Below are 115,343 nucleotides of genomic sequence, written 5' to 3'. Positions count from 1 at the left end.
TTCGATCTTCCACGCATTGATATCTGAAGCCGCCTGGAATGGATACAGCACGCCCGCAGGAGTTCCTGTCATTCCATTGCCGGAGTCCGGAAGCTCAGGGGTATTGGCATCATGAACGGCACGAATGTCGTCGAAATAAAGGATGCCGCTATGGCTGCCATTATCCATGGAATTAATATAAATGCTGAAATTCGTGACCTTCTCCAGACCTTCCTTCGTCACCGGTCCGCCTGCGCTCCAAGGAGCCACGACAAAATCGCTGAACGGGATCGTCAAATGGTACGACTTGGAAGGCTCCAGTACCGGGTAAGCTTCATACGCGGTTCCGTTGATCATCGTCTGAATAACCAGTTTGAGCGGCTTGCCTTCCTTGGCGATGGAGCTGCCCGCATCCGAATGTACCCACAGTTGCAGCGCATTGCTGTCCGACCAATTCACCGTTCCCAAGCTTCTGCCTATGCCCGTATAGCCTGCCGTATTGACGGCAAACTGCAGCTTCATTCCGTAGTCGCCGGCAGCCTTGTGCTTCGAGCCCAGCGAGACGCTCACATCATCCCCGCCCGCTTTCGGATATTTAGCCACCGCCGCGTCGGTAGACCCGCTGTAGGACTCAAAGTCGTCCACCAGACCCGTGTCAAGTATCGGAGCGGTATAAGCATTATACAAGCCGAGATCGTCTACAAGAATGGATACCGGTTCCGGCGCCGCAAATCCGCTGCCAACGAGCGAAATGGCAAGGCCTGATGCTTGCGCAGCCGCGACGGCGTCATTCAACTCAATGACAGCGTCATACTTGTAGTAGGAAGTGCCTGAGACTGTCACCTGCTTCAAATCCGCCAGCGTCTGTCTTGTTGCATCCTCGCCGTATTTGATGCCCCAGTCTTCCGGATACATGGCGACCGCCTGGACGGCAGCTCCCGCGCTACCGGAGGATACCGGAATGAGCGCCGTGAACTTAATCCGCTTGACGTCAGCGAGATTAACGCCGTTTAGACCCGCAGCGGTAAGCTGCAGCTTGAGCTCCTGCCACGTATCTGCTGCATTCAAACCGCTTGCCAGCTTCAATTCCAGCTTGCCGTTCTCTTCTTGCATAACATGCGCAAGCTCCATTGCTATGGAGGCTGGATAAGTGCCGTTATTCTGTATCGCCTGCAGGCTGTCCACCGTGTCGAACGTAAATCGCTTCACTGCCAGCTCACGTACTTTGACAAACGCTGTAATGGTTTGCTCCAGCGTACTGGCGCCAGCTTGGTAAGCCCGAACGGTAATTCCCACGGATTTGCCGTTCAATGCCGCTGTCGGCATCCAGTCCGCCGAATAGTACCCATCGGCATCCAGCGTCATCTCAGCCTCCGGGCCATCCTGCCCGATTGCATAGGTCACCTTGCTTGGCAAAGTGTGCAGCACCCTCGCACGAATAACGGTAGGCGCTTCGCTTGCCGTTCCAATATTGGTCGGCGTGACGATATGCATGAGCGGCTGCTCAGCAGCCGTGTTGAGCTTTCTCCCATAAACATTCTGACCCGACAACTCTCCCGCGAACGATGTATACGAATCGTTGTAGAAGGAAATGAAATCCGGGAGCAGCTCATGGCTGCCCTTGCCCGCTACGTCCTTGTAAGGCACGTACAGGTTATTGCCTTCGCCGAAGTTGGCCCAGGTCAACATATACGCGATTCTCCGGGCATCCGGATCGTTTTTGATCGCATTGGCGATTTTAGTAAACCATTGCGTTTCGTTGTTTCCGATTGTTTTCATACCTGCAGCGCTGTAGCCGTACTCCGATAGCGTAGCCACCTTCCCTTTGCGGTCAGCCGCTTGGGAAATCATTTTCAAATCCTTCACGAGACCGCTCAGGAAAGCCTCGCTTCCGGCATTGTCTTTGTTGTCATATTGATCCATGCCTAGAATGTCAACAAACTCATCGCCCGGATACGTAGTGAAGTACTCATTCTCATTGCCGTTGAACGGCCCGTTAGGTGAGAAAACGTACAGGAAGTTGCGTACCTGCTTATAATCGCGCAAATACTCGACGGTGTACCGGTACAGCTCGCTATATTCGCTCTTCGTCGTTGTTGCCGCGCCCCACCAGAACCAGCTGCCGTTCTGCTCATGGAACGGACGGAACAGGACCGGAATCAGCTTGCCGCTATCATCCTTCAGCTGGTTGGCGAAGGCAGCAATCCGATCCAGGTACTCCCGGAAATCGGCATTCTTATCACCACCTGGTAAAATGCGGGCTGCAACCGATTGTGTCGCGCCGACCGTGTTGCTTGTATCGTTAAAGCTGCCTCCGGTCGCAAAATTATACGGATGCGTGCTCAGCGTCACGATGCCGTCCATGTCATAAGCCTGCCGCATCGCCTTCGACAGTGCGATGCGGCTTGCCTCATAATCTCCTGCCACGCCCGGCGGGTTCTCACGCCCGTCCAAGCTCAGCGTATCCCAGCCGAAGACCGCCGGATAATCGCCGACTGAGTTCTTCACATCAGAGATGACGTTTCCTTGGGCATCCTTGCCTGCGAAGGAAACCGTCGTATCATGCTGATGGCCGAACAAAACATTCCTGCCTCTCGTTTCATTCAAGAATGCGAACAGCGACTTCGTCTCTGCAGTGGCTTGCGCGTCAACCAAGTTCATCGCCTGGACATCTGTTCCCGGATTTTCGGAGCCCCCGCCGATCTCTGTGCCGCTGCCGGAACCCCCTCCGCCGACTGTACCGCTATCGGAGCCTCCGCCGCCCACTGTGCCACTGCCGGAGCCACTATTTGAGCCACTATTTGAGCCACTATTTGATCCACTACTGGAGCCACTATTTGAGCCACTATTTGACCCGCTACTTGAGCCACTGCCCGCAGACGGCGTGACTGGTTGAAGTTTCCCGTCCTTGATCGTATATACGCCGCTGCTCGTTACAACCTGGCCGTTAATGGTAATCCCGCTGCCTGCAACGGAGATTTCACCGACCGAACCTTTAATGTCCAGCATCGTTCCGGCCGCCCCGCTGTCAACCACCAGACTGGTGACCGTGGCGTCTTCCTCGATCACCAGCACAGCGGCGGTATTCACCGAAAGCTGTCTCACAGTCGTTGCGCCCGAAATAACAAGCCGAACCTTGCCTTCAGCACGGTTCACGACAACCTTGGAAAGACTCGAATGCTTCATATGTATCGAGTGGTTTCCGCCTCCCGATACAAACGCAGTGCCTTGAACGGTAACGCTATCCGCATGCACGTCCCCGTCAGCAATGCCCGGAGCCAGATAGAGATTCCCGGAGATAGATGCATCCTTCAAACTTACATCATTACGATTGATGATGACATTCCCTTGAATGACTTCGCCTGTCTGAGAACCTGCCGCACTATAATACTTCGCTACAAGGCGATCTATCATACTGACCAGCTCTGCCCGGGTTATATTCTGATGGGGTCGGAAATTTCCGTCGGGATAACCCGATATTACGCCACCGAGGGCAGCTATCGCTTGGCGGGCATAGTCGCTAATTTGAGAGGCATCGGCATAGTTCAAGCTAGTGTTAGCGCTTTCATTTTGAAGTGAGAAGACTTTCGCGATTAACGTTGCCGCATCCTGCCGCGTCACTTTAGCCGCTGCCTTGGACAGATTGCCCGGGAAGCCTTCATAATAACCGGCTTCTCTCGCCTTTCTTAACTCATCCGCATACCAAGCCGTGGCCGGTATATCCGCAAAGGTCAGGTCGGACTTCGCATAATAACCGAACATCCGATTCAGGATAGTGACGACTTCCGCCCGGGTGATCTCATTGCCCGGATGAAATAAACCGTCTGCATAGCCTCGAACAACGCCGTATCCGGTCCACCTATTAATACTCTCCTGCGCCCAGTGGGCACTGTATTGACCTACTGCCGCTGGTTTTGCTGCCGATGCCGATGCGGCAGCCGCCGCCGGTGCATAACCCGGCAAAGCAAGCGATGCCGTCAGCACTGCTGCCAGAAGCAGTTGGAATCTCTTTTTCATTTGTCTCAACCTGATCACTCTCTCTCCATGCTAGAATTATAGGCGTGAACGATTAACGAAATCGGTTGAATTCACCTCCTCTCAGGACCCGCACGAGGCAGTATGCATTGGCTTAAAGATTCAACAACTCCTGCAGCACGCGATCGCTCAAGAAAGGCAGATACTCATGACCGTATTCATGATATACAACAAGCTCCTTATCGGACGTAATCTTGTTGTACGTCGCAAATTGCGTATATGGCGGACAGACCGGGTCGGCTAGACCCGTTACGAAAATAACCTTTGCTTCTATGCGATCAGCCAGATTCTGAATGTCAATATAGCCCAGCTTATGGAACAACTCATCCTGCCGTGTATGCAGCGGATCCAAAAAGCGGAAGAAGTAAGCAATTTCTTCATAAGCCGAAGAGGTGGCATCCATCTCCCAAGCCTTCTTGTAATCGGTCAAGAACGGATACACCGGTATCGCCAGCTTGACGCTCGGTTCGAGCGCAGCGCAGGCAATGGCCAAGGCACCGCCCTGCGAGCAGCCATGGACGCCAATTTTATCCGGGTCCACGCCATCCATAGACTTCAATATTCTCACGGTCTGAACCAGATCAAGGAAAACATGGCGGTAATAAAGCCGATCCGCATTCCCCTCATCTATTCCTCGGATAATATGGCCCTTTAATGTATTTCCTTTTACAGCCAGGTTGTCCTCGGAGAGTCCTCCCTGTCCTCGGCAGTCCAGGGCGATGACCGTGATGCCATGTGCCGCATAGGTCACCTTATCGAACCAGTCGCCGCTGTTGGAGTGATAGCCATGGAACAAAGCCAGCCCAGGCCCCATCCCGTTTGACGCTTTAGGCTTGACGAATTTGGCATGCACTCTTGCTCCCCCGACACCGGTAAAATAGAGATGATAGCATTCCGCCAAAGGCGTTTGGAATTGGGCCACCACCAGTTCATAGGCAAGAGGTTGATCATCCAATTCGTTCAGCGCACGCGCCCAGTAAGCATCGAAATCATCCGGCTTCGGGCTGCTTCCTCTATATTTCAGCAAATCTTCTACTTTATCGTTAGCCAAGTCCGTTCCTCCTTGAAGAAGAAAACGGATAAACCATTAAAGCGATTATCCGTTTCCATTGGGGTTATAAGGATAAGAATTGCGATGCTTTACATGATGCCGATTTCGGCATCGTCGCCGACTTCTTCATGCGTCGCTTTCACATAATCGATAATTTCCTGTGCAGTCGTATAAGCTACGCCGACGTAAGTGTCTGCGGCGCCGTAGTAAATCGCGATCCGACCGGTCTCCGCATCCGTCAGCGTGGCGCAAGGGAATACGACGTTAGGCACGAAACCGCGCTCCTCGTACCACTCTTCCGGCGTAAGCACATAGGTGCTGGAACGGTACTTCACCTTGGACGGCTCATCCTTGTCCAAAATAACGGCGCCCATGCTGTACACAAGACCGTTGCATGTGCCGGTTACCCCATGATAGAACATGAGCCAGCCCTCGCTCGTCTCGATCGGAGCCGGTCCTCCGCCAATTTTAACCGACTGCCACCAGCCTTGGCCGCCTTTGCTCATCACATGGCGATGCTTGCCCCAATAGACGAAATCCGGGCTCTCGCTCAGGAAGACATCGCCAAACGGCGTATGGCCGCTGTCGCTTGGACGGGAAAGCATGACGAAATTGCCATTGATTTTGCGAGGGAACAAGACACCGTTGCGGTTGAACGGGAGAAACGGATTTTCCAGGCGCACGAAGGATTCGAAATCGGTCGTTCTCGCGACACCAATTGCGGCTCCGTAGAAATCCGTACACCAAATGATGTAATAAACGTCCTCCACTTTAACAAGCCGAGGGTCGTAGGCGTAATTCGGCTGGAATGGCTTTCCTTGCTCGTTGACGAACGGAATTTGCTTCTCCTCGATCGTCCATTTCAAACCATCCTTGCTTCGGCCCATATGCAGATGCGAGCGGCCATTCGTCGACTCGGCGCGGAAAATACCTACGTATTCGCCTTCGAACGGAACGACGGCACTGTTGAAAATGCGAGCTACGCCCTTGACCGGATTACGATGGATGACCGGGTTATCGGAATGTCTCCATACCGGGCCAACTGCCCCCTCTGGTTTCTCCTGCCAAGGCATGTTCGGAAGATTCTCTCCAATAATGCGTACTGTGTCCATATATAATCTCCTTTATTAACATGATAGAATTTTATTTAACCGATCCTTGCGCGAAGCCGTTATAAATGTATTTCTGCAGGGACAGGAAGATAATCATAATCGGAATGATCGTAATCATGATACCGGCGCAGATGACTTCCCATTGGGAGCCATAAGGACCTTTGAACTTGAAGAGCGCCGTAGACAGAACCTGCAGATTTTCACTCGGCATATAGAGGAATGGCGTGTAAAAATCGTTGTAAATGTTGACGCCTTTGACGATAATAACCGTTACAATCGCCGGTGCCAGAAGCGGCAAAATGATTCTCCAGAAGATTGTGAAATAAGAAGCGCCATCCAGCATCGCGGATTCATCCAGTGAGTCCGAAATCGAATTTAAAAACTGCATAAAAATATACACGGCGATAATATCCGTACCAAGATAGAGCAGTATCGGAGCGAAACGGGTATCCATCAGATTCAGGGAATCGATAATCCGAAAGGTAGCTACCTGGGTCGTTACACTCGGGATCAGCGTAGCTAGCAAAAAGGCGACTATCAAAATGTTTCTGCCGCGGAATCGGAACCGGTTAAGCACATAGGCAATCATCGCGCCGATCAGCGTAGCGCCGATGATGGACATCACCACGATAAAAATCGTATTCCCGAAGCCCAGCAGCATCTTGCCGTTAATAAATGCCTTCGTATAGTTGGAAAAGTTAAACCAGTTCTCCGGGAGCGTGAGCGGACTTGTTGTGCTGTATTCCTTGTTCGTCTTGAAGGAAGCGAAGAGAACAACCGCGATCGGAACGAGTGCGGCAAACGCGCCAAGCAACAAGGTGGCATACTTGAAAACAGCCGCCGTCCCGTATTTCAATTTATACATAGGTTATTTCTCCTCCTTGATGAACAAGCGTTGCAGCAAGGTCACAATGACGACAATGAAGAGCAGAACGACCGCCATGGCGGAAGCAAGGCCTAGCTTGTTGTACTTAAACGCTGTCGTTACTGTCTGGATGACAAACGTATTACTGCCATTCGAACCGCCGGTCATGATATATGGAATATCGAACGCACTGATTGCGCCGCTAATCGCCAAAATCAAGTTCAACTGCACAATGCTCTTAATGCTCGGGAGAATGATATGGCGGAATTGATGCCAACGGTTCGCTCCGTCAATTTCAGCCGCTTCATAAACATCCTTGCCGATTGAGGAGATCGCACCGAGGAAAATAATGAAGTTAAATCCCATATATCTCCATAGGGATGCCCCGGCCAGCGAAATATTGATAATATGCGGATTGAGCAGCCAGCCTTGTGTATAAGCACCGAGACCGACGCTTTGCAGCAACGTATCCAAAGTACCATCAGGCCTGAAGAAGAACAGAAAGATAAATCCGATCGCTACGCCGTTCAGAAGATAAGGGAAGAACATGACCCCTTTAAAAAAATTTTTGAAACGGACACTCGTGCTTAGAATCGTCGCGAAGTATAACGCCAGTCCCATCTGAACGAATGAGCCGACAAAATAGTACAAGCTGACTTTGAAGACGGAAAAATATTTGGAATCTGTAAAAATAGTTTTGTAATTCTCAAATCCGACATAGTCGTAGCTCTTGCTGTATCCGTTCCAGTCGGTGAAGCTGTATTTGAACATATTGATAACCGGCAAGTACGCAAATGTGAATAATAACGTGACCGGGATCAGCGAAAAAGCGAATATAATGATTCTTCGCTGCATTTTATAGTTCAGGTTCTTAAACATCACTCATACCTCCAAAGGTCCTGCTCTGCACTTCTCTCTACTGTGGCGAATATAAGGGAAACGCATGCTGCATGCGTCTCCCTCCTCTATTGCCGCCGTTATACATCATCCCCGGCGTTACACTATTTGCCGACAACCTTGGCGCGGGAACTCACCCAATCTTCGTTCAGATCCTTCATAATATCATCGAAGGACTCATCGAGGTTGCCGATGGCCGCTTCGATAATCCGCTTCTTGAATTCCGGCTGCCAGAGGCCAATCTCGGCATCCTTGTCGATTTTATCAACCCAGCCCTCTTGTCCAGCCTTTGCAGGGGACTGGAGCTCAAACTTCACATCTGTGCCTTCGAACTGCTTCAGCGTCTCCGGAAGTGGAGCGCCGACAACCGGGCTCATGCCGCCCGCTTGCTCTACCGAGTAGCCGGACTCTTTAACGAACCAGTCAATCCATGCTCTTGCGGCTTCTTTGTTGTCACTGTTTTTATTAATACCGAGCGTGTAGTCGTCAGCCAATGGCATAATAATTTCGCTTGCATTAGTCGGGAACGGCATGTAAGCAATGTCATCCTTGTTCGGCGCTAATGCACTCACTTGACCAATCGCCCAGGAACCGAGCACCATGGCGCCGATCTTGCCGTTAGCCATGTCAGCTTTGGAAGCCTCCCAGTTCGTTGTCGTTGGATCTTTCTCGATCAATCCTTGCTTTGCGGCGTCATACATCACTTTGTACAGCTCATAGTGAGGCTTGCCAGGCACGAAGTTCTCATCGGTATTCGGCTGTTCGACGTTCACATAGTCTACATTGCCGGCAACCGTAGTCAATACAGCTTCCCACTGCGTCAACGGCCAGCTATCCGCATAGTTCGTGTAAAGCGGTATCGCATTGCCTTTGTCTTTGATCGCTTTCAATGCTGTGAGGAATTCATCTGTCGTTCTTGGCGCCTTCGTTACGCCCGCATCATTAAACACTTTTTTGTTGTATAACACGCCCGAGAAGTTAACCGCAATTGGAATACCGTAAGCCTTGCCGTCAACCGCTCTTTCTTCCAAACCGATATATTCCTTGCTCATTTCGGCCAGATCCCCAAGAGGCTCAAAAAATTCAGGCGTATCCGCCAATGGAATGCTTGTCGGCACAAGCAGAACATCACCATAATCGTCGGAGTTCATCCGAACCGTAATTTGACCTTCATAATCGGACAATGCTTGGAAGTTTACTTTAACATCCGGATATTTCTTATTAAATTCAGTTGCGTAACCTTTGAACACCGTATCTACGATGTCTGTCCGTTGGGTAAGCACCGTAATTTCACCAGATGGGCCTTTGCCCGTTTGTTCCGTTCCCTCTGTGTTGGTAGTTGGGTTATTCTCTGCGTTGTTCTGTGAGCACCCCGCCAGCATCGAACCGACAAGCGCTACAGTTACTAAACCGATCGTAGCTTTTCTTTTTATCATTTTTCGTAACCCCTTTCTAAACTAATATTTAAGTTATCGATAAAGCACTTCTTTATTCTATGTTGTATGCGCTTTCCTGTCAACAATTTAATTAAATCACCCCTTAATATTAGTTAATAAGTAAAGTAATTAATTATCCGAAACAAATTACTTTATATACTGAGGTTATAGATGTATACTGTTTTTAGCATAACAAGCTGCTTCCGTTTAAAATGTATAGGACGGTGAATGTAAGTAATGAGAAGCAACATTACGATGAAAGATATTGCAGATAAAGTTGGAGTCAGCAGCGTAACGGTCTCCAAAGCGCTTAACGATAAAGAAGGCGTCAGCGACAGTTTGAAGCTTAAAATAAAAAAAATTGCCGGCGAGATGGGCTATCGCTATAATTCCGCCGCCAAATCGATTAAAGAAGGACTGTCCTATAATATAGGCGTAATGATTCCGCAACGGTTTACAGGCATGAATGATTCCTTCTATTTGCGGGTTTATCAGCAAATCTCCCTCCATCTTGAGCATTACGGTTATTTTGGCATTCTAAATGTACTTAGCAATGAGGACGAGGAGCAGCTCAGCTTTCCAAGAGTCTATAATGAAAACAAAGTGGACGGGATCATTATTCTGGGCCAGGTCAGCAAGGAATACATCAATATTGTTCAAACGATGAACCTGCCCAAATTATTTTTGGACTTCTATGATGAACATGCGGAGATCGATTCCATTATCCAGGACAACTTCTACGGCGCTTATGAACTAACGAATTACTTAATTGCCATGGGCCACCGTGAAATCGCCTATGTCGGCAATATTTACTCCACCAGCAGCATTCAGGATCGTTTTCTCGGCTACTACAAGTCACTTCTTGAACACGGGCTCGCTTTTCAGGAACGATTGCTGCTGAATGATCGTGACGAGCGCGGCCGCTACATCGAGATCAAGCTGCCCGAGAAAATGCCTACAGCCTTCGTCTGCAACTGCGATCAGGTTGCATACAATGTTTACGAACGGCTTACAGAATTAGGATACCAAATTCCTTCCGATTGTTCCGTGGTAGGTTTTGACAATGACATCTATGCCACACTGGTCTCTCCGCACCTGACAACAGTTGAAGTGGATATCGATCAAATGGCACGGACTGCGGTCAAATTCATTATGGAGAAGATCGCCAACCCAAGCCGCCGGAACGGCCGAGTGCTCGTACAAGGCAAAATCATTTACAGAGACTCGGTTCAGCGCTTGGAGGCAAGCAACTAAACATATGCTTTTTCACTTTAAACCGTCTGCAGGGACGGTTTTTTTGTTGTTGTTAAGTAAAAAATAAAGTAACAAAGTAACAAAATCGAATTTATAGGTTGAATCCAATAACAATTATCTTTATAGTATCTGTTAAGTAGTTATTTTGTTATCGTTATTGATAACAAAAGCTAACAAAAGACGCAAATCAAACTAACGAGGTGAACAGAATGCAATTATCTGAACCATTTATTGCTGGTATGACTTGGGGTTTCATGGGTGTCAGAGGCACATGGAATAATGAATCCGCTTCTCTGTCGATGGAACGTATGGCTGAATCTACGAATTCGAACTGGACCGCCATCGCGTTCTCCGCGCTTCAGGCTACTGCCTTCTCCACGGAAATCCCGTACTGGGACGAGCCGACTGTCACTGACGATGAAGTGCGCTGGGCGATCCGCAAAGCCAAATCGTTAGGTCTTCAAGTGTGTCTGAAGCCGATTGTGAATTGCGCGGATGGCACATGGCGCGCTCACATTAACTTTTTCGATAAGGACGTACCCTGTGAACCCAAGTGGAGCCAGTGGTTCGCCTCCTATCGCGCTTACATCCTGCATTTCGCGAAGATGGCCGAAGAAACCAGCTGCGAAATGTTATGCATTGGCTGCGAGATGGTGCAAACTGACCGCAGGGAAACCGAATGGCGCCAATTGATCGCTGAAGTAAGGAAGGTGTACAGCGGCCTGATTACTTACAATTGCGACAAATATCAGGAGGATAATGTAGCTTGGTGGGATGCGGTTGATATCATCAGCTCCAGCGGATACTATCCCATTCAGGATTGGGACCGTCAATTGAACCGCATTGAAGACGTCGTAAAGCAGTTCGACAAACCGTTCTTCTTCATGGAGGCGGGCTGCCCAAGCCGCACTGGCTCTGCCGCCATCCCGAACGACTGGATGCTTCAAGGTGAGCATAATCAAACCGAGCAAGCGGATTTCTATCGCATGATGTTTGCTAAATGCGCCGAGCGTGAATGGGTTCGCGGTTTTATGTTATGGGATTGGCCGGCTATCGTGTACGAGCGCGAACAAGCCGCACATGATGATGGCTACTGTGTCTATGGCAAGGAAGCAGAGCCGGTGATTGCGAAGTTCTATGCATCGAAACGATAAGGAGGGCTGCACGATGGATATAGCACAATGGAAAGAAGAGCTGCAAGCCGAGCTGCAAGGCAATATTTTAAACTTTTGGATGGAGCAGACGGTGGATGACGAACATGGCGGATTTGTCGGTGAGATCGATGGGCAGCTTCGAATCGATACCCGTGCAGACAAAGGGCTCGTATTAAATGCCCGCATTCTGTGGTCCTTTGCTTCCGCATATCGGCTCTTCCCAAACTCCGAATATAAGAAGATGGCCGATCGAGCTTACGATTATTTGAAAAATTATTTCATCGACCGCGATAATGGCGGGTTATTCTGGAGCGTTGATTATACCGGGCAGCCCGCACAAACCAAAAAACAGGTGTACGGACAGGCTTTTTACATCTACGCATTGGCAGAATATAACCGCGCCTTCGGCAGCCAGGAGGCTATCGATCTGGCAATCGACATTTATCGGCTGTTGGAGCGGTATGCCTATGAACCCGTTCATAAAGGCTATATCGAGGCGCTGACACTAGATTGGAAGCAAACTGACGATCTTAGCTTGAGCAATAAGGATTTGAACGAGAAGAAATCAATGAATACGCATCTTCATGTCCTTGAAGCTTATACCAATCTCTATCGGGTATGGAAATCAGAAGAGCTGAAGCGCAGCCTGACCGAGCTCATTGAGGTGACACTGGATCATATTATTGACTCTAAGCATGCCAGATTCGAACTGTTCTTCGACGAGAGCTGGCAGGTCAAAGGCCATCATATATCTTACGGCCACGATATTGAGGGCAGCTGGCTGTTATACGAGGCTGCCGAGGTGCTTGGCACCCCTTCTCTGCTGGAGCGCGTCGAACGAATGGCGCTTGCGATGGCGGAGGCCGTTCTTGCTGATGGCATCGACCAGGACGGCGGCATATGGAACGAAGCAGATCAATCCGGCGTGACAGATTCCAACAAGGACTGGTGGCCGCAAGCCGAAGCGATGGTCGGATTTTACAATGCCTATCAGCTTTCAGGGGAAGATAAATTTCGGGCCGCCGCTTGGAATTGCTGGAACTTCATTAAAGCTTACATCGTCGATCCGACTGGCGGGGAATGGTACTGGGGTGTCGATCAGGCAGGCAAACCGCTGGCCCATGAGCCTAAGGTCAGCCCGTGGAAGTGCCCCTACCACAATAGCCGCGCCTGTCTGGAAATGCTGGAGCGGCTGGAGCGGCAAGCCCTCGCCCTACACCAAAATTAACGGAGGAACATACTATGCATCTATTCGAGGAACGAAAGAACCAATTAACCGAACGTTACGAAACGCTGCTTAACCGACGCAACGAAGCGGTGCCATTGGGCAATGGCGTTTATGACCGTTATAAATACCCTGTGCTCACAGCGCAGCACGCGCCGTTAATCTGGAAGTATGATTATAACCCGGAGACGAATCCTTACTTCTCCGAAAGGCTTGGAATCAACGCCATCCTCAATCCGGGCGCGATCTACCTGAACGGCAAATACTATTTGGTCGCACGCGTGGAAGGCGTTGACCGCAAATCGTTCTTTGCCATCGCGGAAAGCGATAACGGCGTAGACGGATTTCGTTTCTGGGACCACCCTGTCGTGATGCCGGAAACGGACGTACCAGATACGAACGTATATGATATGCGTCTCGTTCAGCACGAGGACGGCTGGATTTACGGCTTGTTCTGCACCGAGCGGAAAGATCCTGACGCTCCACGCGGAGACCTTTCCAGCGCAGTCGCACTGTGTGGCATCGCACGGACGAAAGACCTGGTCACGTGGGAACGCCTCGCTGATCTGAAGACCCCGTCCGCCCAACAGCGCAACGTCGTGCTTCATCCGGAATTCGTGGACGGCAAGTATGCGTTCTATACACGTCCGCAGGACGGTTTCATCGATACGGGCTCCGGCGGCGGCATCGGCTGGGGATTGTCGGCGTCTATTGAGAACGCGGTCATCGACAACGAAATCATCATCGACGAACGTCATTATCATACGATTAAAGAAGTCAAGAACGGTCAAGGCCCTGCGCCGATCAAGACGAAGCACGGATGGCTCCACATCGCCCACGGGGTACGCAATACGGCAGCCGGACTACGCTACGTACTGTATGCGTTTCTCACCGATCTGGACAAACCGTATGAGGCCACTTATCGTCCGGGCGGCCACCTGATTGCGCCGGAAGGCGAGGAGCGCGTAGGCGATGTATCCAATGTGGTGTTCTGCAATGGTGTTATTGCAACCGAGAATGGCGACGTCTATATTTATTACGCTTCCTCCGATACACGTATCCATGTGGCTGCCACAACGGTAGACCGTCTGCTGGACTACGTTCTGAATACGCCCGAGGATGCTTTCCGCTCCTATGCCTGCGTGGCCCAGCGGATTGAACTGATTAACCGCAATCTGTCACTTCGCTAGTTTCTGCAGCCACAATAATGTCAAAAGGCTAGAGCGGGAAGTTTTCCGCTCTAGCCTTTATTTTTGCGCGTCTGCCGACACCGGAGCTGCTGTAGAATCCCGATGAACCAACTCGGCGCACACTAATATTTTTTCATAGGGCTGTTCCGGATTGCTGATGCGTTCCAGAAGTCTCTTAACCGCTCTATGGCCCATCGCCTGTTTCGGCACATCAACAGTCGTAATCGGCGGATCGCTGCGATAAGCGTCGTCGATATTGTCAAATCCCGTGATTGCCATTCCGGCAGGCACTTCTATATCCGCTTCCTTGAGCAGCTGCCGCACGTGCAGGGCAATGGAATCATTGGCGCAGACGAGCGCGGAAGGCATCGGCTTGTTTCTCTTCTGTGCTGCAATCCATTCCTTAACATCCGAACCATATTCACCTATCTCCACGCCACGCAGCCGCAGCATCGGATCTTGACGATCGGGCACTGTCAATCCGTTCAATTCCAGCACCTCCCGAAAGCCAATCCAGCGGTCATGGAAGCTGCTTGAGAACTGAATGTCACCGAGAAAATGAAGTCTGGTATGGCCAAGACCGACCAAATGCGTGCATAGCCGCGACATGCTGTCCCTATTGTTAGCAAATACCGTATCCGTCGGAATGAGCGCATCCTCGTGGTCTACAAGAATAAGCGGCAGCCCTAATCGGTGTACCTCCAGCAACAGCGATGATTCGATCTGTCCGACCCCGATCATGCCCAGAATCCCTTCCAGATTCAGTACATGCAAGAAATCTTCGGATCTGGAATCCGATACAATAATCATACCAAGCTGACGCACATCCAGCTCCTCGGAAATACCCTCTAATATTTTCCCCCAATAAAGCGATTCCTTGTTTTGAAACCGAGTATTAGGCATGAGCACGAGCACTGACCGCTTGCCATGGATGGATGCTTTTCTTTCCGCAGGGATTTGATTTTTCACATATGCGGATTTTTGCCCGAAATAGCCAAGCTCAGAGGCCGCTTGAATGACCCTTTTTTTAGTTGCTTCACTTACGCCGCCTTTGCCCGAGAGCGCCTTGGAAACGGCAAACTTGGACAGGCCGAGATGGTCGGCAATCTGCTGCATCGTAATTCTCTTCAACTGGATGCTACCTCCGCTAACCTAACTGTTTGTATAAATCACTCCTTTTATTATAACAAATTAAGAGCAGAGATACATGCAACTATTTAGGATCGATGAAGATCAGATTTCCGTTATCTCCTACGATTGTCAGCTATCTTAAAAATCCGACGACATGATTTAACTTCTCTACATCTCGGGGCTGTATTTTCAACGTCGTCTGCGACATCCCTGTTCCACCATAAATATATGGGAATCGATGCAACCCTCTGTCCATTATCGTAGGAAGGCTAGGATTTATTAATGATACATCTCCAATCTTACATCCTGTAACTTGTTCTACTTCTTGCGGCTTGGCCAATTTGATCTCATCAAGCTTCAAAAGTTCTTTTAACACTTCAAAATCAACTCGTCCATAATCACCCGAAAGGATGAGAGAATAATAGCCTTTGTCTGTCTTCAAAATTAAAGTCGGGGCTGTTTGTCCGATCTCAATGCCAAAGTAGTCTGCGCCTTCCAGTGCGCTTTACACCCCGATATCCTCCGACGGAATATCATGCCCACCATTGCGAACCCGGCTTGCAACGCGTTCAATATTGAGACGGACATCGCGAAGTCCAACATAAAACAGCATGAGGGTAAATCCGGCAGCTTTGGCAGCTCGCATAAGCCGAACGACGTTGCCTCCTGCCAGCGTAGTTTCAACCGAAAAGCTTCTCTTGTGAGCAATACAATGCCGGGCGAGTTGAATCGCTTCTTTTCCTGCTGAAATTCGGTACTGTTCCGGATGCTCGGAGGAAATTTTGCGGGCCAATGCATCGGGGTCAATATTAATGCTGATTCCAAGTGAGTCCACGATCAGGTTGCGAATGGTGCTTTTGCCGCTGCCGTTGTTTCCTGCGAACACAACCATCAGCGGATCATTCATGCGAAACCTCTGGCAAGCCGTTTCCTGACGTTGGTTCAAGGTAAGATTGCCGGGTATCGCCTCCCCCGCATACAATAAAGTTCATTCTATATTGTATGTGGGCAGCGACCCAGAAGTGCATATACGGGCAAATCCACGACCGCAATTCTCACCTAAATCCAACGTATCTGAGCGTACAGAGCAGCTAATCCGTCATGAAAACCCCAGCCCATTTCTTCCGTTTTCGAGACAATCGCTTCGATGCGCTCCTCGTATTCGTCGAACAACTCGGCTGTTTCATCCTCATTCACCAGATTAATGACATCAGCATACACGGACTCCATGCTGTTGTAGAAGCGCTCATCGATATCCCCGTAGCTTAGGGTGAAATCAACTCCATTTTCGACATAGATCAGCTGCAGTTCCATACTGTACTTGACGCTTCCGGTCAATCTTTCGAATTCCGATATCGCTTTTTTCGCTTCCTGAAGCTTAAGCTTGCCGAAACCCCGTTCAGGGAAAAATTGTTGCTCAACCTTCTTGCGATACTCGTGAAACAGGGACTTTACCGCTTCATCGCCCAGTATTCGAATAGCAAGAAACTTCTCCATATCTTTACTGGCGTCAAAGCAAGCCTTCACCAAATCGATCAATTGGTCGTTGCTCAGCTGTTTCAAATGCTTATTCAGAGTCGATTTCATAAGTTTCACAGGTTTTTTGCCATCTGATCGTTTAATGTGTGATTTGGGTATAAGCTTGTCCTTTTGCATCAAAAGCTCCATGTTCACTTCTTCGCAGGAAAAATGTTCAGGAGTGTAACCTTCTCGAACCCAGCCAATAAATTGATCCCGTTCCGGATGATTGGGAGTAAACAATACTTCCAGCATATGCTGATGTCCCAAAACGCCGCCTACATCTTCCTGCGGACAGCTGCGGGCTCCATCCAGACACAAAGGCGCTGGATCGGATGTCGATGAGTCGATTTTGATCAACGTAACCGTGTGCCTCCAATCATCGCCAAAATCATAAACATAGGTAAAAAAAGTACTTTCCTCGTGAATATGCTTCTGAACGGATTCTCTCCGGGCATTCAGCACCTCACGATCTTTCACATGTTCGAATGACGGAGCGGGCAGCCCGATCACTCTCTCGTTCACATGAAATTCGTACAAATGGTAATTTTCCCATCCCATGACCACTTGGATGATTTTGTGAAGCTGATGAAACGTCACATCCGGATGAAATTGAAATTCCCGCCAAATCTTTGGCTTGATCTCATCCAGTTCGATTCTGCAAATATACACCATTGTCGTCAGTTCCCCTCTTTCCAAGCATAGAAGCAAGACCATCCCATCTTAAGCATTTCCTAATGATAAAAATAAGGAACAAAAAAAGAAATGAATGTTATCAATAATATAAACCACTAAGAATTCAGAAGCAGATAGCTTGCCATAGCACTCACTCCTCTTTTTTATTCTCACAATACTCTCACAATACCATAAAACTATACCAAGCCAACTGTCTGTGAGGTTTATTCCTTGCACCCCGGATCTGCAGCGGCAAGAGTATACGCAGGTTTCGTATAGCTAGTCGCCAGAAGAACCTTTCCCAAAACATATCTATCTGATCCATCCGTGAATCAATCCGCTCCAACGTTTCAGGAGCATGATCCCGGAAATAAGCATGCTGTACCCGCTGGGCCGATTCGATGAGCTGCTTGGAGGCATCCGTGGTGCTCCGAAGGCGGCAGCTGTAAACGATCGGAAAATAGTCCTGCAGAAACTTTCCTTCCGCATGGGCGGTTAAGGCGATGATCTGGAATCCCAACTGCTCGGCGATAAAGAAAACGGGGCTGAGCACATGATCGCTGGATGCCTTGCCGAACGGATTGTCCAAAATAACCGTCCGGTGCAGCTTCATATTGGCTTTAATATACTGACGGCGCTCGGCAACATAATTCAGAAGGCCGAGAAACAGCGTCATATTTTTACTCCATTTCTCCCCGCCTGACCAACGGTTCGATTGCTCCCAGGAATAGGCCGCTTTCGTGACCTGATGGTCATTTGTCACCTTGCGGCAGGTGACCTTCATAGCTTCACTCTTCAATACAACCTGAAGCAGTTGTCTTGAATCCAACCATTTTTCCAGACTCTTGCGTACATCGCCCTCCTGTGTTTTACCCTGCTCGTCCACATATTGATTTCGCTCCAATTGAGACAGAATCCATTCAATGTGGCTTCGAACACGATCCTTGCCATCCTGATCCTCCCACTCAACAATTTCCTGGAGCTGCTGCTCCGTTAATTTCAACTCCATCATGCAATTCCCTCCAAAATCCTTAGAGACGGCGCTTCGCTCCGCCTCATATTCCTCCCACGTTCGCCTTATCACGATTGGTAATTCGACTATATGCTACCATACCGGCATCCTATCCCGCCAAGCACTGCATTCTATCTGTGCGTGAGTCTGGCAGCATCTGCGGGAACATTCATAATTTCTTAACAGGGCCATAACATTCCCCGTATGCGCGGCAAGTAGAATCTGGGTTGCAAGTATATACATAAATGGAGGGAAACATTTGTGAAGAAAACTGCCAAAGGAATGCTGCTTGCTGGACTCGCGCTATCGGTTGTTCTTTCGGGATCAATCGTAACGGCTAAGGACAACAACACGAAGAAACCGCAATCGAAAAACCTGATCGTGTTAATCGGCGACGGCATGGGCCCTGCCCAAGTATCCGCTGCCCGGCTGTATGCCAAGACCAGAATGGGCAAGGAGCATTTGAATCTCGATGCCTATTATGTTGGTCAAGCAACCACTTATGCGGATAAGGGCGAGGACGGGGGGAAAATCGTATCCGGGGCAGTAACAGACTCCGCTTCTGCAGGCACAGCTTTTGCAACGGGCAATAAAACGTATAATGCTGCCATCAGTGTCTCGAATGAGGATGTATCCAAGCCATACGCCTCTGTCATCGAAGCTGCAGAAATGAGCGGCAAATCTACTGGACTCGTAACAACTGCGAGAATCACGCATGCTACGCCAGCTGTGTATGCTTCCCATGTTCGCAGCCGTGACAACGAGGCCGCTATTGCATCGCAATATTTGGAAAGCGGCGTCGACGTTCTTCTGGGCGGCGGACAGCAGTTTTTCTTAAGCAAGGATGAGAAAGGCAAGCGCAGCGACAAATCGATCATTAACGATTTCACGGCTAAGGGCTACAAGCACGTCACTGATGCGGCTTCCTTGAAAGCATTGACGAGCAAGAACAGCAAAGTTATTGGACTCTTCAATTCCTCCCACATTGCTTATACACCGGATCGCGATGCCAAAACGCCTAGCCTTGCAGCAATGACAGGTAAAGCATTGGAGGTGCTGTCCTCCAACAAGAACGGTTTTGCGATTATGATTGAAGGCGGTCGAATCGACCATGCCAGTCATGCCAATGATTTCCCTTCGACCATTCAAGAAACGTTGGATTTCGATGCTGCTGTTAAAGTAGCGATGGACTTTGCCAAGAAGGACGGCAATACATCTATCGTCATTACAGCCGACCATGAGACTGGCGGCCTCTCGTTGTCCCGAGACAACATCTACGAGCTCAATATTGATCAGTGGGGCAAGCAAAAGCATTCCTCCGAATCGATAGCGAACACGCTCAAAGAGGCGGGCACAATCGCTGATATCAAGAAGATTGTAGCAGCAAACACAGGCATAACCGATCTGTCAGATGAGGAAGCACAGCAAATTCTCGATGGCGACGGCTCCTCTTATGGAAGAGAAGGCGGCTACAATGCAGTCATCTCCAAGCGCCTGCTGGTAGGCTGGGCTGGTCACGGCCACTCTGGCGTTGATGTAGGGGTATGGGCATACGGTCCGATCTCTTCCAAGGTCAAGGGGCAGATCGACAACACCGGGATCGCGCTTGCTTCCGCAGAGATCATCGGCGTCGATTTGAAGAAAGCTACAGCACAGCTCCAATCCAAGCATCTCTATCCGAAATTCAAGGTGTCCCGTGAGGGAGCGGTTCTCTATCCTGTTCAGGCACTTGTGCAAGCGCTTGGCGGCAAGTACAAATCAGATGCAGCAGCAGTCATCCTCTCCAAAGGCAATCGGACTGTATCGATCAATAAGAGCACCCTTGCCGTTAAGGTTAACGGCACTGCGGCAAGCTACAAGGCTGATCTGGACAATGGCGCCTATTACCTCCCATTGGATGCCTTCAGCAAGCTGACGGGTTCAGCGTTGAAATGGGATGCACTCTCCGAGCGCATTATTTTGAAATAAGCACGAATATCCACCATTTAACAGGAGAACGTCGTTCTCCTGTTTTTGCATGAGGAGTGAATAGTGATGATTTCGATTCGTCAGGTTTCGAAGGGCTTTACCGTTCAAGGCAAGCAAATTCCAATTCTGAGCATTCCAAGCTGGGACGTAGCTGCAGGTGAGAAAATCGCCATTATTGGTCCAAGCGGCTCCGGCAAAAGTACGCTGCTGCATCTGCTCGCTGGGATCATAAGTCCCGATAAAGGCGAGATTCATGTCTTCTCCAAGCCCTTGCATCAACTGTCAGAAGCTCAGCGGGATCAGTATCGCGCTACTAGCATAGGATATATTTTCCAAGACTTTCACCTCATCCCTTCGCTGACTGCCAAGCAGAATATTGAGCTGGTCTTGCCCGGAACGCTGTTGTTAAAAGAGAAAAATAACCTCCTGAATCATTGGTTCCAGCAGGTGGGGCTCCATGACAGGATGCACCATCTGCCATCACAGCTGTCGAGAGGACAGCAGCAGCGGGTAGCCATCATTCGCGCGCTCATCCATAACCCGCCCCTTATACTGGCCGACGAGCCTACAGGCAGTCTGGATTGGGAAACGGCTGGCGAGCTTACCGAGCTGCTGTTGAATATTTGTTTAACGGAGAAAATAACGCTCATTACGGTGACCCATGACTTGAATTTAGCTGAGAGATTCGTAAAGCGTGTTCATATAAGCGATCTCAATGAGGCGCATCGGGCTGGGAAAGCGCCGACCGCTCCATCACGGAAGGAGCTCGCCCTATGAAGCTGACTTCCCTAATCATCCGAAACATCCTTCATCGGAAGTTTCTGTCCGCGCTAACCGTATCCACAGTAGCTATTACCGTTGGATTAATCATCTTTCTCATCCTTTGTCAGGAAAGTGTCGAGAAAGGGGCTGCCAAGGGTTACGGCCCCTTTGATCTCGTAATCGGAGCAGAGGGAAGCGAGACGCAGCTGGTGCTGAACACCTTTTATCATGTCGGGGCTCCGACTGGCAACATCCCGCACGACCTGCTACAGTCCTTGCGGACAAATGCACAGGTTGACGAAGCCTACGCCATGACCACTGGCGACAACTACAATGGTTATCCGATCGTTGGCATGGATGCGGGATATTTTGAGACCCGATATGGCGATCAGCGACTGGCAGAAGGCAATCTCTATCAGCACTTGGGCGAGGTTGTAGTGGGCGCTCATGTCGCCAACTCCCTGCATATCGAGATCGGGGATACGTTCAAGGGCGGTCATGGATTGGTCGAGGAAGCCCACCATTCCTTCGATGCTGACGAGGCTGAAGAGGAAGAAGGACATGACGAGCACGATGCATTCCTTTATAAAGTAGTCGGAATCCTGCCTGCTCTGCACACGCCTGACGACCGCGCTGTCTTTACAACGATTGATTACGCCTGGGCTGTCCATGAAGAGTCAGAGCATAAAGAAATAACAGCTGTACTTATCAAGCCAAGGTCCATTGGCGGCATTCAGACAATCAAGCAGGAGTTCGATCAGCTTCATGGCATTCAAGCTGCTTTTACAAGCAAGGCCATTGCAGATGTGCTTGATGTTGTTGATCGGGGAACAGAAATTATCGCTCTTGTGACCGCTCTGTGCATCCTGCTGGCCGCTGCCTCCATCCTGTTATCGTTGACGGCTGCTGCGAATGAACGCAAGAAGGATGTCGGGCTGCTGCGGCTAATCGGCAAATCCAAAGGGTACATCTTTACGATCTTCATCGGGGAAGGGCTCGTGATCATCGCGGCAGGTCTTATTATAGGAATTGGGATTGGACATCTCGGCGGCTATTTGTTCCAGGATCTGCTGTTCCATTACACAGGCATCCAGATCGACGCAAGCTTAGTCAGCATCCTCCACCTGTACGTGATCGCTGGTGCGCTTGTAGTGGGTGTCCTGTCGATGATTATCCCCTCGTACCGAATGTACCGGCTGCAGCCGCTTCAACTATTCAAATCTTAAAGGCAGGCGATAACTTTGAAGACGATGACACTTCTATTGCTGGCAGCCATTATTATGATGCAATCCGGCTGCACCAAGCCCTCTCCTGAACAATCAAGCGCAGGCTCCTTTGCGATGGGTTCTAGTGCACAGAACGCACAGGACAGAATAGATCATCCATCACGAGGTGAGGTCCCTGCCTCTAATCAGGAGAATCCAAAAGCAGATTCAGATCAACGCTCAGATCAAACTTTAGAATCAAATTCGGAACCAAAACGCGAGCACGAAGTGTCTCCCGCCGAACCTATTGAACAACAACCGACCTCAGAGCCAGGGCGGAATTCCGTTTCTATTGCAACAAATCCGACAGTGGGATCTATCGAGGAATCCATCGAGGAATCCATCGAGGAATCCATCGAGGAATCTATCGAGGAACCTTCCGAGAAATCCTCCAAGAAGAATACGAATCAGACTTCAATTGAGACTTCTAAGAAGGCTTCAAGCCAGACTTCGAAAGAAATCTTAAATGGAACTTCAAAAAAAGCTTCCAAGGAGACCGAGAACTCCGAAGAGTCTACTAAGGGATCTAATAAGGAGCCCGGCAAGGCTGCCAAGGACCCGGCCAAGAATGCCGGCTCGAAGCCATCTAAAGGTTCGAGTTCATCATCTAAGGAGACGACGAGCAGCTCGACTGCAAAAGCAGAGACAGCAGCCTCGACTGCTGTTCCACAGACCAAGCCGAAGGGAATCAGCACAATCGGATGGTCTGGATTTTTCGACAATGAGGATCAGACGACACCCTCCGATCAATTCTGGGACTTAAGTGGGAGCCAAGTGGAAATCAATGGCTACATGGGGGAGGTATTGTCCTTCGACAAGAACTGGTTTCTGCTCATTCCACAGCCAGGCGCAGAATGCCCCTTCGACAATGGTGATGAGACGTACTGGAACAAAATTATGATCGTGTTCGTTCCCGAAGATACGAAGCTGAGACATCATAAAGGGCCGCTCAAAATTACCGGCAGACTTGACGTTGGCATCAAAATCGATGAGTCGGGTTATAAAACGATGTTCCGATTATATGACGCCTCGTTCGAGGAGATCGTGGAGTAGACCCCAATGAAACGGGTCTAGCTCCCCCATGTTTCATCGAATTGCCTCCGCAGCTCCTGCTGCTGTTTTTTAATATATGGCGCACTGTACCCTTTGGAAGTCAAATGCTCCGTCAAATTCTCCTGAAGCAGCTCTAACAGCGCATCCTGCGATTGGGCGTTCCCTTTTCGCAGGATGAGCACCCTCCCTGATATTGCAGCATCGGTAAGAGGCAAATGTCTCGTCTTCGGCAAATGCCGCACAATACGTTGGAAATGATCGGTCTCTCTCCATTTGGCAATATCCGTTTCATGAAGCGTGTACGTTAAGTTGCCGACCTCGTTTACTTGACATCGACCCAATTGGATAAGTGGATGCAGCTGCAGCCCTTCAATTAACAGCTCATCCGTAAAGGCAAATTCACGGCTGAATACCGACCTCCACATCGGATGCAGTACAGCATATTGCTGCAAAATAAGCTGCTCGAAGAAAGGCAGCCGCTTCCCGTTCGCACCTCCATAAATTTCGAATGGAACTTCATGCAGCGCCTGGTTCTGCATGCCGTGTTCCATTTCTTCATCTGTCGCCAGCGTGACTACATACAAGGGGGCAAAATGAATCAATCCCGTCAGAGCGGGCACTCCCTCGCCAGAAAAGGAATCCAAATCAAAGGCAATGTCATTCATCTCCTGCGGCAAATTGCATCGATACCGCTCCGCACCATTAAGAGACAGGAGAGCTTGCAGCTTATCCGCCGCCATAGAACCCCATAGGTCTACCGTATGGGACTTATGCAGAATTTCACGATCTTCCAAAGGATACAGTCGAAAGGTTGCATCCTCATAGAAGCTTCGCTCTAAAGGCTGCAAGCCTAATGCATCGAAATAAAGCAGTCTGCGGCTTTCCACCGCATATACCTTTTGCCTCAGAGCATGTGATTCAAGACCAAGCTTCGTAATAACAAGGTCAGCCCTCTGCTGATCCGGCCCCAGCTCTATATGATCAATGAAAGCCAAATGGACAAGCGTTTCCTCTAACAGCTTGCTCTTCTCTTCGAAGCCAAGCAGTGCAGCAAGCTCCGCCGAGCTTGCGACATTCCCTTCGGCCAACGCGCGAATAATGAACCACTCCAGGCTCTCATAAGGCTCGCTCATCCGCTCCTTCATCTTGACGGGCAGAATATAGACCGGATAATCGATTCGAAAAATTCGCTGAACAGGGTTGGAAGATGCAGCCAGGCGGGCCATGATCTGAAGAGGCGTTTTGAGACGATGGTTGACCATAGGTTATGTCAGCTCCTCAAATCTGTTGGTGTGCATCTATGTATTGACCGTGCTTCTTGATGTATCGCAGCATATCGGCAAAGGTCTCCCTTGCCTTCTTATCTCGGGTGCGCGTAATCGTCTCTTGATCCCCAATTAGAATCAATAACGATTTGCACCGGGTCATCGTTACATTGAGCCTGCGAAGCTCTCTTAGAAAGCCGATATCATATTCGGCATTGCTGCGGGTAAAGCTGTAAATAATGATCTCCTTGCCTCTTCCCTGAAAGCTGTCCACCGTATCGATCTCCAACTGATCCATCACTTCGGAGATATCATGATCCTCGAAATCCGCAGCTCTCAATTGGTCGGGCAGCATACGCTCGATTTCGATTTTTTGCCGCTTGTACGGCGTTATCAATCCGATATCCTTCGGCTTCTGGCCTTCTCTTAGAATCGCGATCAAATATCGGCAGCACAGCGCTGCTTCCAGCAGGTTGAAATAAACATAATGATCCTCGTCGATCTCCATCTGCTCAAATTTATCGACATGATTCACCGTGTCAACGAATGCGAGCGGCGCGCCTAGCAAGCTCCAATTCAACTGACGTTCATGCGGCTTCACACCGGACCTGTATTTGCCTTCATAAAATTGCCGGGAGATGAATTCCGCTACAATCGGATGCATACGAAATTGCGTATCCAGCATTACCTTGTTGTCTTCTGGCGCTTGATAGAAAAGCCTCTCGAACAAGCTGTTTTGCAGCAGCTCTTCATCAAGCTCCTCCTCCTTGCACAGCTTCAGCAGCTGCGGATCAGCTACAGGCGGCAGCTGCATATGATCGCCGATAAGAATAACCTTCTTCGCTCTGGACATCGGCACAAGGGCGTCGAAGATCGTAATTTGCCCCGCTTCGTCAATAATGACAACATCGAATTCAGCATCGCGGTATTCCGGCGAGGTATTGATCCCGATACAAGTCGCACCTACAACTTGCACGGATTGTACAAGAAGCGGATAGAGCGATTGCTGTCTCTCGCCCAGCTCCTGAATCCAGTCCGAAGCGATTGTCTTCTGCCCCTGCATTCCGTCCAGCCGTTCTTCAAATGATGACTTCAACTGCTGCCAGCTCTCTGGACTGCGAAGAGATGCAAGCGCAGTTTGCGATACCCCCAGCTGCTCCCCAAGCACCTCTTGAAGAGCGACTTCGCTGCGTGCCAGCGCTTGATTCTCTTCCTCATATTGGCGAACTGCGCTCGTATAGGCCAGATTGCTCTGAAGCCGCTGCGCTCTCTTGCTTGTCCATCCCTCATGGAAGCTGTCATGCCGCTTCGACAATGGAAAGATCCGTTTCGTCCAGCTCAAACAGGCATCCCATGCCCGGTGCAGGATGAAGCTGCGGTTCACGCGGGCAAATTCAGCGCTGTATGCCGCATGCTGCTCACAGGCGCTTTTATAATGCTGCTGATATTGAAGCACTGTCGGCTCAGCTTCCCGATTCCGCTGCAAATGCTGCTTCGTCGCATAGATCGCCTCGGTCAGCTCGGCTTGATTCCGGTCACAGCGAGAAATAATATTTTGCTGCAGCCTGGTCGCCACGCGGTCCATTAAGATTTCCTTCACCTCAGGAACCTTAACACTCTCTTCTCTTCCAAGGCGAAGACAGTCGATTCCATCATCCATTAGCTGCTCCAGCACATTATCGACCGCAAGATTATTTTTCGAGCTGATAAGCACCCGCTGCTTCCCCTTTACAAACTGCTTGACCATCTCCACAATGATCGTCGTTTTCCCAGTGCCTGGAGGTCCCTGCACAAGCAGAAAATCATTCGCCGCAACCGCCTTCTCAATCGCCTCGATCTGCTTGGGCTGGAAGCTGCCTGTATGCAGCTGCAATCGCTGTTCAGGAATAGGCTCGTATTGCTCATAAATCAGATAATCCAGCAAATAAGGATTCACAGATTTCCGCTCCAGAATGCTTTGAATCGCGCGTCGTTGAACACGAAATGTCGTGCTGTTAGGTACGACCAATAAGTAACCTGTATGTATGATTTTGTCGAAATCGACCGTGCGCGGAAAAGAAAGCACCACCTTACCCGGTTCAGCGCCAATTATGCGTCCCATTATTAATCCGTCATAGCTTGAAGGATACGGGTCATCCGACAACGCCAGATCATTCATTACGAATTTGGAATCGAAAGCAGCTGTATGAAACGCGTAGGAAACCCCCTGCGTTGTCGTATGATGAATGGGCTCAACGCTGTGAAAAGGATAGCTGGCGATCCGGGATGCCGCGAACTCCTGATTCTCCTGCATGTCAATCAGCATTTGCAGCTGTGCGGCCCAATCGCTTTCCCGCTGCTTGTCGGCTCTTTTCACCGCGGCCTGTTCCTTTGCATGCACCCAGCTATCCGTCATCCTCGCCGCGCACTGTCCAATTTCCACGAACAGCCCAGAAGCATTCATATTGCGCGGAAGATTGCGGTATGACCCCGTTACAAACTGCGGCTTACGCTGAAGAAATAATGGGATGCCGTAACGGATCACACGCGTTCGATCCCCGGAGGTTCTCTCCGAAGCATCTGTAATTTTGAAGGCAGCATTATGAAACTCCCGACTTTCGTATAAGGCGCACTTCAGCTTCATATTTTTCGTATGAATCTGAAAGAAATTCCCGTTCTGTGTGGCGACCCATAACCAAGGGGATGTCAGCATCTCTTGCTTAATGAGATCCCACTGCGGGGCTAACTTGTCATGCAAGTGAAAGGATACGGAATGAGGGCACTGAATTGCGCGACCTGATGCAGCATCACCGACAACGTTCATAATGTTCCTCCATCCTCTGCAGCTGATATCTGATTTCCGTAACGGACGGCCTTTGCAGCCTATCTATCTGGATACATCGCCGAATCAATTGCTCCAGCGCCGCCGGCGGGCTGGACGTTACAAACTGCAGCGCTGGAGCGGTCCCGCTGTTAATCTGCTCCTGATGATAGGGCAGCCTGCCCTCCAGCATAATAAACAGCAGAATGCCAAAGGAAAACACATCATAAGCTGCCCTTGGCTTATGCTTTAACTGATAGGCTTCAGGCGGCATATATCCTCTCGTTCCCGCGCCGCGCTCCATCACGCCGCTTATTCGATAGGCCTGTCCGAAATCGATAACCGTCACGCAGTCTCCCTCATCGATAAAAATATTGCTTGCGGTCAAATCGCGATGAATAATCTGTTTATGGTGGATATCCTGCAGAATAGCTGCAAGCCTCTGACCTATTCGAAACAGCTTATCCACAGTGAACAAGCCCCGTTCGCGCATATATCGATTCAAGGGCAGGCCGGCCGCCTTCTCCAGAACGATAATGATTTCAAGCTCAATCTCGAAGTAATCGACCAACTGCACGACACCATTCGTACCCTGAAGCAGCTTCAATGTGCGCATCTCTTCCCGGAATTGATTCTGCAGCCTGCGAATTTCCCGGCGTTCCCTGAGATCGAAGGAATCCCGCAATAAAATTTGCTTAATGGCCACTTCTTGCTCATCTGCCTTGGAAGCGCCATACCACAGCACGGACGTATAATACTCCTCCGCACTCTCCCCGCCATCGATAGGCTCCAGCAGCTCATATTCATCGTAAAAATTGCGGAGCATCATATACCCCATTCATCCCTAAGAAATTTCCAGCCGAAATCCCGTTCAGACTGCGTCATATGGATCAAGCTTTCGATGGCAAAGGACAGCTCCTCGTCAATTTCGGGATGGATTTCCTTTAAAGACAGATGAGAGAGCTTGAAGTCCGATTCATACGGCTTGGAACCAGCAAGAAACTCATAGGCGATAAAGCCAAAGGAGTAATAGTCCGTATGCTGGTCAATATCCAGCTGATGGAGGGCATCCTCAGAGGGCTTCAGCTCAGGCGCCAAATACATCGAATCCGCATCCGGCATCCCCTGCTTCACAGTCCGCAGCCCAACAATTCGCGAGAAATCGAAATTCATGCATTTAATTTCGCCATTGGACTGCATCATAATATTCCTTGGATGCAGATCGCGGTGAAAGACACCTGCTTCATGGAATGAAATGACGGCTTTAAAAATTTCCTTCAAAATACGGATTTTATCCGCTATCGAACGCTTCTCCTTCATAATTTTCTCCAACGTCATATGATCCTGCCACATCGTGACCGAGCAAATATACTGCCCGAACCTGAAGTTATTGCTGTGGAACAGGACGTACGGATTGCCTTCCAATTTGGCGCTGACAAATCCATCCCTCTTCGTAATGTCGAGCAGAACCTGCTCCTGATCCTTCAGCAGCTTGGGATCAATCTTATGGGCCTTTAGAAATACTTTTCGACCAAATTCACTTTCCGCCTTATAGACACTATAATGCGCCCTTTGGAATAGCAGCTTCTCGATTCTATATTCATCGATGGCTTCCGGGAACGAATTCCCCTCCACCTTCTGTTCCTCAATCTTGAACATATTTATAAGACTTTGCAGCTCTTGCTCCGTGTAAAGCGCCGGCTTGTTCTCCCATAGCTGGCGAATCGTATCCATCGTATAGACCGGAACGCTGGAGCGGGCCTCGTCAACGGTAAACTCCAGCTCGCTTTTCTTCACCGTGAAGAAAACAGCGGGCACAATCGGCTGTTTAAACCGGAAGCGAGTGCCTCCGCTGCGGTCCCTAATGAGCTTTGAATCGATGTCGCTTCTCAGTATTCGACCTTGGTCGGAAGCCTGAAGCTGGGGGTTATTTTTATCCTGAACACGTCCGTCAGGCCATTGAATTCGGATTGATTTCTGAAGATTGTGCAGCGTGTTTAATATTTTCCCCTTCCAATACTTCAGCTCAATAATATAGATGCCAGAAGGAGACAGAAGCAGGATATCCAATTCCCGATCCAGCAGCCCTTTCGTAGGGATATGAGCGCCAAATATGACAATATGATCTCTTCCCGGCAAAGCCTTCTCAAGCAGCTGCAGAGGGAGCTTTTCGTTTTCTTTAGGAGTGCTGGCATAAATAATTTTGGAATCCAAGTTGTGTCCCCCTCGAATGAAAAATGTCGCGAGTCGTATTACCCACCCAATGCAGGACCACCTCGAAGGAAGTAGGTCTTTATAACTATTCTACAATAGACTGTAGAATCCTTGTATTTCCAATAAAAAGCGATGTCCATGCGTGGAGACCGGATAGACGGCCGGCTGACCGATGACCGTGAGGACATAAATCCCGTTAGAAACAGGCTCCCCGGAGGGGCGTTGACCCTTCGAAGACAAAAACAGGCTGCCCGATGGATCGTTCACCCTCGGGACAGCCTATGGAATTTGCATATTAATCGGTGAATCCGCTCTTCTTAGACCATCGCATGCTGCTGCACAGCTTCATGCTTCTCGAAGCACTTTTGAACCGCTTGCTTCAGAATTGCGCAGCCAGCTTGGAGCTCTTCCATCGGTATCGTGAGCGGCGGCATCAGCTTGATCACATTGTCATGACGGCCTACCCGTTCGATAACAAGTCCCAGCTCGTAGCAGCAGGAGGTTATTTCCTTGGAAATATTGGCGTGCCGGCTTGTGGATACATCAATTCCCCACAGAAGTCCCATGCCGCGAATAGAAATTTCACTGCTAATCGGAGCAATTTCATTGGCCAGAAACTGTCCCACCCACTCTGCCTTTTTGTTCACCTCTGCTTCAAGATGGACGAGCTCCCTGTATTCCAGCGCCGCAGTCGCACCGATAAACGCCAGCTGATTGCCACGGAAAGTGCCCGTATGCTCTGCTGGCTTCCACACATCCAGCTCAGGCTTCAACAGAACGATTGACATCGGCAGTCCATAGCCGCTGATTGATTTGGAGAGAACCACCATATCAGGTACAATGCCTGCACGCTCAAAAGAAAAGAACGGGCCTGTCCGACCGCAGCCTACTTGAATTTCATCACAAATGAGCAAAATATCATGCCGGTCGCACAGCTCACGCAGCCCTTGCATCCAAGCAACAGGAGCTTCGTTCAGCCCGCCTTCCGCCTGAATCGTTTCAAAAATAATCGCAGCCGGCTTCTCAATACCAGAATGATCGTCCGTCAATACCTCTTCCATATATCGAATCGTATCGAAGGTGCTCATAAAACCATGCGGGAACGGCATGAAGGTGACACCGCTCAGATCAACAGCAGCCGCTTCGCGGTGATACAGATTGCTTGTGGCGGACAAGCTGCCCAGCGACATGCCATGGAATGCGCCCATGAAGGAGAAAATACCGCTGCGTCCCTTCACCTTCCGCGCCAGCTTCAATGCGGCTTCCACCGCATTCGTGCCTGTTGGACCGCAGAACTGAACCTTATACGAGAGATTCCTTGGTTCCAGTATCAGCTCAGAGAATTTGTTCAAGAAGGCCTCCTTCGCAGAGGTATGCATGTCCAGCCCGTGCGACAGTCCATCAGATTCCAAGTACTCGATCAGCTTGCCCTTAATAAAATCATTGTTGTGACCGTAATTCAAAGCCCCTGCGCCCGCGAAGAAATCGATATAGGATTTGCCTGATTCAGCAAACAGCAGCGAGCCCTTCGCCTTCCCGAACACATCTGGAAAGGACCTGCAATAAGAACGCACATTCGACTCCATTTGTTCAAAAATATTCATAATTTCACTCCTTCAAAGTTTTTGCGAGCTTTGTTGATTGGATGGGTGACTATACCCATTCAATCGGCCGCCGCCATACAGCGCTAAGCTACACGATCGGAGCTGCCTGCGGTGCATGCCATCGTTAAGACGTTTTTTCCGGCTTAACGATGGCGAGAATTTCGATTTGTGCTCTGTAAGCAGGTTTTTCCGTTTTAAAGTGGCAGGGAGCGTGATTGGAGTGGTTTTTTTGAAGCTATAACACGATTTTTCCTGCTTACAGCATCCTTTCGCGCTGCCATTTATTGCTTTAACACGGTATTTCCTGCTTACAGCGGAATAGTAAACAGAGGAGACAGTGCCTACGCTGCAAAAAAACACACTTTTCGAGAAATCTTGATAAAAAACAACTGTACTTTTGCAGCTATCTACTCGAACTGGAGCATGATTTGGTTTAGTACCTGTGCTTTTGCAGATAGATGGCCCCGATGCTAGATGAATTGGTGCGCTCGCTCCATTCCCCACTTGCAGGTAGCCCATTCGAGCAAATAGTCACTCTTGCAAACTCAAAGCCAAGTTGGACCACCGACTCACACCACAGTGAATTCCTTTGCTGATTCTTTTGTAAATTCCTTTGCTGATTCTTTTGTAGAATCATTCATAAATCCTCTCGTAAATTCCCCTGTATGCTCCTTTTCCCTGCTCAATTGGTAGTCATGCAGACTGGCATACACGCCGTCCTGAATGATCAGTTGGTCATGGCTGCCCTGCTCCACCACTTTGCCCTGCTCCAGCACATAGATCATTTCCGCTTCTTCAATTGTGCTCAAGCGATGCGCGATGACGAGGACGGTGCGGTCCTTCATCAGCTTGTTGAGTGCTTGCTGCACCCAATACTCGGACTCATTATCAAGCGCTGAGGTCGCCTCGTCGAGCAGCAGAATCGGCGCATTTTTCAACAGGGCGCGGGCGATGGCCACACGCTGCCGCTGTCCGCCGGACAGCTTGGCGCCGCGCTCGCCGACCATCGTCGCATACCCCTCGGGCAGCGCCTCGATGAATTCATGCGCATAGGCCGCTTGGGAAGCGGCGATCATTTCCTCCCGTGTTGCCCCTTCCTTGCCAAGCAAAATGTTCTCTTCTATCGTCCCTTCGAACAAATAGGCATCCTGCGGCACATAAGCGATCATGCCCCGCAGCTCCTCCATGGTGTAATGAGAGATCGGCTTGCCGGCAATGCCGACAGCTCCGCATGTTGGGGAATAGAAGCCTAGCAGAAGCTTGAAAATCGTGCTTTTCCCGCTGCCGCTTGCTCCAACAAGAGCCGCTACCTCACCGGACTTGATCGTCAGACTGAAATCATTCAGCACCTGTGAATCCGGCTCATAAGAGAAGCCAACTTCCTTGAACTCCAGCATAACGTTCCGGCTAAGCGAAGCCTCCTCACCCCGAGGCAGAAACCGCTCTGCTTCCGGCGCATGGTCCAATACCTCAAACACCCGCGCAGCGCCAGCAAGCGAGCCCTGCATCAAGGAAACGATGCTGCCGAGCTGCAGGAAAATCATCGTTACTCCCATTTCCAGCTGAACAATGGCCGCCATCTGACCCAGGCCTAGATAACCTTGCGCAAACATCATAATGCCTACGACCAGAATGCCGCCAAAGCTGATGAAGTTGATACAATAGTTGACAGCCTCCAGCAGGCCGCTGCGATGCCCTTGCTCCACCGTTGAAGCGGTCACTCCTTCGTTCGCCTCGTCATATTTGCCTGTTACAATCTTCTGAAGACGAAACATCTTCATCGTCTGCAATCCCGCCAGCACATCGGTCAGCCGTTCCGTCATTTGGCCCATGCGCTGCTGCAGCTTGTCGCCTGTTCGCCGCAACGGGCCGGCAAATGCAAGATTGACACCAATGCCTAGTGCACCGAAGATGGTCAGTGCAATCGCAAACCGCCAATCCAATATATACATGGATACGATAGAGCCCAGCAGGGTGAACAGATCGGTCAGCATCGACTTCAGATGCTCCGTATAGATGTTCTCCATCGCCTGAACATCATTCGTCGAGCGGGAGATGAGATCCCCGGAGTGCCGGCTTTCAAAGTAGCTAGGCGGCAGCACACCGAGGTGATCATACAGCCGTGCGCGCAGATCGACCATCGTCCTTTTTACAACCCGCATATACATGAAGGCGAAGATCGGCGAGATCAGTGCAATTGCGAGGAAAGCAGCGCTGACAAGCATAATTGATCCCAGCAGTTGCTGCTGATCCCCGCCTACAGAAAAGTCGAGCAGATTTTTGAACACGAACGCCATAACAATGGTAATGCTGCCATGCACCATACTGTCGCCAATCAATCCGGCAAAATAAACCTTGCGCCGCGGACCGAGCAGGGCCAGCATGCGGCGAAGCTCAGCTAAGCTGTTTCTCAAGTGCAGCCTCTCTCCGATCATCCTGCCGCCCCCTCTCTTCGTTATTCCGCTTCGTCTCTCCGGTATCCGCTCTCCGATCAACGTCCTCTTCTGCGGTTCTGGCGAATTGCTTCAAATAAAGCTTGGTGTATAAACCATTTTGCGCCAGCAGAAAATCATGCGTTCCCCGTTCAACGATCCGGCCATCCTTCAGCACAAGTACAAGATCTGCTTCCTGGATCGTCGAAAGTCGATGTGCGACTACCAGTACGGTGCTGCTGTGCATCACCCGCTCCAGCGCTTCCTGCACAAGCGCCTCCGACTGCGTATCCAGAGCGGATGTCGCTTCATCCAGCAGCAGAATGGGCGCACGCTTCAGCATCGCGCGGGCGATTGCGAGACGCTGTCGCTGACCGCCTGACAGCCTTGCGCCGCGTTCACCGAGAACCGTCTCATAGCCTTGCGGCAGCTCAACAATAAATTCATGAGCGCCTGCGGCGCGCGCCGCTTCAATAATAGACTCCCGACTCGCTCCTGCAAGACCGTAACCGATATTGTCCGCTATGCTTACCGGAAACAAATACGTGTCCTGCGAGACAAGCGACAGTCGATCCCTTAGAGGAAGCGGGTCCCATACGCCAAGCGGTTGTCCAAGCACTCGAATCGTCCCAGTGAGGCGAGCGCCTTCTCCTGCACTGTCCGCTCCGGCACTTCCAGCACTTCCAGCAATGTTCGTACTGTCCGCACTTTCCGTGCTTTCCGCACGTTCCTCCTCCATCCCATAAAACCCGCAAATCAGCTTCAAAATCGTACTTTTCCCGCTGCCGCTCGGTCCAACTAACGCAACGGTTTGGCCGGCAGGCAATTGGAAGCTGATGTCAGTGAGCACCTGTGGCTTGCCTTCATAAGCGAAGGATACGCCTTCAAGCTCCAGGGAAGGTCCGCTGCCTTCGACGATTGGCGGCTCTCCACGTCCTGACGGCTCAAGCGGGAGCTCCAGCAGCTCCAGCAATCGCTTGGCCGCACCCTTTACCTCTTGCACCTGAGCGGACAGAATCGGCGCCATCGACAGCGGCTGCATCAAGAAATTAAGCAAATACAGGAAAAGAATCATGCCGCCAGCGGTCAGCTCGCCCTCTCCAATCAAATAGCCCCCATACGATACGCTGAAAATAATCGGACTCGACAGCAGCATCAGACTGACCGGGGCGATGAGCGCACGCCTTTTTTCAACCTGCAGGCTTTTCGCCAGCACCAGTTCCATGGCCGCCCTGTATTTGCTCGACATCGCTCTGAACATATTGAACGCCTTCAGCATTGGAATGCCGCCGATCGTATCCTGAGCGATAGCATTCGCCGAGCCAAGATGCTGCTGCAGTTGCTCGGACATTTTGTTCATTGGGAAAACCAGCAGGCTCGTAATGAGAATCGCCACCGGAAGCAGCAGCAGACTGAACAGCACCAGCTTCCAGCTCGTCAGCAGCAGCACGGTTAACGCGGCAACGAATACAACCGGCATATAGAACAGATTCGAGAAATGCAGCTTGAAAAAGTTCTGAATAACAGCGGTATCATTGGTCAGCCGCGACACCAGATCGCCGGAATGGCGGCTCTCCAGCTCGGATACTCTCGTTCGCTCCAGATGACTCACCAGATCACGGCGTATGTCGCGCAGGGCGTTCGCGCTGAACCTGGTCAGCGCGTATTTGATCGCATAGCTTGCAGCGGCCCCTGTGACAGTGAGCACCGCCAGCAGGGTGAAGGTCGCTCCCATGCCGACGAGAAAGCCTCCCGTTGCATCCTCCACAAGTCCCTCAATGAACAGTCCCAGCCAAATATCAATGGCCGCGGTGACAAGAGAGGCCGAGATGCTGAGCAATATCCATAAGGAGTACGGCTTCATATATTTGGCCAGCTTAATCAAGATGTTGCTCCTTTCCCGGTCAGCATAAGAGCTCCCGGATCAATGCCGCATTCGCTTGCAGATGCTCGGGCTCCAGCATATCCTCATGCGGTCCGAAGCCCTTGTATTTCACTTGGCGGCCAGTCGTATGCTTGCTCCAGCTCAACTGGCGCTGCAGCAGGTTCAGCCCTTTGCCCTCCGATTCAACGAAATGAATATCGGCGGCGACCTTCCCCTTATTGTCCAACTCGTTCAGAAATTCGACATAGCCCATCATATGGCTGAAAATCGTGCTGCGGATCGTTTCGTTCTGCAGATAAACGCCGTACTGCGCGCCTGCTCCTTCCTCCTCGATCATTTTGCCGACCTCCTGCTCGATTTGCTGTGCGGTTTGATTGGTCGTTTTCTTCTTCGGCTCCGCATCCAGCATGACCAGATCGGATACGTGACAGCCTGCGGCTTCAAGCGCGCGCGCAATGCCGAACGCCAGATTGCCGCCTGCCGAGTATCCGAGCAGCGTATAAGGTCCTTCCAGCTGCAGCGCGCGAATGTGATCCACGTACTGCTCGATGCCATTATCACCTGGGATAAAATCGAACCCGTAAACCGCGATATCCGCCTGCTCCAGCAGAACAGCCAGCTCCTGATAAACGAAGCCATAGCCCGCCACTGGCGGAAAACAGAACAGCGTCCGCTTAATCGATGCCGGATGATTGAGCAGCGTGACCGGCTGTGCCTCGCTCCGTTCAATGCGGCTGCGGGCAATGATGCTCGTCAGTCCGGCGATTGTCGGCTGCTGGAAGACGGTGATGAACGGCAGCTCCACACGCAGCAGCTCATAAATTTGCGCCGTAAGCATCGTCGCCTTCAGCGAATTGCCTCCAAGCTCGAAGAAATTGTCGTGAATGCCGATGTCCGGCACACCGAGCAGTTCCTCCCAGATGACGGCAAGCCGTTTCTCTTCATCGTTTCGCGGCGCTGTATATGTCCGGCGAACAGCGCTAAGATCGGGCGGCGGAAGGGCTCGCGTATCGATTTTGCCATTCGGCGTAATCGGCAGCCGCGCCAGCTGCACGAAATGAGTCGGAACCATGTAAACAGGCAATTGTTCAGCCGCGCTTGCTTTGATCGCCATAAGGGACTCTTCCTTGTCGGCAACGACATAAGCGCATAAATAGGCTTGTCCTTGCGCATCGTTCAAAGCCTGCACGGATGCCTCGCGGATATCGGGATGCTTCAGCAGCACCGCTTCAATCTCGCCAAGCTCGATCCGGTAGCCGCGCACCTTCACCTGATTATCGATGCGGCCGCAGAAGGCTATCGTCCCATCATGCAGCCATCTTGCCGCATCGCCTGTACGGTACATATAACCGCCGGGCTCAAACGGATTCGGCACGAATTTCTCAGCCGTCAGCCCTGGCTGATTCCAGTAGCCCTGCGCAAGCCCCGTACCCGCAACGCACAGCTCTCCTCTAACACCGATCGGCAGCGGCTGCAGACGGTCATTCACAATATAGACCCTTGTGTTGGCGATTGGGCCGCCAATCGTAATGCTCCTATCCGGCTCCAGCCCCCGCATAAACGTAGAGGTGCAGCTATTTTCCGTAGGGCCGTACTCATTAATCAATTCCAGCGCGGCATTCTTCCGCTTCGCTTGCTCCACAAGGCCGCTTGGGATACTTTCTCCGCCCAGGACGACCTGCCGAAGCGATGCCGCCTCGCGCGGCTCCAGCATTTGAATGAGGCTGCCGAACAAGTTCGGTACACTCGTAAGGTGCGTGATGCCGTGCTCGGCAACAATCCTTCTCAACGCTACAGGGTCCTTCGCTTCCTCCGCCCCGGCCAATAAGCTGACCGCACCCGAAGCAAGCGGTGTGAACAGGCTCAGTACAGAGGCGTCGAATGAGAACGATATGAGCTGCAGCGCCTTGTCCTTCGAGCTGTAGCCGTATTCGTCACGCCGCCACTTTACCGTGTTGGCAATGCTTCGATGCCTGATCATCACGCCTTTCGGCTTGCCTGTCGTGCCGGAGGTATAAATAATGTAAGCCAGATCCTCCGGCTCAACCGTCCAATCCGGATTGGAGCCGTCGGCCGCATAGCTGGCCGAATCCGCCAAATAAAGCACGTTACCGCCGAATTCACCAATTACGCTCGACATCCCAATCTCTCTTGCAAGCAGGAGTGACGCGCGGCTGTCATCCAGCAGGTAGCGGATACGGTCGGCTGGATAGTCGGGGTCAATCGGCACATAGGCAGCGCCAGCTTTCATAATCGCCAGCATGCCGATCACCATTTCGGGCGTTCGGTCTGCCGCGACCGCCACAATATCTCCCCGGCCAATGCCGTGTCCGCGAATTGTGCGCGCCAAGCGGTTGCTCCTGTCATTCAGCTCCGCATAGGTCAGCGATGCTTTCCCCTGTACAATCGCCCGCTGCTTCGGCAGCAGCTCCGCCTGCTCCTGAACCAATCCATGCAGTAGATCGGAGCCGCTGTACGCGCGGCTCGTATCGTTAAATCCGAGCAGCTTCGCTTTCTCTGCCGATGACAGCAGATCAATCTCCACGACAGCCCTCTCGGGAGCTTCTGCAGCACTCTCAAGAATACGCAGGAAATGACCGGCCATTCGCCGGATGCTCTCCTCCCGGAACAGGTCCGTGCAATATTCCAGACTAAGGCGAAGTCCTCCCTCGTCTGGAGCCGCGATCAGCGAGACATCGAATTTGGCGATGCTGTGCTCCTGCCCGAAGGGCAGTACGTTAACTTCGTCGTCATTACCCTCAAGATGGGACTCGCCTTGTGGCAGACGCTTGCGCGGCACAGCGGCATTTTGCCAGACGAACACGGTATCGAACAGCGGATTGCGGCTCAAATCGCGATTGAGCTGCAGCTTCTCCACCAGCAGCTCGAACGGATAATCGCCATTCTCCAGCGCGGTCATCGCATTGCCCTTCACATCCGACACGATGTCGCGGAAGGTTCGATTCCGATCCAGCGTGCTGCGAATCGCCAAGGAATTGACGAACATGCCCAGCATGCCCTCTGTATCCGCATGCGAGCGTCCGGCTATTGGAGAGCCGACCACAATATCATCCTGGCCCGAATAGCTCGACAGCAGCACCTTGTAGGCGGCAAGCAAAACCATATACAAAGTGGCGCCCGACTCGCGCGCCAATCGCTCCAGACCGCTGAGCAGCTCCGGTCCCGCCTCGAAATCGACGACAGCGCCAGCGAAGCTTTTTACGACAGGACGGGAATAATCGGCGGGAAGCTCCAGCACAGGAACATCCCTTAGCTGCTCCAGCCAGTAACGCTCCTGCTCATGGAACGAATCGCTCTCCATCCACTCGTTCTGCCATCGCGCAAAATCCTTATAGTGCAGCAGCAGCGGCGGCAGAGACGCTCCCTCATACAGAGACATGAACTCCTCCATAAACAGAGCGCCCGATACACCGTCGGAAATAATATGGTGCATATCATGCGCAAACAGATGCCTGTCCCCGTCTCCGTCAAGCGTGATCAGCACGGCCCGCAGCAGCGGCGCGCTGACCAGATCAAACGGCAGGAACCATTCGTCAAGCTGCTGCTCGGCTTCTTCAACAGAAGCCGCTCGAAGCCGATCCAAGCGGAATTCCAGCTCATCATGCACACGCTGCACCGGCTCCCCGTTCACGCTGTGAAAGGAGGTGCGCAGCACCTCATGGCGATCAACCATCGCTTGCAGCGCCTGCTGGAAGCGATTCTCGTCAATTGCGCCTTCCAGTATGACCGCAGACGGCATATTATAGGCCAGCCCCCTGCCTTGTCCCTCGAAGAGATCAAGCAGGTACATCCGTCTTTGTGCGGAAGACACCGCATAGAACTCCTGCTTCGGCGCCGGCTCGATCGGCCGATAATGTGCTGATCCCTGCTCGTCGATATAACAGGCTACCGCCTCCACCGTCGGCGTCTCGAACAGCAGCCGCAGCGGAACCTCAACCCCGCTTGCCTTGTGCATCGCTGCAAGCAGCGCAATGGCTGTGAGCGAGTGGCCTCCAAGGGTGAAGAAGCTGTCCAGCACGCCGATCCGCTCGACGCCCAGCGCCTCCTGCCACAACGCTGCGACCTGCGCCTCCGTCACTGTGCGCGGGGCCACGAATGGCGTGCCGGTTTCCAGCTCGCCGCCGATTGGCGCGGGTAGCGCCTTCCGGTTGATTTTGCCGTTCGGAGACAGCGGCAGACTGTCCAGCTGAACGAAATGCGCCGGCAGCATATAGGACGGCAGATCATTGCCCAGATGCTCCCGCAACTCGGTCGCATTCATCTCGCGCTGGGCAGTGAAGTAGGCGCATAGGAAGCTCCCCTTCGCCTCATCCTGAAGAGCGACTACGACCGCTTCACGCAGCGCCTCGTGCTTCAGCAGCACATTCTCAATTTCGCCCAGCTCGATGCGGTAGCCGCGAATTTTGACCTGAAAATCCAGCCTGCCGGAATATTCGATATTGCCGTCTGGCAGCCAGCGGGCCAAATCCCCGGTGCGATACATGACCGTTCCCGGCGCATTGGGATTGCGGACGAATTTCTCCGCCGTCAGCTCCGGCTTGTTGACATAGCCGCGCGCCAGACCAACCCCTGCGATGCACAGCTCCCCGGGCACGCCTACCGGCTGCAAGCGCAGCTGCTCATCGACCACATACAGCTGGATGTTGTCAATCGGCCTGCCGATCGGCACGCTGCCGTTGCCCTCATGCTCCGCGCAATCGTAGAACGATACATCGACAGCAGCTTCAGTCGGTCCGTACAGATTGATCAGCTTTGTGCCGCTGCTGCTGCCGATCTCCTCCTTGAACCGCTTCGCATGGGACGGCTGCAGCGCTTCGCCGCTCGCGAACACATAGCGAAGGCTAGCCAGCCGCTCATGATGCGGTGATCCCTCTATATAATCGAGGAACAATCCCAGCATCGACGGCACGAAATGCATCGTTGTCACGCGGCTGCGGGCAATTTCCTGCAAAATTTCCTCAGGATTCTTCTCGCCGCCCGGCTTCAGGAAGCATACCTTCGCGCCTGCAAAGCCGAACCAGAACAGCTCCCAGACAGATACATCGAAGGTAAACGGCGTTTTCTGCAAAATAACATCACGCTCGGTAAGCGGATACGCCTTCCCCATCCAATGGATACGGTTGACCGCCGCCTGATGCGGAATCATAACGCCCTTGGGCTGCCCCGTAGAGCCGGACGTATAGATCACATAGGCCAAATGATGAGGACCTGCAAGCGGCTCCAGATTGGAGGCATCCTGCCCCTCATAGACAGCAGGATCGTTCAAATCTAAGATAGGGCCGCTGAATAAATCACGCGCCCGCGCAAGCTGCCTCGTTCCCGTCAGCAGACATGTCGCGCCAGCGTCCTCCAGCATGTACTGAATTCGCTCATTCGGAAAATCGGGATCAATCGGCAGATAAGCCCCTCCTGCCTTCTGGATGGCGAGAATGCCGACAAGCATCTCCGCTGCCCGCTCCAGCATGATCGGCACGATGACATCGGGTCCGACCCCGCTGGTACGCAGCTTGCGGGCCAGACGATTGGCCGCTTCATTCAGCTCGCGGTACGTCAGCCTGCGGTCGCCGTCAATAACAGCCTCCGCATTCGGCGTTCTCGCCGCCTGCGCCTCGATGATTCCGTATATCGTCGCATCGGACGGGTAGTCCGCTGCCGTATCATTGAATCGCTCCATCATTTGCGTCTTCTCATCCGCAGCCATCATATCGATATCGGAGATGAGAGTCTGCGGATTGCCAGCCGCCACCTGCAGAATATGCAGGAAATGCCCCGCCATCCGGCGTATCGTGTCCTCGTGGAACAGCGCGGTGGCGTACTCGAAGCTGATGACGAGCCCGTCCTCCGTTTCTGTCGCTTCCAGCGACAGATCGAATTTGGCAGCGCCGCCTGCAAACTCGAACGGCTCTATCTGCAGTCCTGTCAGCTCGCCTGTGTCCATGTTAATATTTTGCAAGCTGAACATCGTATCGAACAGCGGATTGCGGCTAAGATCGCGCGGCAGCTTCAGCTGCTCCACCAGCGCGTCGAATGGATACTGCCCATTGTCGAACGCGCCCAAGGTCGCGGCCTTCACCTCATCCAGAAACTCCCCGAATGATCGGGACGGCTGAGGACGTCCGCGCAGCGCAAGCGTATTGACGAACATCCCCAGAACCGGCGCCACATCAGCATGTGTACGGCCAGCAACAGGCGTTCCCACCACAATGTCGTCCTGTCCGCTGTACTTGTGTAGCAGCACCTTATATGCCGCCAGCAGCACCATGAACAGCGTTGCGCCGCTCCTTGCCGCGCCTTCGTTCAGCGCCTGCTTCAGCTCCTGGCCAGCTTCAACCGCGAAGGTCGCTCCACTGAAGCTTTGCATTGCAGGACGCGGATAATCAGTCGGCAGCGCCAGCAGCGGAACGTCCTCCGCGAACAGCTCCAGCCAGTAAGCCTCGTTCCGCTTCATTGCGGCCTGACCTTCCACGCTGTTCTGCCATACCGCGTAATCCTTGTATTGAATGCGCAGCGGCGGCAGCTCAGCGCCCTCATACAGCTCCACGAATTCCTTCATAAAAATACTCATAGAAACGCCGTCCGCGATAATATGATGCATATCGCACAGAAGCAGATGCCGCTCCTGCGACAGCTTCAGCAGCTCTACCCGCAGCAGGGGCGGCTGCGTCAAGTCGAAGGGGCGAATGAACGCATCGATGATGCTCTCTGCCTCCGCTTCCTCCACCTCTCTGCAAGCAATCGCAAAGTAGATGTCATCCACGGATGCAATGCGCTGAACCGGCTCCCCGTCCACAAGGCTGAACGTTGTTCGCAGCGCGTCATGCCGGGCAATGAGCCCTTGGAATGCAGCCTCAAGGCGTTCCCGGTCCAGCTGTCCCTCAATCGACATTACCCGGGGCAGGTTGTAGCTGATGCCTGCCCCCTCGAAACGGCTCAGCACGAACAATCGCCTCTGCGCCGGAGACAGCGGATAATGCTCCTGCTCCGGCGCGGGAACCAGTGTATCGCTTGCGGCTTGCTCTGCTCCTTCAATATAGGAAGCCAGCGCATCCACTGTCGGCGCTTCAAACAGCTTGCGCAGCGGCACGTCTACCCCGAACTGCCCCTTCATCCGCGCAATAAGCGTCATCGCCTTCAGCGAATGGCCTCCAAGCGCGAAGAAATCGTCAAACGCGCCTACAGGCTTCACACTCAGCACGTCCTCCCACAGAGCAGCCAGCTCCACCTCGACCGCTGTTCGCGGCGGCGAATACGGCGATTTCTCTGCGGCTGTCGTCCAATCCGGATCAGGCAGCGCGCGACGGTCGATCTTGCCGCTCGCGATTAACGGGAAACGCTCCAGCGCGATAAAATATTGCGGGACCATGTAGGACGGCAGCTCCCGCGCCAATACATGACGCAGCGAGGCGCTATCGGAATCGGCGGCTTCACTAACGTAATAGGCGCACAGCACCTTCTGTCCATCGCTTCCCTCTTTGGCGAGGACACAGCTTTCTTTTACCCCTGGCTGCTTCAGAATGGCCGCTTCAATCTCTCCAAGCTCAATCCGATAGCCGCGAATTTTGACCTGCTGATCGATCCGGCCCAAATATTCTACTGTGCCATCATGGCGCCAGCGGCCCAAATCGCCGGTTTTGTACATCCGCTCACCTGAAGCGAACGGGTTAGGCACAAATTTCTCAGCCGTCATCTCCGGCAAATTCGCATAGCCCCGGCTGACGCCATCTCCTCCGACAACAAGCTCGCCCGGCACGCCGACCGGCTGCATATAACCCTCTTCATCCACGACATAGACCGTAGAATTGCTGATCGGTCGGCCAATGGGAATCGGATCGTCGTAGTGACCCGTAATCGGGTACGTGAGCGAGAATGTCGTATTTTCGGTAGGACCATAGCCATTAACAACGATGTCGCCGCAAACGCGGCGGACCCTGTTGACATGGATCGGAGAAACAGCCTCACCGCCAATTAGGAGCTGTCTAATGCCCGCGAACATCTCCGGACGGTAATCTGCCAGCTGATTAAACAGCGGCACAGTCAGCCACAGCAGCGTAATCTGCTGGTCGCGGATATAGTCGGCAAGGTGATCGGCATTCAGCAGCACATCCTTGTCCACAACATGAAGCGTCAGTCCGTTCAACAGAACGCCGAATATTTCATAGATGATGGCGTCAAAGCTGACAGAGCCCGTAAGCAGCAGACTTCCGTCAGCGTCGAAGGAGACATAATTCGTCTCCTTCACCAGGCGGACAACATTGCGCTGCTCCACCATGACCCCTTTGGGCTTGCCCGTCGAGCCTGAGGTGTACATATAATAAGCGAGATCAGTCGGCGCGATGTCGATTCTGAGCTCGTCCTCGTTGCTTTCGCTACCACGGTCTCCGGCTCCGGCTCTGGCTCCTGCACCTGACCCTAGTTCGGCTCCGTCCCCGACGCCATCTCCATCCCCGACCCTATTTCCGGCTCTGGCCGACAGCGATGGGTCCGCCAAATCCAGCCATTCGACGCCGAAGTCCGCAGGCGGCTCCGCTTCGAATTTGAAGCCTATCGCCGCAGCGCTGTCCTCCAGCATGTAACGGATTCGTTCCTCCGGGAACGAAGGGTCAATCGTTACGAATGCACCCCCCGCCTTGGAAATGCCCAGCATCGCTGCAACCATCTCCAGCGACCGCTCCGCATAAATGCCGACCGCTCCATCTCTGCCGATTCCCCGATCCCGAAGCGCGCGTGCCAAGGCGTTGGCGCGTTCGTTAAGCTCTCGGTAGGTAAGCGTCACCCCGCGATGCGTAATCGCAGCATGATCCGGCGTCAGCAGGACCTGCTTCTGGAACAGCTCCGCAATGGAGGCATCGCGCGGATATTCGGTTGCCGTAGCATTGAAAACCCCGACAATCTCTTCCTTCTCATCCGCGGTAATCATCTCAATATGGCGAATCGCAATGTCGGGCTGCCCGGCTACGATGTCCAGAATCTCAATAAAGTGGCCCAGCATTCGGTGAATCGTGCCCTCCCGATACAGCGCCGAGCTGTATTCCGCGCTAAGGAGCAGCCCCTCCTCCGCTTCCATCGCCTGCAGCGACCAGTCGAACTTGGATACGCGCGATTCCGAGGCTAAGGGGGTGAAGCTGAGGCCTGATAGCTCAGGCGACTCCAGATTCATATTTTGCAAAATAAACATCGTATCGAACAGCGGATTGCGGCTAATGTCCCGCTGCAGTCCCAGCTTCTCGATCAGCGATTCGAACGGATAGCCCCCATGCTCGAACGCCTCCAGCGTTGACTCCTTCACTTCATGAAGGAATGCGGCGAACGTTTTGCCACCCTCCGGCCTGTTCCGAAGCGCGAGCGTGCCTACGAACATCCCGATCATCGGCTCTGTATCCGCATGCTGACGACCTGCTGTCGGAGAGCCCACTACAACATCGTCCTTGCCGGAATACTTAGCCAGCAAAACATTATAGGCAGCGAGCAGCACCATATACAGAGTCGTTCCGCTTTGCTTCGCCAGTGTCTGCAGCCGATCCAGCAGCAGCGGTTCCGCCTGACGCGACACAACGCCGCCTGCGAAGCTCTGCACGGACGGGCGCGGATAGTCGGAAGGCAAATCGAGCACTGGCAGCGGGCCGGAGAATCGTTCCAGCCAATACTGCTCCTGACGCTCCATCAGCTCCGAGCCCAGCAGCTCCTGCTGCCATACCGCATAATCCTTGTACTGGACGCGCAGCGGCGGCAGCTCGGCTCTCTCGTACAGTGCCACCAACTCCCTCACCAGAATGCCTGCCGACACACCATCGGAAATAATATGGTGCATATCGTACAGCAGCAAATGCCGGTTATTGCCCAGCTTCATAATCTCTGCTCTGAACAATGGCGCCGCATCCAGCTCGAACGGGCGAACGAACGCCTCCACCAGCGCATCCAGCTCTCCTTCCGAGGCTTCCAACGCTTCCGAATACGGAACCTCCAGCATAGCGGAGGCTTCAATAATCTGAACGGGCTCACCGTCCACACTGGCAAAAGAAGTCCGCAGCGACTCATGCCGAGCGACCAGCTCGCGGAACGCTTCTGCGAGGCGCGGCACGTCCAGCTCGCCCTCCGCAATTATCGCGCCGGGCAAATTGTAGCTCGTTCCCGAGCCCTCCAGCGAGCTGACGACGAACATTCGCCTCTGCGCGGATGACACTGGATAATGGGGCCTTTCCGCTGCCGGCTCCATCGCGGCATAGCTCCCGCTGCGTCCGCTGCCGCTCTCGTCCTTGATATAGGCGGCAATGGCCGCCACAGTCGGCGATTCGAATACGATGCGCAGAGGCACTTCGACGCCGAATGCCTTATGGATTTGCGACAGCAGCGACATCGCTGACAGCGAGTGGCCGCCACGATTGAAGAAATGATCCTTCACGCCAATCCGCGACACTCCCAGCAGCTCCTGCCACATCTGGCACAGCTGCGCCTCCGTTTCATCGGATGGAGCAGCGTAAGGCGTGTCGTCGCCAACAAGTCCGGTCTCATCCGGTTCTGGAAGAGCCTTTCGATCCAGCTTGCCATTGGGCAGCAGCGGCATCCGCTCCAGTTGAACAATATGGGCAGGCACCATATAAACAGGAAGCTCCTGCGCCAGCCCTTCCCTCACATCGAGAAGAGCGGTCTCATCCTCTGCCGTTATATAAGCGCACAGCAGCTTCCCTCCACGGACGTCGTCTCTCGCGATGACGACCGCTTCCTTTACGCTGTCCTGCCGTATAATTGCAGCTTCAATCTCGCCGAGCTCGATGCGGTAGCCGCGGATTTTGACCTGATGATCGATCCGATCGACGTAATCTATGCGCCCATCAGGCAGCCAGCGGGCAAGGTCGCCTGTACGATACATGCGCTGCCCCGGCTCGAACGGACAATCGATGAACTTATCTGCCGTCAGCTCTGGCCGCATCCAATAGCCTCGGGCGAGTCCTGCTCCGGCTACGCACAGCTCGCCGGGAACGCCAATCGGCATAAGCTCCAGATGAGAATTGACGATATAGATGCGTGTATTCGCGATTGGCCCCCCGATCGTAACAGGTCCATCCTGACGCAGCCTGCGGCAATAAGCGGCGACGACACTCGTCTCAGTTGGTCCATATTCATTGACCAGCTCCGCCTGGGGCGCGAGCTCATTGCTGCGGGCGATCACGGTGTCCGTTACTTTTTCCCCCGCAACAGTAACGATTCGCAGCGACCTCGCATCTTCCGATGTCATGCTCTCCAGCACTACGCCGTACAGGCTCGGCACGCAAATAAAGTGCGTCACGCCGCCTGCGGCAATATGCCTCCTGATGGCAAGCGGATCTCTGGACTCCTCCTCGGCTAGCAGAATTACCTTCGACCCGCTGACAATCGGGGTGAAGAAGCTCGTTACGAAGCCGTCGAAGGAGAAGGAGAACAACTGAAGCACGACATCCTGCTCCGTCAGCGCATACTCATCGGCGCGCCATTGAATCGAATTGGCGATCCCGCCATGCTCCACCATAACGCCCTTGGGCTGGCCGGTCGTGCCGGAGGTGTAAATGATATAGGCTAAATTTTCAGAACCCGCAACGGAAGCGAGCACGGAATCGTCTTTATGGTAAGAAGCCTCGTCACCGAGATCGATGTAATCCGCCGTAACTCCCGCTTCACTCGCCAGATGGGCCTGGCCGAGCAGAAGCGCAGCGCGGCTGTCTTCGAGCAAATATGCGATACGCTCCGCAGGATATGCCGGATCGATGGGCAGATAGGCTGCCCCCGCCTTCATAACGGCGAGTATCGCAACGATCATTTCGGTTGATCGCTCGGCTATGACAGCTATAACCGCGTCGGGCATGGCTCCGCGAGCGCGAAGCGTGCGGGCAAGCCGATTGGCTCGGGCATCCAGCTCCCGATAAGTAAGCGCCTCCGCGCCCAGTTGGAACGCAATCCGCTCAGGCGACCGCTGTGCCTGCTCCTCGAACAATCCGTGGAGCGTACGGCCTTGCTGCAAATCGCGCGCGGTATCATTGAAGCTGTCCAGCAGCAGACCGCGTTCCTCTGCAGTCAGCAGTGGCAGCCGCGACAGCGGCGCATCAGGCGTCTCAATCGCTCTCAGCACATTCTCCAGATGGCGGGCAAGCGAAACCACTGACTGCCCGCTGTAGCGCAACGCGTCATATTGAATCGCAATGTTCACCCGATCTCCGTCGCTGGAGAATATAAAGGACAGGCTGGAGACGATATGTGCCGTGTAAGCCCGGTCATGAATGCCTTCCAGCATAACCATGGTCGGCACCTCTGCCGTCCCGTCATCATTTACAGGCAGCTGCGCATAGTCGGCCAGTGCCAGAAAGGGCATGTTCTGATGCTCATTGGCCTCTGTGAAGGCCTGCCTCACAACCCCTGCCCATTGGCGAAATCCATGGTCACCGCCGTATTCCGTCTGGATGAGGAGCAGCGTGTTGGCCAGCTCCCCAACCGGAATGTTCTGCTTCAATACGGGCACTCCGATTCGCACCTCTTCAGCGGATGCATAGCGATGAAGCAAATAGCTCACGCCGGACAGCAGCAGCATAAACAAGGCTTGATCCGATCTGGCGGCATTCCTCAGCTTGTCCGTCAAGGCGCTGTCCAGCGTGCCCGAGTAAACCTCGTAATCCGGGGATTTGCCGCCCCCCTTCGAGGAGTCATCATGAGCCGGCCCTTTGCGCAGCGCCGTGCGCGGGAACTCGCTGACGGCATCGTTATCCGAAAGCTTTTGAGACCAGTATTGCTCCTCTCTTTCGTAACGACCACTAGATAGCAGCAACTGTTGTGAGTATTTATCAATCATTGCGGTCTCTCTCCTAACCCAATCAGAAATGGAACTGCATATCTTCATCGAGCACATTATTCATGCGCCCGGCTTCAATCAGCTTAATATCGCGGATACAGATGGAACGATCGCTTGCAACGATATCCAGCAGCTTCAAGTAATCGCCCGCCAGCCGCTCTACCATCTCCCGCTTGAACAGCGATGCGGCATATTCGAAGCAAAAACGGAAGCCCTCGTCCTCCTCCGCCGCCGACAGCGTCAGGTCGAACTTCGCGATTGTGCTGCCCGTCTCGTAAGGCTTGAATTGCAGCCCTTGAAGCTCTTCCGCTTCATTGCCGATATTTTGCAGGCTGAAGACGGTATCGAAGAGCGGGCTGCGGCTTAAGTCGCGCTGAAGGCCAAGCGAAGCGGTAAGCTGCTCCAGCGGATATTCCTGATGCTGGAACGCTCCGAGCGTCCGCTCCTTCACCTCGTGAAGGAAGGCGGTGAAAGTCAGATCGCCCCGTGGGAAATTTCTTAACGCCAGCGTATTGACGAACATGCCCATTACACCCTCCAGATCGGCGTGGGGTCTTCCCGCTATCGGCGCACCAATGACGATATCTTCCTGCCCCGCATATTTCGAGAGAAGCACATTGTAGGCGGCAAGCAGTGTCATGAAGAGCGTTGCCCCCGTCTCCTCGCCGAGCTCGTGCAGCTTGCGCTTCAATTCGGAATCGCCTGCACAGGTAATGGAATCGCCCTCGAAGCTGCGCTTCTGCGGTCTTGGATAATCAGTCGGCAGCGCCAATTGCGGAACGCCACTGGCAAATTGCTCTGACCAGTACGCTTTCATCCGCTGAGATTCCGGCGAAGCAAACAGCCGATTCTGCCAAGCGGCGTACTCCTTGAACTGCACCTTCAGCGCTGGAAGCATCCCTCCGCTGTACAGATGAGCAAACTCACTCACCATAATGCTCATCGAGACACCGTCGGCAATAATATGATGCATATCGAACATCAGCAGATGCCGATCCCCCTCCAGCTTGACCAGACCAACCCGCAGCAGCGGCGGCTGTCCCAAGTCAAAGGGGCGCACAAACTCGCGAAGAATGGCGTCAATATCCGCTTCCTCAGCGACCTGGCATGCCATCTCAAGAGGCGCCTCGGCATGAATAATCTGAACAGGCTCCCCGCCTATCGATGCGAATGACGTTCGAAACGCCTCATGCCGCTGAACAATGGCGCGGAATGCGCCCTGCATCGCCTCCACGTCCAGCTCGCCCTCGACAATCATTGCGCCCGGCATGTTGTAGCCGGTTCCTGCCCCTTCGAACTGATTCATAATGTACATGCGGCGCTGCGCAGCCGACACCGCATAATGCGGCTGTTCCGGCAGCGGAATAATAGCGGATTGCGTCTTCCGCTCCGCACGGTCGATTGCGGCGGCCACCGCTTCAAGAGTGGGACGCCGGAACAATTCCTCCAGCTCCAGCCTGACCTCGCAGACCGAAGCGACCTTGGCGATCATGCTCATCGCCTTCAAGGAATGTCCGCCAAGCCGGAAGAAATCGTCGTGCAGGCCGATGCGCTCTGCACCGAGCAGCTCCGCCCATATGGCGGCGAGCTTCACTTCCGTGTCTGTGCGCAGCGGTATATATACCCCTCCGTCCGCTAAACCATCATGCGGAAGCTCCTCCAGAGCGCGGCGGTCGATCTTGCCGTTCGAGGTGAGCGGCATCTCATCCATTCGAATCAGATGCGCCGGCAGCATGAAGGCCGGCAGCAGCGAGGACAAATGCTCTCGCAGCAGTGCAGCGTCCAGCTCACCTTGCGCCGTATAATAAGCGCTCAGGTAAGCTTCGCCCCCCTCATCGCGGCGAGCCAGTACAAGGGCCTCAATAACGGAGCCATGCTTCAGCATCGAGGCTTCGATCTCGCCAAGCTCAATGCGGTAGCCGCGAATTTTGACCTGATGGTCGATGCGGCCCATATATTCAATGCTGCCGTCAGGCAGCCAGCGCGCCAGATCGCCAGTGCGGTACATCCGCTCTCCGGGGAGAAACGGACAGGCCACGAACTTCTCGGCCGTCAGCTCCGGGCGGTTCAAGTAGCCCCGGGCCAGTCCGACCCCGCCAACGCATAATTCTCCGGGAACACCAATCGGCTGAAGCTGATTCTCGCCGTTGACGATATAAATGCTCGTATTCGGAATCGGTCCTCCAATGGGCACCGAGTCTGCCGAATCCAGCATGGCCTCATTGATCTCGCAGGCCGTAGCGCAAATCGTCGTTTCGGTCGGTCCGTATGCATTCACATAATGAACCCGGCCGAGCCAGCGCTTCACCGTCTCCCGCGCTGCCGCAGAGCCTGCCGTGATGAGACGGCGCAAATAGGGCAGACGCTCAGGCTCCAGATGGACCGCAAAGGTCGGCGGTAGCGTAATGACCGTAATTCGTTCCTCGTTCATGAAGGATTCGAAGCTGCCATAATCGTTCAGCGCGGCCTTCGGAACCAGATGCAGGCTGGCCCCGGTCAGCAGCGCCATGAAGGTCTCCCATATCGAAGCGTCAAAGGAGCTGCTGGCGAATTGCGCGATGCGGTCGCCTTCGCATATGCCGTACTGCTCGCGGAAATAAGTCTGCAAATTGGCAAGCCCCCGCTGCTCCAGCATCGTTCCTTTGGGCATGCCCGTCGTGCCCGAGGTGTAGATGACGTAGGCCAGATCGGTAGAGCACGCACTCTCGCGGTCTACGGAATTTTCCAATTCAACCGAGATAGTTCTCGGTTCCTCCATTAATCGCTCACCGTTCGCCACACTTCCCTCGGCGCTCATCGCTATTCCTTCGGCGTTCACCTTAATCCCGTCACCATTCACCTTAATCCCGTCACCGTTCACCTTAATCCCGTCACCGTTCACCACAATTCCCTCGGCGCTCGCAACCGCTCCATCCTCGTAAACGAACAGCGCGGCCTCCTGCCCAAGAATAGCGCGGACCTTGTCTTGCTCCTGCCGCCCCGTTACGATCAGCGCTGCACCGCTGTCCTCGGCGATATACCGAATCCGGTCCGGCGGATAATCGATATCAATGGGCAGGTACGCGCCGCCTGCCTTGAGAATAGCTAGCATGGATACGATCATCTCGATGGAGCGCTCCATCATGACGGCAACGATGCTCTCTGCGCCTGCACCGGCGTTCCGCAGCAGCCCGGCCATGCGGTCGGCTTCCCTGTCCAGTTCACTGTACGACAAGCTCCGCTCGCCCATTCGGACGGCAGTCGCAGCTGGAAGGCGCTTCGCCTGCTCCTGAAACAGCTCAGGAACAGTTCGATCAGCGGGAAAATCAACGCTCGTATCATTAAATTGCTGGAGCAGCAAGTCCTTGTCCTCAGCTGGCAGCAGCTCAACTGCGGCAAGCGCAATATCCGGCTGGGCTGCAATCGTTCTTAGCAGCTCCGCGTAATAGCGCAGAAAACGCTCTATCGTATCTCTTTTGAACAGGGCTGTGCAATATTCCACGCCGAGCGTCAGCCCCTCATCGGACGGCTCTGCCATAAGCGTAAGGTCGAACTTAGACACCTTGTTCTCGAACTCGCAGGGCGTTACTTGCAGACCATGCGGGTCTTCGCCGCTGCCCGACATGTTCTGAACCATGAAAAGCACATCGAACAGCGGATTGCGGCTCGTATCGCGGGCGGCATTCAGCCGTTCCGGAAGCTCCTCGAAGGGATAGTCCTGATGCTCGAAGGCTTGCAGCATCCCCCGCTTCACTTCCGCAAGCAGGCCGCGAAACGTTTTGCCGCCTTCCGGCTTTCCGCGCAGCGCCACCGTATTGACGAACATTCCGATCATCGATTCTAGATCAGCATGCGTGCGTCCCGCGACCGGCGTGCCGATCACAATATCCGTCTGCCCCGTGTACTTGTACAGCAGCCCGTAGTAAGCGGTCAGCAGCACCATATATAATGTCGCGCCTTCCCTTGCCGCCAACTCCTGTAGTCCCTTCGCAAGCTCAGGTGCAACCGTCATGGACAGATGCTCGCCCGCAAAGCTCCGTAATGGCGGACGGGCATAATCTGTCGGCATATCCAGCAGCGGCAGCTCGCCTGACAGCTGCTCCAGCCAATAGGCCTCGGATTCACGAAGCTTCTCCGAAGCCATTCGACCCTTCTGCCAAAGGGCGAAATCCTTATACTGCACCTTCAGCTCCGTCAGCGCTTCCCCCCGATACAGCGTAATAAATTCGTCCATAATGATAGATAGCGAGACACCGTCCGCTATAATATGATGCATATCGAACAGCAGCAAATGTCGGTTCACAGCCAGCTTGATCAGCTCAACACGGAACAGCGGAGCCGTATCGAGCTGGAACGGGCGGATAAAGCGTTCCGCCATCGCCTCGGGCTCAATATCCTGCTCCGGCAGCCCGGAGGCGTCCGTCACCTTCATGCTGAATGCGACTCTGTCATGCACGCGCTGCACGGGTTCTCCGTCATCCGCCAAATGAAAGGAGGTACGGAACGATTCATGCCGCTCCACCAGCTTGCTCATCGCCAGGTCGACACGGGAAATTTGCAGCTCTCCCTCCAGCAGGAAGATGCCGGGGATGTTGTATCCCGTATGTGTGCCGCCAAGCTGGCTTAGAACGAACATCCGTTTCTGGGCGGAAGAAAGGGGATAGCTGTCTAGTCGCTCGGCCTGCGGAATACCCTCATGCTTCGCTTCCTGTCCGTCATTTCGGCTCAAATACCGGGCCACTGCCTGAATCGTCGGCTCATGAAACAGCACCTTCAGCGGCACATCGGCGCCGCACTGCTTGCCAATGCGGGACACCAGCGTCATCGCCTTCAAGGAATGACCGCCAAGCGTAAAGAAATTATCCGTTATGCCGATCCGCGCCGCGCCAAGCACCTCTTCCCAAATTCCGGCAAGCGTCTGTTCCAGCTCATTCGTAGGCGCAACATAGCTCTCTCCCGCCAGCAAGCTGACGTCGGGCTCCGGCAGCGCGCGCCGATCGGTCTTGCCGTTAGGCGTTAGCGGCAGCTCCGGCATTTGGAGAAAATACGATGGAACCATATAGTCAGGCAGCGTCGACAACAGATATTTCCTCAGCTCAGGAGCAGTCAGCCATTCTGCAGCCGCATAATACGCGCATAAATATTTGCCGCCCTTGCCGTCCTCATAGGGAATGACCGCCGCTTCCGTCACTGCGCCATGATTGAGCAGGCGCGATTCGATTTCGCCAAGCTCTATGCGATGGCCGCGGATTTTGACCTGATGGTCGATCCGGCCCAGAAGCTGGATTCCGCCATCCGGCAGCCAGCGTCCGAGATCGCCTGTACGGTACATGCGCTCCCCCGATCCGAACGGGCTTGCGATGAACTTCTCCTCCGTCAAGCTGTCATTGCCGATATATCCCCGTCCGACATTGTGTCCGGCGATATACAGCTCGCCAACGATGCCGACCGGCTGCAGCTGCAAGCCGCTGTTCAGAATGTAAATGCCGGTATTGGCAATCGGGCGGCCGATATGCGGCAGCTCTGCGATTTCATCCTGCGGCCCCATCGTTAATGCCGTCACCACATGCGTCTCGGAAGGACCGTAGTGATTGTGCAGCGAGACGCTCTGGCGGTGCAAATAAGATCGGAGCAAATCAGGCACGACGAGCTGCTCCCCCGCAGTAATAATATGCTTCACACAGGACGGGAAGAGCGCCACATAATCCGCCTCATTGAAGACGAACTTGAGGAACGAAACCGGCAGAAACAGAACAGAGATCGATTGCTGGCGAATCAATGACGTGAGCTTCTCCACGCTGCGCTTCGTCTCGTTATCGATGAGATGGAGCGTGCCTCCGGCAAGCAAGGTGGAGAAAATCTCCTGATAGCAGACATCGAAGCTGATCGTCGTATATTGAAGCACGCTTTCGTTATAGGGAACCGTTGTACTCCCATGCACATAGGCAAGCAAATTGACCATATTGCGATGCTCCAGCATAACCCCCTTAGGCTGGCCAGTCGTGCCGGAGGTATAGATGACGTACAGCAAATCATTCGCACCGGCCAGCGGAGGCAGATTGGCGGACGATTCTTCTTCATAGCGCTCCCGTTGGAGCGGCAGCAGCTCACAGCAGCTCTGAAGACGCTCCACTGCATCTGCTGCGGCCTCCCCGCATTCCGGCGCTGCCAGCAGCAACCCGGCTTCGCTGTTGTCAAGCATGTAGACTATCCGATCAGTCGGCAGCTCCGGGTCAATCGGCACGAATGCGCCTCCTGCCTTTAATACAGCCAGAACAGCGGCAACGAATTCAAGCGAACGTGCCGCCATAATGCCGACCGTCCTGCCGGGACCGATGCCCTGCCTCTGCAGCAGATGAGCCAGCCGGTTGGCATCGGCGTTCAACTCGCTGTATGTCATGCTTCGCGAGCCGAACATAACCGCTTGTGCAGCTGGCGTTCTCTCCGCTTGCTCCTCGAACAGAGCATGCACCGTTCCCGTGGACGAGCTCGTCGGGCATTCCGCAGCGTTGAACGACTGCAGCAGCTCCAGCTCCTGGGCTGTCAACAGCGACATCTCGCGCACCGCAATGTCAGGATTGGCGACAGCCCCTTCAGCCAACGCGCGAAGATGTCCTTCCAGAGCCAGAAGCCGATAAGTATCATACACGGACGCATTGTAATTCAGCTTGACGGTCAAGTCCTCGCCCGGCAGCACCATCACATTCATGTCATAGCTTGTCTGCTCATACATACTGATCTCGCCGGCGTCGAAGCCAAGCGTGTCTTCTTCGCTCCCCTCCGCCACTTCCTTCTCGACAGGATAGTTCTCGAAGACGACAATATGATTGATCAGCTCTCCCTTTAACGCCGTCAAGCTCTGTATTTCGTAGAGCGGCATATAATCATAGCGCTCAGAGCTCACCGCATGCCGCTGCACCTCGGCAGCCAGCTCTGCGAACGTCTCGACGCCTGATGTGCGAATGCGCACCGGAATCGTGTTGATGAACAATCCGATCATCGTTTCGATGCCCGGAACCTCCGAGGGACGGCCGGAGACGACGGAGCCGAACACGACGTCCTCCGTATGGCTGTAGCGCTGCAGCAGCACTCCCCATAACGTCTGGAACAGCGTGTTCAACGTAATCTGGCAGCTCGCCGCAAGCTCCTGCAGCTTGCCCGTCAGCTCCGTTCCGAAGCTGAAACGAAGCTCGGCCTGCTTATAATCGCCATGGCTCCCACCGCCAGCAGCAGCGGAATCGCGCCGCGGCAGCGCCGCCTCCTGCTCGTAGTCGCCCAGCAGGCCGCCCCAATACTGCAGCGCTTCCTCGCGGTTCTGTCTCTCCAGCCATTTGATATAGTCGCTGTACGGATAGACAGGGCCAAGAGCAGGCTGCACGCCCGTCTTCAAGCCCGCGTATACGCTGAACAGCTCATTGATAATGATGCCAAAGCACCAGCCGTCCATCAGAATATGGTGGTGGCTCCAGATCATTTCGTATTGATCCCCCGCAAGGCGGACGACGATCATCCGGGTCGGAATATCGCGCGACAGGTCAAAACCTGCCTCGCGGTCCTGACGCCGAAGGGCCGCCAATCGTTCCTCCTGCACATCCGCTGCCAATGAGGACAGATCCTCCATCCCGACAGTCAGTGCGCGTTCCTTCAGCACAACCTGGACAGGCCGCTTGACCTTTTCATGAAGAAAAGTCGTTCGAAATACGTCGTAGCGTTCCACAATCGTGTTCATGCTCTGCTGCAGCAGGGCAGCATCCAGTTCTCCGTGAATGCGGACAGTCAGTTGCTCGAAGTAAGTCGCGCCCTCATTCAGCAGCGTATGGAACAGCATCCCTTCCTGCATCGGGGACAAATAGTACATGTCCTTTACTTGATCCTTCTTAAACGTTGACATCTCACACCTCTTTGACCCTTGAAGGCTATTTGCTTTCTCAGTTCATTTTCTCTCCCAGCAGCTCGAAAATATCGTCCATCTCATCCATCGTCATTCCCTTCGAGCTCACATCGCTCGGTGTCAACTCGGAGTCGTCATGTCCGATACAATGAGCGATCAACGACGTCAGACTGTTGCGGAAAATGTCCATAAAGCGGTTCATGCCAGACTCCGTGAAGGCGAGACTGTTATAGTGGCATTTCATCGATAGACGCCCGTCCTCCACAATGCCGCCGAAGTTCCACGCAAAGCTGTTCTCTGCTTTGGAGCCCACCGGCGACCCGTTGTCGAAATGGGAGCTTCGGAACGTCTCATTGTCCGTCTCCCCATCGATTTGCCCCAAATAGTTGAAGCAAATATCAGGCAACAGCTCGAAGCGGAGGCCATGCAGCTCCTGCGGCGTCATATATTTCAAAACCTCGTAGCCTATGCCTTTATTCGGCACAGCACGCAGCTGTTCTTTGATCCCTTTGATTTGCCGGGAAATATCTCCGTCCCCGTCTGCGGCGGCTGTCATATCCAGCACGATCGGATACTGCGACGTAAACCAGCCTACCGTGCGGGAAATATCAAGCGCCTCTGCGATGGCCTCCCGGCCGTGCGATTCCAGATTGACGCATACCTGCTCCATGCCGCACCATCCCTTGACAGAGAGGCCAAGCGCGGTCAGCAGCAGATCGTTGATCTCCGTGTTATAGGCTCGTCCTGCCTCTTTGAGCAGCCCCTCTGTCACGTCCTCATCCAGCTCGAACTCAGCCGTCCGCAGATCAGAGAAACGTCCCGCTCCACCCTGCAGCTCTCGCGGCAGCGGCCTGACATCCGCAGTCTCCAGCTCTCTCCAATACTGGGCTTCCCGAAGCAGGAGCGGGCTCAGGGCATACTGCCCAAGCTGCTGCGACCAGTAGAGGAAGGAATCGGATTTCAGCGGCAGCCTTACTGGCTCGCCGTTCAAGGCTTGTCCGTAAGCCTGCTCCAAATCCTCGAACAGAATGCGCCAGGAAACGCCGTCAATGACGAGATGGTGGGCGATGAGCAGCAAATGGTCGCCATCGCGCGTCCGATAGAGCACAGTCAGGAAGAGCGGTCCTGCGGACAAATCAATGGAGCTCTGCAATCCCTCGGCATGACGGGCAAGCGCCGCCTGCTCATCCCCTTCTGCTGTCAAATCGACACATTCATAGTGATAAAGCGGTTCGTCCTTCGGTCCCCGATTGAACGCCGCCACCCCGCCAGCCTCACCCTGACTGGAACGGAATACAAAGCGAAGCGCGTCATGGTGCAACACGATCGCATGGAGGGCGGCGCGCAGCGCTTCCTCAGCGAAACGTACAGGGCTGTAAAGCATGACCGACTGGTTCCAATGATGGGCATCCGTAAATTGCTGACCGAAAAACCACTGCTGAATCGGTGTAAGCGCGGCTTCTCCTTCCACAGCGCTCTGGTCAATGCTTCGCAGAACAGATGTCAGTCGCGGCGCAAGCTCCCCGACAGTGGGATACTGGAACAGCTCCTTCATCTCCAGCTTCAATCCATGCGCATTCAGCCTTGCCGCCACCTGGATCGCCTTGATGGAATCGCCGCCAAGGGCGAAGAAATTGTCGGCTAAGCCGACTTGCGGCGCTCCGAGCACACCCTGCCAGATTTGCGCCAGCAGCTCCTCGCGAACCGATTGCGGAGCGCTGTATTCCGTGCCGGAGGCCATGCTTAAATCCGGCTCCGGCAGCGCGCGCCGGTCAATCTTGCCGTTGGAGGTGAGCGGCATGGCGTCCAGCTGGATAAAGTAGGCAGGAACCATATAATCGGGCAGCGACGACTTCGTTAATTCGCGCAGTTCCTTGACCGTAAGCTCCGCATCGGCAACGGCATAGGCGCACAGCGCATGATCGCCGCTCCCGTTGTCGCGGGCAATGACGATAACTTCCCTGATCCGCTCATCGCGAAGCAGCACCGTTTCGATCTCGCCCAGCTCAATGCGGTGGCCGCGAATTTTGACCTGATGGTCCATTCGGCCGAGATACTCCATCTCGCCGTCAGCCATTCGGCGGGCCAAATCGCCAGTTCGGTACAGCAGCTCCTCCGGCTTGTACGGATTGTGCAGGAAACGCTCTGCAGTCAATTCCTCCCGGTTCAAGTAGCCGCGAGCCACGCCATCGCCGCCGACATACAGCTCGCCAGCGACGCCAATCGGCACAAGCCTTCCGTTGAAATCGAAAATATAGCAGGTCAGCGTCGGAATCGGCGTCCCGATGTTGCTAATGTTGGTTTCGATCTCGCGATCCGTTATTTCTTTGTACGTCACATGAACCGTCGTTTCCGTTATCCCGTACATGTTGATCAGCTTCGTATCACGGTATTTGCTCCGATAAGGATGCAGCATGATCGGATTCAAGGCCTCGCCGCCGAAGATGACATATCGGAGCGCCAGATCATGATCATTCCGCCCTGCTTCCTCCTGAATAAGAGCATAGAACGCGGTTGGCGTCTGATTCAGCACCGTCACCCGCTCGCGGCGGAGCAGATCAGCGAATGCCTGCGGATTTTGCGCGGTAGGGCGCGGCACGACGACCACATGGCCACCATACAGCAGAGCGCCGTACATTTCCCATACCGAGAAATCAAAGCAGTACGAATGGAACATCGTCCATACATCGCTCTCGTTGAACTCGAATGCCATCCGGTCGTTGACCAGCAGCCGCACCACATTGCGGTGGGAGATCATGACGCCTTTGGGACGGCCAGTCGTTCCCGATGTATAAATAATGTAGGCAAGATCGCCAGGCTCGTTGATCGGCTCCAGCTCCCCTGTCTCTCCACGAAAGGTCGTTCCTTCATCAAGATCCAGCACAATGCCCGCATCGGTTCCGGCCAATCCCAGATAGGCCGATTGCGTCAGCACCGCCTTGGTGCGGCTGTCCTCCAGAATGAACCGAATCCGGTCCTCCGGATAGGCGGGATCAATCGGCACATACGCGCCGCCCGCCTTCAGCACAGCCAGCATCACGACGACGATGTCAGCTGATCGATCCAGCAGAATCGCCACCAGATCGTCGCGGCCGATGCCAGCCTCATCCCGCAGCTTCCTTGCCAGCACATTGGCGCGGGCGTTCAGTTCGCCGTAAGCCAGCCTTTCCTCGCCAAAGGAAAGCGCAATGCGATGCGGCGCAGCAGCAGCCCTTTCCTGGAACAGCGATACAATCGTCGCCGCTCGCGGATAATCAGCCGCAGTATCGTTGAAGCCGTTCAGCAGCTGCTCCTTCTCCTGTGCGCCCAGCATATCCAGACTGGACAGCGTTGCCGATGGATCGGCGGCAATCGCCTCCAGCAGCCCAACATAATGACGGGCAAGCCGTTCTGCTGTTTCCCTGCTGTATAGCGAGGATGCATATTCGATGCTGAACAGAAGCGTGCCGTCATCCTGCTCGATAACGCCAAAGGTCAGATCGAACTTCGCGATATCATTGGAATGCGGATACGCGCTTAGCTTCAACTGCTCCAGCTCCAGCTCAGCCTTGTCCATGTTCTGCATAAGAAACATCGTATCGAACAGCGGATTGCGGCTCATATCGCGCGTTAGGCCGAGCTTCTGAACCAGCTCCTCGAACGGAAACTCGCCATGCTCGAACGCTTCAAGGGAGTGATTCTTCACCTCAGCTACGAAATCCGTGAAGGCAAGCGATGCTCTAGGGCGGGAGCGCAGGGCAAGCGTGTTGATGAACAGCCCCGTCATCTCCCGCACATCGTCATGGCTTCTCCCCGCCGATGGCGTGCCTACGACCAAATCCTCCTGCCCCGAATACTTGGCCAGCAGCACCTTATAAGCCGCCAGCAGCACCATAAACAGCGTTGCGCCCTGTGAGGACGCCAGCTCGCGCATCCGCTGCGCCAGCCCCGCTGCGGCTGAGAATTCAACGCGGTCTCCAGCATATTCGCGCACTAGCGGACGGGAATAATCGGCAGGCAGGTCTACAGTCGGCACACCATCACGGAACTGCTCCAGCCAGAACGCCTCATCCTTCTTGAGCTGCTCCGAGTAGGCCGGACCAGACTGCCAATGGGCGAAATCCTTATACTGAACTCTCAGCTCCGGCAGCTGCTCGCCGCGATACAGAGCCGCCATATCCCGAATCAACAATCCGATGGACACGCCATCGGCAATAATATGATGAAGATCAAGCAGCAGCAGATGCCGCTCTTGCTCCAGTCTCACAAGTCCTACTCTAATCAAGGGCGCGATGTCGAGCTGGAACGGACGAATGAACGTCTGAACCGCCTGTTCGGCCTCCCTGGCGTTCTCTGCTTCCCTGTAATCAATGACAAGCTCAGCAGATGGATGAACTCGTTGTACAACTTCCTCGCCAATCATCCCAAAGGAGGTGCGCAGCGGCTCATGCCGCTCAACAAGACGCTGAAACGCATCCGCAAGCCGATCCGCATCAAGCGGTCCTTCCAGCAGCAGAGCGTCCGGCATGTTGTAGGCCGTTCCAACATTCTCGAACTGCCCCATCACGAACATACGGCGCTGCCCCGAGGAAACGGGATAGGTATCGCTCGGCTCAGCAGGCTCTATCGCGATAAAGCCGCTGACCATCGAAGAATCCCCTTCTATATAGCGGGCAATGTCGCGAATAGTGAGACGCTGGAAAAGCGTCTTCAGCGGAACCTCTGTCTCTAGCTCCTTTTTGACCCGTGTGATCAGCATCATCGCCTTCAGCGAATGACCGCCCAGCTCGAAGAAATCATCGGTAACGCCGACCTGCTCTACACCCAGAATCTCCTGCCAAATCGGCTGCAGCTTGGCCTCCAGCAAAGTCCCCGGCGCCACATATTCCCTCACCGCGCTGCCGTCCGAGTCCGGCGCCGGAAGCGCCTTGCGGTCGATTTTACCGTTGGCAGTCAGCGGCAGCTTCTCCAACCTAATCAGGAAAGCAGGGACCATGTATCCGGGAAGCTCGCCCTGCAGCGCACTTCTTATTGCTGCTTCGTCCCAGCTGCTTCCAGCCGCCAAGGTTATATAAGCGCAGAGCTGTCCCGAGCCAGCGCCTTCCTGCAGCGCCAGCACAACCGCCTCCTCGATGGAGGGCTGCTTGCGCAGCACGGCTTCGATCTCGCCCAGCTCGATCCGATAGCCGCGAATTTTCACCTGATGATCCGCCCGTTCAACGAATTGCAGCTCTCCCTCCGCTGTCCAGCGTGCCAGATCGCCCGTCCGGTACAATCTTGCTCCTTCAATATAAGGATGTGGAACAAAGACTTCTTTCGTCAGTTCCGGCAGGTTCAAGTAACCGCGCGCCAGCCCCTTGCCGGAAATGCAAAGCTCCCCCGCTGCGCCGACAGGCTGCAGCTGCAGGTCAGCGCCCAGCACCCATACCTCGGTATTGGCGATAGGGACGCCAATTGTGATCGGACGACCGTCCTCCGCATGACGCAAACAGGTCGTAATGACGCTGTTCTCTGTCGGCCCGTATTCATTGACCAACTCCAGACCCGGATGTTTGCTCGCTGCTCTGGCGGCAACCACCTCAGACAGCTTCTCTCCGCCCAGCGTCACCGCCTTTAGCGATGCTCCCTCCTCCGGGGTTATCGCATCCAGAATGGCGGCGAACATAGACGGCACTGTGCTGAAATGGGTAATCCGCTCGCTTGCAATGAGCCGCTTCAGCACCAAGGGGGCCTTCGCTTCCTCGTCCTTGGCAAATACAACAGCAGCACCCGACAGCAGCGGTGCAAAAAACGTGCTGACGAAGGCGTCGAACGCGAATGATAGGAACAGCAGCGTCCTGTCCCCAGGTCCGAAGCCGTACGTCTCTCTCCGCCAAAGCAGCGTATTGACGATGCTGCGGTGCTCGATCATAACGCCCTTCGGCTTGCCTGTCGTGCCCGATGTATAGATGACATAGGCCAAATCATCAGCTCCTGCTGCAAGCGGGAGATTGTCCGCACTTTCGGAGGCCCAAGCGCTGCGATCATTGAGATTGATGACCGGCACGCCCTTGCCCTCCGCTAATTTCGTGAAGGATGACCCTGCAATAACAACACTTGCTCCGCTGTCCTCCAGCAAATAATGAATGCGCTCCTGCGGGTATTCGGGATCGATGGGCAGGTAAGCCGCGCCTGATTTGAGAACCGCCAGCAGCGCGACCGCCATATCCAGCGAACGCTCCGCCAGCACAGCAACGATGCTGCCGGCAACGATGCGATCAGCAGCGCCGCTCCGGCGCAGCATGCCCGCCAGCCGGTTCGCCTCGTCATTGAGCTCGCGGTAGGTTAGCGATGCGCCGCCACAGACGACAGCTGTAAGCTCAGGCGTCAGCGATGCCTGCTCCTCGAACAGGGCATGAAGCGGAAGCAGCTCTGATGCGCCGTAATCCTTGGCAGTCATGTTGAAGCCTTCCATCAACTGACGCTTTTCTTCCCCTGTGACAACCTCCAGCCGAGACAGCTCAACAGCAGGATTGTCTGTAATTTGCGCAATCAGCCCGCGCAGATGTCCTTCGATGCGATCAACAATGGCGCTCTCGAAACGATTGGCATTATAGCTGAATTTGACAGATAGCTCGTCGCCGGGAGATACGATCACATTGAAGTCATAATTCGTTTGCTCGAACACGCGATCGACATGCGCCTGGAAGCCGATTGCCGCTTCCGCGCTGTCCCCCTCCGCATCCTTGCCAAGCGGATAGTTCTCAAAAATCATAATATGATCCAGCAGCGCCCCCTTCAGCGCCGATTGATTCTGCACCTCATAGAGGGGCAGGTAGCTGTGCGATTCCATCTCTACCGCGCCGGAGTGAATGCGCGACAGAAGCTCACCGAATGTCATTCCCTTCTCCAGCACCACACGGACAGGAACTGTATTGATGAAAAGTCCCACCATGCTTTCAATGCCTGCCACCTCGGAGGGCCGGCCGGACACAACAGAGCCGAATGCCACATCGTCTGTCCTGTTGTATTTGCCAAGAAGGACTGACCATAACGCCTGGAACAAGCTGTTCATCGTCGTTCCGCAGCCCCTTGCCATGCGATTCAACTGCTCGGTCAGCTGCGGCCCAATGGCAAACTCGCGCTGTTCTTGGCGGTATTCGCCCTCCTCAGCGCCGTGAAGCCGCCCCGGCAATGATGTCTGCGCATCGAAGCCGTCCAGAATATGGCCCCAGTACGCGAGGGAATCCGCCTTGCTTCTTTTTTCCAGCCATTTGATATATTCGCTGAACGGATATACCGCAGAGGCCGGAATCGACACCTTGCCCCGCAGGGCAGCGTAGATTTGGAACAGTCGGCTAATGACAACACCGAAGCCCCAGCCATCCAGCAAAATATGATGATGGCTCCACACTAATCGATACGCCCGCTCTCCTGTGCGGAACAATGCGACACGAAGCAGCGCATCCTTGGCAAGCTGAAACCCGCGCAGGCGATTCTCTTCATTGAAGCTGTCCATATGCCCCAATTGCTCTTCCACCGCCATTGAACGCAGATCCTCATAATGAAGCCCGATCTTCCGCTCACGAAGCACAACCTGACGGGGACGCTGCAAGTTCTGATGGACAAACAAGGTGCGCAGTATGTCATATTCCGCAACGATGCGGTTCAGACTCTCTTCGAACAGCACATGGTCCACGCTTCCCGTCAATGTCGCTTCCATCTGGGTGAAATAAGCGCTGGAGCCATTGTCCATCATGGAATGGAACAGCATCCCTTCCTGCATTGGCGTCAGAGGGTACACCTTTTGTATAGCATCCGCTTTAGTCATCATTCACCTCCGAAGCATTTTTGCTTGACTCCCCGGACAAGCTTCTTCGTCTTTCAGTTGATCGCTTAAGTTGAATATTCATTCTGTCCCCTGTCCTGTCGCAAGCAGACGTCCTCCGGCAGCCGTGGTCGACCGCCGTCATGCAACGCCATACTGCACGCTGGAATCTTACGCGCAGCGCGCGATTGGGCTGCCGGAGATGGCTGCTGCTGAATTATAAATCGATCGATTCGAGAAGGCTGTCCAGCTCTTCCAGCGTTAATTCGTCATCCCCAAGATCGCTTGGAGTCAGCTCTGACGTCTCTTTGAGCGTGCAGTGCGCAACAATTTCCTGCAGGCGGTCCATCATCCTGTCAAGCAGCTTCTCTGCTGTCGCAGCCTCGTATTGGAGCGCATTATAGTTGAGCGACAGCTTCAGCCTGCCTTCCGTGACCAGACCGCTCACATCCAGCGCGATTGGACGCTCCGATTCCATACTGAACGGCAAGCCCGCATCATAGGACGATGGCTCCATGCCGCTGCTTCCGCCGGCTCCGCTGTCGACATCGATGTCGGCATCGAATTGGCCCAGATAATTGAAGGCAATCTCTGGCTGCAGCGAGGTATCGCTCAGACGGTCGGTCATATATTTCAGAATGCCGTAGCCGATGCCCTTGTTCGGAATTCTCCGCAGCGTTTCCTTCGTTGATTTGATCATATAGGCCAAATCCTCCGATTGCTCCGCATCCAGCACGACCGGGAACTGAGATGTAAACCAGCCCACCGTGCGCGAGATATCCAGCTCCTCCGTAAATGATTCACGTCCATGCCCTTCCAGATTGACAGCGAACCGATTGCCGCCGCTCCAATCCTTGAGCGCCAGCGCCAGCGCCGCCATCAGCAGATCATTGATCTCTGTCCGGTAAGCCTCATGGGCTCCCTTCAACAACGAATCCGTTGCCTCCGGCGACAATTCGCGCTCCACGCTGCGCATATGCGCCACGCGGTGGTCATCGGTGTCGCTGTCCTTGAACAGCGGCGCGATATCCAGCTGCGCCAGCTTGCTCCAGTAGGCGGCTTCCCCTAGCAGAGCCTCGCTTGCTGCGTACGTCTCCAGCTGCTGCGCCCAGTAGCGGTAGGAATCTGTTTTGGCTGGAAGCGTTATGTCCCCGCCCTGCTCCGCCTGCCTGTACGCCTCGGCCAGATCCTCGAACAGGATGCGCCAGGAAACGCCGTCCACCGCAAGATGGTGAATCGCAATCAACAGATGATCGCCCCTGTTCGTCCGGAACAGGCCAAGCTTGACCAGCGGCCCTTGAGTCAAGTCCATCCCGCTCTGAATGGCTATGCCCCCCTCAAGAATGGACTGCCCGATCTCTTCGTCGGACAGATCGCCGCGAAGGTCGATTTCCTCCAAGGTATAATGCTCGCCTTGAAGCTCCGCGTTATATCCACTTGCAGCTCCGCCGTCCTCCAAGGCAAATCGGAGGCGCAGGGCGTCATGATGCGCGGTAAGCTTGCGGAATACCTGATGCAGCGTCTCCGTGTCGAAGCCTTGCGGCCGGTAAATGAGCTCCGCTTGATTCCAGTAGTGCATATCTGCGAAACGGCGCTCGAAGAACCATCGCTGGATCGGCGTCAACGGAACCTCGCCCTGCACAGGCCCCTGTGCAATGACGCGATCCGCTGCCTTCAATCTCGGAATAAGCTCCGCAATTGTCGGATAACGGAACAGATCGCGGATTTCCAGGCGCAGGCCATGCTTGTTCAATCTGGCGGCCACCTGGATCGCCTTGATGGAATCACCGCCGAGCTGGAAGAAGTGGTCCCGCGTTCCGATACGGTCCATACCCAGCACCTCTGCCCAAATAGCGGCCAATATTTCCTCGCGTTCGCCCGTTGGCGCTTCATAGGCCGAAGCGTTGCCGAGGCCGACACGATCCGGCTCAGGCAGCGCCCGCCGGTCTATCTTGCCGTTTGGCGTAACAGGCATCCGCTCCAGCTGCACGATGAATGGCGGAACCATATATTCCGGCAGCAGAGCCGCCAGCGCTTCCTTCAGCGTAGCGGTGTCAAGCTCCCGCTCTGCCGTTATATAGGCGCACAGGTACTTTCCGCCTCCCGCGTCATCCAGCGCCAGCACAATCGCTTCCTTCACGCCCTGCTGCCGCAGCAGCGCGCCTTCAATTTCTCCGAGCTCAATCCGGTAGCCGCGAATTTTGACCTGATGATCGATCCGGCCGATATATTCGATCCGTCCGTCTGGAAGCCAGCGTGCGGCATCGCCCGTGCGGTACATGCGCGAGCCCTGCTGGATTGGATCGTCTACGAATCGTTCCGCCGTCATTTCCGGCAGGCCGACATACCCGCGCGCCAGTCCTTCGCCTGCAATGCACAGCTCGCCTGCTGCGCCGATTGGCGCCAGCACGCCGTCAGCGCCGAGAATGCGGATGCGCGTTCCTGCGATAGGCCGCCCGATTGCAACAGACCGATCCAAGGAAAGGTCGCGTTCAATTGTTGCGACGACACTGCTCTCCGTTGGACCGTATTCGTTAATAAGCTCAATTCGCGCATTGACCGATTTGCTGAGCGCAATTATGTTCTCCGTGACCTTCTCTCCCGCCAGCGTGATCATCCGCAGCGAGTCCGCATCCTCATGGCGCATGCACTCCAGCACTCCGGCATACAAGCTCGGCACGCTGATAAAATGCGTAACGCCATGGCGTTTGATGGCAACCTTGATCGCTACCGGATCTCTCGCCTCGTCTTCATGAAGCAGAACGACAGTTGAGCCCGATACGATCGGTGTATAGAAGCTGGTCACGAAGCCGTCAAATGCGAAGGAGAACAGCTGCAGCACCGCATCGCTGCCATTCAGCCCATACGCTTCCTTTCGCCACCAAATATTGCCCGAGATGCTTCGGTGCTGGATCATAACGCCCTTCGGCTTGCCAGTCGTGCCAGATGTATAGATGATATAAGCCAAATCATCGGGATGATTGACCGCTTGCAGCCTGCTCGTATCCTCCGCATAAAGCGAATCTTGGCCAAGATCCAGCCATTCGGCGGTGGACGCGGTATTGGATACGGATAAGGAACCCGGCATGCATGACGACTGCGCCAGTACGATGCCAGCCCCGCTGTTCTCCAGCATGTAGGCGATGCGGTCGGTCGGATATGCCGGATCAATCGGCATGTAGGCCCCTCCCGCTTTCATAACAGCAAGCATGCCGACGATCATGTCGAAGGACCGGTGCGCCATCACGCCGACTACTGTCTCCGCACCGACGCCACGCGCACGCAACGTGCGGGCAAGTCGATTGGATCGCACATCCAGCTCCCTGTAGCTCATGACTTCCGAACCAAGCACAAGCGCAATTTGCTCTGGCGATGTCTCCGCCTGAAGCTCGAACAGGCCGTGAAGCGTTAAGATTGGCGCATCGATACTACCGCTCTCATTGAAGTCATGGATCAGCAGCTTCCTTTCGTCCTCCCCGACGATATCGATCTCTGCAAGCGTACGATTCGGATTCCTCACGATTTCACGGAGCGTGCCGACATAATGGTTCGCCATTCGTTCCATCGTTTCGCTGCGGAACAGCGAGGTGCAATATTCCCAGCCCAGCAGAAGACGGTCATCCTCCTCTTCCGCCATCAGCGTCAAATCGAATTTGGAAACTTTGTTCTCATATTCATAAGGCTCGAATGCCACCCCGTCGATCTCCATCGATTCACGGCTCATATTTTGCAAAATAAAGACGGTATCAAACAGCGGATTCCGGCTCAGATCGCGATGAGGCTGCAGCTTCTCCACCATCGTTTCGAACGGATAATCCCCGTTCTCATAGGCTTCGTAAGCGTTCCTCCGCACCTCCTCCAGGAAGTGCAGGAACAGCTTCGCGCCCTGAGGACGGTTGCGCATTGGCAGCGTGCTGACGAACATGCCGATCAGCTCCTCCGTATCCGCATGTGTCCGGCCCGCGATTGGCGTGCCCACAACGATATCGCTTTGGCCTGCATATCTGGCCAGAAGCATGTTGTATGCAGCCAGCAGCACCATGAACAGCGTCGTACCGGTAGCTGCGGCAAGCTCCTTGATTCCCCGCAGCAGCTCCTCGTCAGCCTCAAATTCGAAGTAGTCGCCCTCCAGACTTCTTACTGCAGGACGCTGATAATCGGCAGACAGATCCAGCACTGGAATTTCGTCGCTGAAGCGCTCCAGCCAGTAAGACTCCTGTTTGTTGTAAATTTCCGATTGGAACAGTCCCTGCTGCCATACCGCATAATCCTTGTACTGCACCTTCAACGGCTCCAACGCCTCGCCGCGATAAAGGGCGGCGAATTCGCGGATCAGCACACTCATGGATATACCGTCGGAAACGATATGATGCATATCGAACAGAAGCAAATGCTCCGTGGCGCCAGCCCCGAGCCGGAGAAGCCCGACACGGAGAAGCGGAGCCTCGTCCAGTCGGAACGGCCTTACAAAGTCCTCAATGATTGGCGCTGCTTCAACCTCCGCAGCTTCCATCCATTCGAAGCGAAGCTCTGCGCGATCATGCACCTTTTGCACCGTTTCCGCTTCAATCGTATGGAAGGTCGTACGCAGTGATTCATGGCGTTCGACCAGCATGCGGAATGCGCCCTCGAATCTGCCGCGATCCAGCGCGCCCTTCATCCGAAGCACACCCGGCATATTGTAGCTCGTTCCAGGCCCCTCCAACTGGTCCAGCACATACAGCCTCAGCTGTGCGGACGACAGCGGGTAATACGCCTGCTTCGGAGCGGGACGCAGCGTCAGATGCTGCACCCTTTCCGCCGTCTCAATGATATTCGCCAAGTCCCTGATCGTTGCAGTCTCAAAAATTGCGCGAAGCGGCAATTCCACATGAAATTCGCGGTACAGCTGCGACACTAGCGCCATCGCCTTCAAGGAATGGCCGCCAAGGTCGAAGAAATTATCGGCCATGCTGATTCGCTCCCCCCGCAGCGTTTCCTGCAGCAGCTCCTCCAGCATGAGGGCGAGCTTCGCTTCGACCTCATTCGCCGGAGCGACGTATTCACGGCTCCGCAGAAGGTCCACGTCAGGCGCAGGCAGCGCCCGCGTGTCGATCTTGCCGTTGGCAGTGAGCGGCATGACCGGCATTTGAATGAAATAGGACGGGATCATATAACCCGGCAGCACGCCCGCCAGACTTGACCGGATATCAAGAACGGCCAGCTCGTCATCCGCTACAATATATGCACATAGATACTTGCCATCGTGCTCGTCATCACGCGCGACAACAATCGCTTCTTTGACCGAGGCCAGCTTCAGAAGACTGCTCTCGATCTCGCCCAGCTCGATCCGATAGCCGCGAATTTTAACCTGATGATCCATCCTGCCGACGAAATCAATTGTTCCATCTGCCAGCCATCTTGCCCTATCGCCCGTCCGGTACATGGCCTCTCCCTCAGCAAAGGGACAAGCGACGAATTTCTCAGCTGTCAGCTCCGGCTGGCGCAAATAGCCGCGTGCCAGCCCTTTGCCGCTAATGCACAGCTCGCCGTAAACGCCGACAGGCTGCAATTGCAGATGGTCGTCCACGATATACACGCGAGTATTGGCGATTGGGCGGCCTATCGTTACAGCCTTCTCATGATGCAGCCCGCTAAGAATGGTCGCTGTTACACTGCTTTCCGTCGGTCCGTACTCGTTATGCAGCACCAGCAGCGGATTCATTGCCAGACTCCGCTCGATCAGCGCTCGCGGAACATTTTCGCCGCCAAGGGTGATGGCTTTGAGCCCTCCGCCTTCCTCCTTGCCCAGCATATCCAGCACCGCTGAATAGAGGCTTGGCACAGCGCTGAAATGCGTAATGCTATGACTGACGATATAGCCCTTCAAGGCCAGCGGGTCCTTGGCTTCCCCGTCAAGCGCAATAATGGATGCCGCGCCCGCTGCCATTGGAGCAAAGAAGCTGCCGACAAAAGCGTCGAACGCATAGGACAGAAGCTGCAGCACACGGTCGCCTGGGGCGAATCCGTACGCCTCTCTTCGCCATACGATTGTATTGACGATGCTGCCATGCTCCACCATAACGCCCTTAGGACGGCCAGTTGTGCCTGACGTGTAGATCACATAGGCCAGATCGCGCTCGCTGTTAATCAGCTCAAGCTCCGAGCCGTCCGCGCTGTAAGAGGAAGCATCCCTCAGATCAATGACTTCACCGTCAAAATCACCCTTGGATACCGCTGCGCCATAGGTTAGCAGCAAGGCCGCTCCGCTGTCCTTCAGCATGTAGCGGATGCGTTCCTGCGGATATTCGGGATCAATCGGCATGTATGCCGCGCCTGATTTCAGAACGGCCAGTATCGCTACTGTCATCTCCACCGATCGATTGGCCAATACTGCTATGACTTGATCCCGGCCCGCTCCCCTTCCGCGAAGCGTTCGCGCCAGACCATTCGCCCGCTCGTTCCACTCGCGATACGTTAAGGTCGATGCTCCCGCTATAATAGCCGGCAGCTCCGGCGTCCTTGCCGCCTGCTTCTCAATGAGAGCATGCAGCAGCCCTGTTCCCGAGTAAGAGACCAAGGTGTCATTAAAGCGGGAAGCAACCTGCTCCTTCTCTTCTGGCGGCAGCAGCGACAGCTGGCTCAGCTTGACATCCGGCTGCTTCGTGATTGCGGCCATCAGCGCTGTCAAATGGGACGCCATCCGCTCAATAGTCGCTCTATCGAACAGCTTGGAGGCATATTCCAGCACAAATGCCAGGCCATCCTCCGTCTCCGTCGCTTCCAGCGTCAGATCGAACTTGGTCATCGTCTGTTCCAATTCCAGAGCCTGCAGCTCCGCATCTCCGAGCTGAAGCGAGCCATCGTCGGTATTTTGCAAAATAAACATCGTATCGAACACCGGGTTCCGGCTCAGCTCGCGCGCCACATTGAGCCTCTCAACGAGACCTTCGAACGGATAATCTCCGTTCTCGTATGCGCCCAGCAGGCGCGATCTCACTTCGTTCAGCAGCTCGCGAAACGTTAGGCTGTCATCCACCTCTGTCCGTATTGCCAGCGTGTTGACGAACATGCCCACGACGCCTTCGAGATCGGCATGGGACCGTCCAGCGGACGCCGTGCCGACAATAATGTCGGACTGTCCGCTGTACTTGGCAAGCAGCACATTGAATGCCGCCAGCAGCACCATGTAGAGCGTCGTTCCCGTCTGTGCCGCCAGTCCATTCAACGCTTCCCGCAGCTCGCCGTCTGTACGGAAGGAGAGCTGTGCTCCTTCGAAGCTTTGCAGCGAAGGACGCAGATAGTCGGTCGGCAGCTCCAGCACAGGAAGCTCGTCGGATAATGCGTCAAGCCAGTAGCCTTCCTGCTGCTGCAGGAAGCCGGAAGCGAACAGTCGATTCTGCCATGCTGCGAAATCCTTGTACTGCAGCTTCAGCTCCGGCAGCGATTCGCCGCCATACAGTGCGGCAAGCTCATTCATAACGATGGCCATCGACAGGCCGTCCGAGACGATATGATGCATATCGAAGAGAAACAGCTGCCTCTCGTCGTCCAGCTTCACCAGTTCGGCGCGCATAAGCGGCGCAATGTCCAGCTCGAACGGCTTCACGAAGGAAGCAGCCGCCCCCTCAAGCTCTCCCTGAGAAGCATGGAGCAGCTCCCGATAGCGGAGCGCAAACTCGACCTCGGAATTAGAATGAACTCGCTGCATCAGCTCGCCGTTCACCATGTGGAAGGAGGTGCGCAGCGATTCGTGGCGGCGAATCAGCTCGCGAAGGGCCGCTTCCAGCCTGCCGGCATCGATGCTCCCTTGAACCAGCAGCGCATCCGGCATATTGTAGCTCGTACCCGTTCCTTCCATGCCATTCAAAATATACAATCGCTTCTGCGCCGATGACAGCGCATAGAACGGCTGCGGCTTCACGCTCTCGATGGCAGCAAAGTCCGACCGCATGCCTGCAGCCGCTTCTACGAAGCTCGCCATTCCGGCCACTGTCGGCGCTTCGAAAATGCTGCGAAGCGGTATGGCTGCGCCGAGCGCCTTATGAATATGCGACACGAGCACCATCGCTTTAAGCGAATGACCGCCAAGCCGGAAGAAATCATCATTCACTCCGACACCCGTCATACCAAGCACACGCTCCATAATCTCGACAAGCTGCCGCTCCGTTTCCGTCGTTGGCGCGGCATAAACCGATGATTTGAGCTGCAGGCCAGCCGGCTCTGGCAATGCTCTGCGATCCAGCTTGCCATTGGGCGTCAGCGGCATCGCTGCCAGCGCCACCATAAATGCAGGGACCATGTAGGATGGCAGATCCTCTGTCAGGTGGGACTGAAGCTCAGATAGCGTCGGTTCCCTGCCCTCCGCAGCTGCCACAAAGTAGGCGCACAAATATTTTTGCTCCATATCGTCTTCACGGGCGATGACAACCGCTTCGCGGATATTCGGATGCTTCAGCAGACAGGCTTCAATCTCACCAAGCTCAATCCGGTAGCCGCGCACCTTCACCTGATGATCGTCGCGTCCAAGGAACATGACATTGCCATCCGTCATCCATTTGGCTCTGTCCCCGGTCCGATACAGCCGCTCCCCTGGGACGAACGGATTCGGAATGAACTTCTCAGCCGTCAAATCATCGCGCCCCAGATAACCGCGCGCTACTCCTGCTCCCCCGATAAACAGCTCGCCAGCTACGCCGATCGGTGCCAAGCCCAGACTCTCATTCAGCACATAATAGGTCATGTTGGGCAGCGGCTTGCCGATTGGAACGCTTCCCGCAAGCGGCAGCGCTGCGAGCGGCTCCTCATAATAGCTGGAATCAACCGCCGCCTCTGTCACGCCGTAGCTGTTGATGATGCGCATCCCTTCGCCGAAGCGGGAGAGCAGCCTGCGGAATTCCTCCACCGGACAGCTGTCAGCGCCAAGAATAAGCAGCCTCAAAAAGCTGATGTCCAGCCCATTCTCGTGAATATGCGCCATCAGAGGCGCGATAAGCGCCGGCGTAGATTCGAAAATATTAACCTCATGCTCCCGCATCAAGCTGTACAAGGAAGCAGGATCAAGCTTGATGTCATTGGGACAAATAACAAGCCGTCCGCCGCTCAGCAATGCGCGGGCCATATCGCCAGCAAAAACGTCGAACGAGAAGCTCGCCATTCCGAGCAGACGGACAGGGAATTGATTCAGCTCGTACTGCTCCAGCCAGGCGTAGGCGACATTCATATATTGGCAATGCTCGATCATAACGCCCTTCGGCTTGCCCGTTGTGCCCGATGTATAGATGACATAGGCCAAATGCTGCGGCTTCGTCTCATTGATGGGTCCATCATCCCTGCCGCTGGCATGATCCAACTCATCAGCGACTACAATCTCACCCTCGAAAGCCAGTTCTGCTATAAAAGATGACTCTGTGACGACAAGCGCCGCGCCGCTGTCCTGCAGCAGATAGGCAATCCGGTCACTCGGATATTCCGGGTCGACAGGAAGGTATGCGCCTCCTGCCTTCATAACAGCCAGCGCCGCAACGATCATGAGCTCCGAGCGGCCCACCATAACGCCGACAATGCAGTCTGCGCCGATTCCTTTATCGCGGAGAACATGGGCAAGCGCATTGGCGCGGACATTCAGCTCGCGATAGGTGAGGCTTTCACCGCCGGATATAACGGCGATCCCATCCGGCATTCGCTCCGCCTGGGCCGCGAACGCTTCATGGAATGTCAGCTCCTGCGGGTATTCCCTTGCCGAAGCGTTGAATTCCTCCAGCAGTTGCACCTTCTCCGCCTCTGTCAATATGTCGATGCTGGAGATGACTCCATCAGGATTGGACACTGCGCTGCGCACAATTTGCATATAATGGTTTGCCGTCCGCTCCATCGTCTCCCGCTTGAACAGCTTTGTGCTGTATTCCAGTTCGAAGGTTATGCCGTCCGCTGATTCCACTGCATCCAGCGACAGATCAAACTTCGCGGTCCGATTGTCCAATTCATAGGGCGTGAAGGCCAGCCCTTGAACCTCCAACGCTTCCGTATCGCTCATCTGATGGCTGAACATCGTATCGAACAACGGATTGCGGCTAAAGTCACGCTGGAGGTTCAGCTTGTCCACCAGCTCCTCGAACGGATACTCTCCATGCTGGAACGCCTCCAGACTTGCAGTCTTCACTTCCTCCAGCAGCTCCCGGAAGGTCATATCCGCCGTCCCTGTGCAGCGGATCGCCAAAGTATTCACGAACATGCCCGCCAAATTCAGCACATCGGCATGCGGCCTTCCTGCAACCGGCGTACCGATAACAACATCATGTCCGCCGGAATATTTGCCCAATAAAATCTGATAGGCCGCCAGCAGAAGCATGTACATCGTCGCGCCGGATTCGCCTGCGAGCCGCTGCAATTGTCCGTGCAGCTCTGTGCCCGCCGAGAAGGTCAGCCGGTAGCCCTCGAAGCTCTGCATTGGCGGTCTGGCATAATCTGTCGGAAGCTCCAGCACTGGAATGTCTCCGGCGGCAAATTGCTTCAGCCAGTAAATCTCCTGCTCCCTCATCGCCTCAGCAGCAAACCTGTCGTTCTGCCATGCGGCAAAATCCTTATACTGCACGGCAGGCTCGGACAGCTCGCTGCCGCTGTACAGACTTATAAATTCATCCACGAGAAGACGAATCGACTCCCCGTCAGACACAATATGATGCATATCAATGAGCAATATATGCCGCTCCGGGGACAGCCTCAGCACCTCGGCGCGCATTAGCGGCGCTTCGTCCAGACGGAACGGACGGACGAAGGCGGCGGCGATGCCGTTCACCTCATCCTCCAAGGCATCCCTGACAACCCACTCCAGCTCCGCATCCTCATGCACCTTCTGGAACGGCTCGCCGTCAATCGCATGAAACGAGGTCCGCAATATTTCATGGCGGCGCACAATATCGCGGAAGGCATTCGTCAGCAGCTCCATATCCAGCGGACCATCGATCTGGAGCGCATCGGACATGTTGTAGCTTGTGCTGTCCCCATCCTCGAACTGATTCAGAATGTAGATCCGCTTCTGAGCTGAAGATACAGGATAATATTGCTGCTCCGACACTTTGGGAATCGCTGTATAGCCAGCTCCCTCAGCCGCGCCCCATTGCGCAATCAGCAGGGCAAGCCCCTCCAGCGTTGGCGTCTTGAACAGCTCGCGCAGCGGAACCTCTGCTCCTAGCGCTTTGGCAGCATGCGAGAGCATGACCATCGCTTTCAGCGAATGTCCGCCAAGCTCGAAGAAATGATCCTGCGCGCCAACCCGCTCAACGCCAAGCACTTTCTGCCATATTCCCGCAAGCACCCGCTCAGTCTCGGTTCGCGGAGCGATATACACTGTCGTCTTGAGGTCGCCCTCCGGCTCCGGCAGCGCCTTGCGGTCGATTTTGCCGTTCGGGGTGAGCGGGAATTTATCCATCTGCACAAAGAATGACGGGACCATATAGCCCGGCAGCTCGGCATGGACAAACTCGCGCAGCTCTGCAGCATCGATGTCCTCTGTCGCGGTATAGTAAGCGCACAAATATTTGTTGCCGCCCTCATCGCTGCGATCCATGACGATGGCCTCTCTGACCGCCTCATGCCCTAGCAGCCGCGCCTCAATCTCGCCGCACTCGATGCGGTGGCCGCGGATTTTGACCTGATGATCCATCCGTCCCATATAGACCAGATTTCCGTCTGGCAGCCACTTGGCATAATCCCCTGTCCGATAGAGACGGACGCCCCGCTCGCTGCGGAAAGGGTCCTCCATGAAGGCCTTCGCCGTCTTGTCAGCATCGTTCAAATATCCGCGTCCAACTCCAATCCCGGATACGCACAGCTCCCCTACTACCCCAACGGGCAGCAGGTTCATGCCACTGTCAACGACATAGACCTTCAGATTGCGCACCGGCTTGCCGATCGGCATCGTCTCAGACGATGGAGCGCGGTCCAGAATGTGCAGCGTAATATCATCGCATGCCTCTGTCGGTCCATAAGCGTTGACGAGCTTAATATGCGGATACCGCTGGAACCACTGTCTTGCCAGCTGAGCATTGGCATTCTCCCCCGTAACAAGCAGATGCGTCAGCGCAGGCAGCTCTGCGTCAAGCTCCATCTCCAGCATCGCAGACATGAATGAAACGACGACCTCAAGCACAGTTACACTGTCATTTTCCACGGCCGCAATGAACGCTTTCGGATTCGTAATAAGCTCATTCGGATAAATAGCGGTCGTACCGCCAATCGTCAGCGCCGTCACAAACTGCCAGACAGAAATATCGAAGCAATGCGGAGCATTTTGCGCCAGCACACAGCCTTCCTTCATATCCAGCTCCTCAATCATCGCCTCGATATGATTCAGCATGCCCGCATGCTCCAGCATCGCACCCTTCGGCTTGCCTGTAGAACCCGATGTATAGATCAGATACGCCAACTGCTCCGGCACAAGCTCGATCCCCAGATTGCTGTCCGGCTGCGCCATAAGCTCGCCGCCCATCGTATCCAACAGGAGGAATTCTGAAGACGGCAATGCCAGCTGCAGCTCTTCGCTGGTGAATGCACCTTCAGTCAATACACATTTGGCTTCAGAATCTCCGATCATATCGATGATCCGCTGCTGCGGATAGAGCGGATCAACAGGCACGTATGCGCCGCCTGACTTCCAGATCGCCAGTATGCATTCCACCATTCTCGGCTTGCGATCCATAAGGATAGCGACACGGTCATCACGCCCTACCCCTCTTGCCGCCAGCACTCGCGCCAGCCTGTTCGCCCGCCGATTCAATTCGGCATAGGTCACGTCCTCGTCGCCGCAGCGAACCGCAATCCGGTCGGGGAACCGTGCCGCCCCTTCCTCGAAGAGAGACACCGTCGTCACCCCTTCGCGAACAGGCGCGTCCGTGCGGTTGAAGTCCTCGACAATTCCCCGCTTCTCCGCATCTGTCAGCAGCTGAAGCTCTCCCAAAGCCGCTTGCGGAGCCTCCGCGATAACGCCGAGAATTTGTCTGTAATGGCCCGCCAGACGTCTTGCCGTCTCTTCCCTGAACAGCGCAGTACAGTACTCCAGAACGAACTCGATCTCCCCATCGCCTTCGCGGGCTTCCAACGACAGATCAAATTTAGATATCTGTTCATTGACCTCAATTGAACTGAAGGAAAGACCTGGAAGCTCCAACTCAGCCGTATCGACATTGTTAAGGCTGAACATCGTATCGAATAACGGGTTGCGGCTTAAGTCGCGGCGAATGCCGAGCTTGTCCACAAGATCCTCAAAGGGATATTCCTGATGGTCAAAAGCTTCCAGCGTCCGTTCCTTCACTTGGTCCAAAAAGCTCGCAAACGTCTGCTCGGCAACAGGATACGTGCGAATCGCCAGCGTATTGACGAACATTCCGATCATCTCGTTCAGCTCCGCACGGGAACGGTTGGCGATTGGCGTGCCTACGATGTAGTCGTTCGCACCGCTGTATTTGAACAGCAGCACCTTGTATGCAGCGAGCAGCACCATGTACAGTGTCGTACCGGTTTCCTTGGTCAATGCGTTAAGGCGTGTCACAAGCTCGGCGTCAATTCTGAATTTGAAGTCGCTGCCTTCAAAGCTCTGCACCGGAGGACGCTGGTAATCATACGGCAGCTCCAGCACCGGCAGCTCGCCCGCCATGGCGCTCCGCCAATAGCTCTCCTGCGTGCTGTATTCCTCGGAGTCCAGCCAGCCCTGCTGCCATACGGCGTAATCCTTGTACTGCAATTGAAGCGCAGGCAGCGATCCATTGCCGGCATAGAGCGCGATCCATTCTTTTACAATAATCGCAACAGAAATACCGTCGGAGACAATGTGATGCATATCGAACAGCAGGAGGTGCTTTTCCTCCGTCAGTCTCGTTAGCCCGATGCGCAGCAGCGGCGGATTGCCGAGATCGAACGGACGAATAAATCGCTCAACCGCTTGCGGAATTTCCGACTCGTTCGCATGGCTGTAGTCGATTGTGAAATCGACTTGGTCAACGATGCGCTGCACGGGCACGCCATTCTCCAACTGGAACGAGGTACGAAGCGCCTCGTGCCTGCGAATGATTTCAGCGAATGCGTACTGCAGCCGTTCGCGGTCTACCTGTCCTTCAAGAAGCATGGCGGCAGGCAGGTTGTAAGCTGTTCCCGCGCCCGCTCCCTCCAGTCGATCCAGTACGAACAGACGCTGCTGTGCCGAGGACAAGGGGTATTGCTGCTGAATCGGCGCTGGTTCAATCGCATCATAGCTCGGCTGTGCTGCGTCGTGCACTGCATTCAGCACTCCGTTCAGCATTGCATCCTGTATTGTATTTGATGCTGCATTTGGTGCTGAATTTGGTGCTGAATTTGGTGCTGCATTTGGTGCTGCATTTGGTGCTGCATTTGGTGCCGCATTTGGTGCCGCATTTGATTCTACGTTTTGTGTTGCCTCTTGCGCTGAATTCTGTGCTCCGTTCCCTGCTGTGTTCTGTGCTCCGTTCCCTGCTGCATCCTGTACTGCATTCTGTGCTATGTTCCCTGCTGTGTTCTTTACTCCGTTCTGTGCTGCCTCTTGCACTGCGTTCTGTGCTGCAGCCTGCACCGGTTCCGGCGCAGCTCCTGTTTTCTCATCAATATAGGCGGCAAGCTCAGCAAGCGTTGGCTGCTTGAATATCGTGCGCAGAGCTATTTTCGTCTTGAATTCCTTCAAAATTCGGGCAGCAAGCATGGCCGCGCTAAGAGAATGACCGCCTTTGGCAAAGAAATCATCCTCTGGCGACAAATCAGAGACACCTAGAAGCTCCTGCCAGATCGACATCATCCGTTCTTCGGTCCGCGTCCATGCCGCAGTCGCGACTGCCGCTTCCATTGCCGCAAGCTGCGGCTGCGGCTGCGGCTGCGGCTGCGGCTGCGGGAGCGCACTGTAATCAAGCGTACCGTCCTCCGTTATTGGCATCGCTTCAAGACGCACAAATGAGGATGGAATCATAGGTGCGGGCAAATGCTCGGATAAAACGGCGCGCAGCTCGGTATCGCTGATCTCGCCGCCTGTATAATAAGCGGCCAGCAGTGTACGCCCGTTTTTCGCGCCGAGCGCGCCTTTCACTTCATCTTCTCCGCCATTCACTGCTACGACTACAGTTGCTCTGATTTGCGGTATCTTCAACAGAACGTTCTCAATGTCGCCAAGCGCAATCCGATTGCCACGGATGTTGACCAGCCGATGCGGGCCGCCAATATACTCCACTTCACCGAAGGCTCCCAGTCTCGCAGATTGATCTGTCCGATACAGCCTTTCTTCCGGCTTATACGGGTTGCTGATATAACGCTGGGCCTCCTGTTCAGGAGGATTCCCGCAATCGGTTGCTGCTCCTTCGCCTCCGATGTACAGCTCACCTATAACGCCAAGAGGCGCCAGCATATTGCTGCTATCGAGAATATAGGCGGTCCGTGCTGGAAACGGCAGGCCGATATTGCCCCGGTTCGCGGCGATCTCCGCATCACCGATTTCTTTATACAAGGCAGGCAGCTTCGCTGCTGAAGAGCCGAGCAGGTGAACCAGCTTCGCCTGTCCATATTTCTCCTGCCAAGGCTGAAGAATGACCGGATGCAGACCTTCGCCGGACAGCATCACATAACGAAGAGCAGGCGCATTGTCGGTCCGCTGCATCTCCGCCTGAACCAGCGCGTAGAAGGCCGTCGGCGCTCCGTTCAGAACGGTGATTCGCTCCACGCGAAGCAGCTCTGCCAGCTCTGCGGCAGACTGTGCAATTTGTTGAGGCACAACAACGATTCTGCCTCCATACAACAATGCGCCGAACATCTCCCATAACGAGCTGCCGGAGTTCAGCGAGTGCGTCATCGTCCATGTATCGGACGCGCCAAGCTGAAACGGCAGACGGTCGTTAACGAGCAGACTGACGGCATCGCGATGGCTTATCCTGCTCCCGGTTGAATGCTCAGCCGGAATAGACGTGTACAGAATGGCAAGCCAATCATCCGGCGAGCTGAATCGCTCCAGATTACTGCAGTTCCCCGCATATTGGCTCTCGTCAAGCAAGTCGATGACAATTCCGGTATAATCCGCTGTCAAGCGAAGAGCATCCGCTTCTGAACCCTTTAACAGCACCGTGGCCCCGCTATCCTGCAGCACAAAACCGATATGTTCAGCGGAGCTCGATGGCGCAATCGGCACATACGCGCCTCCCGCCTTCGAAATGGCCAGCATCGCTGTAATCAGCTCGATAGAACGATGCCCCGCAACAGCAACTGAGCTGTTGCCCGTTACTCCGCTCGCGCGCAGTGTTCGCGCCAGACGGTTGGCCCGCTCGTTCAGCTCGCGGTACGTCCATGTCCGATCTCCCTGCGACACGGCCGGATTGTCAGGCGTTAGCGCCGCCTGATCCTCGAAGAGGTCCACGATCGTCGCAGCACCGGGATAGGAGGCTTCCACGCCGTGAAGCTCATGAAGCAGCTGCACTTTCTCCTCTGCCGTCAGCATATCGATGACCCCGAGCTCCACATTCGGATCATCCGTCACCGCATGCAGCACATTCATAAAATGGGCAGCTAGCCTGTCCATCGTGTCTCTGCGGAATAGAGCCGTGCAATACTGCAGCTTGAAACGAATATCGTTGGATTGCTCCGAGGCCTCCAGCAGCAGGTCGAATTTGGAAACCCCTTCGTCCAGCTCATGAACCTTCAAAGTCAGACCTTCGATTTCCATCTCGACGATATCGTCGCTCAAATGCACGAACATCGTGTCGAACAGCGGATTGCGGCTCGTATCCCGCTCCAGCTCCAGCTTCTCAACGAGAAGATCAAGCGGATAATCCTGATGCTCGTAAGCCTGGAACAGCGTATCCTTCACTTCGCCTACAAGCTGGCGGAAAGTCTTGCTGTCTTGCGGATAGCAGCGGATGCCCAGCGTATTGACGAACATACCGAGTACGCCGCTGGCGTCGGGATGCGCCCGTCCGGCAATCGGAGTGCCGACGATTTGGTCATCCTGACCTGTATATTTAAACAGCAGCGCACCGTAAGCGGCGAGCATCACCATATAGGAGGTCGTTCCCGTCTGGGCGGCTACTCGCCTTACTGCTGCAGTCAGCTCGCCGCCGGCATGGAACCAGAAGCGGTCACCAGCGAAGCTCTGCACGGATGGCCGTGAATAATCGGTCGACAAGGACAGCACTGGAAGCTCACCGGCGAATTGCTGCAGCCAATAATCTGCCTGCACCCGCATCGACTCGCTTTCCAGCAGCCGGTTCTGCCAATCGGAGAAATCCTTGTATTGGACCCGCAGCTCCGGCAAGCGGCCGCCCCGATATAGAATCCCGAATTGCTCCAGAAACAACTGAATCGAAACGCCATCGGAAATAATGTGATGCATGTCCAGAAATAATGCGTGCCGCTCCTCATCGAGCTTCACCAGCATAGCCCGCATAAGCGGCGCATCGGTCAATTGAAACGGTCGGATGAACTGTTCCTCGATTCCAGGCAGCTCGCTATCTGCTGCCTTGATAGTCGGCATTTCAAATTGCACCTGCTCATGGACCATCTGGAGGGGAACGCCGTCTTGCATAGCGAAGGAGGTGCGCAGCGACTCATGCCGCTGTATCAGCAGCTGCAGCGCTTTCTCTACGCGTCCCGCATCAAGCGGACCTTCGATGGCGAATCTGCCCGGCATATTGTAAGCCGTGCTCTCCTCCTCCAGCATATTCAGCAGATACATCCGCTTCTGAGCTGATGACAAGGCATAGCGCTCTTGAAGCGGCACGGCCGGAATCGCCTCGTATCGTTTCGCACCGCCTTGCCCCATAGCGCGAGCCAGAGCAAGGGCGATCCCCTCAACCGTAGGCTTCTCGAACAGCTCGCGAAGCGGCAGCTCCACACCGAATTGCTTGTAAATATTCGCCATAATGAGCATAGCCTTCAAGGAGTCGCCGCCCAGCTCGAAGTAATTGTCGTTCACTCCAACTCGTTCGAAGCCCAGCACCGTGCCCCAAATATTCGCAAGCTGCTGCTCAGCATCGCTGCGCGGCGCAACGTAAGCGATCGTCCGATCACCGGAAGAGCCCTCTGGCTCGGGCAGCGCTCGCCGGTCTATCTTGCCGTTCGGCGTCAGCGGGAATGCATCCAGTCCAACAAAGTAGGACGGGACCATATAGCCAGGCAGCTCTGCGGAGACGAACTCGCGCAGCTCTGCTGAACCCGCCAGCTCTGCGCCTGCATTGCCTGTATAATAGGCGCATAAATATTTGTTCCCGCCCTCATCGCTGCGATCCAGCACGAGGACCTCCTTAATGTCCACATGCTGCAGCAGCCGTGCCTCGATATCGCCGCATTCGATCCGATGTCCGCGGATTTTGACCTGATGATCTATCCGCCCCATATATTCCAGACTTCCGTCCGGCAGCCAGCGTGCCAAATCCCCTGTCCGGTACAATCTGACTCCCCGCTCTTCACGGAACGGGTCCTCCATGAACGCCTTCGCCGTCCGCTCGGGATCGTTCATATATCCCCGTCCGACGCCTATTCCCGATACGCACAGCTCTCCCACAACGCCTACAGGCATCAAATTCATATGGGCATCCACAACATAAACCCTCAAATTGCGAAGCGGCTTGCCGATAGGCATGACGTCAGATTCCGGCGCGGCATCCATCATATGCAGTGTAATATCGTCGCACGCCTCTGTCGGTCCATACGCATTGATCACTCTGACATGGCGATACCGCTCGAACCAGCGGCGAACGAGATGCGGCTTGGCCGCTTCCCCTGTTACGAGTAGCTGCTTCAATGCTTCCAGCCGCACATCCAAGTCCATCTCCAGCAGGGCGGACATGAAGGATACGACCACCTCCAGCACGGTTACGCCGTCGCGTTCAACCTCGGCAATAAAGGCGCGCGGATTAAGGATCAGCTCATTCGGATAAATAACCGTCGTGCCGCCAAGCGTGAGCGCGGTTACGAACTGCCATACCGATATGTCAAAGCAGTGCGGCGCATTCTGCGCCATAACACAGCGCTCGTCCATATGCAGCTCTTCCACCATCGCCTCAATATGGTTCAGCATGCCTGCATGCTCCAGCATTGCGCCCTTCGGCTTGCCGGTTGAGCCCGACGTGTAGATCATATATGCCAGCTGCTCCGGCACGATCTCGACATCCAGATTGCCGCTGCCCAGCTCCGCCAGCTCAGCAGCCGCTTCATCCAGCCTAAAGAATACATCTGGCAGACTCGCTTGCTGCTGATCAATCCAAGCAACCGATTCCGCGACTTCCTCTTGCAGCTCGTCGCTCCTATTGATCGTTTCCGCAATCCCCGCTCGCAGCTCATCGCTGCAATGCGCCGACTCTGTCAGCACACAGCATGCGCCAGAGTCGCCGATCATATCGACGATTCGCTGCTGCGGATAGGCGGGATCGACCGGGACATACGCGCCGCCGGCCTTCCATATCGCCAGGATGCAAACTACCATAAGCGGCTTGCGCTCCAGCAATATCGCTACGCGATCATCGCGTCCCACTCCTCTGGCGATCAGCGCGCGAGCCAGTCGGTTGGCCTGCTCATTCAGCTCCCGATAGGACAGCGTTTCAGCACCGCATTTCACCGCGATGTCATCCGGCACGGCAAGCGCCTGCTTCTCGAACAGCGCAATCGTCGTAAGGCCAGGCTCATATTCCGCATCCGTATTGTTGAACGCCTTCACAATAAGCTGCTTCTCTTCGGGAGAGCAGAGCTCCAGCTCATAGAGCTTCTTATCCGGGTTCGTCACCGCATCGCCGACCAAGGTCAGCAGATGACGGCACATAGCCGCAATCTCTTCCCCTGTGAACACCTCTGTACGGTAATCAAAAACAATCAGCAGCTCGCCCTTATCCCATTGGTCCTTGACCGAAATAAACAGATCATTCAGCTCATGGCCGCAGAACAGCTGATCGACCACATAGCTGATCCCATTCTTCTCCTGCCAGCCCATAACGATATATTCCAGCGCCATGCCGAACAATGAACTGAGATCAGGCTTATGCGCCTTCAAATCGTTCAGAATGGTGTTGTAGGGATATTTCTGATGGCGAAGCACACCCATCTGCTCCTTGAATACGCTCCGCGCGAACGACAGAAAATCCATCTCCGGCACAACTGTCGCGCGTATCGGAGTCGTGCTGACAAACATGCCTGGCTGCGACTTCTCCTGCGCATTCGTCCGATTCGCAAGGAATGTTCCCAGTACCAGATCCTCATGGCCGGTTATGCGGTAACAGTACGTATAGAGAATGGAGAGAAACAGCGTTAATACGCTCACCTTATGCGTCTCGCAGAAGCTCCGGATTTGCCGCTCCAGCTCCTGGGGGATGACGAATACTTGACGGTCCGCCTCTGTACGAATGCTGTAGCTGTCCGTCGGCTTGAGGGAGATGAATTCCGGAAGCGTCTTGAACTTCTCATTCCAGAACGCCTTATCCTTGCGCCAGCGCTCCGACTGCTTATATTCCGTTTCAACCGGCAAATATTCCAAATAAGAAGGGCTTGCCTCCTCCGGCGCCGCTTCCTTGTCAACCAGCTTCAAGTAAATATCGAGAATTTCGCTGATCGTAATAACCATGCCGGTTCCGTCCGACAAAATATGATTCACAACAATAACAAGACAGCCCTCATGCTCGCCAGTGCGGGCGATTCCAAAGGAATAGAGGTCAGCATCGTCAAACTCAATCGGCGTCCGAAACAGCTCATCGGCCCATTGATTAACAGCCCCCATATTTCCTTCTGCAAAATGGACAACCTCAATATCAAAAGGCTTGTAATCCGCCACAGCCTGCTTAGGCTCATTGCCCGGCTCATTAATCATGCGGAGCCTGATCGTATCGTTAAGGCGGACGTAATGATTAATCGCCTGCTTCATGAGCTCCGTATCAAACGGCTCTCTCGTCTTGAAACGCACGATTCCGCCAATGCTGCATATGCTGCTCCCCGGATAAAATTTCTCCGTATACCAGATTCGTTTCTGCGCTTCGGTCAACGGATATGTCAATCCAATGTCCATCAATTTCCCTCCAAGTAAACCGGAATCCGAATGCGGCTTACGCCATTCGTCCTCCGCCATTATTCAAGCATGTCGCCGATGCCGCTTCCCAGCGCCAGTCGGGAATAAAATTGACCGATAGCAATATCGAACGCGGCCATGCCCATCGGATTGAACATGACGGCGGCTTCTGATTGGAATTGGGCGATGCAGTTATGCTGGACCACATCAACGATCGAGCGCGTCCCTTCCTTTTGCAGCCCCATCGACAGATGCATCATTTCCACATCCGTGTTCTCCCTGCACACTTCTTCCCAGTGATCGACAATAATCGCGTCCTTGACATGCGGATAGATAGCCTCAGCCTCAAAGTCCCGCAGCGAAACATTAAGCAGCAGCGCCCCCGAATTCGGAGGAAGATTGATGTAAGGCTTGGAGGATACGGTGCATGTGATGACAATATCAGCATTCTCATAAGCCTGCTGCCAGCTCTCTGCAATCGTGATGCGGTCATTTCCTTCCAGCCCTAACCCCTCGCGGTCAATCGGACGCAAATCATAGAGCGTGATGCTCTCGATCCGGTCGCCGAGCAATTGCTGGCACATCTGCAAATGATATTGTCCAATCGGGCCGAAGCCGATAATGCCTATTCTGTAGCTTGGCCTTGGCCTGGCCGCGATGAAATGCTTGATTATCATCCCTGTAACCGAAGCCGTGCGGATAACACTCAGCAAAGACGTATTAATAACCGCCGTCGGTTGTCCAGTCTCGACATCGTTCAGTATCATGACGCTGCTAGCCCGAGGCAAATCCCGCTCGATGTTGCGGGGAAAGCTGGCGATCCATTTGATCCCTGCCGAATTGACATCTCCGCCTACGAACGCAGGCATCGCGATAATACGATTCTGCAGATCGCGGAACCTGAGATAAGGCTTCACGGGCTGCGCGTAGTCCTCGCTTGCGATGCAGCGGACCGCTTCTTCGATCACTTCGATCGTTGCGTGCCAGTTTACGCCGAGCTGCTTCACATGCTTTTCGTTAAGATACAGCATTATTTCTCTCCTTTTAGATCAGCTCTTTTTAGATCAGCTCTTTTTAGATCAGCTCTTTTTAGATCAGCTTAAATCAGCTCTAAAGTTTTCTTTGGCTCCAGAAATGGCATGTACCATTCCGGATTATATATCGTGCTGCCGTACCGTTCTCCCCGATCAGGAAACACCATTACGACCGTGGGGTTCCCGGACACCGCTTTCCCATTAAAATATTGCTTCACCGCGCTATAGACCGATCCCGATGATCCGCCAGCGTATATCATTTCCCGATCCAGCAGCTCATGGCAGCTTCTAATTGTCGACGCCTCGTCCACCATGATGACCTCATCGATCATCGCTGTCTTCAGAATATCGGGCGTCATGCTGGAGCCGATTCCCGGAATATGCCGCTTCTGCGGCGCTCCGCCGAAGATGACCGAGCCGATCATGTCAACAGCGACCACCTTGCATGCCGGGAACATCTCCTTCACCTTTCTGGATGTGCCCGATATCGTTCCGCCTGAGCTCACGCCCATAAACAAATAATCGATCCGCTCGAATTGGGCGCATAATTCAGTCGCCAGTGTATAATAATAGGCCGCCGCATTGAGCGGGTTGCCGTATTGATTAATCCAATAAGAATTCGGGATCTCCCGCTTCAATTGCTTAACCTTCTCGATTCGGGTTAACAGGTAGCCCCCGCTCTGATCTGGAGTCGTGACCTTGATCATCTTGGCGCTGAGTCTCTGGATCAGCATTTCGTTCTCCGCAGCGATATTGGGATCAACGACACAATAGAACGGCAAGCCGAAATATCGGCAGTAAGAGGACAACGCCACGCCGAAATTGCCGGAGGTGGATTCGATAATAACCGTATCCCTATTAATCTCCCCGCTGTTCAGCAGCGTCTGAAGCATGTAGGAGGCTGCTCTGTCCTTCACGCTGCCGGTCGGATTGAAGGACTCCATCTTGGCATAGAGTCCGATCGATTGCAGTTCAGAGGGACTTAGCTGGACGACGGGCGTATTGCCGACCTTATCCAGAATAACTTGCTTTACCATACGACTTCCCTCCATTTTTCTTACATCATTTAGCTTAGGTTGAACTTTTGAAAGAACAACAGAGCGGAGCAGGGGAAATGATTCTGAAGAAGCGTTAGCGTTCGCCTTTGTTCCCGGAATTCCACCATAAGCAGCTTCAATTCAACAATTCCGGGAACAACAGCGATCGTAAGAACATTCCCCCGCACAGCGGCCTGGAAGTTTCTTTCAACACTCATCCAACTCAGCTATACAAGCACCATTGCTTGCGGCTTCGGCATCGCTTTGCGGTCCACCTTGCCATTAGGCGTGACCGGCATTTTGTCCAACTGAATCACATGGGAAGGAACCATATAGTACGGGAGCTGCTGCGACATATGCGTTTTGACTGCCGCTATATCAATGTCGGGCCTACCTACCAGGTAAGCGCACAGATATTTCGTACCGAGCTCATCCTCCAAATCAATGACGACTGCTTCGTGGACATCGGGATGATTCACCAGCTTGTTCTCGATCTCGCCAAGCTCGATTCGGAAGCCCCTGATCTTCACCTGATAGTCCTTCCTCCCGAAAAACTCGATAATGCCGCCCGGCAGCCAGCGGCCGAGGTCGCCTGTTTTATAGAGACGGCGATCCGTCTCTTGGGTGAAAGGATCATTCATGAACACGGCATCCGTTCTGGCCGCATCATTAAGGTATCCTCGTCCGACGCCAATGCCGGATACACAGATTTCCCCTTTGGCCCCAATCGGGCACAGACGCATCTCCTGATCCACGATATAAATATTGAAGTTATGAAGCGGCTTGCCGACTGGAATCGTATCCAACTGAGGCACATCATTCATAATATGGTGCGTAATATCATCCGAGGCTTCCGTTGGTCCGTAAGCATTCACGACAGGAATAGCGGGATAGAGCGCGAACCATCGCTTGACCACGTTCTGTTTCAGCGCCTCGCCGGTCACCACCAGCTTCTTCAGCTCCGGGAATGCGCGGCGTTCGGTCTCCAGAAACTCCAGCATGACGGACAAATAGGACGGTACGACCTCCAGAATGGAAGCTCTGTCAGCTATGACGCTGTCTATCAGAAAATCAGGATCAGCCGCCAGATCATTCGGATAGATCAGCGTCGTTCCCCCGACTGTCAGCGCCGCAAAAAACTGCCACACAGAAATATCGAAGCAATGGGATGCGTTCTGCACGACAATGCTGCTGTCCGCAATGGCAAGATCGTTTATTTTGGCGTACAAATGATTCATCATGCCCAGATGCTCAACCATCGCGCCCTTAGGCTTGCCCGTCGAGCCCGACGTATAGATCACATAGCTTAATTGACCGCTGTCAGCGGATAGCTCAGGGTTGTCCGCAGCATATTCTTGCAGCTCCGTCTCCAGATCGTCCAGATTGACCGCCGGACATAACGTATCTCCGGTTAACCATGGGTGGGCGGCAGCTGTTTCTGTCACTATGAGACTGCAGCCGGAGCTGCCCACGATGTCCCTGATCCGCTCCGCCGGATATGCGGGATCGAGCGGGATATACGCGCCTCCTGCCTTCCAGACGGCAAGCATGCACTCTACCATTCGAGGTCCGCGATGCATCAGAATCGCCACCAGCTTCTCCGTGCCAATCCCTTGCCCGATCATCCAATGCGCCAGCCGGTTCGCATTCCCGTTCACCTCTCTGTAGGTGAACCGCTGCTCTTCGCAGATCAGCGCAATACGATCTGGACCCGCAGCAGCCTGCTCCTGAAACAAATGGTGAATCGACTTCTCTCCGGGAAATTGAAAGTCAGGGCCATTGAAGCCATGGAGCGCCTGCTTCTCCTCATCTGTCAGAATGTCGATGTCGCGCAGGGCAATAGCCGGATTGCCGACAACCGCCTGTATAATGCTCCGAAAATGATGGGCTGCACGTCTAACCGCTTCATGAGCATGTGCAGAACCGCTATAAACAAGCTTAATGATGAATTGCGCCTCTGCAGACAGGACATGAGCATGGAATTCGCAGCCTGTAAGCCCATGTGTATAATGGCCTTCACTGAATTTGTCACTCCGCGCAGTCGCCAATGCTCTCGCTTCCTGAAAGGAGCGCAGCCATTCGATAAAGCTCAAGTGCTCTTCAAGATGCAGCTCAACAGCAATGGGCTCGGGAAAGGCTTGTCTCATCACGGCAATCTCGAAGGTTATGTCGCTCGTGTCGTTATATCTGGACAACAGCACTCCCCAGGCGCTATGCACAATGCTGTCTACCGTTAATGCATGCTCCTCGGCTATTTTCAACAGGTCTCGACTAAGCTCTACTCCAAGCGAAAGCTCATATTTCTCAAAGGGCTGCTCACCCAAAAATTGGTTCCAATAGGTTCGCGTCTGCTCCGGACTGCCTTCCTTATTGAATGACGTTGCATGCAGCATCGAGTTCTGTATCATTTCACTGTCCTCCACTCCATGTATATTCTTTCTTATTCGCGTGGCGCACACGGTCTTTAATAAGCTGGACGATTCGCTCCTGCTCGTGATGCAGAAAGAAATGATCGCCGCCCAACAGCTGCAGCTCTGTCTCCTTCTGCGTCAGCTCCCCCCATGCGGCAAGATTGTCCATATTGACATCATGGTCCTCGATACCGCCTAGTGCGGTAATCGGACAAGCAATCGGTTTATCAGGGGAAAAGGAGTAGGTCTCGCATACTTGAAAGTCAGCCCTCAGCCTTGGCAGCAGCAGAACCATCAATTCATCATTCTGCAATATAGCCTCTGGCGTCCCCCGCAGGATGCGCAATTCATGGATCAATTGTTGATCGGAGAGAGAATAGAGCTTCCTACCGGAATGAGGGAGATGGGGGGCGGAATGGCCAGAAACGAATAGGTGAAGGGGAGTTTTATTATATTTCCTGTCCAGCTGGCGGGCGGTTTCATAAGCGAGCAGCGCCCCCATGCTGTGACCGAATAGTGCAAATGGAAGGTTAAGCAAGGGCCCGATTTCATCAGCAACGGCTTGTACAATTTCGGGCAGAGAGCACATTGGCGCTTCCAATCCCCTGTTCTCCCGGCCAGGCAGCTGGACCGGACAAACCTCAATTTCCTTCGGAAGCAGCTGGAGCCAATCGCGATAGATGCTGGCCCCTCCCCCCGCATACGGGAAGCAGAATAGTCGCATGTCCGCTTGAGAATGGACATTTGCATTCATGAACCATGAATGAAGCTTGGTTGCCATTTCTCTACCTCTTTCTATGACTGTCATTTTATATGAACCGCAATTGTCGGCCTGGATCGTCATTCATGATCGCTTTCGTCCAATATTCGACTGAATATTCCGACATTTGTCCGCCTGAAATACGTTTTCGCCGTGCTTCTCTAGTAATACGAAGCGTCCGCTTGGAACGATGAAGCACCATTCTAACGGTAGAAACGGTGCATTGCAGCTCATCGGCAATGTTCTGATACGAATAGCAGAACACCTCCGACAGCAGCAGCATATAGGCTTCACGCTCGGACAGATGCTCGGAGAGCCATTCCACAAGCCCTCTTGCCGCAGCATAATTGATATCCGAATAGGGCTGATCAGCTGCCTCTTCGACAGGCGCCGCATATCTGCGCTGCCTTCGCAGCTGATCAATCCATACATTGCGGGTCATCCTGTACAGAAGTGTTGATGGATGCCGGATAGCTCCTGTCTTTTGATAATATTGATAGCATTTAATCAGCACCTCCTGCACAAGATCTTCCGCATCCCACTGCGAGCCTGATAAATAGTGACAATGGTTGTGCAGCGTCTGCAAATGCGGTTCAATGAAGGATTCGAAAGCAACCGCTTGGCTATTCATATCTGAGCGCTTCAATCGGCTGCAATTTGGCCGCTTTGTTCGCGGGATAGTACCCGAAGAAAATACCTACGGTAGCAGAGAAGCCGAATGCAAGCACGATTGCCCACATGGATACGACATTAGGCAGACTCAGTACAAAGGATGCCAATGCTCCAACCAGCAGTCCAAGCAGAGCGCCCACCGTTCCTCCCAGGAAGGACAGAATGACGGACTCGATCAGGAATTGCTGCTTGATCGCGCGCGGCGTGGCGCCGATCGCTTTGCGGATGCCAATCTCGCGCGTACGCTCCGTTACGGACACCAGCATAATATTCATAATCCCGATGCCGCCTACGAGCAGCGATATGCCGGCGATGGAGCCGATCACAAGCTGAAGCATGCTGAAAATGCTGGATACCTGCTCTTGAACCTCTTTGCCTGTCTGGGACTTGAAGTCCTCTGCTTCGGCATTGTGTCTGAGCGCAAGCCATTGCTTCAATTCCTGAATCGTTTCGTCCATGTCCTCCGGCGATTCCGCAATAAACTCCAGTGAGCTCAAGTAGCGGCCTGCACCGGAGCCTGTATCCGGCATAGCATCCATTGGCGTGTACGCCTTGTATTGGGTCCCGCCAACATCGCCGAATATGCTCTTCTGCGGCTTGTATACGCCAATAATTCGAAAGCTGCCTCCGGAGAGCTTAATTTTCCGATTCACAGCACGGTCGGCTGTACCGTATATCTTCTCGGCATAGGTCGTCTCGACCACGATGACCTTCTGCCTCGCCCGCTGCTCCTGTGCATTGAAGAAGCGGCCGGCAACGATATCCACCTTCTGCATCTTCACCATATCAGAGGTTGTTGCCGAGATAAGGAACTGCATCTTCTCACTGCCTCGCATCTCCGACATCTGATAGCTGTTCGTGGAAGATACATATTTGACTCCCGCAAGCTTGCGGGCTTCGCTCAAATCCCTCATCTTGATCTCTGCTTTCATGTTCCCGTCTCCCGCACCCTTGTACAGAATGAAGAATCCGTCCTTGTAATTGGACAGCTCCGACAGAACGGAAGCTTGGCCTGCCTGGCCTATGGAGACGACCGTCACAACCGCCATGACGCCGAATACGATGCCGATCATCGTAAGGAAGGAGCGCAGCTTGTTCACCCGCAGATTGTCCAGCGCAACCATGATGCTTTCGAACATGCTCATGTTGCAGCACTTCCTCTGCGCGTTTCCTTGATCAGCTTCCCGTCGCCGAACCAGAGAACACGCTCTGCATATTCGGCAATATCCGGCTCATGCGTAACAAGAATGATCGTCGTTCCCTCTTCATGGATGCCCTTGAACAGCGCCATGATGTCCTCCGAGGACTTGGAATCCAGATTTCCTGTCGGCTCATCCGCCAGCAGGATCGGCGCATCCATCGTCAGCGCTCTTGCTATGGCTACCCGCTGCTTCTGTCCGCCTGAAAGCTCGGTCGGCTTGTGCTTGACGCGCCCGCCCAAGCCCACCTTGTCAAGCAGCTCCAATGCACGCTGTGTGCGCTTGGCGCCGCTTACCCCGCCGTACATCAAGGGCAGCTCGACATTGTGCAGAACGGTCTGCCTGCCCAGCAGATTGAAGCTCTGAAAGACGAAGCCGATCTTGCGGTTGCGTACAGAGGACAGCTTCCCCTCATCCAGCGCCTGCACTTCCTCGCCGTCCAGTATATATTTGCCTGATGTCGGAACATCAAGGCAGCCGATAATATTCATCAATGTTGATTTGCCGGAGCCCGAGGAGCCCATAATAGCGACGAATTCACCGCGTTCAATGGTCAAATTAATCGAGCTCAGCGCTTCAACCTCCAGAGGGCCGTTGCGATATACTTTGCGGATATTCTGCAGCGTAATCATTGCGCCGTCACCTTGACATCGTCGTCAAGCTGCTCTGTGCCCTCTATAACGATCTGATCCCCTACTTTGACCCCGGAAACGATCTCATAATATTCATCATTTTCCTTGCCTGTCTGTACCTCAATCTTCACCGCCCTGTCGCCATTAATTTTATAGACATATGACTTGCCATCGCTCTGAACGACTGCCGTTAAGGGAGCGACTACTCTTGGTTGGTCCGGCACCTCCAATTCAATGTTTACGTTATACCCCGAACGAAGCTCGGGGCTGGTGCGCTCTAGCGCAACTGTTGTAGCTACGAAAGCATCCTTGTAGGCGGGATCTGTCACGACAGCAATCGGCGACATCTTGGCCACCTTGCCCTTATAGACCTCCTCGAACGATTCCCCGCTTATGTCTACCGCCATGCCAAGCTTTACTTTGCCCGCATCAATCTCATTGATATTGGCAACGACCTGATAAGAGGTCAAATCTGCTACCTTCAAAATTTGCATGCCCTCGTTGATCATCTGTCCGCTGTTCACAGCAAGCTCTGTCACGGTCCCGTCGGCATTGGCCTGTATCTCATCCTTCTCCAGCTTCTTGACCAGCGCTTGGATCGATACGTTATGGTTTTTAATGCGCAGATCGAACTGCTCCAGATTCAAGGGATCAATCCGCGCATCTGCCTGCTCTGTCCGCTGCTTCTTCGTTTGGTTGAAATGGTCGCGCTTGGCGGCGAATCGCTCCGCTTGCGTCAGCTCCAGATTGATTCGCTCCGTTTCAAGCTGCTGCTTCAGGCTGTCTACATTCAGCGTCAGCAGCACCTGCCCCCTCTTCACCTGGTCGCCGATCTTCACCTTCACCTGCCCAACGAGCGCATTCACATCCGAATACAGTGCCGTCGTTTCCTTGGCTTCGAGCTTCCCGCTCACATATATTTTCTCAGCCATCGATTGCTGGCTGATTTTCCCTAGTGCGACCTCGACGGGCTGATTCATGCTCATAAAGAAGAGACTGAAAATAGCACCACCGATCAACACGATGACAGTCAACCAAATCCACTTTTTCATTTCATCCACCTTTTCCACATATATGCCCTGAATCCGTTTATTCTCTTGCTCACTAAATGAAATTGTCTGCGCATTGTCTAATGGAATTATGTAGGACCTGACTTATTAATTATTGTTTTCTTATCGGCTTAATGGGGTTTTGACTGACGGAGACTCTTGTTCAGAGCGATGTTGGGTAGATTCTGTTAAGACAATTCGACTTTTGCTACGGATTCAGGTAATTTTTTTATCTTACACTAGGTAAAATACCGTACATTCGAATAAGAGAGCAATAGTACAAATTGCTTAAAGTTTCCAGCTCTTGTTCGTCCCGACTTAGATAAAATAGTAATAAAATACCGTTTTTTAGCTCAAAATGTCGAATTCCGGTCCTTCTTTGCCAAATCTTTATAAACTTTGCACCCCTCAAAGCGGTGTTTTTGACCACCTTAATTTCAATTGGCAAGCTAAATTATACATATTATTGCATTTTTGACTCTTCATTGTACACGCTCCGTTAATTGTGCGCCTTCCAAAAATACAAAAAGGACATCTCTTGAAGACATGGGACTGTGATTACAGTCCTACAAGAGACATCCTATGCGGGTCGTTTGGAATTATGAATGGATCTTATACAGGCTTGTAAGCTCATGCGTATGATCCTATGCAGTCCAAGAACTAGGGTCTGTTGATAATATCATAAGCCAATTTGGATAAGGGCCGCTTTCCAAATTCATCTGAACGCAGGGAATTGCCGTATAGAAATAAATGAATATCGAATTGATCAAGCCCCATATCCGCGAATAATTCCTCCAGCTGTTGTTTATAGGTGCGGGAGTACGCGTGCTGCTTGTAAAGAAGCTCCCGCACATAGTCTTTATGGGATTGATAGAGCTGTTCAAGGTTAAACAATTCAATGCTGTTGTGAATTTCTGCCGCCTGGCTTCCCGTTCCATTGCGGACAATCTTCAAATCAAATAAAGCGTTGTTGCCGGTTAATGTATCGACCGTGCTGCTGCCGTTCAGCTTAACTGCAAAATAAGCGTCACCGCTATATTCGTAGTCATAGGGATACAATATTTCCGAGCCCTTCGCCAGCTTGAACCTGGAGTTGCATATTTGACAGGAGGGGATGAAATTGTACAGCGACAAAGAAAACAATTTGAACACAGAGTTTGGATAAAAATGATCCAAATCCGCAGTTGTTCTTGCTTTCAAGCCATCCTGATAGTGGGTAATATATTGCCGGTTGCAGTACGGACATACCTCGATGCCTATTTGGGTCAAAATTTTATGTCTCAGGTCTGATCCCATATAGCTGTAGTCGACAATTTTCATCAGACAGCCGTTCACAATTTTCAATCGCCTGCTGACGGATTTCATAAATCGCTTGAACTTCGCGCTGCTCTCATAATAATGGGGATGCTGCGCCAGCAGGCCGGCAAGCCAATCATTGTTGAAGCGCGCGACAAAATCTTGGCGGTATTGTGCCCGACTCCCCGGAGTAGCCGTTATGCTGGCCTTCCGAAGCTGTTCATCGACATTGGCCGAGCCGTAATGGACCAGCTTGCAGGTTAATAAATAATGATTGATCCCCTCGTATTTCGAGCATAGCTCATCGAATGTTCCGGTTAATAGGTCCCGAGCGAACGCGGTAGTCAGCACACCGCGCCGTCCGGTCTCGAACAGTCCGACAACAGTCAAGCCCGTGAACGGATTGATGACCGCCGGTCGGACAGCGGCTTCCTTATTGTATCGCTGCCGCAGCCCGCCGATTTGCTCCTGCAAATAAGCGGGGCCAATTTGAGCCACTATTCGTGGATTAAGCTTAATCATCGTTGTCTCCGCGCTGCTCCTTTTTAAGTTGGCTTAGCTCTCTCTCAAGCTCGCTGATTCGTCGGAAGCGTTCGAGCTCAGGAAACAATTTGGTTGTGCGGTCAGTCAGCATCTGCTGCAGCTTGCCGCGAATGAGCGGTTCGCCGATAGCTGAGATCAATTGCTGCAGCCCGTCGATTTCCTCCTTGTCGAACTCTCTTAATTTGCCAATTCTCTTAATAATGTCCTCGAAAATCGACTTCGCGTGTTCACCGATAGGAGAATGGATGAAAAAATCATTTTGGATAATATCGTAAAAATTACTCATCAAACCAAACTCGGCCTTCGCCGCAATTCTTTGAATGCCGCCCACGACCCCATGAAGCCTAATGCAGGTAATATGCTCGCTTGGAACATCAGAGACGATAAAGGGCGAATGCGTAGCAATGACAATTTGATAGGCCAGCTCTCTGCCGAAATCGATCGCATTCAGAAACTTCGACAGATTATGGATATACCGCCTTGACCATTCGGGATGGAAGGAAGCGTCCGGCTCGTCCAGCAAAATAAGTATCGTCTTGATTTCCTTGTTGTTCTGCGCAATATCTATCGCCGTATACAGATTGGAGAAGCCATTAATAAACGCCAGCTCCCCCGAGCTCAGATGCCGGAATGTAATGCGAATCGAATGATTGATGGCATGGCTTCGCGGAATATAGGCGTCGAACAGCTCGAACAATTTATGTATGCCATTGTCAAAATCCTCATTAAGATGAAGCGTCATTTTGGTGGAAGAAGTGAAATAATGATCGGCCGTCTCCGTGAAAGCTTCAACCACTATAGTCAGCAGCTCCGCATCCAACCTCAGACGGCCAGCATGCAGCTTCGGATCGGCAGCGGCATTAATGAGCTGCAATACGTGAAGCAGGTAGCCGATTCTCTCCTGGAAGTGATTCGCGTTAATTTCCAGCGCTGCTATTGCAGCTGAACATTCCGCCTTTGCCCCCTCCTCCAGCAATGCGTCCGTCCGATTCATCCATAGATCAATAATAAAAGCTTCGACATAGGTAATGATGAATTTTTCTTTTGTTGTCCACCGGTCGGGGGAGCCAGGCCGCTTTCTATTGCCGTCTGAACCATACAAGATGATGCTGGCTTCAGTCTGATAGTATAGAATTTGAGATTTATCCTGATATAAATAGAGCTCGAATCTTTCGAGCGCCTCTGCTTTCGTGACCATGCCCGGATATATATGGTCTTCTCTCTCCAGCACGCAAATCGCATGTCGCGAAGTATGGTCCTTCTCCAGCATTTTATATTCCCGGCTTATAAATTTGTAAATATTCGCATACCGGGGCTTGTTCGAGTAGAGCCTTTGGAAGCCAACATAATAATCCTGCTCGTCGTCTCTTATCGCATTCCCGCTGAACCAATCCTTCGTATTATCATTTGCAAAGTAAAGAGAGAGCATGTTCCGGTTTAACGTATTCTCATCCCCATCCATGCTCATCGACTGAATATAGTCATCATACTGGGCATGCTGCTCCTCGAAGCTGTATGTTGCACCAATGCTGTATTCATAGCTCGTTCCATAGGGTATCTCGCTTATATTGCTGATCAATGCAGGATTGTAGCCTTCGATTACGAACAAATCATTCGCAATGTGATAGACGGCAAACCACTCTTCCTTAAACTCGTCAAGCTTGCTTCTTAGCGGCTTCTTAAATAAATTTTTCCGTCTATGGTTGGTGGAGCCCAGCAGATCGAACAACGTTGTTTTCCCCGCTCCGTTCTTTCCAACAATTAAATTAACATTGCTTATATTGCTTCCCCACAGCTTCTTATAAGGATTTGGCTTGCGGGAAATGAGCAGCCGTCTTTCCTGCCCGAATTGAATGTCGAAATCATTGGTAAAGCTGAACTCCTGATTATAAAAGCATCTTCCAATGTCTTTAATGTACACGTATAAAAGCTGGGGATTCATAGATGAGTAGCTCCCTTAATCAATAAAATGGCTCCTTTGTTCACCGCCGCAGCCGCATCCGTCTCCACAAATACGCTGCCAGCAGCAGCAGAGCAAGCTCCGCTGCCGCAAGCAGTCCGATATTCAGCCAATCAACCTCGTCTCTCATGCTTCCTTCTATATATACAGTCGATTGACTGTACAGACAGAGGATGAACAGAAACACGATGGCTTGCAGAGCGATTGCGGGCCAGATTCTATTTCTCAGCCGTATGACGATGATCGCTTGAAGCCCAATTGTCAATAGAAGGAGCAGGAGCAGGACCGTTCCATTGAATTCCCGATACTCGGTTGACATCCCCATATTACGCAGATCATACAGCAAGTACATAATCACAATGTAAACCGCACCATGCAAGATTGCCAGCACATGCTTCATCAGGAATCCCCCTAAATATTAGTCCAGTAAACCTTCGACATTGCCATCTGACAACAAACCGTCTATTAATTCGAAAATCACTCTCTGATGTGTAATCGTGGAATGCTCAGCCTCGTCTCTGCCGATAAAGACATAAGCTCCATCGTACAGAATCGACTGGATCAAAGCATCCTTATTCCGCTGCTTGGCGGCAGGTATGCCCAACTGGCTGCCCAGCGCCACGACATTGTCGCCGAAATAATTGTCGCTTGCTCTGGAACCCTTCGGCTCCGGCAGATCAATGTCGAGCCTGCTCTTCAAGACGGATTTGATCTCCTCGAACAAATCGTCGTCCGTCTTCGCATGGGTGGCGGAACCTAACTGCACCAGCAGCGGATCTGTATGCTTCGGATAATAAAATTCATCATTAAATATCATATTACGATCCTTCACGCCAATCAATCCACCGATGAAATAATACTCCGTATCGCCTTTGTTCGTGAAGTCCAGTCGGTCAGCCCCATAATTAGGGCAAATATTGGACGGATTCGCATAGAACAGGTCGCTGTCGTCACGATCCAGATCAGCAAGCACGGAGCCGCAGACGCCCGGGTTATGATGATCATCCGAGCCCCAATGCGGTGTATCCACTGTAATGAGCTTGCTGATCCTTGGATCGCCCGCTTGCGGACTTTCAATGTAGGTTCTTGATACCAGGCCACCTGCACTGTGACCGACCAGCGAGAAGCTGATCTCTTGATCCGCGCCCCTCGTCACGTCTACGCTGAGGTCGTCCTTGAGATACGTATTGCTGAGCGTCCCCAGATATTCCCTGAGGAAGTTCGAAGCATAGAGAACATGGTCGAAGTTCTCCCAGTTGAATACGAACAGATTCTTATTAAGCTTGTAGCCTTGGTCGACCAGGTAGGGGAAAATGTTCGGCAGCTCCTCGCTGCCCTCATGCAGCTGACGGACAAATTGGGCATCCGGGTCGCCGTAAGAGATTTGCTCATTGCCGAAGTGGGCATCGCTTTTATACGCATACCAAATCCCGTTCTTCTGATAGCTTTGTCTCTTGGAGAAGGTTTGCTCGGTCAAAATATTTTTCTTAAACTCCCCTTCATCCTGCATCGCGAGGAAGCCTGTAGGCTGCCCGTTGTCCAGATAGGAATCGCCGCCCCAAACGTCTGCCGTATTCGATCTGATGCCATGAATGAACACGACCGGCTCGGTATATGCAATATAGTCCCGATCATCAACATCATCGCGGTCTCCGTCCGCATCTGTATCCTCCTTGTTCGGATCGCCCCCATTCGGATTGACTGGCTGACCGTCGAGAGTCGAGCTCCGTACAACATAGACAAGACCTGTCTCCGCATTGTAGAACCAGTCACCCAGCTCAACACGATCCGGGATGAGATCATGATCCGAATCGGGATCATTCGGATTCGTCGGCTCGATCTTCAGGCCCAGCGTATCCTTGATGATGTAGCCCTTTGCCTCCACCCAGTCTGGTATCGTATCGCCATCGCTGTCCTTGGTCAAGCCGATTCCATCGCCTGCTTGCAGGAACCGGCCTTGCAGATCCTCGGCAGCATTGACATGGTAGAAGTCCCCGCCAGTTTCGTCGGCAATTTGCCTCAGCAGCTCTGCGTTGAAGGAGTCGCCCAGTCCCATCGTATAAATAATAATGCCTTTGCTCTTGGCCGTTGACGTATAGCTGCTGCTGTAGCTGCCCTCGCCATCGGTCAACAAAATAATAACCTTGGTCGATTCATCGGCAGATCGGCCGCCCGCTGCCAATTCATCGAGCGCGGATTTGACGCCTCTGCCGATATTCGTGCCGCCATAGGAATCGATTCTGTCTGCGGCAGCTTTGAGCTTCGTCTTATCATCGGTAAGCTTCTGCAACAGTGTGGCATAATCGTCGAAGTCGACGACGGCGGCGCGGTCTCCCGATTGCAGCGAATCGATGACCAGCTTCGTTCCCGAGATCCGGTTATTGTTCAAATCCTTATTGTACGTATCGTCCCGTCCCGGTCCCATGCTTCCTGAGCTGTCAATGACGAATACCAGATCCAGAGGCTTCCGCACGGCTCCGCCATTGTCATCAGAGATTGCCTCCCCCTTCACCAAACCTTGCGACCATGACTGTGCCCAAATCCGCATATCTGCCAGCACATAGGTCGAGAAATGCGTTAACGTTGCCGTCACCTGCTTGTTCGCCGCATCAACCTTCTGATCGTCAACCAGCTCCAAGGAAAGTGTCGCCGGATTATAATAGAACACTCTCAGATCCGCTGGATCGGTAGAGCCCAGCGCTGCGTCAGCATAGGAGAAGGATAGTTCCGCCTTATCGAATTTCGAAGTGGATAGAATGTCTACCGGCTCTCCGATCAGGCCAGTCGTACCGACTACGTCCTTCACTCCCTCATCAGCCGACAGCGTTGTCGTCTTATCGACATCTCCCGTTGCCGCAAAGGAAAGCTTCACATCCAGCTCCTGGGAGGACAGCTCCTGCCTTCGCTTCTCATGCCCGTCCAGAATCCCGTTCTTGTCGGAATCGGGGTTTAACGGATCTGTGCCGAATTTGATCTCGCTTCCGTCATCCAAATCATCCTCATCCGTATCCTTCTTCAACGGACTGGTCCGATGCTTGTTCACTTCCACGCCGTCGGCAAGCTCATCCCCATCGGTATCAGCTGTCTCCGGATAGGTCTGATGTCTCTGTTCCTCCGTGTTGCTCAATCCATCGCCATCGAGATCCTCAGCGCCATCCGGCGTACCGTCAGCGTCTGTGTCAGCCATTGTCGGATCCAGCGCCCCTGTTGCCGCTTCAAAGCTGTCGGTCAGCCCATCGCTGTCGGAATCCGCCTTCAGCGGACTACTCTTCAGCACATGCACCTCATAGCCATCGGTCAATCCATCGCCGTCTGTATCCGGCTTGCTCGGATTCGTTCCAAGCGTGGCCTCCATTCCATTCGTTAGGCCATCCTTATCGTCATCAGCCGAATCATTGCTTTGCGACCCGCTTCCTTGCGATGAATTGTCAGGCGGGTAGTAGCTTCCGCCTTCAATAACAGCAGCCGTTTTCGTGCCGGTGATTGCTGCTGTTTTGACAATCTCCTTGCCCTGCCATTGAATCGCGGCGCTAATCAGATATTCCTTATCAGCATCATCGTTCGTGCTCCACACTGCGCTCTTGCCATCCTCGCCCGCAGTAAGATTGCCGCCATCAGTTGTCCATTTGACCGTAAACTCCAGGCCTGTCGTGGTCGTTTCGATGGTGAGATTGACTTTATCTCCCTTCTTAACCGCTGAAGTGCTCGCCTTCATCGTAAAAGCATCGGCCGCCGCTGATTCTTGTGAGGATTGCTCAGCATTCCTCATGCTGCGGGCAATCATCGTCATTCCTTGTGCGCGATTAGCAGAATCGCTCGGTTTGAACGATCCGTCAGGAAAGCCCAGTGCGATCCCCCCTTCAACCGCGTAGGAAATCGCTTTGTACGCCCAATGTGTCGGCGCCACATCGCTGAATGACAGCCCCTTGCCAGCTGCGCTGTTCGGTGCTGCTATTTTCAGAATAAACGCTGCAATCTCGGCTCTCGTAATCGCATGATCCGGCTTGAAAATAACGCCATTATAGCCTTGTGCGATACCGTGATCCTTTGCTACTGCTATGTATCCGCTCGCCCAATGTCCCGCCGTGTCTGCAAACGGGCTTGAGGCAACCGCCTTCAGCTCCTGCTCCAATTGAGAGGAAGGAATGAACCCTCTAACGAGCAGCGTAATAAATTCAGCGCGGGTGAGCCCTGAATCGGGATGAATGACGAGCGCGCCATTCTCGCTGATTCCCGTCACCACTTTATGATTGATCAAATATTGAATATCTGCTTTTGCCCAATGACGCTCGATATCTTGATAGTTTTGGCCCTGCGCATAGGTCGTTCCCGCGAGCGGCAGGACAAGCTGAATAAGCAAGATGAAGGCTGCCGTTAAGCTGATCCACTTAAAAGCCCTTCTTGTCTTGCCTGCATTTGCAATATTTCCTGATTGACTGAACATAGGTGAGCCCCCTGAATGATAGTATGATTGCTGCATGATGTTTGCGGAAGATAGTTGTGGTCACCGTCTCCTTAAATTTGGAATTCTACAACTAAACTATGATTATAGGGCATTAAGACTAGATTTACTATCTATTCAGAGCAGATTTAATAGGATCTTTAGCCTATTGGTTAGGCCGAAACCAAACTCGGTGGTTAATGACTCGTGGAACAAGGCCGCTGCGGGTTTGGAGGGCTCTTCCGATCGCTGTTAAAGCCCGACTTCTTAATTGTAACGTGATTATAGGGTGAAATCGGGCTTTAAAGGCGAACACTGCGTTTCTCCAGATCCCTCCAACCCTCCGCTCTGTTCGCACGTAAAGTTAACCCCTCATTTTAAGTCGCCGTCATGCAGAGAAACACCTTGCGCTGGGAGCTGCGCGCGGCGCGAAAGTCTTTAATAAAGGGGCTCTGCACATAAGACATTTCCCTGCCCAGCCGGCTTTTTGTTCCTCAAGAGGAAATTCCTTTTCTTACCGTTTGCTTTTCTGCTTACCTATGCTATTATGAAAGCGCTAACAATTTCATCTTAGGGGGGCTATTCACATGATGAATGTTGGGTTGCAAGAGACGAATTTATATGACAGCTGTGAGAAGGACAGCTACTATTTCAAGGTTGGACGGCTCGGTGTCGCCAGCTTTCATGGAAGAAACTATCATATTCGAAAAAGAATTACGACCGATCAGTTGAACAGCTACCTTGCAAGCGGTCAATTCGTGAAAGCAAGCTCAGGCTGCTACATCAACATGAGCAAGGTCGCCTCATTAACTGACGGAATGCTCTATTTCGTTCAGGACGGCACGGGTTCAAAAGGCCTGCACATCCCCAGATGGAAGCAGCAGCACATGAAAAATTTGTTGTCCGAACGCAATTCGGTTGCGATGTAAGGCAAGTCGCCCAAACAGATGACTTGTAAATGACTTAAACGACACATACGACGCAAACGAAATAAAGAAGACCCGCCGGGGATTTGGTGCTTGAGTAGCTCATCGGCAAGGTCTTCTTTTTTGTTTTACGCCATTATTTCCCGCGCAATCCTTCGTTTGAAGCACGGCGGACGTACATACAATAAGCTGTACAACGTTCTAGGGAGGTGCGCTCACATGGCTAAGCAGCAAGGACATGCCCGCAAAAATACGACTACGAAAACATCTGACAAGAAGGGCAACGGGGGTTAATACGCTGCGCGTCCCCGCTTGTTAGTTGCCGCTTTGCAAATAAAGCGGGAATAAAAAAGCGGGGGCAAATCGGCATTCACGGAGCAATTCGTCGCAACCGCACACATCTCCCAGCTTGCGTTTTTTCACTGCATGATGGCTGTTTTTTGCTAGATGACAGTTGTTTTTCGCTGCATGATGGCAGTCTCTGTCGAGCAAAACAGACTTTCGGCTTATGTCGGAAATTGCGAATCGCCTTGCAATTGCAGGGGCGGCAGTCCCGCAATGGAAACCCGCAGCGATTGCCATGCCGACCGCAGCGCTTCTTGAATCGGCCATGCAGCGGTTCCTGCTGCCATCACTGCAATACCGAGCTTATGTGCAGCCGTCACGCCTGCTACGATACTATGACCATTCCACTGAGGCAGCTCCGCAAGCGTATGCCGGACAGCAACGATGTGCTCAGTGGTGATCCCCGCTCCAAATGCATGGAATGTGCCTGTATGTGTCATTTCGCCCAAACAGCCCGGTGATGTCAGCAGCTGCAGCGCTGGTTCAATCCGCCCATTTTGCGCATAGATAAGCTCATTTTCATAGAAAACTCGAAATCGGCTTCGATAGGAACGATACTGAAACCGCTCGCCTCTAAGCGTTCGGCCCGGACATAGAACCTCCGCTTGCATCCATACTGCACCTGCCGCGAGCCGCACCTCCGTCTCATTCAAGAACGCCGCATCCCTGTACAGCATAATCGGTTCCGGCATGGACTCGACGATGGCCCCTTCGCCAAGCACGAACTTCTGCATAATAGATGCCCCGCCATGAATGGTGTCTGCGCAAGGGTGCACCTTGGTGAAGGATTGATTTGTCATATAGACATGAGCCTTCTCGCCAGCCTTCCATTCCAGCTCATAGCGGTCGCCTGACAGCAGCCCTGGGGAGACATCCATAACCATTACGCCTGCGGCGCTGCCGAGCGGAAATGCCTTCGCTATTTTGATCGGAGCGGTATGGTACTTGGAAACCATTCGCGTCACCCCGCCGCAGCGTTGGAATTCGGCTCGAAGCTCCGACACCCGCTGAGCTTGCATAGGAGTAAGGTTGGGACTAGCGTTAATGGGAATGACCAATAGAAGGAATCGTCCCTTGCGGGTGCTCGTTGTTGTCATGGGAATGGGCGTGGCCATGCGCATGATCAAGCTCATGCTCCAGCCATTTCACAATCTTATCGACGCCTTGACCGCCGAATAGATTGGAGAATACGTACGGACGGCCTCCGCGCATCCGAATCGTGTCCTCCTCCATGACTTGCAGGCTTGCGCCGACATAGGGGGCCAAATCGATTTTGTTAACGACAAGCAGATCCGAGCGCATAATGCCCGGTCCGCCTTTGCGAGGGATTTTCTCGCCTTGGGCAACATCAATAATGTAGATAAACCGATCGACCAGCTCCGGACTGAATGCGGCCGCCAAATTATCTCCGCCGCTCTCGATAAAGATAATGTCCAGCGGGCTGAAACGGCTCGTCAGCTCTTCAACAGCTTCGAAATTCATGGAGGCATCCTCCCGAATCGCTGTATGCGGACAGCCGCCAGTCTCCACCCCGATAATCCGCTCCTCAGGGAGCACGCCTGTAGCCGCCAGAATGCGCGCATCTTCCTTCGTATAGATATCATTTGTTATTACAGCCAAACTATACTTCCCGCTGAGCGCTCCAGCTAACCGCTCTACTAGCGCTGTTTTGCCTGAACCTACCGGACCGCCAATTCCGATCCGAATGGGACGCGAGCGATCCAAAGCCGGCTGCTCCCAGCCGTGATGGTGATGTCCTTGCCCTGATCCTTGACACATAATAAGTTCCTCCTCAGAATGAGGTCGCATAAGAGCGACCCGAGAGTTAGCCTTCGCACCGCGCGCGTCTCCCGGCGCGCGATGTTTCGCTGCATGACGGCGGTCGGTCGACTACAGCATGCTAAGACATAAATAATCGCGAGTAAAGCGTTTCATGCCGAATCATAGCCATTTCTGCCATCGGCATATTGGAATAGGCATCCTCTGGCTGAATGGCAGCAGCGCTCGCCCAAGCTGCCGCCGCCTTCGGGGTAAGCCGGGCAATCATCGCCTGCCCTTCAGTCTGCCCGATAGACATAAGGCGAAGCGCGTTGTTCACGCAGGTGACGATACAGGTGTACAAATAGCCTTGAACCGCTGCATCCAGCGAAATCCCCAGCCTGTAGCAGGCAAATCCATGCGTGAGCGGATGCGAGGCGAAACAGCGGCCGCTGCGATGCGCTTCGATCAGCTGGCTCCAATCCAGCTGCGGATAGATGCTTGCAACAAGCTGCAGCATTCTTCGTCCGATCTTCTCCACTCCAATGCGCGATTCATACGCCGTCCGTCCGACATGCACCAGACGCTCGACCCCCCATAACGTCTCCCAATTGCCCATCGGGGCATCGCGGTACACAGCCTTCACAATCATCGCATCCGCAGTCGACCAGCTCTGGCGCAGCATCGCTTCTGCATACTGCTCCAGCTCAGCGCTCGTGCTCACCCTGCCCTCCTGCACAAGCGTTTCGAGACCGAATGAATGAGCGAAGCCGCCAATAGGCAGCGCAGAATCGAGCAATTGCTGAAGCGCAAGCCAAGGAATCGGATGAGCAGAATGGCGAGGATTGTCAGGCTGGCTGGAAGGCGATTCAGCGGCATCTGATGTCCTTGAATCCATGCGCATCACCTCCACTTCACTTCTTTAAAATAAGAAGTACCGCTGCGCCATCGGCAGCGCCTCTGCCGGCTCGCAGGTCGCCGGAGCACCGTCAACCTTTACCTCGTACGTATCAGGATCGACCTCGATCTTCGGCGTTGCATCGTTATGGATCATGTCCTTCTTCGTTATGCTCCGGCAGCCCTTCACCGGCTCTATCCGCTTCGTCAGCCCAAGCTCAGCCGCGATTCCCTTGTCATATGCAGCCTGTGATACGAAAGTGATCGAGCTGCTGGCAATCGCCTTGCCGAAGCCGCCGAACATCATTCTGCCGAACACCGGCTGCGGTGTCGGAATCGACGCATTGGGGTCGCCCATCTGGGCATAAGCGATCGCGCCGCCCTTCAATATCATGTCAGGCTTGACACCGAAGAACATCGGACTCCATACGACAAGGTCAGCGAATTTCCCAGGTTCAATCGAACCTACCAGATGAGAAATCCCATGTGTGATAGCCGGATTAATCGTATATTTGGCGATATACCGTTTAATTCGCGCATTATCCGCATCCTCCGTATCACCATCCAGAACGCCGCGCTGACGTTTCATTTTATCCGCTGTCTGCCACGTTCTGATGATCACCTCGCCCACACGCCCCATCGCCTGTGAATCGGAGCTGATCATGCTGAATACGCCCATATCGTGCAAAATATCTTCCGCCGCAATCGTCTCCGGCCGAATCCGGGAATCGGCGAACGCTACATCCTCAGGAATGCTGCTGTCCAAATGATGACAGACCATCAGCATGTCCAAATGCTCCTCTATCGTATTAATCGTGAACGGCCGCGTCGGATTCGTAGAGGAAGGCAGCACGTTGAGCTCGCTTGCCGCACGAATGATATCCGGGGCATGCCCGCCACCCGCTCCCTCCGTATGGTACGTATGAATCGTCCGCCCCTTGAAGGCGGCTAGCGTATCCTCCAGAAATCCCGCTTCATTCAGCGTATCCGTATGAATCGCAACCTGAATATCGTATCGGTCAGCAACCTCCAGACAGGTATCGATAGACGCAGGGGTTGTCCCCCAATCCTCATGAAGCTTCAAGCCTATCACACCCGCTTCGATCTGCTCTTCCAGCGGACCAGCGGATGAAGCATTCCCTTTGCCCGTAAAGCCGATGTTCATTGGAAAAGCTTCCGCAGACTCCAGCATCCGGCGCATATGCCAAGCCCCCGGCGTACAGGTCGTTGCATTCGTGCCAGCCGCCGGACCTGTGCCGCCGCCGATCATCGTCGTCACCCCGGACGAGAGCGCCGTCTCAATCTGCTGCGGGCATATGAAATGAATATGCGAGTCAATGCCGCCTGCGGTAACGATTTTCCCCTCTCCAGCAATGACCTCTGTACTCGCTCCGATTATCATATTCGGAGTAACGCCATCCATAATATCGGGATTGCCGGCTTTTCCGATCGCTGCGATCAATCCGTCCTTAATCCCGATATCCGCCTTCACAATGCCCCAATGATCGATAATGACAGCATTCGTAATCAACGTGTCCAGCACACCATCGCTTCGCAGCGCGCCGCTGGATTGACCCATGCCATCGCGAATGACCTTGCCGCCGCCGAATTTGCACTCATCGCCATACACCGTGTAATCCTGCTCAATCTGCGCCCACAGCTCGGTGTCAGCCAAACGAACGGCATCGCCTGTCGTCGGTCCAAACATCTGCGCATAGCTGCTTCGGCTCATACGGCTCATGGCTGCTCCCCCTTCCAGGCTGCAAGCCTTGAACGAACAGCCTCCGGCATCTCGCCGTGATGAGCAGGACCGTTCGTTATGGCATTCAAGCCATAGGAGCGTTTCCGTCCGCCAAGCTCGACGAGCAGCACCGGCTTCTCCTCACCAGGCTCGAACCTTACAGCCGTTCCTGCCGCTATATGAAGCCTCATGCCGAAGGCCGCTTCGCGGTCGAAGGAAAGCGCACGATTCACCTCGAAAAAATGATAATGTGAACCGACCTGAACCGGCCGATCACCCGTATTCACCACAATTAGCTCCACAGTTGCCCGCCCTGCATTCAACTCTATATGTCCAGGCATCGTCCGATATTGTCCAGGAATCATGCGTTGCGTTCACCTTCTTCCTAGCTAGTGTTTAACAGAACAGTTCCAATACTTCCGAGTTGTGTAGGTATGACGCTTATGATGCTTTTTCGCGCGGCGCGTCGCATCGGTGCGCAGCTCCCAGCGTCGTTGACAGCCATCGAGGTTTGACCGCCGTCGTGTGACCGAGCACCGTGTGCCGCGATGGCACCGCGCGCTGGGAGCTGCGCGCGGTCCAGAAACGTGTTTCGCCGCATGACGGCGGTCGATCAACCACATGCTGCAACAATTCCTAGCTTCAATGCTTCGCAAGTCAGGCTGTTGAACAGTCCGGCCACGACCACGGAGATCCCCCCGTCAGTACGCTGCATGAGCCGCCCAGGTTTTGCAGCTCCGTTACTGCAAAAATACAGGTCATAAGACCAGAAAGGACCGTTTCGAGCCATTTACCTGCGAAAATACATCAAAAAAGCAGAATAGTACCTTATATGTAGGGTTCTGCGGGATATTTGATGTATTATTGCAGTTACTCCGGCTGTATGCAGCAGTATTGAATTAAGGAGATGTACTTTTGCAGGTATGTGCGTGTTATATAGTAGTTAAGTAGTTATATAGTAGATACAGCTGGGATTTAGCCTAAAAGTGCAGCTATGGGATGAGAAATCGTTGTTTGAAGCTGTGCGCCAGCAAAGCGCAAGTCTCAAATACGAAAGTCGAGCTAGTGTTGGCTGCATTTGCTGACTGCGTTAAGCTAGTGTTGACTGCTTTACTGCCTGCGTTGAGCTAGTATTGGCTGCTCTACTGCCTGCGTTGAGCTGGTGGTGACTGCATTTGCTGGTTGCGTGAAGCTAAGTGTTGGCTGCATTTGCTCCCTACGTCGAGCTAGTGGCGGCTGCATTTGCTGACTGCGTTGAGCTAATCCTGACTTTGTTTACTTCATGCGACGAGCTGACCTATTTATTGTCAAGTTGCTGCATCGCCTGTTTATCTTAATGTCCGATAGGATGATGTATCGTTACAAGCTTCGTCCCGTCTGGAAAGGTCGCTTCGATCTGGACCTCTTCTATCATATCAGCGACACCGCTCATCAACTGGCTGCGGTTCAAAATCCGCGTTCCATATTCCATCAATTGTGCGACTGTCTTCCCGTCGCGCGCGCCTTCCATTATTTCCGAGGTAATAAGCGCGATACTTTCAGGATAGTTCAGCTTAACGCCCCGACCAAGTCGTCTTCGAGCCAAATCTGCGGCGATTGTAATGAGCAATTTCTCCTTTTCGCGTTCCGTCAGCTGCATGTATCCACCTCTTCCTAATGTTTAATTAGCTTCATTATAACGGGCTCAGTCGATCAAGTAAATCTTTAATGTTAGTTTTAATGACATAATGATGATAGTTGTGTGTCCGATTCCTCATTATCAAATTCTTTTATGCAAACTCAAATCTTGGCAGAGCCGTTTCCAGCACTATTCATCATATGCAGCTCTACAGATTCCTAGCCATTCCACGCCCAATGTGGTAGACTAATAGCTATTGAACTTACTTGGGAGGGACAGGCATGGCTCCAAAAAAAATGCGTTCAGATATGATCAAAAAAGGCTTCGACCGTGCCCCGCATCGCAGTTTGCTCCGTGCTGCAGGCGTTAAGGAAGAAGACTTCAACAAGCCGTTCATCGCGGTTTGCAACTCGTACATTGATATTGTACCTGGTCACGTTCATCTTCAAGAATTCGGCAAAATCGTGAAGGAAGCTATTCGCGAGGCAGGCGGCGTTCCGTTCGAATTCAACACGATCGGTGTTGATGACGGTATTGCAATGGGCCACATCGGCATGCGCTATTCACTTGCGAGCCGCGAAATCATTGCAGACTCTGTAGAAACAGTCGTTAATGCACACTGGTTCGACGGCATGATCTGTATCCCCAACTGTGACAAAATCACGCCTGGCATGATCATGGGCGCGCTTCGCGTCAACATTCCGACGATGCTCGTCAGCGGAGGACCGATGAAAGCCGGCAGAACTTCTGACGGCCGCGCAATCTCGCTGTCCAGCGTATTCGAAGGCGTCGGCGCATTCCAGGCCGGCAAGATCGACGAGCAGAGCTTGACCGAGCTTGAGCAATATGGCTGTCCGACCTGCGGCTCATGCTCCGGCATGTTCACGGCCAACTCTATGAACTGTCTCGCGGAAGGTCTTGGTCTGGCGCTGCCAGGCAACGGCACGATTCTTGCAGTAGCGCCTGAGCGCCGCGAATTCGTTAAGCAAGCCGCACGTCAGCTCATGCAGCTGATCGAGCGGGACATCAAGCCGCGGGACATCGTTACGATCGATTCTATCGACAATGCGTTCGCTCTTGATATGGCGATGGGCGGATCGACGAATACGGTTCTTCACACTCTGGCTATCGCACACGAAGCCGGGATTGAATATCCAATCGAGCGCATCAATGAGGTTGCTGCTCGCGTGCCTCACTTGGCGAAGATCGCTCCAGCATCTGATTACCATATTGAGGATGTGCACAATGCTGGAGGCGTTAGCGCTATCATCAACGAGCTGTTCAAGAAGGAAGGCGCGTTGAATGGCGACTGCCTCACCGTTACCGGCAACACGCTCCGCGAGAATGTTGCAGGCTGCGAAATTAAAGATACCGATGTCATTCATACGCTTGACAATCCGCATAGCGAGCGCGGCGGTCTCGCCGTACTGTTCGGCAACCTCGCTCCAGGCGGCGCTATCATTAAAGTAGGCGCAGTCGATAAATCTGTCGGCGGCTATCATAAAGGACCTGCTATCTGCTTCGACTCTCAGGATGAGGCGCTCGCAGGCATCGCAGGCGGCAAAATCAAAGAAGGCCATGTCGTTGTCATCCGCTACGAAGGTCCTAAGGGTGGACCAGGAATGCCGGAAATGCTGGCTCCTACTTCGCAAATCGTCGGCATGGGACTTGGCGCGAAGGTTGGTCTTGTCACTGACGGACGTTTCTCCGGCGCATCCCGCGGCATCAGCATCGGCCACGTTTCTCCGGAAGCTGCCGAGGGCGGACCTATCGCATTCGTTGAAGATGGCGATATGATCGAGCTTGATCTGGAAGGCCGTGCAATGAACTTGCTTATCAGCGATGAGGAGTTTGAACGTCGCCGCGCGAATTGGAAAGGCTTTGAGCCGAAGATCAAACGCGGCTACCTTGCCCGTTACTCGCATCTCGTTACTTCCGCCAGCACCGGCGGCGTTATGAAAATGTAACTACATTTTCCGCAAAAAGCATTGCATATAAGGCAACTAAAGCCTTGCTCAACAAAGCCATTCCATCAGGAATCTTTGTTGAGCAAGGCTTTTTTCCGAACATAGATTAGTCGGGGGTATTAAACGGGGCTCTTCACAGCAGGCGGGGCTATGATGCTTCCTCAATGCTTGCCGCTGCAGGCTGGGAGGGCGTAATGATTGTCGTTACACTTTTCCGACCGTCAATGCTGACCGGCACATCGCCGTCTACCGTTACTCTGCGAACGATCCGCTGCTGATCCCCGTAGTCGTTCACCGCATAATGCTGTGTCGCGCGATTATCCCAGATGACCACATCTCCGGCCGCCCACCGCCAGCGGACTGTGTTCTCAAGCCGAATGATATGATTTTGCAGCAGGGTTAGAAGATTGGCAGAGTCCGCCGAGGACAGCCCGATAATTCTTTTCGCAAAATGTCCCAGCAACAACGTTCGCTCCCCCGTCTCAGGATGTACGCGAACAAGCGGATGCTCCGTCTCGTATTTGGTCGAAGTGAACACCTCTTTATAATAACGCGCCGCTTCCTCCGTAATTGACGGTTTCTGTGCCGCATAATCGTATTCGTTGGAGTGGACAGCCCACAGTCCATCTACAAAATTGCGCAAATGCTCGGGAAGATGCTCATATGCAGCAGCTGTATTCGCCCAGACTGTATCACCGCCGGATTCCGGCACAACGACAGCTCGGAGTATGGAAGCCTGCGGATACGCATCAACAAAGGAAACGTCCGTATGCCAGGAATCTGCACGCCCGCCATGCGCGGAATTCAGCTCCAGCAGGTAATCCGTCCCTTGCTTGATTGGTACGGTCGGATGAGCGACAGGAGCACCGAACAGACCGGCCAGCGACTCCTGCTCCGCATCGTCAAGATGGTTCTGCCCACGGAAGAAAATCACTTTGTACTTGAGCAGAGCTTCACGAATCGCCGCTGCCTGCGCCCCATCAAGATCCCCTGCAAGCTTCACCCCTCTGATCTCCGCACCGATCCGTCCGGCGATTGGAAGCACCTCAACATTTGTTCCCTCAACAATTCTGTTCTGTTCAACTGTACTCATTCCTATTACCTCCTTAGAGCTTTCCACTGGCTGCACCAGCCTGCGGAAGCAGGTTATTTCTATTGGTGATTCACGTTTCACGTTTGCATCAATGTTCATTAAACGCCTGGCTGCTGACCGCCATCTACTATAATTTCTGCCCCTGTTATCGATGCTGCCTTGTCTGACGCAAGGAATAACACTAGATCTGCAATCTCTTGCGGGTCTACGATACGCCCAAGCGGAATAGCTGCGGCCCGTTCTGCAAGCTGTTGCTCAACGGAAACTCCGTTCGCCTTAGCTTGCTGCTCAGCCAGAACACCCGCTCTCTCCGTATCCGTCAAGCCTGGAGAAACAGAATTGATCCGAATACCGTGCTTCGCCAGCTCTCTGGAGATTCCTTTAGCAAAGTTCAGCAGCGCGGCATTCGTCGTCCCGCCAGGAAGAAATGTGGGTGAAGGCGTTCGCCCCGCACCTCCTACAATATTGACGATGCTCCCACCCCTCCTTTCAATAAAATGAGGCAATATCGCTCTTATTGTGCGTATATAACCAAGTAGCTTCAAATTCCACGTATCCGTGAAATCCTCGTCTGTTAGGTCCAGAAAGTATCCCGCCCTAGCGGAGCCGGCATTATTAATGAGAATATCAATTCCGCCAAAATGTCTGATCGCCGTCTCAGCAACTCGCTGTATAGTCTCCACCTGCTTCAAATCCCCGTCAACAATGACAACCTTAGGGGAATCCTTCTGATCAGACGAAGCCTCCAGCCTGCTCGATACTTCTTGAGACTGGATCGCTATTGCAGCTTCTTCGAGCTTGGCTCGGTTGCGGGACACGATCACGACATGAACGCCTTCCCTATATAAAGACTTGGCGATTGCCAACCCTATACCAGCACTGCCGCCAGTTACGATAGCCGCTTTACCTGCTAAATGCAGTCCCATTTCATTGCTCCTCTCTCTACTCCACTCTCTACTCCCTATCCACCATCTATCCTATCTACTCACTATCTACTCACTATCTGCTCACTATCTGCCCACTATTTACTCACTATCTGTCCACTATTATTCTCTCTCTTCTATCTGCCACTCTCTAACCTCTCTCACTATCTCTACCCACTATCTATCTGCAATTTTTAGACGCTGGCTTGCGACAGAGCTGAGACAGTTGATGTCGCACTGTGAGCTGGACGCTTCAAGCCCAAGTTGTCTCTTAATGTTGTCCCGGAATATTCCGTACGGAACAATCCTCGCCGCTGCAGCTCCGGCACAACATGATCAACAAAGTCCTCAAGCCCGCCAGGCAGGTAAGGAGGCATAATATTGAATCCATCCGCCGCGCCATTCACGAACCATTCTTCCAATTGGTCCGCGATCTGGAGAGGCGTTCCAACAATTTCGCGATGACCCCGGGCTCCTGCAATTCGCTGGTAGAGTTTGCGGATTGTCAGACCTTCGCGCTCCGCGAGATCCTTTAACAGCGTAAAGCGGCTTTTGCCGCCATTAACCTGCTCAAGCTCCGGCAAATCCGGCAAAGGTCCATCGACTGGGTACGGTGATAGATCAAAGCTGATCAAGCTGGAAAGAAGACTAATACCCGCTTCTTGAGGAATGAGCTCTTCGAGCTTCGCCTTTTTCTCCCTTGCCTCCTCTTCCGTTCGTCCAATAATAGGGAAGACGCCGGGCATAATTTTCAAATCATCATGCGAACGGCCATACTTCGCCAAGCGCCCTTTGACATCACGATAGAAGTATTGTGCTTCCTCAAGAGTTTGCCATGCGGTGAAGATTATTTCTGCCGTTCGTGCCGCCAACTCCTTGCCCGGCTCCGAAGAACCGGCTTGAATGACAACAGGATGACCTTGGACAGGACGGGCCACGTTAAGCGGACCTCGCACCGTGAACCATTCTCCCTTGTGATTCAACGTGTGCAGCTTGCTGCGATCAGCAAAAACCGCATTCTCTTTGTCATATTGAAATGCATCATCCTCCCAGCTATCCCACAATCCCGTCACTACGTTAAGGAATTCCTCCGCCCTTTCATACCGGAGTGAATGCAGAAGATGATTATCCTTATTGAAATTAAGCGCTTCGGCCGGGTTTGCAGAGGTCACCACATTCCAAGCTGCGCGTCCGCCGCTCAAATGATCGAGCGAAGCGAATTTTCTGGCTACATGGAATGGCTCGTTGTAGGTTGTAGATACTGTAGCCGCAAGGCCGACATGCTCCGTCACCGCCGATAGTGCAGACAGCAGCGTGATCGGCTCGGGACGTACGGTTACAGTTTGAGATATCGCCTCGGGGAATTTCTCCGAAACTGCATAACCATCCGCAAGAAACAGCATGTCGAATTTCCCGCGCTCCGCTGTTTGCGCCAGCTTCTTATAGAAGCTGAAGCTAAGCACCTGCGAAGCCTCTGTATCCGGATACCGCCAAGCCGCTACATGATGCCCGGGCGTCATCAGAAAAGCACCCAATCTTAATTGCCGTTTCTCGCTCATATGACACCTCCTGAATATTTGCACACGTCCTCTATTCTCGAAACCACTACACACTTATCCTAATCAGCCGATATTTTCTGCATATATGCCCTATGCTCTATGCCCTATGCAGCAAAAACGAATACTGGAGCCCGATGCTTCACTTATGCGATGTACCACAATTCCCCAGATTACCCTACTTACTGCGCAATTTCCGAGC

General features: G+C 53.5%; 53 protein-coding genes and 1 pseudogene (1 of these 54 only partly in view). 10 read left to right on the top strand and 44 right to left on the bottom strand.

Features of this window, described 5'->3' with window-relative positions; all coding sequences use genetic code 11:
* The 6 genes from L6H65_RS09300 to L6H65_RS09275 form a co-directional block, all read right to left on the bottom strand.
* Nucleotides 1-3,996, bottom strand: the 5' portion of a protein-coding gene (locus L6H65_RS09300) for a glycosyl hydrolase (RefSeq protein WP_236340396.1). Its footprint begins 936 nt before the window's first position; the window shows 3,996 of its 4,932 coding nt (coding positions 1-3,996); the start codon lies at nt 3,994-3,996; its stop codon lies off the left edge, out of view.
* Nucleotides 3,997-4,108: 112 nt separating this feature from the next.
* Nucleotides 4,109-5,065 carry an acetylxylan esterase gene (locus L6H65_RS09295; protein ID WP_236340380.1) on the bottom strand — a complete coding sequence of 319 codons (957 nt, stop codon included), beginning with the start codon at nt 5,063-5,065 and terminating at the stop codon, nt 4,109-4,111.
* Between the two features lie 89 nt (nt 5,066-5,154).
* The gene (locus L6H65_RS09290) at nt 5,155-6,177 is read right to left on the bottom strand and encodes a glycoside hydrolase family 130 protein (protein ID WP_236340378.1); all 1,023 of its coding nucleotides are present in this window, start codon (nt 6,175-6,177) and stop codon (nt 5,155-5,157) included.
* A gap of 31 nt (nt 6,178-6,208) precedes the next feature.
* Nucleotides 6,209-7,042: a carbohydrate ABC transporter permease gene (locus L6H65_RS09285; RefSeq protein ID WP_236340376.1), complete on the bottom strand. Its 834-nt coding sequence runs from the start codon at nt 7,040-7,042 to the stop codon at nt 6,209-6,211.
* A gap of 3 nt (nt 7,043-7,045) precedes the next feature.
* The gene (locus tag L6H65_RS09280) at nt 7,046-7,921 is read right to left on the bottom strand and encodes a carbohydrate ABC transporter permease (RefSeq protein WP_236340373.1); all 876 of its coding nucleotides are present in this window, start codon (nt 7,919-7,921) and stop codon (nt 7,046-7,048) included.
* 122 nt (nt 7,922-8,043) lie between these two features.
* Complete coding sequence (locus tag L6H65_RS09275; protein WP_236340371.1) at nt 8,044-9,375, bottom strand: ABC transporter substrate-binding protein; 1,332 nt, start codon at nt 9,373-9,375, stop codon at nt 8,044-8,046.
* A 237-nt stretch (nt 9,376-9,612) separates the two neighbouring features.
* Here L6H65_RS09275 and L6H65_RS09270 point away from each other — a divergent pair, with 237 nt between their 5' ends.
* The 4 genes from L6H65_RS09270 (at nt 9,613) to L6H65_RS09255 (ending at nt 14,198) form a co-directional block, all read left to right on the top strand.
* Nucleotides 9,613-10,629: a substrate-binding domain-containing protein gene (locus L6H65_RS09270; RefSeq protein WP_236340354.1), complete on the top strand. Its 1,017-nt coding sequence runs from the start codon at nt 9,613-9,615 to the stop codon at nt 10,627-10,629.
* A 209-nt stretch (nt 10,630-10,838) separates the two neighbouring features.
* Entirely contained in the window at nt 10,839-11,783 is a 945-nt protein-coding gene (locus tag L6H65_RS09265) for a glycoside hydrolase family 113 (RefSeq protein ID WP_236340345.1), read from the top strand.
* A 13-nt stretch (nt 11,784-11,796) separates the two neighbouring features.
* Nucleotides 11,797-13,011, top strand: a complete 1,215-nt coding sequence (locus L6H65_RS09260) for an AGE family epimerase/isomerase (protein WP_236340343.1) — start codon at nt 11,797-11,799, stop codon at nt 13,009-13,011.
* A 14-nt stretch (nt 13,012-13,025) separates the two neighbouring features.
* A complete protein-coding gene (locus tag L6H65_RS09255; protein WP_236340341.1) occupies nt 13,026-14,198 on the top strand; it encodes a glycoside hydrolase family 130 protein in 1,173 nt (390 codons plus the stop codon).
* 57 nt (nt 14,199-14,255) lie between these two features.
* Here L6H65_RS09255 and L6H65_RS09250 read toward each other — a convergent pair whose 3' ends face one another.
* The 5 genes from L6H65_RS09250 to L6H65_RS09230 all read right to left on the bottom strand — a co-directional run bounded on the left by L6H65_RS09250 (nt 14,256) and on the right by L6H65_RS09230 (nt 18,534).
* Nucleotides 14,256-15,329: a LacI family DNA-binding transcriptional regulator gene (locus tag L6H65_RS09250; RefSeq protein WP_236340339.1), complete on the bottom strand. Its 1,074-nt coding sequence runs from the start codon at nt 15,327-15,329 to the stop codon at nt 14,256-14,258.
* A gap of 133 nt (nt 15,330-15,462) precedes the next feature.
* Nucleotides 15,463-15,828 (bottom strand): aminoacyl-tRNA deacylase, encoded by a 366-nt coding sequence (locus L6H65_RS09245; protein WP_290370357.1) that lies wholly within the window; start codon nt 15,826-15,828, stop codon nt 15,463-15,465.
* 6 nt (nt 15,829-15,834) lie between these two features.
* Nucleotides 15,835-16,236 carry an ATPase gene (locus L6H65_RS09240; RefSeq protein WP_307728319.1) on the bottom strand — a complete coding sequence of 134 codons (402 nt, stop codon included), beginning with the start codon at nt 16,234-16,236 and terminating at the stop codon, nt 15,835-15,837.
* 152 nt (nt 16,237-16,388) lie between these two features.
* Nucleotides 16,389-17,522, bottom strand: coding sequence for a plasmid pRiA4b ORF-3 family protein (locus tag L6H65_RS09235; RefSeq protein ID WP_236340335.1), 1,134 nt, complete (start codon nt 17,520-17,522; stop codon nt 16,389-16,391).
* Nucleotides 17,523-17,703: 181 nt separating this feature from the next.
* Nucleotides 17,704-18,534, bottom strand: a complete 831-nt coding sequence (locus L6H65_RS09230; RefSeq protein ID WP_236340332.1) for a hypothetical protein — start codon at nt 18,532-18,534, stop codon at nt 17,704-17,706.
* A gap of 282 nt (nt 18,535-18,816) precedes the next feature.
* Between L6H65_RS09230 and L6H65_RS09225 the strand changes: the two genes are divergently transcribed.
* The 4 genes from L6H65_RS09225 (at nt 18,817) to L6H65_RS09210 (ending at nt 23,582) form a co-directional block, all read left to right on the top strand.
* Complete coding sequence (locus tag L6H65_RS09225; protein ID WP_371877683.1) at nt 18,817-20,502, top strand: alkaline phosphatase; 1,686 nt, start codon at nt 18,817-18,819, stop codon at nt 20,500-20,502.
* Between the two features lie 66 nt (nt 20,503-20,568).
* Nucleotides 20,569-21,279 carry an ABC transporter ATP-binding protein gene (locus L6H65_RS09220; RefSeq protein WP_236340321.1) on the top strand — a complete coding sequence of 237 codons (711 nt, stop codon included), beginning with the start codon at nt 20,569-20,571 and terminating at the stop codon, nt 21,277-21,279.
* A complete protein-coding gene (locus L6H65_RS09215; protein ID WP_236340319.1) occupies nt 21,276-22,490 on the top strand; it encodes an ABC transporter permease in 1,215 nt (404 codons plus the stop codon). Before L6H65_RS09220 ends, L6H65_RS09215 begins: the two co-directional genes overlap by 4 nt.
* 24 nt (nt 22,491-22,514) lie before the next feature.
* Nucleotides 22,515-23,582, top strand: coding sequence for a hypothetical protein (locus tag L6H65_RS09210; protein ID WP_236340660.1), 1,068 nt, complete (start codon nt 22,515-22,517; stop codon nt 23,580-23,582).
* Between the two features lie 17 nt (nt 23,583-23,599).
* On the opposite strand, the gene L6H65_RS09205 is transcribed toward L6H65_RS09210, so the two are convergent.
* The 24 genes and pseudogenes from L6H65_RS09205 to L6H65_RS09095 all read right to left on the bottom strand — a co-directional run bounded on the left by L6H65_RS09205 (nt 23,600) and on the right by L6H65_RS09095 (nt 102,320).
* Complete coding sequence (locus L6H65_RS09205; RefSeq protein WP_236340317.1) at nt 23,600-24,844, bottom strand: hypothetical protein; 1,245 nt, start codon at nt 24,842-24,844, stop codon at nt 23,600-23,602.
* Nucleotides 24,845-24,860: 16 nt separating this feature from the next.
* A complete protein-coding gene (locus L6H65_RS09200) occupies nt 24,861-27,650 on the bottom strand; it encodes a DEAD/DEAH box helicase (RefSeq protein WP_236340315.1) in 2,790 nt (929 codons plus the stop codon).
* Nucleotides 27,634-28,476 carry a serine/threonine protein kinase gene (locus tag L6H65_RS09195; RefSeq protein ID WP_236340307.1) on the bottom strand — a complete coding sequence of 281 codons (843 nt, stop codon included), beginning with the start codon at nt 28,474-28,476 and terminating at the stop codon, nt 27,634-27,636. Before L6H65_RS09195 ends, L6H65_RS09200 begins: the two co-directional genes overlap by 17 nt.
* Nucleotides 28,473-29,861: an NERD domain-containing protein kinase family protein gene (locus L6H65_RS09190; protein ID WP_236340305.1), complete on the bottom strand. Its 1,389-nt coding sequence runs from the start codon at nt 29,859-29,861 to the stop codon at nt 28,473-28,475. The genes L6H65_RS09195 and L6H65_RS09190 overlap by 4 nt, the downstream gene beginning before the upstream one ends.
* A gap of 317 nt (nt 29,862-30,178) precedes the next feature.
* The gene (gene ectB, locus L6H65_RS09185) at nt 30,179-31,465 is read right to left on the bottom strand and encodes a diaminobutyrate--2-oxoglutarate transaminase (protein ID WP_236340303.1); all 1,287 of its coding nucleotides are present in this window, start codon (nt 31,463-31,465) and stop codon (nt 30,179-30,181) included.
* A gap of 569 nt (nt 31,466-32,034) precedes the next feature.
* Complete coding sequence (locus L6H65_RS09180) at nt 32,035-33,900, bottom strand: ABC transporter ATP-binding protein (RefSeq protein WP_236340301.1); 1,866 nt, start codon at nt 33,898-33,900, stop codon at nt 32,035-32,037.
* Nucleotides 33,860-35,782, bottom strand: a complete 1,923-nt coding sequence (locus L6H65_RS09175; protein ID WP_236340299.1) for an ABC transporter ATP-binding protein — start codon at nt 35,780-35,782, stop codon at nt 33,860-33,862. The genes L6H65_RS09180 and L6H65_RS09175 overlap by 41 nt, the downstream gene beginning before the upstream one ends.
* Before the next feature lie 19 nt (nt 35,783-35,801).
* The gene (locus tag L6H65_RS09170; protein ID WP_236340297.1) at nt 35,802-48,617 is read right to left on the bottom strand and encodes a non-ribosomal peptide synthetase; all 12,816 of its coding nucleotides are present in this window, start codon (nt 48,615-48,617) and stop codon (nt 35,802-35,804) included.
* A gap of 22 nt (nt 48,618-48,639) precedes the next feature.
* Nucleotides 48,640-56,487: a non-ribosomal peptide synthetase gene (locus L6H65_RS09165; RefSeq protein WP_236340288.1), complete on the bottom strand. Its 7,848-nt coding sequence runs from the start codon at nt 56,485-56,487 to the stop codon at nt 48,640-48,642.
* A 37-nt stretch (nt 56,488-56,524) separates the two neighbouring features.
* Complete coding sequence (locus tag L6H65_RS09160) at nt 56,525-64,279, bottom strand: non-ribosomal peptide synthetase (protein ID WP_236340279.1); 7,755 nt, start codon at nt 64,277-64,279, stop codon at nt 56,525-56,527.
* 211 nt (nt 64,280-64,490) lie between these two features.
* On the bottom strand, nt 64,491-85,283 hold the full coding sequence (locus L6H65_RS09155) for a non-ribosomal peptide synthase/polyketide synthase (RefSeq protein WP_236340268.1): 20,793 nt from the start codon (nt 85,281-85,283) through the stop codon (nt 64,491-64,493).
* A gap of 59 nt (nt 85,284-85,342) precedes the next feature.
* Nucleotides 85,343-86,314, bottom strand: coding sequence for a 2,3-diaminopropionate biosynthesis protein SbnB (locus tag L6H65_RS09150; protein WP_236340259.1), 972 nt, complete (start codon nt 86,312-86,314; stop codon nt 85,343-85,345).
* A pseudogene (locus tag L6H65_RS26770) lies at nt 86,314-86,379 on the bottom strand (pentapeptide repeat-containing protein); the annotation flags it as partial. The pseudogene L6H65_RS26770 and the gene L6H65_RS09150, both read right to left, overlap by 1 nt.
* Before the next feature lie 3 nt (nt 86,380-86,382).
* Nucleotides 86,383-87,354 (bottom strand): 2,3-diaminopropionate biosynthesis protein SbnA, encoded by a 972-nt coding sequence (sbnA, locus tag L6H65_RS09145; protein ID WP_236340257.1) that lies wholly within the window; start codon nt 87,352-87,354, stop codon nt 86,383-86,385.
* A gap of 227 nt (nt 87,355-87,581) precedes the next feature.
* The gene (locus L6H65_RS09140) at nt 87,582-89,762 is read right to left on the bottom strand and encodes a non-ribosomal peptide synthetase (protein ID WP_236340255.1); all 2,181 of its coding nucleotides are present in this window, start codon (nt 89,760-89,762) and stop codon (nt 87,582-87,584) included.
* Nucleotide 89,763: 1 nt separating this feature from the next.
* Nucleotides 89,764-90,546, bottom strand: coding sequence for a thioesterase II family protein (locus tag L6H65_RS09135; RefSeq protein WP_236340254.1), 783 nt, complete (start codon nt 90,544-90,546; stop codon nt 89,764-89,766).
* Nucleotides 90,547-90,574: 28 nt separating this feature from the next.
* Nucleotides 90,575-91,156: an RNA polymerase sigma factor gene (locus L6H65_RS09130; protein ID WP_236340252.1), complete on the bottom strand. Its 582-nt coding sequence runs from the start codon at nt 91,154-91,156 to the stop codon at nt 90,575-90,577.
* A complete protein-coding gene (locus L6H65_RS09125) occupies nt 91,149-92,342 on the bottom strand; it encodes an ABC transporter permease (RefSeq protein WP_236340250.1) in 1,194 nt (397 codons plus the stop codon). The genes L6H65_RS09130 and L6H65_RS09125 overlap by 8 nt, the downstream gene beginning before the upstream one ends.
* Nucleotides 92,339-93,028 (bottom strand): ABC transporter ATP-binding protein, encoded by a 690-nt coding sequence (locus L6H65_RS09120; protein ID WP_236340248.1) that lies wholly within the window; start codon nt 93,026-93,028, stop codon nt 92,339-92,341. Before L6H65_RS09120 ends, L6H65_RS09125 begins: the two co-directional genes overlap by 4 nt.
* Nucleotides 93,025-94,080 (bottom strand): efflux RND transporter periplasmic adaptor subunit, encoded by a 1,056-nt coding sequence (locus L6H65_RS09115; protein WP_236340246.1) that lies wholly within the window; start codon nt 94,078-94,080, stop codon nt 93,025-93,027. The genes L6H65_RS09120 and L6H65_RS09115 overlap by 4 nt, the downstream gene beginning before the upstream one ends.
* Nucleotides 94,081-94,737: 657 nt before the next feature.
* Entirely contained in the window at nt 94,738-95,895 is a 1,158-nt protein-coding gene (locus L6H65_RS09110; protein WP_236340244.1) for a hypothetical protein, read from the bottom strand.
* Entirely contained in the window at nt 95,888-97,858 is a 1,971-nt protein-coding gene (locus L6H65_RS09105) for an AAA family ATPase (RefSeq protein WP_236340242.1), read from the bottom strand. Before L6H65_RS09105 ends, L6H65_RS09110 begins: the two co-directional genes overlap by 8 nt.
* Nucleotides 97,859-97,898: 40 nt before the next feature.
* Complete coding sequence (locus L6H65_RS09100) at nt 97,899-98,276, bottom strand: hypothetical protein (protein ID WP_236340240.1); 378 nt, start codon at nt 98,274-98,276, stop codon at nt 97,899-97,901.
* A gap of 18 nt (nt 98,277-98,294) precedes the next feature.
* Nucleotides 98,295-102,320 (bottom strand): S-layer homology domain-containing protein, encoded by a 4,026-nt coding sequence (locus L6H65_RS09095; protein ID WP_236340238.1) that lies wholly within the window; start codon nt 102,318-102,320, stop codon nt 98,295-98,297.
* A gap of 584 nt (nt 102,321-102,904) precedes the next feature.
* Here L6H65_RS09095 and L6H65_RS09090 point away from each other — a divergent pair.
* Nucleotides 102,905-103,246 carry a hypothetical protein gene (locus L6H65_RS09090; RefSeq protein ID WP_236340227.1) on the top strand — a complete coding sequence of 114 codons (342 nt, stop codon included), beginning with the start codon at nt 102,905-102,907 and terminating at the stop codon, nt 103,244-103,246.
* Nucleotides 103,247-103,749: 503 nt separating this feature from the next.
* Here L6H65_RS09090 and L6H65_RS09085 read toward each other — a convergent pair.
* The 6 genes from L6H65_RS09085 to L6H65_RS09060 all read right to left on the bottom strand — a co-directional run bounded on the left by L6H65_RS09085 (nt 103,750) and on the right by L6H65_RS09060 (nt 109,623).
* The gene (locus L6H65_RS09085; protein WP_503827049.1) at nt 103,750-104,607 is read right to left on the bottom strand and encodes an urease accessory protein UreD; all 858 of its coding nucleotides are present in this window, start codon (nt 104,605-104,607) and stop codon (nt 103,750-103,752) included.
* A 22-nt stretch (nt 104,608-104,629) separates the two neighbouring features.
* Nucleotides 104,630-105,367, bottom strand: a complete 738-nt coding sequence (gene ureG / locus L6H65_RS09080; protein WP_236340217.1) for an urease accessory protein UreG — start codon at nt 105,365-105,367, stop codon at nt 104,630-104,632.
* A gap of 121 nt (nt 105,368-105,488) precedes the next feature.
* Nucleotides 105,489-106,244, bottom strand: coding sequence for an urease accessory protein UreF (locus L6H65_RS09075; protein WP_236340215.1), 756 nt, complete (start codon nt 106,242-106,244; stop codon nt 105,489-105,491).
* A gap of 24 nt (nt 106,245-106,268) precedes the next feature.
* Nucleotides 106,269-107,984, bottom strand: coding sequence for an urease subunit alpha (gene ureC, locus L6H65_RS09070; protein WP_236340206.1), 1,716 nt, complete (start codon nt 107,982-107,984; stop codon nt 106,269-106,271).
* Complete coding sequence (locus tag L6H65_RS09065; protein WP_236340204.1) at nt 107,981-108,349, bottom strand: urease subunit beta; 369 nt, start codon at nt 108,347-108,349, stop codon at nt 107,981-107,983. The genes ureC and L6H65_RS09065 overlap by 4 nt, the downstream gene beginning before the upstream one ends.
* Before the next feature lie 968 nt (nt 108,350-109,317).
* The gene (locus tag L6H65_RS09060) at nt 109,318-109,623 is read right to left on the bottom strand and encodes an urease subunit gamma (protein ID WP_236340196.1); all 306 of its coding nucleotides are present in this window, start codon (nt 109,621-109,623) and stop codon (nt 109,318-109,320) included.
* A gap of 260 nt (nt 109,624-109,883) precedes the next feature.
* Here L6H65_RS09060 and ilvD point away from each other — a divergent pair, with 260 nt between their 5' ends.
* Entirely contained in the window at nt 109,884-111,569 is a 1,686-nt protein-coding gene (ilvD, locus tag L6H65_RS09055) for a dihydroxy-acid dehydratase (protein WP_236340195.1), read from the top strand.
* Nucleotides 111,570-111,717: 148 nt separating this feature from the next.
* Here ilvD and L6H65_RS09050 read toward each other — a convergent pair whose 3' ends face one another.
* The 3 genes from L6H65_RS09050 to L6H65_RS09040 form a co-directional block, all read right to left on the bottom strand.
* Complete coding sequence (locus tag L6H65_RS09050; protein WP_236340193.1) at nt 111,718-112,662, bottom strand: TauD/TfdA dioxygenase family protein; 945 nt, start codon at nt 112,660-112,662, stop codon at nt 111,718-111,720.
* Nucleotides 112,663-112,760: 98 nt separating this feature from the next.
* The gene (locus L6H65_RS09045; RefSeq protein ID WP_236340191.1) at nt 112,761-113,588 is read right to left on the bottom strand and encodes an SDR family oxidoreductase; all 828 of its coding nucleotides are present in this window, start codon (nt 113,586-113,588) and stop codon (nt 112,761-112,763) included.
* Nucleotides 113,589-113,779: 191 nt separating this feature from the next.
* The gene (locus L6H65_RS09040; RefSeq protein WP_236340189.1) at nt 113,780-115,144 is read right to left on the bottom strand and encodes an LLM class flavin-dependent oxidoreductase; all 1,365 of its coding nucleotides are present in this window, start codon (nt 115,142-115,144) and stop codon (nt 113,780-113,782) included.
* Nucleotides 115,145-115,343 lie beyond the last annotated feature (199 nt).

Source organism: Paenibacillus plantiphilus, assembly GCF_927798095.1.
GTDB classification, from domain to species: Bacteria; Bacillota; Bacilli; order Paenibacillales; family Paenibacillaceae; genus Paenibacillus_Z; species Paenibacillus_Z plantiphilus.
The sequence above is the reverse complement of the archived record's forward strand: the minus strand, read 5'-3'. Positions and strand labels throughout refer to the sequence as shown.

Coding starts and splice junctions, on each gene's coding strand:
- L6H65_RS09195 (WP_236340307.1), bottom strand. CDS start 28,476: ATGATGCTCCGCAATTTTTACGATGAATATGAGCTGCTGGAGCCTATC.
- L6H65_RS09215 (WP_236340319.1), top strand. CDS start 21,276: ATGAAGCTGACTTCCCTAATCATCCGAAACATCCTTCATCGGAAGTTT.
- sbnA (WP_236340257.1), bottom strand. CDS start 87,354: ATGGTAAAGCAAGTTATTCTGGATAAGGTCGGCAATACGCCCGTCGTC.
- L6H65_RS09255 (WP_236340341.1), top strand. CDS start 13,026: ATGCATCTATTCGAGGAACGAAAGAACCAATTAACCGAACGTTACGAA.
- L6H65_RS09165 (WP_236340288.1), bottom strand. CDS start 56,487: ATGTCAACGTTTAAGAAGGATCAAGTAAAGGACATGTACTATTTGTCC.
- L6H65_RS09045 (WP_236340191.1), bottom strand. CDS start 113,588: ATGGGACTGCATTTAGCAGGTAAAGCGGCTATCGTAACTGGCGGCAGT.
- L6H65_RS09150 (WP_236340259.1), bottom strand. CDS start 86,314: ATGCTGTATCTTAACGAAAAGCATGTGAAGCAGCTCGGCGTAAACTGG.
- L6H65_RS09100 (WP_236340240.1), bottom strand. CDS start 98,276: ATGAAGCATGTGCTGGCAATCTTGCATGGTGCGGTTTACATTGTGATT.
- ectB (WP_236340303.1), bottom strand. CDS start 31,465: ATGAATATTTTTGAACAAATGGAGTCGAATGTGCGTTCTTATTGCAGG.
- L6H65_RS09230 (WP_236340332.1), bottom strand. CDS start 18,534: ATGATGGAGTTGAAATTAACGGAGCAGCAGCTCCAGGAAATTGTTGAG.
- L6H65_RS09125 (WP_236340250.1), bottom strand. CDS start 92,342: ATGAGCATGTTCGAAAGCATCATGGTTGCGCTGGACAATCTGCGGGTG.
- L6H65_RS09265 (WP_236340345.1), top strand. CDS start 10,839: ATGCAATTATCTGAACCATTTATTGCTGGTATGACTTGGGGTTTCATG.
- L6H65_RS09115 (WP_236340246.1), bottom strand. CDS start 94,080: ATGAAAAAGTGGATTTGGTTGACTGTCATCGTGTTGATCGGTGGTGCT.
- L6H65_RS09280 (WP_236340373.1), bottom strand. CDS start 7,921: ATGTTTAAGAACCTGAACTATAAAATGCAGCGAAGAATCATTATATTC.
- L6H65_RS09060 (WP_236340196.1), bottom strand. CDS start 109,623: ATGCAGCTGACGGAACGCGAAAAGGAGAAATTGCTCATTACAATCGCC.
- L6H65_RS09210 (WP_236340660.1), top strand. CDS start 22,515: ATGACACTTCTATTGCTGGCAGCCATTATTATGATGCAATCCGGCTGC.
- L6H65_RS09105 (WP_236340242.1), bottom strand. CDS start 97,858: ATGAATCCCCAGCTTTTATACGTGTACATTAAAGACATTGGAAGATGC.
- L6H65_RS09065 (WP_236340204.1), bottom strand. CDS start 108,349: ATGATTCCTGGACAATATCGGACGATGCCTGGACATATAGAGTTGAAT.
- L6H65_RS09170 (WP_236340297.1), bottom strand. CDS start 48,617: ATGATTGATAAATACTCACAACAGTTGCTGCTATCTAGTGGTCGTTAC.
- L6H65_RS09040 (WP_236340189.1), bottom strand. CDS start 115,144: ATGAGCGAGAAACGGCAATTAAGATTGGGTGCTTTTCTGATGACGCCC.
- L6H65_RS09130 (WP_236340252.1), bottom strand. CDS start 91,156: ATGAATAGCCAAGCGGTTGCTTTCGAATCCTTCATTGAACCGCATTTG.
- ilvD (WP_236340195.1), top strand. CDS start 109,884: ATGGCTCCAAAAAAAATGCGTTCAGATATGATCAAAAAAGGCTTCGAC.
- L6H65_RS09290 (WP_236340378.1), bottom strand. CDS start 6,177: ATGGACACAGTACGCATTATTGGAGAGAATCTTCCGAACATGCCTTGG.
- L6H65_RS09085 (WP_503827049.1), bottom strand. CDS start 104,607: ATGCAAGCTCAGCGGGTGTCGGAGCTTCGAGCCGAATTCCAACGCTGC.
- L6H65_RS09075 (WP_236340215.1), bottom strand. CDS start 106,244: ATGGATTCAAGGACATCAGATGCCGCTGAATCGCCTTCCAGCCAGCCT.
- L6H65_RS09240 (WP_307728319.1), bottom strand. CDS start 16,236: ATGAATGATCCGCTGATGGTTGTGTTCGCAGGAAACAACGGCAGCGGC.
- L6H65_RS09120 (WP_236340248.1), bottom strand. CDS start 93,028: ATGATTACGCTGCAGAATATCCGCAAAGTATATCGCAACGGCCCTCTG.
- L6H65_RS09180 (WP_236340301.1), bottom strand. CDS start 33,900: ATGATCGGAGAGAGGCTGCACTTGAGAAACAGCTTAGCTGAGCTTCGC.
- L6H65_RS09050 (WP_236340193.1), bottom strand. CDS start 112,662: ATGAGTACAGTTGAACAGAACAGAATTGTTGAGGGAACAAATGTTGAG.
- L6H65_RS09090 (WP_236340227.1), top strand. CDS start 102,905: ATGATGAATGTTGGGTTGCAAGAGACGAATTTATATGACAGCTGTGAG.
- ureG (WP_236340217.1), bottom strand. CDS start 105,367: ATGTGTCAAGGATCAGGGCAAGGACATCACCATCACGGCTGGGAGCAG.
- ureC (WP_236340206.1), bottom strand. CDS start 107,984: ATGAGCCGTATGAGCCGAAGCAGCTATGCGCAGATGTTTGGACCGACG.
- L6H65_RS09235 (WP_236340335.1), bottom strand. CDS start 17,522: ATGGTGTATATTTGCAGAATCGAACTGGATGAGATCAAGCCAAAGATT.
- L6H65_RS09200 (WP_236340315.1), bottom strand. CDS start 27,650: ATGAACGTTGTCGGTGATGCTGCATCAGGTCGCGCAATTCAGTGCCCT.
- L6H65_RS09275 (WP_236340371.1), bottom strand. CDS start 9,375: ATGATAAAAAGAAAAGCTACGATCGGTTTAGTAACTGTAGCGCTTGTC.
- L6H65_RS09135 (WP_236340254.1), bottom strand. CDS start 90,546: ATGGCAACCAAGCTTCATTCATGGTTCATGAATGCAAATGTCCATTCT.
- L6H65_RS09260 (WP_236340343.1), top strand. CDS start 11,797: ATGGATATAGCACAATGGAAAGAAGAGCTGCAAGCCGAGCTGCAAGGC.
- L6H65_RS09095 (WP_236340238.1), bottom strand. CDS start 102,320: ATGTTCAGTCAATCAGGAAATATTGCAAATGCAGGCAAGACAAGAAGG.
- L6H65_RS09285 (WP_236340376.1), bottom strand. CDS start 7,042: ATGTATAAATTGAAATACGGGACGGCGGCTGTTTTCAAGTATGCCACC.
- L6H65_RS09220 (WP_236340321.1), top strand. CDS start 20,569: ATGATTTCGATTCGTCAGGTTTCGAAGGGCTTTACCGTTCAAGGCAAG.
- L6H65_RS09270 (WP_236340354.1), top strand. CDS start 9,613: ATGAGAAGCAACATTACGATGAAAGATATTGCAGATAAAGTTGGAGTC.
- L6H65_RS09160 (WP_236340279.1), bottom strand. CDS start 64,279: ATGATGACTAAAGCGGATGCTATACAAAAGGTGTACCCTCTGACGCCA.
- L6H65_RS09155 (WP_236340268.1), bottom strand. CDS start 85,283: ATGGACATTGGATTGACATATCCGTTGACCGAAGCGCAGAAACGAATC.
- L6H65_RS09110 (WP_236340244.1), bottom strand. CDS start 95,895: ATGATTAAGCTTAATCCACGAATAGTGGCTCAAATTGGCCCCGCTTAT.
- L6H65_RS09225 (WP_371877683.1), top strand. CDS start 18,817: ATGCTGCTTGCTGGACTCGCGCTATCGGTTGTTCTTTCGGGATCAATC.
- L6H65_RS09140 (WP_236340255.1), bottom strand. CDS start 89,762: ATGATACAGAACTCGATGCTGCATGCAACGTCATTCAATAAGGAAGGC.
- L6H65_RS09205 (WP_236340317.1), bottom strand. CDS start 24,844: ATGGTCAACCATCGTCTCAAAACGCCTCTTCAGATCATGGCCCGCCTG.